Source organism: uncultured Sunxiuqinia sp. (assembly GCF_963974515.1).
Classification (GTDB): domain Bacteria; phylum Bacteroidota; class Bacteroidia; order Bacteroidales; family Prolixibacteraceae; genus Sunxiuqinia.
On sequence record NZ_CAXBDD010000008.1, the window covers coordinates 1 to 90,214 of the forward strand.

82 protein-coding genes and 1 tRNA gene are annotated in these 90,214 nt (G+C 44.5%); 37 read left to right on the top strand and 46 right to left on the bottom strand.

Annotated elements, in window-relative coordinates:
- The first annotated feature begins 182 nt into the window (after positions 1-182).
- Entirely contained in the window at positions 183-1,298 is a 1,116-nt protein-coding gene (gene ricT, locus AAC033_RS03710) for a regulatory iron-sulfur-containing complex subunit RicT (RefSeq protein ID WP_339735525.1), read from the top strand.
- Positions 1,299-1,315: 17 nt separating this feature from the next.
- Here the strand turns inward: ricT and AAC033_RS03715 are convergent, their stop codons facing one another.
- From AAC033_RS03715 to AAC033_RS03770, 12 genes are all read right to left on the bottom strand, one after another.
- Positions 1,316-2,227, bottom strand: coding sequence for a hypothetical protein (locus AAC033_RS03715; protein ID WP_339735527.1), 912 nt, complete (start codon positions 2,225-2,227; stop codon positions 1,316-1,318).
- The gene (gene mvaD / locus AAC033_RS03720) at positions 2,224-3,267 is read right to left on the bottom strand and encodes a diphosphomevalonate decarboxylase (RefSeq protein ID WP_339735529.1); all 1,044 of its coding nucleotides are present in this window, start codon (positions 3,265-3,267) and stop codon (positions 2,224-2,226) included. The genes AAC033_RS03715 and mvaD overlap by 4 nt, the downstream gene beginning before the upstream one ends.
- Before the next feature lie 6 nt (positions 3,268-3,273).
- A complete protein-coding gene (locus AAC033_RS03725) occupies positions 3,274-4,197 on the bottom strand; it encodes a GYDIA family GHMP kinase (RefSeq protein WP_339735531.1) in 924 nt (307 codons plus the stop codon).
- Positions 4,190-5,503: a hydroxymethylglutaryl-CoA reductase gene (locus tag AAC033_RS03730; RefSeq protein WP_339735533.1), complete on the bottom strand. Its 1,314-nt coding sequence runs from the start codon at positions 5,501-5,503 to the stop codon at positions 4,190-4,192. Before AAC033_RS03730 ends, AAC033_RS03725 begins: the two co-directional genes overlap by 8 nt.
- Positions 5,490-6,503, bottom strand: a complete 1,014-nt coding sequence (locus AAC033_RS03735; RefSeq protein WP_339735535.1) for an isopentenyl-diphosphate delta-isomerase — start codon at positions 6,501-6,503, stop codon at positions 5,490-5,492. Before AAC033_RS03735 ends, AAC033_RS03730 begins: the two co-directional genes overlap by 14 nt.
- A gap of 1 nt (position 6,504) precedes the next feature.
- Positions 6,505-7,662: an acyl-CoA dehydrogenase family protein gene (locus tag AAC033_RS03740; RefSeq protein WP_339735537.1), complete on the bottom strand. Its 1,158-nt coding sequence runs from the start codon at positions 7,660-7,662 to the stop codon at positions 6,505-6,507.
- A gap of 17 nt (positions 7,663-7,679) precedes the next feature.
- A complete protein-coding gene (locus AAC033_RS03745; protein WP_339735539.1) occupies positions 7,680-9,653 on the bottom strand; it encodes a biotin carboxylase N-terminal domain-containing protein in 1,974 nt (657 codons plus the stop codon).
- Positions 9,653-10,459 carry an enoyl-CoA hydratase-related protein gene (locus AAC033_RS03750; protein ID WP_339735541.1) on the bottom strand — a complete coding sequence of 269 codons (807 nt, stop codon included), beginning with the start codon at positions 10,457-10,459 and terminating at the stop codon, positions 9,653-9,655. The genes AAC033_RS03745 and AAC033_RS03750 overlap by 1 nt, the downstream gene beginning before the upstream one ends.
- A 12-nt stretch (positions 10,460-10,471) precedes the next feature.
- Complete coding sequence (locus AAC033_RS03755; protein WP_339735543.1) at positions 10,472-12,037, bottom strand: carboxyl transferase domain-containing protein; 1,566 nt, start codon at positions 12,035-12,037, stop codon at positions 10,472-10,474.
- 239 nt (positions 12,038-12,276) lie between these two features.
- Positions 12,277-13,581: a tRNA (N(6)-L-threonylcarbamoyladenosine(37)-C(2))-methylthiotransferase MtaB gene (mtaB, locus tag AAC033_RS03760; RefSeq protein WP_339735545.1), complete on the bottom strand. Its 1,305-nt coding sequence runs from the start codon at positions 13,579-13,581 to the stop codon at positions 12,277-12,279.
- Entirely contained in the window at positions 13,578-14,930 is a 1,353-nt protein-coding gene (miaB, locus tag AAC033_RS03765) for a tRNA (N6-isopentenyl adenosine(37)-C2)-methylthiotransferase MiaB (protein ID WP_339735547.1), read from the bottom strand. The genes mtaB and miaB overlap by 4 nt, the downstream gene beginning before the upstream one ends.
- Positions 14,931-15,026: 96 nt before the next feature.
- Positions 15,027-15,707, bottom strand: a complete 681-nt coding sequence (locus AAC033_RS03770) for an FAD-binding oxidoreductase (protein WP_339735550.1) — start codon at positions 15,705-15,707, stop codon at positions 15,027-15,029.
- A gap of 157 nt (positions 15,708-15,864) precedes the next feature.
- Here AAC033_RS03770 and AAC033_RS03775 point away from each other — a divergent pair, with 157 nt between their 5' ends.
- Positions 15,865-16,368, top strand: a complete 504-nt coding sequence (locus tag AAC033_RS03775) for a flavodoxin domain-containing protein (RefSeq protein WP_339735552.1) — start codon at positions 15,865-15,867, stop codon at positions 16,366-16,368.
- 6 nt (positions 16,369-16,374) lie between these two features.
- Here the strand turns inward: AAC033_RS03775 and AAC033_RS03780 are convergent, their stop codons facing one another.
- Positions 16,375-17,085 (bottom strand): methyltransferase, encoded by a 711-nt coding sequence (locus tag AAC033_RS03780; protein WP_339735554.1) that lies wholly within the window; start codon positions 17,083-17,085, stop codon positions 16,375-16,377.
- A gap of 188 nt (positions 17,086-17,273) precedes the next feature.
- Between AAC033_RS03780 and AAC033_RS03785 the strand changes: the two genes are divergently transcribed.
- Positions 17,274-17,474, top strand: coding sequence for a hypothetical protein (locus AAC033_RS03785; RefSeq protein ID WP_339735556.1), 201 nt, complete (start codon positions 17,274-17,276; stop codon positions 17,472-17,474).
- A 61-nt stretch (positions 17,475-17,535) separates the two neighbouring features.
- On the opposite strand, the gene AAC033_RS03790 is transcribed toward AAC033_RS03785, so the two are convergent.
- Positions 17,536-21,591, bottom strand: coding sequence for a two-component regulator propeller domain-containing protein (locus AAC033_RS03790; protein ID WP_339735558.1), 4,056 nt, complete (start codon positions 21,589-21,591; stop codon positions 17,536-17,538).
- A gap of 400 nt (positions 21,592-21,991) precedes the next feature.
- Here AAC033_RS03790 and AAC033_RS03795 point away from each other — a divergent pair, with 400 nt between their 5' ends.
- From AAC033_RS03795 to AAC033_RS03810, 4 genes are all read left to right on the top strand, one after another.
- The gene (locus AAC033_RS03795; protein WP_339735560.1) at positions 21,992-24,328 is read left to right on the top strand and encodes a PAS domain S-box protein; all 2,337 of its coding nucleotides are present in this window, start codon (positions 21,992-21,994) and stop codon (positions 24,326-24,328) included.
- Between the two features lie 66 nt (positions 24,329-24,394).
- Positions 24,395-25,021 (top strand): recombination mediator RecR, encoded by a 627-nt coding sequence (gene recR / locus AAC033_RS03800; RefSeq protein ID WP_339735562.1) that lies wholly within the window; start codon positions 24,395-24,397, stop codon positions 25,019-25,021.
- An 83-nt stretch (positions 25,022-25,104) separates the two neighbouring features.
- Positions 25,105-27,075 (top strand): glycosyltransferase, encoded by a 1,971-nt coding sequence (locus AAC033_RS03805; protein WP_339735564.1) that lies wholly within the window; start codon positions 25,105-25,107, stop codon positions 27,073-27,075.
- A complete protein-coding gene (locus AAC033_RS03810) occupies positions 27,072-27,602 on the top strand; it encodes a GNAT family N-acetyltransferase (RefSeq protein WP_339735566.1) in 531 nt (176 codons plus the stop codon). Before AAC033_RS03805 ends, AAC033_RS03810 begins: the two co-directional genes overlap by 4 nt.
- On the opposite strand, the gene AAC033_RS03815 is transcribed toward AAC033_RS03810, so the two are convergent.
- On the bottom strand, positions 27,594-28,049 hold the full coding sequence (locus AAC033_RS03815) for a type I restriction enzyme HsdR N-terminal domain-containing protein (RefSeq protein ID WP_339735568.1): 456 nt from the start codon (positions 28,047-28,049) through the stop codon (positions 27,594-27,596). The genes AAC033_RS03810 and AAC033_RS03815 overlap by 9 nt on opposite strands.
- Before the next feature lie 101 nt (positions 28,050-28,150).
- Between AAC033_RS03815 and AAC033_RS03820 the strand changes: the two genes are divergently transcribed.
- The 4 genes from AAC033_RS03820 (at position 28,151) to AAC033_RS03835 (ending at position 31,454) form a co-directional block, all read left to right on the top strand.
- A complete protein-coding gene (locus AAC033_RS03820; RefSeq protein ID WP_339735570.1) occupies positions 28,151-28,921 on the top strand; it encodes an AMP nucleosidase in 771 nt (256 codons plus the stop codon).
- 15 nt (positions 28,922-28,936) lie between these two features.
- On the top strand, positions 28,937-29,935 hold the full coding sequence (gene holA / locus AAC033_RS03825; protein WP_339735572.1) for a DNA polymerase III subunit delta: 999 nt from the start codon (positions 28,937-28,939) through the stop codon (positions 29,933-29,935).
- 11 nt (positions 29,936-29,946) lie between these two features.
- Entirely contained in the window at positions 29,947-30,555 is a 609-nt protein-coding gene (locus tag AAC033_RS03830; RefSeq protein WP_339735575.1) for a rhomboid family intramembrane serine protease, read from the top strand.
- 74 nt (positions 30,556-30,629) lie between these two features.
- Positions 30,630-31,454, top strand: a complete 825-nt coding sequence (locus AAC033_RS03835) for an aminotransferase class IV (RefSeq protein ID WP_339735577.1) — start codon at positions 30,630-30,632, stop codon at positions 31,452-31,454.
- Here AAC033_RS03835 and AAC033_RS03840 read toward each other — a convergent pair.
- The 3 genes from AAC033_RS03840 to pruA form a co-directional block, all read right to left on the bottom strand.
- Positions 31,446-32,039: a YqgE/AlgH family protein gene (locus AAC033_RS03840; RefSeq protein WP_339735579.1), complete on the bottom strand. Its 594-nt coding sequence runs from the start codon at positions 32,037-32,039 to the stop codon at positions 31,446-31,448. The two genes, AAC033_RS03835 and AAC033_RS03840, sit on opposite strands and share 9 nt — an antisense overlap.
- Before the next feature lie 152 nt (positions 32,040-32,191).
- Positions 32,192-32,497 carry a septum formation initiator family protein gene (locus tag AAC033_RS03845; RefSeq protein ID WP_339735581.1) on the bottom strand — a complete coding sequence of 102 codons (306 nt, stop codon included), beginning with the start codon at positions 32,495-32,497 and terminating at the stop codon, positions 32,192-32,194.
- A gap of 97 nt (positions 32,498-32,594) precedes the next feature.
- Complete coding sequence (gene pruA / locus AAC033_RS03850) at positions 32,595-34,232, bottom strand: L-glutamate gamma-semialdehyde dehydrogenase (RefSeq protein ID WP_339735583.1); 1,638 nt, start codon at positions 34,230-34,232, stop codon at positions 32,595-32,597.
- 178 nt (positions 34,233-34,410) lie between these two features.
- Here pruA and AAC033_RS03855 point away from each other — a divergent pair, with 178 nt between their 5' ends.
- On the top strand, positions 34,411-36,501 hold the full coding sequence (locus AAC033_RS03855) for a PAS domain-containing sensor histidine kinase (RefSeq protein WP_339735585.1): 2,091 nt from the start codon (positions 34,411-34,413) through the stop codon (positions 36,499-36,501).
- Here the strand turns inward: AAC033_RS03855 and AAC033_RS03860 are convergent.
- Entirely contained in the window at positions 36,498-37,781 is a 1,284-nt protein-coding gene (locus AAC033_RS03860; protein WP_339735587.1) for a DUF5103 domain-containing protein, read from the bottom strand. The genes AAC033_RS03855 and AAC033_RS03860 overlap by 4 nt on opposite strands.
- Before the next feature lie 195 nt (positions 37,782-37,976).
- Here AAC033_RS03860 and AAC033_RS03865 point away from each other — a divergent pair, with 195 nt between their 5' ends.
- The 6 genes from AAC033_RS03865 to nqrF are packed head-to-tail and all read left to right on the top strand — an operon-like array spanning position 37,977 to position 43,812.
- Positions 37,977-39,329, top strand: a complete 1,353-nt coding sequence (locus AAC033_RS03865) for a Na(+)-translocating NADH-quinone reductase subunit A (protein ID WP_339735589.1) — start codon at positions 37,977-37,979, stop codon at positions 39,327-39,329.
- Between the two features lie 35 nt (positions 39,330-39,364).
- The gene (locus tag AAC033_RS03870; protein ID WP_339735591.1) at positions 39,365-40,522 is read left to right on the top strand and encodes an NADH:ubiquinone reductase (Na(+)-transporting) subunit B; all 1,158 of its coding nucleotides are present in this window, start codon (positions 39,365-39,367) and stop codon (positions 40,520-40,522) included.
- A 19-nt stretch (positions 40,523-40,541) separates the two neighbouring features.
- The gene (gene nqrC / locus AAC033_RS03875; protein ID WP_339735593.1) at positions 40,542-41,234 is read left to right on the top strand and encodes an NADH:ubiquinone reductase (Na(+)-transporting) subunit C; all 693 of its coding nucleotides are present in this window, start codon (positions 40,542-40,544) and stop codon (positions 41,232-41,234) included.
- A 6-nt stretch (positions 41,235-41,240) separates the two neighbouring features.
- On the top strand, positions 41,241-41,891 hold the full coding sequence (locus AAC033_RS03880; RefSeq protein ID WP_339735595.1) for an NADH:ubiquinone reductase (Na(+)-transporting) subunit D: 651 nt from the start codon (positions 41,241-41,243) through the stop codon (positions 41,889-41,891).
- Between the two features lie 20 nt (positions 41,892-41,911).
- Positions 41,912-42,529 carry an NADH:ubiquinone reductase (Na(+)-transporting) subunit E gene (gene nqrE, locus AAC033_RS03885; RefSeq protein ID WP_339735597.1) on the top strand — a complete coding sequence of 206 codons (618 nt, stop codon included), beginning with the start codon at positions 41,912-41,914 and terminating at the stop codon, positions 42,527-42,529.
- A 20-nt stretch (positions 42,530-42,549) separates the two neighbouring features.
- Positions 42,550-43,812 carry an NADH:ubiquinone reductase (Na(+)-transporting) subunit F gene (gene nqrF, locus AAC033_RS03890; RefSeq protein WP_339735599.1) on the top strand — a complete coding sequence of 421 codons (1,263 nt, stop codon included), beginning with the start codon at positions 42,550-42,552 and terminating at the stop codon, positions 43,810-43,812.
- Between the two features lie 418 nt (positions 43,813-44,230).
- Here nqrF and AAC033_RS03895 read toward each other — a convergent pair whose 3' ends face one another.
- Complete coding sequence (locus AAC033_RS03895) at positions 44,231-44,698, bottom strand: nucleoside deaminase (RefSeq protein ID WP_339735601.1); 468 nt, start codon at positions 44,696-44,698, stop codon at positions 44,231-44,233.
- A 63-nt stretch (positions 44,699-44,761) separates the two neighbouring features.
- Between AAC033_RS03895 and aspS the strand changes: the two genes are divergently transcribed.
- Positions 44,762-46,519: an aspartate--tRNA ligase gene (gene aspS / locus AAC033_RS03900; protein WP_339735603.1), complete on the top strand. Its 1,758-nt coding sequence runs from the start codon at positions 44,762-44,764 to the stop codon at positions 46,517-46,519.
- Positions 46,520-46,593: 74 nt separating this feature from the next.
- On the opposite strand, the gene AAC033_RS03905 is transcribed toward aspS, so the two are convergent.
- The 9 genes from AAC033_RS03905 to gdhA all read right to left on the bottom strand — a co-directional run bounded on the left by AAC033_RS03905 (position 46,594) and on the right by gdhA (position 52,979).
- The gene (locus AAC033_RS03905; RefSeq protein WP_339735605.1) at positions 46,594-46,932 is read right to left on the bottom strand and encodes a cupin domain-containing protein; all 339 of its coding nucleotides are present in this window, start codon (positions 46,930-46,932) and stop codon (positions 46,594-46,596) included.
- 76 nt (positions 46,933-47,008) lie between these two features.
- Positions 47,009-47,479: a biopolymer transporter ExbD gene (locus AAC033_RS03910; RefSeq protein WP_339735607.1), complete on the bottom strand. Its 471-nt coding sequence runs from the start codon at positions 47,477-47,479 to the stop codon at positions 47,009-47,011.
- A gap of 1 nt (position 47,480) precedes the next feature.
- Positions 47,481-48,059, bottom strand: a complete 579-nt coding sequence (locus AAC033_RS03915) for a biopolymer transporter ExbD (RefSeq protein ID WP_339735609.1) — start codon at positions 48,057-48,059, stop codon at positions 47,481-47,483.
- A 36-nt stretch (positions 48,060-48,095) separates the two neighbouring features.
- Positions 48,096-48,551, bottom strand: a complete 456-nt coding sequence (locus AAC033_RS03920; protein WP_339735611.1) for a hypothetical protein — start codon at positions 48,549-48,551, stop codon at positions 48,096-48,098.
- An 8-nt stretch (positions 48,552-48,559) separates the two neighbouring features.
- Entirely contained in the window at positions 48,560-49,372 is an 813-nt protein-coding gene (locus tag AAC033_RS03925) for a MotA/TolQ/ExbB proton channel family protein (RefSeq protein WP_339735613.1), read from the bottom strand.
- Positions 49,373-49,527: 155 nt separating this feature from the next.
- A tRNA-Ser gene (locus tag AAC033_RS03930) sits at positions 49,528-49,615 on the bottom strand.
- 65 nt (positions 49,616-49,680) lie between these two features.
- Positions 49,681-50,709 (bottom strand): asparaginase, encoded by a 1,029-nt coding sequence (locus AAC033_RS03935; RefSeq protein ID WP_339735615.1) that lies wholly within the window; start codon positions 50,707-50,709, stop codon positions 49,681-49,683.
- A 38-nt stretch (positions 50,710-50,747) separates the two neighbouring features.
- Positions 50,748-51,530 (bottom strand): TatD family hydrolase, encoded by a 783-nt coding sequence (locus AAC033_RS03940; protein WP_339735617.1) that lies wholly within the window; start codon positions 51,528-51,530, stop codon positions 50,748-50,750.
- A gap of 114 nt (positions 51,531-51,644) precedes the next feature.
- Entirely contained in the window at positions 51,645-52,979 is a 1,335-nt protein-coding gene (gdhA, locus tag AAC033_RS03945) for an NADP-specific glutamate dehydrogenase (protein ID WP_339735619.1), read from the bottom strand.
- A gap of 371 nt (positions 52,980-53,350) precedes the next feature.
- Here gdhA and AAC033_RS03950 point away from each other — a divergent pair, with 371 nt between their 5' ends.
- The gene (locus AAC033_RS03950) at positions 53,351-54,667 is read left to right on the top strand and encodes a DEAD/DEAH box helicase (RefSeq protein WP_339735621.1); all 1,317 of its coding nucleotides are present in this window, start codon (positions 53,351-53,353) and stop codon (positions 54,665-54,667) included.
- 102 nt (positions 54,668-54,769) lie between these two features.
- Here the strand turns inward: AAC033_RS03950 and AAC033_RS03955 are convergent, their stop codons facing one another.
- The 13 genes from AAC033_RS03955 to AAC033_RS04015 all read right to left on the bottom strand — a co-directional run bounded on the left by AAC033_RS03955 (position 54,770) and on the right by AAC033_RS04015 (position 67,605).
- Positions 54,770-56,560: a histidine kinase N-terminal 7TM domain-containing protein gene (locus AAC033_RS03955; protein ID WP_339735623.1), complete on the bottom strand. Its 1,791-nt coding sequence runs from the start codon at positions 56,558-56,560 to the stop codon at positions 54,770-54,772.
- Between the two features lie 136 nt (positions 56,561-56,696).
- A complete protein-coding gene (locus AAC033_RS03960; protein ID WP_339735625.1) occupies positions 56,697-57,260 on the bottom strand; it encodes a manganese efflux pump MntP family protein in 564 nt (187 codons plus the stop codon).
- A gap of 32 nt (positions 57,261-57,292) precedes the next feature.
- Positions 57,293-58,633, bottom strand: a complete 1,341-nt coding sequence (locus AAC033_RS03965; RefSeq protein WP_339735627.1) for a 1-acyl-sn-glycerol-3-phosphate acyltransferase — start codon at positions 58,631-58,633, stop codon at positions 57,293-57,295.
- 1 nt (position 58,634) lies between these two features.
- Entirely contained in the window at positions 58,635-59,582 is a 948-nt protein-coding gene (locus AAC033_RS03970) for a bile acid:sodium symporter family protein (RefSeq protein WP_339735629.1), read from the bottom strand.
- Positions 59,583-59,829: 247 nt separating this feature from the next.
- Complete coding sequence (locus tag AAC033_RS03975; protein WP_339735631.1) at positions 59,830-61,110, bottom strand: ATP-binding protein; 1,281 nt, start codon at positions 61,108-61,110, stop codon at positions 59,830-59,832.
- Positions 61,111-61,778: 668 nt separating this feature from the next.
- Positions 61,779-61,964, bottom strand: coding sequence for a hypothetical protein (locus tag AAC033_RS03980; RefSeq protein ID WP_339735633.1), 186 nt, complete (start codon positions 61,962-61,964; stop codon positions 61,779-61,781).
- Between the two features lie 230 nt (positions 61,965-62,194).
- The gene (locus tag AAC033_RS03985) at positions 62,195-62,725 is read right to left on the bottom strand and encodes a phage integrase SAM-like domain-containing protein (RefSeq protein ID WP_339735634.1); all 531 of its coding nucleotides are present in this window, start codon (positions 62,723-62,725) and stop codon (positions 62,195-62,197) included.
- A 21-nt stretch (positions 62,726-62,746) separates the two neighbouring features.
- Complete coding sequence (locus AAC033_RS03990; protein WP_339735636.1) at positions 62,747-62,923, bottom strand: Arm DNA-binding domain-containing protein; 177 nt, start codon at positions 62,921-62,923, stop codon at positions 62,747-62,749.
- 447 nt (positions 62,924-63,370) lie between these two features.
- Positions 63,371-64,519, bottom strand: a complete 1,149-nt coding sequence (locus AAC033_RS03995; RefSeq protein WP_339735638.1) for an alkaline phosphatase — start codon at positions 64,517-64,519, stop codon at positions 63,371-63,373.
- Positions 64,520-64,683: 164 nt separating this feature from the next.
- Complete coding sequence (locus tag AAC033_RS04000; protein WP_339735640.1) at positions 64,684-65,448, bottom strand: hypothetical protein; 765 nt, start codon at positions 65,446-65,448, stop codon at positions 64,684-64,686.
- A 107-nt stretch (positions 65,449-65,555) separates the two neighbouring features.
- Entirely contained in the window at positions 65,556-66,224 is a 669-nt protein-coding gene (locus AAC033_RS04005; protein ID WP_339735642.1) for an ATP-binding protein, read from the bottom strand.
- Positions 66,225-66,270: 46 nt separating this feature from the next.
- On the bottom strand, positions 66,271-67,152 hold the full coding sequence (locus AAC033_RS04010) for a VIT1/CCC1 transporter family protein (protein WP_339735644.1): 882 nt from the start codon (positions 67,150-67,152) through the stop codon (positions 66,271-66,273).
- A gap of 3 nt (positions 67,153-67,155) precedes the next feature.
- The gene (locus AAC033_RS04015; protein ID WP_339735646.1) at positions 67,156-67,605 is read right to left on the bottom strand and encodes a GNAT family N-acetyltransferase; all 450 of its coding nucleotides are present in this window, start codon (positions 67,603-67,605) and stop codon (positions 67,156-67,158) included.
- A 75-nt stretch (positions 67,606-67,680) separates the two neighbouring features.
- On the opposite strand from AAC033_RS04015, the gene yjjX reads away from it, so the two are divergent.
- Positions 67,681-68,226 (top strand): inosine/xanthosine triphosphatase, encoded by a 546-nt coding sequence (gene yjjX, locus AAC033_RS04020; RefSeq protein ID WP_339735648.1) that lies wholly within the window; start codon positions 67,681-67,683, stop codon positions 68,224-68,226.
- Here yjjX and AAC033_RS04025 read toward each other — a convergent pair.
- Positions 68,223-68,531 (bottom strand): NifB/NifX family molybdenum-iron cluster-binding protein, encoded by a 309-nt coding sequence (locus AAC033_RS04025; RefSeq protein ID WP_339735650.1) that lies wholly within the window; start codon positions 68,529-68,531, stop codon positions 68,223-68,225. The genes yjjX and AAC033_RS04025 overlap by 4 nt on opposite strands.
- Before the next feature lie 40 nt (positions 68,532-68,571).
- The gene (locus AAC033_RS04030) at positions 68,572-68,916 is read right to left on the bottom strand and encodes a carboxymuconolactone decarboxylase family protein (RefSeq protein WP_339735652.1); all 345 of its coding nucleotides are present in this window, start codon (positions 68,914-68,916) and stop codon (positions 68,572-68,574) included.
- A 241-nt stretch (positions 68,917-69,157) separates the two neighbouring features.
- Here AAC033_RS04030 and AAC033_RS04035 point away from each other — a divergent pair, with 241 nt between their 5' ends.
- Together AAC033_RS04035 and AAC033_RS04040 are read left to right on the top strand one after the other, a co-directional pair.
- A complete protein-coding gene (locus tag AAC033_RS04035; RefSeq protein ID WP_339735654.1) occupies positions 69,158-69,619 on the top strand; it encodes an SPOR domain-containing protein in 462 nt (153 codons plus the stop codon).
- Positions 69,612-71,510, top strand: a complete 1,899-nt coding sequence (locus tag AAC033_RS04040) for an amidophosphoribosyltransferase (RefSeq protein WP_339735656.1) — start codon at positions 69,612-69,614, stop codon at positions 71,508-71,510. Before AAC033_RS04035 ends, AAC033_RS04040 begins: the two co-directional genes overlap by 8 nt.
- An 84-nt stretch (positions 71,511-71,594) precedes the next feature.
- Here AAC033_RS04040 and AAC033_RS04045 read toward each other — a convergent pair whose 3' ends face one another.
- Positions 71,595-72,551 carry a GNAT family N-acetyltransferase gene (locus tag AAC033_RS04045; protein WP_339735658.1) on the bottom strand — a complete coding sequence of 319 codons (957 nt, stop codon included), beginning with the start codon at positions 72,549-72,551 and terminating at the stop codon, positions 71,595-71,597.
- A 76-nt stretch (positions 72,552-72,627) separates the two neighbouring features.
- The gene (locus AAC033_RS04050; RefSeq protein WP_339735660.1) at positions 72,628-73,470 is read right to left on the bottom strand and encodes a 1-acyl-sn-glycerol-3-phosphate acyltransferase; all 843 of its coding nucleotides are present in this window, start codon (positions 73,468-73,470) and stop codon (positions 72,628-72,630) included.
- Between the two features lie 308 nt (positions 73,471-73,778).
- Here AAC033_RS04050 and AAC033_RS04055 point away from each other — a divergent pair, with 308 nt between their 5' ends.
- Genes AAC033_RS04055 through ftsZ (AAC033_RS04120) form a run of 14 tightly spaced genes read left to right on the top strand, consistent with a single transcriptional unit; the run spans position 73,779 to position 90,183 of the window.
- Complete coding sequence (locus tag AAC033_RS04055) at positions 73,779-74,234, top strand: hypothetical protein (RefSeq protein WP_339735662.1); 456 nt, start codon at positions 73,779-73,781, stop codon at positions 74,232-74,234.
- A gap of 2 nt (positions 74,235-74,236) precedes the next feature.
- Positions 74,237-75,139 carry a 16S rRNA (cytosine(1402)-N(4))-methyltransferase RsmH gene (gene rsmH / locus AAC033_RS04060; RefSeq protein WP_339735664.1) on the top strand — a complete coding sequence of 301 codons (903 nt, stop codon included), beginning with the start codon at positions 74,237-74,239 and terminating at the stop codon, positions 75,137-75,139.
- Positions 75,136-75,504, top strand: a complete 369-nt coding sequence (locus AAC033_RS04065; protein WP_339735667.1) for an FtsL-like putative cell division protein — start codon at positions 75,136-75,138, stop codon at positions 75,502-75,504. The genes rsmH and AAC033_RS04065 overlap by 4 nt, the downstream gene beginning before the upstream one ends.
- Positions 75,504-77,621 (top strand): penicillin-binding transpeptidase domain-containing protein, encoded by a 2,118-nt coding sequence (locus AAC033_RS04070; RefSeq protein WP_339735669.1) that lies wholly within the window; start codon positions 75,504-75,506, stop codon positions 77,619-77,621. Before AAC033_RS04065 ends, AAC033_RS04070 begins: the two co-directional genes overlap by 1 nt.
- Complete coding sequence (locus AAC033_RS04075; RefSeq protein ID WP_339735671.1) at positions 77,621-79,078, top strand: UDP-N-acetylmuramoyl-L-alanyl-D-glutamate--2,6-diaminopimelate ligase; 1,458 nt, start codon at positions 77,621-77,623, stop codon at positions 79,076-79,078. Before AAC033_RS04070 ends, AAC033_RS04075 begins: the two co-directional genes overlap by 1 nt.
- A 10-nt stretch (positions 79,079-79,088) precedes the next feature.
- Positions 79,089-80,339 carry a phospho-N-acetylmuramoyl-pentapeptide-transferase gene (mraY, locus tag AAC033_RS04080; RefSeq protein ID WP_339735673.1) on the top strand — a complete coding sequence of 417 codons (1,251 nt, stop codon included), beginning with the start codon at positions 79,089-79,091 and terminating at the stop codon, positions 80,337-80,339.
- Positions 80,340-80,341: 2 nt separating this feature from the next.
- The gene (murD, locus tag AAC033_RS04085) at positions 80,342-81,679 is read left to right on the top strand and encodes a UDP-N-acetylmuramoyl-L-alanine--D-glutamate ligase (protein ID WP_339735675.1); all 1,338 of its coding nucleotides are present in this window, start codon (positions 80,342-80,344) and stop codon (positions 81,677-81,679) included.
- A 34-nt stretch (positions 81,680-81,713) separates the two neighbouring features.
- Positions 81,714-82,913 (top strand): FtsW/RodA/SpoVE family cell cycle protein, encoded by a 1,200-nt coding sequence (locus tag AAC033_RS04090; RefSeq protein ID WP_339735677.1) that lies wholly within the window; start codon positions 81,714-81,716, stop codon positions 82,911-82,913.
- A 1-nt stretch (position 82,914) separates the two neighbouring features.
- Positions 82,915-84,015 carry an undecaprenyldiphospho-muramoylpentapeptide beta-N-acetylglucosaminyltransferase gene (gene murG / locus AAC033_RS04095; protein WP_339735679.1) on the top strand — a complete coding sequence of 367 codons (1,101 nt, stop codon included), beginning with the start codon at positions 82,915-82,917 and terminating at the stop codon, positions 84,013-84,015.
- Positions 84,016-85,401 carry a UDP-N-acetylmuramate--L-alanine ligase gene (gene murC, locus AAC033_RS04100; protein WP_339735681.1) on the top strand — a complete coding sequence of 462 codons (1,386 nt, stop codon included), beginning with the start codon at positions 84,016-84,018 and terminating at the stop codon, positions 85,399-85,401.
- Complete coding sequence (locus tag AAC033_RS04105; RefSeq protein WP_339735683.1) at positions 85,394-86,143, top strand: hypothetical protein; 750 nt, start codon at positions 85,394-85,396, stop codon at positions 86,141-86,143. Before murC ends, AAC033_RS04105 begins: the two co-directional genes overlap by 8 nt.
- A 5-nt stretch (positions 86,144-86,148) precedes the next feature.
- Positions 86,149-87,450, top strand: coding sequence for a cell division protein FtsA (ftsA, locus tag AAC033_RS04110; protein ID WP_339735685.1), 1,302 nt, complete (start codon positions 86,149-86,151; stop codon positions 87,448-87,450).
- Between the two features lie 21 nt (positions 87,451-87,471).
- Positions 87,472-88,743, top strand: coding sequence for a cell division protein FtsZ (ftsZ, locus tag AAC033_RS04115; RefSeq protein WP_339735687.1), 1,272 nt, complete (start codon positions 87,472-87,474; stop codon positions 88,741-88,743).
- A 21-nt stretch (positions 88,744-88,764) separates the two neighbouring features.
- Positions 88,765-90,183 (top strand): cell division protein FtsZ, encoded by a 1,419-nt coding sequence (gene ftsZ / locus AAC033_RS04120; RefSeq protein ID WP_339735689.1) that lies wholly within the window; start codon positions 88,765-88,767, stop codon positions 90,181-90,183.
- Positions 90,184-90,214 lie beyond the last annotated feature (31 nt).

Consider the following 90,214-nt stretch of genomic DNA (forward strand, 5'->3'; position numbering starts at 1 on the left):
GAAGGACGATTTTTTTCACAACTTTTTTTATTCAAAAAAAACAAAAAAGCAGGTCTAAACCTGCTTTATCCGAAAAATCTTTTCAGAAATCAATTTTTCAATTCCTTATTTAGAATCAATTAAAATAGTATTTGCATTTAATTTTAGATATTTTTGTCTGAAATTAATAAAATACAAAGCATATGGGATGTAGTGGATGTAGTATGAATACTGATGGTGACCGCCCCGAAATGCTAGGCACCTATGATTGGCTGAAGGACTTACCAGATACAACACATTTATCAGATATTGTTGAAGTTCGGTTTAAGGGAACCCGAAAGGAATTCTTCAAAAACGAAGAGGGGCTGCCACTCAAAATCGGCGATTTGGTGGTGGTAGCCACAACCCCCGGGCACGATGTGGGAACTGTCTCGCTGGTGGGAACACTGGCCGAGAAACAATTTGCGCGCAAAATCAGAAAGCCGGACCGGTACCAGTGGAGCAAGATCTATCGGAAAGCAACAACAGCTGACAAAGAAAAATCGGAAGCAGCCCGCAAACGGGAATATCCGGTGATGGTCCGGGCACGCCAACTGGCAAACGAGCTGAATTTGGACATGAAAATTGGTGATGTTGAATTTCGTGGCGACAATTCCAAAGCCATTTTTTATTATCTAGCAGAAGGACGCGTCGATTTCAGGGAGTTGATCCGGTTGTATGCCCGCGAATTCCGAATTAAAGTTGAAATGAAGCAAATCGGGGCGCGACAGGAAGCCGGCCGTATTGGCGGAATTGGATCGTGTGGACGCGAGCTGTGCTGCTCAACCTGGCGTACTGATTTTGACAGTGTAACATCGGATGCGGCTCACCAGCAAGGCTTGTCGCCCAACGCTGAAAAAATGGCCGGGAAATGTGGCAAACTAAAATGCTGCCTGATGTACGAGTTGGACACCTACCTGGAAGCGCAGGAAGATTTCCCCAACGAATTGCTGGCGCTTGAAACAGAGAAAGGTTTGGCTCGTCATTTCAAGACGGAGATTCTGAATAAGAAAATCTGGTATACGCTGAGTGAAGTCTACGGAACCAAGCCACTGGTGTTGGATCTGGAGGATGTAAAAAAAATCATTCAACTGAACAAACGCGGAAAAAGGCCGCCCATTGAGCAATACCTGGCACCGGAAGTGAAAGCAGAAAATGAAATGAGTGTGGGCTCGGTGAACGACTCCATTCTGGAAGCACAAAAGACTCAGAAAAAACGGAAGAAGAAGTTCTCTAAACGGCCAAATCACCGAAGAAGGAACATTGATACGAAGTCGTAAGTTAAAAGGCCTTGAGGTTAAGTCACCTGGAGGCTTTTTACTTTTTCCGGAAACGTAACACCTTCGGGTACAAAGGCAAGTAAAAATCCGCCCCCACCCGATCCCAGCAATTTCACTGGAATACCTGCCCCCAGCAAATCCCCTACAATTTGGCGAAAATGAGCTGGAATCATTTCCTGGAGATATTCAATCTGGAAGGCGGAAAGTAAACTCAGCTGCTTGAAAAGTTCCCGGGTTTGTCCAGTCAACAAGGACTGGATCGCCAGATCATTGGATGGCAAAAATTCACTTCGAAAACGCTCTTCAAAGAATTTATCCTTCATCTTATCCAAAAACAAACGCACAAGCGGCGCAGTTGGACTTTTTACTTCTGTATCAAGCAGGTATACCGAGTAGCCAGGCGTTTTCAATTGAGCTGGAGGCAAATCAATTTGCTTGTCTGCCAACAACACCGGCCGGTTAACGAAGGATACCAAAGGATCGAACCCAGAACTCTGACCATGGAAATACGCTTCCATCACCGAGAAATCATGTTTCAACACGGATAGCAGGTTCTTCTTGTCTTTCACCTCTTTCAGGTCAAGATGATAGTTGCCATAGTGCTCATAAATAGCCGCACACAATGCAGCGGAACTTCCCACGCCATATTGCAGCGGAATATCCGACTCGAAATACAGTCCCCTTTCCAGGTCCTTTTTGATTTCCTCCAGATGAAGGGGAAAATTCATGTTTTTATTTAATTGGTGGTGATGAAAGTAAGATACGAAGCGGTCGAGCTCAAGCTGACTGTTTTTAAAGTTGTCTGGTGCGTTTTCACTGACAAACTCCAGGCTTCCCTTAAAATGAGAAAATGGCACGGCTAATGCCTTTGCACCAACCATCAGTCCATACTCTCCAAAGAGCAACAATTTTGCATTAAATCTTTTCATCCATTTAGCTTCCTTGGCCCGTTACCGATGCAGTCGTCCAGCCAATCACCATTTTCGGTTAAAGACAGCAATTCACCCTCAATAAACTGATGAACCATTTGTTTGTCTTGCTCAAAATAAATCAGGTGAATGTTAGGACCAGCATCAATTGTAAAACCAACAGCTAATCCCGTTTGTTGCCTAAACGCACGGATTTTTGCTATTACCGCCAGGCTGTTTGGCTGCAATAAGATAAAGGAAGGATCGGAGGTCATCATCAGAGCATGCAGGCTGAGTGCTTCTTTTTCAATTAATTGAAAGAACCGCTGATGATCTCCGGTTTTCATTACCTCTAGCAACTGACGGAGATGGCTATTGGCTTGGGCAATCCGCACGTCTTTAAAATCATGTTCATTCATCATCTCATGGCCTGCGGAGCTGGAAACCTGCTTCTTGGATGAATCGACCAGCAACACAGCATCGCGCAACGACTGGTAGGCTGGATGAAACTTTTCGGTAACTGGAATGGCGTTACAATCAGTCGAGTTGGGGAAACCTTCGAGCCGGCCCCAAAGTGCAAAAGACGAAAAAACGGAACGGCATGCGCTTCCACTGCCCAAACGCGCCCAGCGCGAAGCTTTCTGAAAGAATTGCTGGGTTGTAAACTTCTTTTCCGTAACCTGCTGCTTCAAATCAACCAGGCAAAGGGCCAGCGCTCCATAAGCTGAGGCCGACGACGCAATTCCAGTTGAATGAGGAAATGTATTTTCACTTTCGATGTAAAAAGCGTAATTGTTCAGCCAATCATGCTCCAGTGACATGGCGGCCAGGTATTTTTCCACCCGCTCTGTAAAGAACGAAGTTTTTCCCTCAAACAAAAACTCCACTTTCCGACGGCTGGCAGGCTCAATGCGAACGCTCGTTTTGGTTTGGGCTTTTTTCAAACTAAAACTCAACGAGGGGTTCATTGGCAATTGTCCCGGCTTCTTTCCCCAGTACTTCACCAATGCAATATTAGACGGGCATTCCCACGAAGCTTCATATGATTTTTTCATCATCATCCAACATCAACGATTATTTAAGACCAGCGCTTTCCAAGGAAAAATCACTTGTAATCCTTTTTCCCCGAAGTACTGCAAAACATTTTTTTTATCCATAGCAGTCGCCGCCAGATAAAAATCGCCACCCCACGCACCCAGCGACTTAATTTCTCCATTAAAATCAACAAAATAAGTCGACTTGACTGTTGGAACTTTCAATAGCTTTGAAACCAACTGCTCGTGAGCAACCAACGACTGCTGAAAGTCAATCAGCGTTTTTGACTGGCTCATCCGCTCTGAGATGGCGTTGATCTCATCCACCTGAGCAGCACTTACGGCTCCATGCTTTAAAAAACGCCGGACTTCGCTGCGAGTATTTTTTTTGGCTCCTGAATAGACAAAATAAAGCTGATCAAGAAATGGGTAATCCAGATCCACCGGTTCGGGCTTTTTATTTTTCTGATAAAAAATTGGCCCGTCAGCTGATGCACAGGCAATATCAAAGCCGGAACCATGAAAAATTTTTTCATTCAGTTCAAAAGGATCAACGCCGGCCCAGGAAGCCAGGTTGGCAATCATGGTGCTGCTGCTTCCGAATCCCCATTGGCTGTGAAAATCAATCTTCGTATAAATATCGAGCCCTCCATTCAGCTCAAACTGTGGGTTCATCTCCACAACCGCCTTCAAGGCATCTTGCAGAATCAGCGCTTTCTCCGTATCTGAACTGTGCACAATTCGCAAATCGGGCAGCTTGAAATCACAGGAAAACCACAAGCCTTCGTTCATAAAGGCCTTCCAGCTAACCACCTGCTGACGGCTGCCAGCTGCAACTTCCATTTGCTGTCCATATTGTAAAGGCAAAGCAATGGCTTTAGCACCATGCAGAACAAAATATTCGGCGGTCAGCAATAACTTCCCGTTAGCATGATAGGTGTGTTTATCGTCAGGCATGTTCACTTAAATATTTTTGTACTTCGGAAAAAGAAACTTCCCGGTCCTGAAAGTAAAGTCTGGCGGCCTGTTTTTGTTCACCCGATAGTTGAAAACTGCTTAAAATATTGCTCAGGTGCATTTTCATGTGCCCCTGCTGGATTCCGGTGGTCACGAGTGCTTTTACCGCTGACCAGTTGGAAGCCAAGCCTGCCACTGCCAGGTAAGTCATCAATTCTTTCGCGGACGGTTCTCCTAAAATTTTCATGGCTACCTTTGCCAGCGGATGAATGCTTGTTACGCCGCCAACCACACCAACAGCCAATGGTATTTCCAAGCTGAAGCAAAACTGCCCGCCCGATAGTTCGGCATAACTAAGTCCGCTGTAAACACCTTTTCGGGAAGCATAGGCATGAGCACCCGCCTCAATCGCCCGGAAGTCATTTCCGGTGGCAATCGCCAGCGCGTCAATGCCATTAAAAATTCCTTTATTGTGAGTGACGGCCCGCGAAACGTCGCGCCGTGCGATATGAACTGCCTGCACAAATTTATCTGCAAATATGCGTGCCTGATGTCGATCGGTTTCGAGCTCCGAAACCGGACATTCAACCCAAACCTTTACCCGGCTGTTGGGTGCATAGTTGGATAAAATGGCCATGATGATTTCCACGTGTCTTTCCTCATCATGAAAAGCTTCGTTTTGTCGGGCCCAACTTTTCAGGGTCCGTCCAAACTGCTCCAGGCACGAATTGATAAAATTAGCCCCCATGGCGTCACAGGTCTCAAAAGCCACATCAAGTTGGTAGTAATTCGGTAAGACTTCGGGCAAATGCTTCAGCTCAATGAGGGTGATGCCGCCGCCCCGCTTGGCCATATTTTCGGTCAGCGACGCTACCTCACCGAGCAGTTGCTCTTTGAGTTGCGGGAAAAGCCTGGTCAGGTTTTCAGGAGTTCCGTTCCAGTTAAAATGAAGCTGTCCTTTCTTTTCCGTTCCAATCACTTTAGCATGAAACCCGCCTCGCCCTGCCCAGAATCCAGCGGCCTTTGCCAGTGCGGCAACCACCGAGCTTTCTTCGGTAACCAAAGGGAAAGCCAGGAATTGCCCGTTAACCAAAAAGTTGGGAGCCACTGAAAAAGGCAAGTGAAAATTTGACAGCTGATTTTCGCTTAAATCGTCAATAACAGATTGAAGTTCGTGATCTGATAATTCAAAGCACTTAAGAAAATCGGCCGTTGACTGATCCAAATTCAAGGCTTCAATAAGCCACTGAACTTTCTGAAACCGACTCAATTTTGAAAATCCACGTATGAATTTAGGCTCCGTCATATTCCGGGTTTATTGTCAAAAAATGTTGCGCCAAACGGTAGGCCATCAGTTGATTCCGAATAAAGGTCTTCAATTCATTGTAATCGCCTGTTGCATGTTTTAAAACCGACGACGCCATGCCATAAACAGCAGGTAATTGACTCAAGGAAACCAAATGGTAACCATCCAAATAGTTTTTTATTCCTCCTGAAATAATCAGTTGCCGGCACTGTGGCTCCCCCATTTCCTTCAAAAGCAGGTTGACACTTTTCACCATCTGATGTGCTGTTTGTCCTACGAACGCAAAAGGCTGATACATCTCCTTAACGGCCAGATCATCACGCATCAGTTCGAGCTTAGAGAAATTGGTTCCGCCATACGCCGCAAACTCTATCGCAGCCAACGGAAGTTTCAACAATCGTTTCAAACTTTCATCGCCCATGCCCTGCCCCACCTCTTTTACAATCAATGGAATGTGAATGCGCGACATCAGCTGTTCAATTGTTTCTATCGGTGGCTGCTCAATGCGATCGCCTTCGGGCTGAAACCACTCCTGCAATGGATTTACATGCACGATCAATCCGTCGGCTCTCAGCCCGCCAACCAAATCAATAATCGCTTTTTCATTGTGTTCTTTCAGCAACTTTTCGACCTGGGCAATACCGAGGTTCGCCCAAAATGGCTGATCCGGGCCAATGGTGTCACGCATGTCAAAATCGGCCCAATGTGTTTGATCGAATAAGATTTTCCGGCAGGATCCCAATCCCATTCCAAATCCAAAATCACGGCACGCCCGGGCAACGTTTTTATTTATTTTTTCAGCAACGCCGGTTCCTCCAGTCATACTCGAAACCCAAAACGGTGCCCGAACCAGCTTTCCTAAAAACAAAAATGGTTTGTCCTCCTGCGTGGGGTGAGCAGCCAGCATGGGTTCATAAAGAAACCGCTGATCCTGCTCAGGCAGTCCCGTGTGCGAGTCGAACGCCAGTTGAATATGATCCAGTTTGCGATCTTGTGTCATTTCAATCTTTTAAAATCGAACGCGAAATCACCATGCGCAAAACCTCTGAAGTGCCTTCACCAATAGAAAGCAAGCGCTGATCACGGAAAAAACGCTCGATTGGATATTCATCATTCCGAAACAAGCCGGCACCACCAAAAATCTGCAGGGCCTCGCTGGCTACATCGCTTGCTACCTGCGAACAATACAATTTAGCCATGGCTGCCTGGGTTCCAAACGGCTGTCCGTTATCTTTCAACCAACAGGCATTGTATAACGTGTTCCGGGCATTTTCAATCTTCATGGCCATATCGGCCAATTTAAACGAAATTACCTGGAAATTAGCCAGCGCTTTGCCAAATTGTCTGCGTTTTTTTGCGAAACTCACAGCCATTTCAAAAGCGCCCTGTGCTAATCCCAGCCCCATTGCCGCAATTGACAAACGTCCGGAATCAATGGTTTTCAACATGATTTTTATTCCCTGGCCTCGTTCGCCCAACATATCGCTGGATGGAACATGGCAATTATTCAGGTAAACCATACCATTATCGGCAGCCCGCCACAACAGCTTATTTTTCATGAATTCGCGGGTATATCCCGGGGTTCCTTTCGAAATCAAAAAAGCGGTAAACTCCTTCCGTCCGTCATCGCGCAAGCCTGTTTTAGCTACAAAACTAATTCCTGCTGACATCTCTGAAGCGCCGTTGGTAATGTATTTTTTGTGGCCGTTAACCAACCAGCCATCTTCCTTCTCTTCGGCAACTGTTTCTACTCCCTGTGCATCCGAGCCCGCATTTTCTTCCGTTAATCCAAAGGCCCACAAGCTTTCGGCAGTACATAGCGGCGGCAGATATTTGGCCTTTTGGTCTTCGGTTCCAAATTCAAGGATTGGCCCGACCCCCAGCGAATTGTGCGCTGCTAAAGTCGCCGCCACCGAACTATCCACGCGTGCCAGCTCTTCAACGGCAATGATGTACGACAAATAATCACTGTCCTGCCCCCCATATTTCTTTGGGACATGCATTCCAAAGAGGCTCAAGCTCTTCAGTGAACGAATCAGCTCTGTCGGAAACTGCTCGTTGGCTTCAAACTCGCCAATCACAGGCTTAACGTACTTCTCTGCAAAATCCCTGACCTTTGCCCGGAGTGCGTGATGAGTTTCGTTTAAAAATGCGTTCATATCGATTCTTTTGTTTTTTACGATTCTAAATCCACCAATAATTCTTTGTCTTGCACCAAATGCCCTTTGGCAACATGTATGTTTTTCACCACGGCATTTACCGGGCTTTGTATTGTAAATTCCGATTTCATTGATTCAATCACCAATAAATTCTGCCCTTTCTGAAGCACATCACCAGGCTTCACCAAAACAGCAACCACTTTCCCAAAAAGGTCGGCTACAACCTGATCGGTTTTCAACTCGTTCCGATCAACTTCAAGCTTATTTAAGCGAACCTCGTTCGCAACATGATTACTCCTTAATTGGCACCTCTTGCTGTTTAACTGAACGATGGTCGCCTTATCTTCTTCGGAAATAAAGATAGTAATATCTTTTTCATTTATCTGAAATTCAATGAATGAACCATTAAATTGACAATTTCTTAAATCATACTCCCGGCCACTCCAGCTCAATTGTAGGGCGCTTTCCTTCTTTTCAACCTGCATTTCATGCCAGTCGTCTCCGATTTTTATTTTAAAGCGGGCCATCATTCGCCAATAGCCCATGGCTTTCCAAACATTGGTTGATTCCGTTGGACGATAAAAATGATGCAACAAATACCCCGAAAGCATCTGTACAGTAACCCAATCTTCAGCCTTACTCTCCATCGAACGGATAATTTCGGGCAATTGCACTTCAGCCAAACGCGTGTCGATTTCATTTTTCTTAAACGCTTCAAGATTCAAAAGCTGACTCAGAAACTCCTGATTTGTTTTAAGCCCGGCCAGATGTAATCTGTGAAGTGATTCCTGCAATTTAGAAAGGGCAGCCGCCCGGGTCTCGCCCCAAATAATCAGCTTTCCTGCAAGCGAATCGTAGTTTGATGACAGCTGCATTCCTTTTTGAAGAAAACTATCCCAGCGGACGTTTTGAGGAATACTCATTTCCCCCACGACTCCAGATGTTGGCCGGAAATTCTGCAGCGGATCTTCGGCACATATCCGGAGTTCAAAAGCATGTCCTTTCACGCTCAGGTCATTCTGCTGTAAACTGAAACTGTCGCCAGCCGCGATCTTAAATTGCCATTCTACCAAATCCTTTCCGGTAATCAACTCGGTAACCGGATGTTCCACCTGCAGTCGGGTATTCATTTCCAGAAAATAAAAATTGGCTGCTTCATCCACCAAAAACTCGATTGTTCCGGCACCACGATAGTGTATACTTCTGGCAATCTCCAATGCCGCCTCATAAAGTTTTTCTTTTAAACTGGGTGGAACCGACTGAGCAGGAGCCTCTTCAATCAGTTTTTGATAACGTCGTTGAATACTGCATTCACGCTCAAAAAAATGACAGGCATTCCCTTTTCCATCACCCATCAACTGCACTTCAATATGACGCGCTTTTGGCAGAAATTTCTCGACAAATAATTCGCCATTTCCAAAATATTGCTGGGCCTGCCGTTGCGCCTGCTGTAAAGCCAGTGGCAGATGCTCCAAATCGTGAACCACTTCCATTCCTTTTCCGCCTCCGCCACCAGATGCTTTGACCAAGAGCGGGAATTCCAGCTCATCGCAATGAATTAGGATATCGCTGACAGAACCTGCCAGACTTGGTATAACAGGAATCCCGATCGCTTTCACGAACGCAATGGCTTGCGTTTTTTCGCCCATCAAACGGATTTGTTCCGGTGTGGCGCCAATAAAAACAAGGCCAGCCCGCTCCACCTTTTCGGCAAATTCGGCATTTTCTGACAAAAAACCGTACCCTGGATGAACGGCCTGAGCCCCCTTTTCCAAGGCAAACCGGATCAGTTTCTCCTGATTGAGATACGTTTCGCTTAACTGACTGCCTTCAAGCAGAACAACTTCATCAGCAAGGGTGACGTGCAAAGAATCCACATCATCGGAAGCATAAACAGCTACCGTTTTGATGCCCATCTTTCGAGCAGTCCGCAAAATACGAACAGCGATCTCGCCCCGGTTGGCAATTAATATTTTATGAAAGGGGCCCATTAATTTTCAACGACATTTAATTTTTGCCAGTCCGGTTTTCGTTTTTCCAGAAAAGCACGTAAGCCTTCCTGACCTTCATCGGAATGAACCAAATCAGCCAGCACTGCCGCGGTGTATTCACTATTTTCAGTCGTTAACTCTCCTGCCTGAGACTTTAGCAGCAATTGCTTACATGCCCGGAGCGCTTTGGGCGACGAGGTCTCCAGCCCTTTTATTATTTCGCCAATTACTTTCTCCATCTTGCCTTCATCAGCTAAAAAATCGATCAAGCCAATCAAGTGTGCTTGTGAAGCTCCAAATTGATCTCCCGAAAACATCAATTTTTTCAAATTCTGGACCGACACCCGTTTGGTCAAAAAGGGCGTGATGGTGGCGGGGACAATTCCCAATTTAATTTCACCAAAAGCAAAAGTGGTTGAACGCTCTGAAACTGCAAAATCACAAGCAGCCATCAAGCCATTGGCTCCACCCAATACATTGCGGTGGACAGCTGCTATCGTAATTTTGGAAAACTGATGAATTTCTTTCAGTAATTCGGCCATACGAAGGTATTCTTGCCAGTTATCCGACTTGGCTTTGTTCACTGCTTCAGCAAACCAATTAATATCCGCTCCGGCGCAAAACGACTTCCCCTCACCCGACAGCACCAAAAACTGAACCTGCTCCATTGCGGCAACATCAGCCAGTGCTTCATGCATTTCTTCGATCATCTCAGGATTCAGTGCATTGTGCACTTCCGGCCTGCTTAACACCAGGTTAGCCCGGCGTCCGCTGATTGTCAGTTGTATATTCTTCCAGTTTTTCATTTTCCTCCTTTTTTACATTCTAAAAACTCCGTAATTGGGTTTCTGAATGGGTTGATTAAGCGTCACCATAAATGCCAAAGCTAAGATATCTCTTGTTAGCGCAGGATCCAAAATGCCGTCATCCCATAAACGGGACGAACTAAAATAAGCTGTACTTTCTTGCTCAAACTGTTTGACCAAATTATTGTGGTTCCCAGTTTCTGTAATGGTTTGCAACACACCTGCTGCCTGCTCTCCGCCCATCACTCCAATACGTGCGTGGGGCCACATAAACAAGAAATCGGGGTCGTATGCACGGCCAGCCATGGCATAATTCCCGGCACCAAACGAGCCACCAACCACCACCGTTATTTTGGGAACAACAGAATTGGCAACCGCATGAATCAGTTTCGCCCCATCGCGCGCAATGCCCTCATGCTCATATTTTTTCCCAACTACAAAACCCGTAATGTTCTGTAAGAACAACAAAGGAATCTGCCGTTGGTTACACAGCTGAATAAAATGAGCGCCTTTTCGGGCACTTTCTGCCGTTAAAAAACTCTGATTGCCGATAATTCCGACGGGAATACCTTTCAGTCTTGCAAAACCGGTCAGCAAAGTTTTTCCATAGTTTTCCTTGAACTCCTGGAAATCGCTGGCATCAATCAAGCACTCTAAGATTGCCCGCATATTGATTGGCTTTTTCAGATCGGTTGACAAGTAATCGTACAACGCCTCAGCAGGATATTTCGGGGATTCAACCGGTATAAGTTCAGTCTTTCGTTTTGAAGCCACCGGCAAAGTATCGACAATCCGGCGGCAAATTTCAATGGCCTGCATATCATCTTTGGCCAGGTGGTCCGCCACTCCGGAAACTGAGGTATGTACTTCGCCCCCACCCAACTCTTCTGCAGTAACTTCCTCTCCGGTAGCTGCTTTGACAAGCGGAGGGCCACCAATAAAAATAGTCCCCTGCCCTTTTACAATGATGGTTTCGTCGCACATGGCTGGCACGTAAGCACCACCTGCTGTACACGAGCCCATTACTATGGCTAGCTGCGGAATACCCTCTGCCGAGAGTCGTGCCTGATTGAAAAAGACGCGGCCAAAGTCAAACCGATCCGGAAAAACATGGGCCTGCTCCGGAAGATAAATGCCTCCCGAATCAACCAGATAGACACAAGGTAAATGGTTCTTCAGGGCGATTTCCTGGGCACGGACGTGTTTCTTAATCGTTTCTTTGATATAAGTCCCACCTTTTACAGTGGCATCGTTGGCAACGATCATACACTCACGTCCATTGATCAGTCCAATGCCAGTAACGATTCCGGCTGAGGGAAAAGCATTGTCATACTGATCGAAAGCTGCAAATGTTGAAAGCTCTAAAAATGGTGTTTGTGGGTCGATCAAGAGGTCGATCCGTTCACGGGCCAGTAATTTTCCACGTTCCTGATGCTTCTCAACTGCTTTTTGCAAGCCATGAGAGCTGACCTGCAACATCCGCGCTCTAAATTCAGCAATTACCTCCTGATAATCAAAGACTTTAATCTCACCTTCTGAAAACCTGTTTCGCGTTTTATTTTGTTGAGCTTTACCCATATTGTCGTTAAACAAATTAAAAATGGAAAATCTCTTACTATGACAAAATACTAGGCTATTAGTTCACTGGCCACGCTTAAAAAAATGTCTCGTTCACTAAAATAATCTTAAGGAAGAAGGCAATGTCGAATGGCCCTTTCATTATTTTAATTACAAAACGAGCAATTTCACCGGCAAATAATAAGTCCTGGTTCGGCTCAAGCAACGCCAGCAGGGAATCCTACACCAGGCAATTCGGTTTAATTTTCCTGATTTTCTCCGAGTAATCCAACGTTATCACCCTGGCCTTCAAGTTTTATGATACGGACCTTGTGAAAAGTATTTTTCTGAATGTCATTACCTTTGAATCGAACCGGAATGTAATGTTCGCCATACCCCGAAGCAAATCCACGAGAATCAACTTTTTCAACCAAAACTGTCTGCTCACGACCAATAAAACGATTTAGATAGTTGACACGCAGTTGTTCTGAAGCTTCACGCAGAATAGCGGAACGTTCTGTTTTTATGTTTTCGGCAATCTGATCTTCCATTCGTTCGGCCCGGGTTCCTTTGCGAACCGAATATTTAAAGGTGTGTACGTGGCTGAAATTGAACCGCGTGATGGCGTCCAGACTTTCCTCGAAATCGGTCTCGCTTTCGCCCGGGAACCCAACAATCAGGTCACTGGTAAAATTAAAATCGGGCCGCTTTGTCCGAAAGCGATCCACAATATCTGCAAACCGGTTTAAATCGTACATGCGGCGCATGCGGAGCAAAACCTTGTCGGAGCCGCTCTGAAGGCACAAGTGCAGGTGTGGGGCCAGCTTTGGATGTTCAAACAGGTCGTAAAACCGATCGCCAAAGCCGTCGGGTTCGAGCGATGAAATGCGAACCCGAAAATCGCCGGGAACGTTCAAAATCGCTTCCAGCACATCTTCAAAGCGCTTGTCTTCCCACTCATAGCGACCGATATTGACACCGGTAATCACCAGTTCCTTAAATCCATTCGCCAAGGTGTCTTTCACATTCTCAATAATTTGTGGCAACGGACGACTGACTGCCCGCCCCCGTACTTTTGGAATGATACAGAATGTGCAAAAGTTATCGCAGCCATCCTGGATTTTAATTGAGCTTCGGGTATGTAAGCTTCTGTCGACTGTATTAAACTGAAAAACATCGCCTTCCAGATTTGAGGGGTGTAAAATTTCACCTTGAAAATGGGCATCAACCAGCTGTCGGATGCTGGCTTTCCGCTCGTTATCAACTACGTAAGTGATTTTAGACTGTCCCTCCAGCTTTTCTTTGTAATTATTGGCCATACAGCCGGTAACGACCACCATTGACCCCAGGTTGTTCCTGGCAGCTTGGCTGATGGTATTTCGGGACTTCTGATCGCTTTGATTGGTAACCGTGCAGGTATTGACAATCACCACGTCAGCCGCATCTTTAAAATCAACGATTTCATATCCGGCCTGATCAAAATCGGAAACCAAGGCATCGGTTTCGTATTGATTCAAACGGCAGCCCAATGTTTTAAAGGCAACTTTCTTCTTTATCGCATTCATAACTCCATCTTTTCTTCCTGTAAAACTAACTCACCGCTTAATGAGAAATCAGCAGCTGAGGTAATTTTCACTTCCACGATTTGGCCCATCAGTTCACTCGCTTTTCGGTCGAGCCGAACATTCAGTTTACCTTCGGTTAAACCCGTGCTAAAACCTGTTTTTCGGTCTATCCCATTGACCAGCAGACGCAACGTTTTGCCCACCAACTGCTCGTTGTAGTTGCGGGTATGAATTTTCATTACTTCGGACAGACGATGGAACCGATCTTTTTTCACATCCTGTGATATTTCATCTTCCCAGCGATAGCTCGCTGCCCCCGGACGCGGCGAATACATGGCAATGTAGGCCATATTGAAGTGGAATTCGTTCATCGCATCAACTGTATGCTGAAACTCCGTTTCGCCCTCGGCTGTAAAACCCACAATAATATCGGTAAACAAAGTAGCTTGGGGTATCAGTTCGCGAATGTCGTGTACAATTTTGCGATATTTATCCATCGAGTGACGGCGGTTCATTTTAATGAGCACTTTTTCATCACCACTCTGCATGGGCAAATGAATTTGTTTGGCCAAACACGCATATTCAGCAATGACTTCAATCACATCGCGCCCCATGTCCTGCGGATGAGGTGACGTGAAGTACACCCAAAATTCTTTGCCGGAGGATTTTCCGTCTTCACCAATTTTCCGGAGCAATTCGGCAAAGTTGATCTCTTCACCATCTTTATCCAGTCCGTATGAATTAACGTTTTGTCCCAACAAGGTAATGGACTTGTAGCCCTGATTCACCAAATGCCGAACCTCTTTGATAATATCATCCGAAGGACGCGACACTTCGCGACCGCGTGTGTATGGAACAGCGCAAAACGTACAGAATTTATCGCACCCATTTTGGATGGGTACAAAGGCCTCGTAGGAAGACTGGTATTTGGGTTTAATGTGCCACAAATCAACAATATGCTCATTCTTAGGCATGACCGGCTGTGGTGCTTGCAGCGACGCCGCATTGACCACACCGTAATTCCGGATCATATCAGGCAACTGGCTCAGCTCGCTCATCGGAAAAATAAGATCAAAAAGCTTCAGGAATTTTTCTTTGTCAGCCGGCAAAATACAGCCCGAAATAAACGTAATGAGGTTTCGGTTATTCTTAGCCCGGTTCCACTGGGCAATTTTATTGTACACTTTATCAATTGGCTTTTGCCTGACTGAACAAGCCAGCATGCCCAACAGGGTTGCCTCTTCCTCATTTTCGGTCCGCTCGTAACCCATCTGTTCCAACACAGCGCTTACGCGCTCACTGTCCGACAGGTTCATTTGACAACCCAGTGTAATTAAGTGGTACTTCATCAATTAAATTTCAAGTTTCAAATTCCAAACTCCAAGGCAGCTTAAGACCGAGTGTAAAAGGCTCAAGTTTGCTTTTCTTCGTTCCTGGTTTTCAGCCTAGAAATAGACTTCGCAATGAATCTGATCGCGATCGAAGCCCTTGTCTTTCAATAATTCGAGTGCGTCAAAAATCATGTTGCTATTTCCGCACAAATAAAATTGCGTGGTTTTATCAAACGTTGTCTTCTTTAAATACTTGGTCAAACGCCCGTGCACTTGCCCACTTCTATCGCCGGTAGTACACAAAATGTGACGTTCGGGTTCATACTCATCTTTATCGTAAGCCTCGTGTCCGTAACGCACGCCATGAACAATCTGATAATCCAGTTGTGGATAGGTGCGCACCATGCTGCGAAACGGAGCGATCCCTGTTCCACTGGCAATAAACACAAATTTATGGTCGTTAATTTTTTTCTCATCAATGCGGAATTTCCCAAACGGGCCGTTAACCTCTACCAAATCACTTGGCTTTAAATGGCTCAGCTTTGGTGAAAAATAACCTTCCTTGACTTCTTTTACCAACACTTCCAAATGCTCATCATTTTCGCCGCTGTAAATGGAATATTCCCGGCTCTGGTAGTCGCCCTGAATTCCGAGTGAAATGTGTTGCCCGGCCTTAAATGTAAAACGGCTTTTTGGCAGACGTAGGGAGAAAGTTTCATCTGTTAGTCTCCTGACCTCTTTCACTTTGTAAAAACTTTCATCAATCTTAATTGCTTGCATAACTTCTATCGACATAGCATCTCTATTTTGGGCTGCAAAGGTAATTATTTCATCTAAAAAAGACATCCAAATCTGTATTTATCTTTGCTAACCGATTATAATCTTAACTTAACCGATAAAAAAGCCGTTTGTTTCTGGCAATTGTCCTATTTTTGATAGAAAATCTGCATTCATGAAAACACTCATCATTTATATGTCAACCCACGGCTGTACAAAACAGGTTGTAACTGAATTAGCCGAACAGCTCAATGGAGAGGTGACAATCAAAAACCTCAAAGAAGATAAAAATCCTGATTTCCAGAATTATGATCGTGTTATCATCGGCGGATCCATTCATGCAGGACAAATTCAGCGAAAAATTCGTGAGTATTGCGAGGCACATCTGGAGAACCTTGGGCGGAAGCAGCTCGGACTCTTTATATGCTGCATGTATGAAGGCGATCAAGCCTTTCAGCAACTCGAAAATGCTTTTCCCGAGAAGCTGCACCAATATGCTAAATCAGAGGCTATTCTAGGAGGTGAATTCAACTTTGAAAAGATGCGCTTCTTCGAAAAACTGATTGTTCGTAAAATCGCCAAAGTTGAACAATCCGTGAGCAAAATCGACCACGAAGCCATCAAAAACTTCGCAAAAAAAATGGATAAGACTTTTTCTCCATTTGTTACCCTGATTTAGCAAAAATTAAAAAGCCAGGTAAAACTCCTTGGTAAGTTCGCGGTATACGCCAGAATATTCTCCCGTTGATCTATCGCGAATGAAAAACGTAGTTTCGTGCAATTCGGCCTGCACCCTGGAAAGCTCTGCCAATATGCGGTGAGCGCTTTTTGTTTCATCAGACGCCACTCTGACCATGCGAACCACGTGTAGATTTAAGGCAGAAGCCAGCTTCAACAATCGTTCCTCTTTATCTGCTGGCAAAATCAAACTAATCTTGCCACTTTCCGAAAGTAGCTGCTCTGCTTTTTCCAGCAATTCTTTTAAACTTAAGCTATCTGAATGGCGGGCCTGGGTTCGCTTCCTGTCATTCGATTTTGGTGAATTTTCGAAAAATGGCGGATTGGAAAGAATGTGATCGTATTTGGTTTTGGCCTGAAAATCCTGAAAAGCTCCAAGCGACAGCGAAATCCGGGAAGCCCATTTTGAATTCTGAAAATTTAATGCCGCTTCACTTGCCGCTTCCGGTTCCAGCTCCACTGCGTCAATGATTGCACTGGAACACTGAGCTGCCATGAGTGCTACCAATCCGGTTCCGGTGCCAACATCCAATACCCTGCCGGCTCCATTCAATCCGGCCCAGGCGCCAAGCAACACGCCGTCTATCCCTACCTTCATGGCCGATTTCTCCTGAATTACTCGGAATTGCTTAAACTGAAAAAAGTTGTTGCGTCCCATATTGGAATTCTGAACTGGTTTCTACTAAATGCTAAAAGTACAAAACGGGCCAATGCAAATATTACCTCATTGTTAATTCGCATGCTTTCGGCAATCATTTTTCAGACTTGCGAAACGCGACTAAAGCTATTTTCTACTTTTGCACGCACTAAAATAAGAGCGGGTAGTACAACAAGAGAAAAACAAGCATGAAAAAGAGAGATTATTACTTTTTAGCCCTTCTATTTTGCCTGATTATTTATGCCACGCTGTATCGGACATGGAACAATAAAGCAGATAAAATCAGCTTGGAAGAAACTCAAAAACCCCAAATCACCAACGAAATTCAGGCTCTGGAGACGGACTCAATTCAGAGCAATACAGATAAAGTATTAAAAGCCGGAGCCTGATCAACAACAAATTCACCATTCTGTTGCTCGCCCGGAAACAAAACGCTATTAACCCTTATCTTCAAATCTCCAGGTTTTCCTTACGATTTTTCTGCTTGTATTCCGTGGCGGTCATGCCATACATTTGGCGAAAGCATTTCCGGAAGTGCGACAAATCCTTGAACCCAACAGCATAAGCAATTTCACTGACCGTCATTTTGTCTTGCTCGATTAGTTGGGTAGCCCGCTTTAGACGTATACTCCGGATAAATTCTTTTACTGTCATATCCGTCAATGCATTGAGCTTGCGGTAAAGCTGCATCCGGCTAACTCCCACTTCTTGTGCAAAACGCTCGATATCCAATTCAGTATCAGCAATATTATTTTCAACAACCTCAACTGCCTTGTGAAGAAATTTCTCTTCAGGCGACGAAATGATGATATTCCGGGGTTGAAGTGTAATTTCTCCGGAGTATTTCTGCTTTAGCGAATCGCGAATCGACAGCATGTTTTCGATTTTAGTCTGCAGGATCGACAAATCAAATGGTTTGGTGATGTAATCGTCGGCCCCACTCGACAGGCCTTTAATTTCGTGTTCCTTGGAATGAAGAGCAGTGAGCAACAAAACCGGAATGTGTGAGGTGCGCTCGTCCTTCTTTACTTTCTTACAAAACTCATAACCATCCACATCAGGCATCAAAACATCACTAACAATCACATCAGGCACAGCTCCCAAGGCTAAATTCCAGCCTTCACGTCCATCGCCGGCTTCGAGGACCTCGTATTTCGACGCAAAATGGCTTCGGATCAAAGTCCTGACATCCGGATTGTCCTCCACCACCAGCATAATGCGCGAATTCAACGCGCCGGCAGATTGGTTGTTGTCAATGATGGCAGTCTTTTCGGTTTCAGACAAGTCTGGCTCAACACCATGAACAGCAGTCGCGTCACTACTTTCCTTTTCGTACGGAATCCGGAAGGTAAATTTGCTTCCTTTGCCGGGTTTGCTTACAACAAAAATCTCCCCTCGGTGCAGCTTAACCAATTCTTTAACAAATGACAAGCCGATACCCGCCCCGGTTTGCTCTTTCTTTTCGTTGGCCTGAAAAAAGCGATTGAAGATTTTCGAGGCATTGGTTTGAGAAATACCCTGACCGGTGTCGCGAACAGTAATTTCGATGTATTCGCGATCTGGATTTTCACGGGACAAATCTTCTTCACTCGGGTCAAAAACCAACGACAGGTTAACCGAAATCCGTCCGCCTTTTTCAGTGAACTTGAACGCGTTGTTCAATAAATTATTCAGTATCTTTTCAATTTTATCGGCATCAAATTGCGCGGTCAAGTGTTTTTTAAGGGTGTTGAATTTGAGTTGGATCCCTTTATCTTCGGCATATCCCTGAAACGACGCAACAATATCTGAAACAAAAACGACAATATCACCCTGTCTGAGCTCCAGTTTCAGGTTGCCAGATTCGAGCTTTCGAAAATCCAGCAACTGGCTAATCAGGCGATCCAGATGTCTGGTATTTCGGTACATGATATCCAAATGGGCCTGAACATCTTCATGAGGCAGTTTTTGAGCGATCAACTTTTCAAGCGGTGCCAGAATCAAGGTCAGAGGTGTTCGAATTTCGTGCGAAATATTCGTAAAGAATTTCAGCTTTAGCATATCCAGCTCGTGCAATTTGCGCGCTTTCATCCGTTCTAAAATCAATTCGTTTTTTATTTTCTCCCGATAAAGAAAAAACTGAACCAGAAAGTAAATTAAAACCCCAATAACCATCAGAATAAGCGCACGAAACCAAACGGTTTTCCAAAATGGCGGAAGAACGGTTATCAGCAGTTGCAGCTCACTTCCGGCTTGTTCGTCACCGGGAACGACGCGTTTAATATGCAACATGTAATCATCCGGATTCAGGTTGGTGTAGGTAGCCGTCCTGCTTGTGCTGGGCTCGTTCCACTCTTTATCAAATCCTTCAAGATAATAGCTATACAGGTTATTATCGCTGTTTATAAAATTCAAAGCCGCGAATTCGAGGGTAAATACATTCTGGTCGTAGAGTAAAACCAAGTGGTTGGTTTCAGAAATGCTCTTCTTCAAAATTGGATTTTTGCCTGCTCCAATATCAACCTTTTTATTGAAAATCCGAAAATCAGTCAGCACAAGTGGAACATCATTGTTCTCACTTTTAACTTCAGAAGGGTTGAAGATATTAAAGCCTGAAACACCTCCAAACAAAAGGCTTCCATCAGTTTTTCTGTAGGCAGCTCCATACGAGAACTGATTATTACGCAAACCATCTTTACTGGTATAATTCTGAAAAGTCTCACTAATGGGGTCAAACTTTGATAAGCCGTTTGAGGTACTGACCCATAGCTTTTGTTGATTATCTTCAAGCATGCACAAGGCTTGGTTATTCGACAAGCCATCGTCGGTATTGTAATAACGGATCGCCCCGCTAATACTTGAGTATTGTGCAATTCCACGATCGAGCGTTGTTATCCAGAAACGACCGCCTGAGTCTTCCAGAAACGAGCGGGAATGCTCGTTAAAACGGGCCATCTTTTTACTTTCATGATGATAAACAATAACCTCGTCGGTTGTACCCAGCCAAATGTTGTTGTACGAGTCTTGTTCAATCCAGTTCACCTGTTCGTCTCCTGCCAATTCATCATAATGGACGAACTGCTCTGTCTGCCAATCAAAACGGTCAACACCAGCCGACGTTGCCACCCATATATCCCCTTCATTATCAAGCAAGAAATCCCAAACACGGTTATCAGCCAGTGTTCCCACTGTGGACGGATCAGCCTTGTAGTGCTTCATTTGCTTCGTGTTCAGATTCAAGACATCAATTCCTCCAAGGAACGTTCCAATCCATAAATTCCCCCGGCGATCATCCTGAAAAGCCTTGACGCAATTGCGTGAAATCGAATTAGGATCGCTGGGATTGGCCATCAGGTAGCTGTATGATTCGGTTTTCGGATCATAAATATTCACACCGCCATCTTCTGTTCCAATCCAGATTCTATTTTCGTCATCAATCCAAAAAGCATAAACGATCGCACTATTCAGGTATTTATCGCTTTCGTCTGACGGATGAGAGCTGAAGTTATGAAAGGCCTGCTTGCTTTTTGCCAGCAAGTTCAGTCCTCCGCGCGTGCCAATCCAGGTTTCGCCACGCCGATCATGCAAAATATCCAATACCGAGTTGTTTATCAACGAGCTTTGCTCTCGTCCGTCGTGCTTGTAAAAGGCCGTCATCCCTTCATCTTTGTGGAAAACGTACAGCCCTCCTCGGGTTCCAATCCAATAGTTACCAAAGGCACCCACTGAAATAGACCGAACGGTTTCAGTCCGTTCATATTCCGGCTCCAGCCTTACGGATTCCACCTCTTTCGAAATAGGATCGACAATAAAGGCTCCGTTGGAATAAGTCCCGATCCAAATGCTGCCATCGGGATCCAGAAAAATCTCCCATATCTCATCGCGTTGTTCTTTTAAGGGCAACTGAACCTGCTCAACAGACTGGTCTTTAGGGTTGATGACAAAAACACCCGCATTTGTTCCAACCCACAATTTTCCAGACTCATCAAATTCTAACACGCGTACAAATTCACCTGCCAAATTCACAGGGGCACCAGGCTGCGACACGGCTGAAACATTTCCCAGGGTATCAACAAGCAAAACATTATTATTCGTTCCCAGCCAAAGATTTCCTTCAGCATCTTCCTCGATATCATTGACCGATACTTCTTTACCCTTGAACAACGGATGATTTTCGTACGGATGATAAAAAACTTCCAAGGCACGATCAAACACATTCAAACCACCATTTTCGGTTCCTATGAGCAAATTTCCATGCCTGTCTTCACAAATCACCCGCACGAGCGTGCCGTTCAGACTCAGGCTGTCATCTTCCGAATGCAGAAAATTTACAAACTGGTAGCCATCAAAACGACTCAACCCCTGGCTTGTTCCAAACCACATCCATCCTTTCTGATCCTGATAAATATTTTGGATTTGATTATTTGGCAGACCATCTTCTTGTGAAAAAGAATCGAAACTCATTTCATTTTGGGCCGCAAAACCAATGAATCCAATACCGGTAAGAATCAGCAATAAAAATAACATCCCGATAGCTAAATCCGGTCTGTACTTCCTATTCCTATAATTATTAGAAGTGTCCATTTTCCCCCTCCCTTATCGCACACGCGACCGGAGCAAAATAATGCTTATTTTGAAACATTTGCAAATTAAACCGACTGAATCGGGCAACCCCCAATTTTCCGGAAACAATCACACAAAAAACTTTTGAGTATTTTTGCAATCCGGTAGTTCAAATTTAATCAAGAGTGAGCCTGAATGAAAACCGGGTCGGCACAAAACATAACACCCAGAAACACCAATGATTATTGCATATAACGTGAAAAATCAAAACTGATTCCACTAGTAGCACCAAACAATTAACAGTTCGAATAGTTATTGATATTAATTCACTAAATTTAAACTGTTTGAAAAAAGAAACAGCCCCATGAAATATTCAGATAAAAAACATTCGGAATCTCACCCCGGGAAGACCACTGAAAGGAAATTATTCCAAGGCAATGTCCTCCCTGATGGTTTTGAACTGGAAAATAATCCGGAGGCCTTTATCCGCTTTGACAGCGACCGTCGACACACTTACTATTCTGAAAATTTACTATCCCTACTTCAGGCTGAGCCAACAAAAATAATTGGAGAAAGACTCGCTGAAGCCGGCTATTTAAGAGAACTTTCGGAAGAAATTGATCACTTAATTGACTTGGTTTTATTAAGCAGAAAGCCGTTTTTCAACGAATTTTCATTTTTACTTCACAGCAAACCCTTTTGGATCAGCATTGGATTAGCCCCTGAGCGAAATGAGAAAAATGAGGTAATTGCAGTCAACGGAGTCATTCGCGACATCAATACACAAAAGAGAATTGAAAAAGACTACATCTATAAAAAACAACGCTATAAGTTAACGGCCGAAGCTTCGGATTACGGAGTATGGGATTGGATCGTTGCAGATGAAGCCATGCACCTTTCACGCAAATGGAAAGCATTGCTAGGTTATTATCCGGATGAGCTTGAAGATAAGTTTTCTACATGGACAGATCTGATCCACCCGGATGACTATAATCGGGTGAAACGAACGTTCGAAAATTTTCTGAAAAGCAGCGCTTTGATTTTCGAGTCCGAATTTCGGTTAAAGCACAAAGACGGGCTCTACCGCTGGTTTAAATCCCGGGCCGCTGCCCTGCGCGATTCCGCGGGAAATGCTATCCGTGTTTTAGGAACCAACCTCGATATCACCACCGAAAAAAAACACCAGGAGGAATTACGCATGCTTCACCAGGCAATCATGCAAAGTCCGGTGCCGATCGTCATTACGGATCTGGAAGGATACATCGAATTTTTCAACCCGGCCTATTGCAAAATAACCGGCTACCGAAAAGAAGAATTGGTCGGCAAAAAAACCAACATTCAGAAGTCGGGCTATCATCCAACGAGTTTTTATCAAGAACTTTGGGGCACCATCACCTCGGGCAACGAATGGGTGGGCGAATTTAAAAACCGGAATAAAAACGGAAAAGTTTACTGGGAGCTCGCATCCATTTCAAGCCTGAAAGATGAACATGGAATCATCACCAATTACCTGAAGATTTCTGAAGAAATCACTTCATTTAAACGGCTGGAAGAAGACCTGCGCAGATCGCAAAAGCGAACCCGAATTGAAAACCAGTCGCGAACCAATTTCATGGCCAACATGAGCCACGAAATCCGAACCCCAATCAACGGAATCATTGGTTTTTCTGAGTTATTGCAATCAGGCGATTTAACGCCGGATCAACAGTTGCGATATGCTGATATTATTGAAGAAAGCAGTCGGTACTTGCTTTTGCTAATTGACGACATTATCGACATTTCAAAGATCGAAGCCAATGAGCTAAAGGTAAAAAAAGATGCTTGCTCGCTGAAAAACACCTTCACAGAACTTTCTGATCAATTTCAGCAAATGATGGTTCGAAAACAAAAAGAGCAAATTGAAATTCGCTTTCGCAAACCCAAGCTCAAGCATCACGATTTCATTTTTACCGACACCAAACGTTTAAAGCAGATTCTGGTCAATCTGTTTGATAACGCGCTGAAATTTACCGAGAGTGGATACATCGAAATTGGTTACCAACTGCTCAACAAAAACAAGCTGCAATTTTATGTCGAAGATACCGGTCAGGGAATTCCCAAAGACCATTTGAAAACAATTTTCAACCGGACACTTCAGCATGCGCACAGCTTAAAAGACCGCGAAGGTGGTGCCGGACTTGGCTTGGCCATCTCCGACGGCTTGGTCAAACTGCTTGGCGGCTCAATGAATGTCAAGTCCGTTCCAAACAAAGGTTCAATATTCTACTTTACCATCCCCTACGACAAAATAAGTGCACCCAAAAAAGCTGAGCCCAAGAAGACAACGCATGATTACAATTTTGAGAACTGTACCATCCTTATTGCCGAAGATGTTGACTACAACTACGAGTATTTGTTTGAAATTCTGAGGGACACGAAAGCGACTGTGCTTTGGGCTAAAGATGGCATTGACGCCTTAAATCTGTACTCAAAAAACAAGGTCGATCTGATATTGATGGATATTCAAATGCCTGAGATTGATGGCTATCAGGCCACAAGAACCATCCGTCAAACTGATGCCGATATTCCGATTATTGCCCAAACAGCTTACGCCATGAGCGACGAGCACCAAAAATGTCTGGATGCCGGCTGCAACGAAGTACTCAGTAAACCCATAAAAATGAAAGAACTGCTGGATACGCTGTCCAACTATTTAAAATAAAGCAACGCTTTTTGCCGGATTTGATCCTGCTCTTATTAAATTTGAGGCCTATCAAACAAATGCAACATGATCACGGAAAAATTTCCTTCACGCTTGTTGGAAAATGCAGTCAACGAATTTGCCAAACTTCCGGGTATTGGCCGGAAAACAGCACTCAGGCTGGTCCTTCACTTGTTAAAACAGGAAAAATCAGAAGTTGAACTGTTTGGCAACAGTTTGATCCAACTCCGAAACGAAATCAAGCACTGCCAGATTTGCCACAACATCTCGGATGTTGACACCTGCAATATTTGCAGCAATCCGAATCGCCACGCGGAAGAGGTATGTGTGGTTGAAAACATCAAGGATGTGATGGCTATCGAAAACACCCAACAGTTTTCGGGCCTTTACCATGTGCTTGGCGGAATCATCTCGCCAATGGATGGAGTTGGACCGTCGGATCTGGAAGTCAACTCGCTGATTGAACGGGTAAAGAGCGGCACAGTGAAAGAAGTGGTATTGGCTCTGAGTACAACCATGGAAGGCGACACCACCAATTTTTTCATTTACAAGAAGCTGAAAGAATTAAACGTTAAAATATCAACCTTGGCCCGAGGAGTTTCCATTGGCGACGAACTGGAATATGCCGATGAAATTACTTTAGGGCGATCAATCAAAAACCGGCTCGACTTTGAAAGCACCTTATCGCAGTGAGGCAATTCATACTTGATTTGTTGGCTACCTGATCACGCAATAAAACTGGAATATTTCAACCATGACCAATCCCTAATCAACGAATGATCAATCACCGTCCGCCAATAAAACTCTCCGTTGTCATTGTCAACTATAATGTCAGATATTTTCTGGAGCAATGCCTGCATGCCGCCCAGAAAGCCTGCACCTCGCTCGATGCGGAGATTTTTGTGGTTGACAACAATTCGGTTGATGGCTCATGTCAGTTGGTGCGTGAAAAATTTCCCGAGGTAACACTGATTACAAACCATGAAAATAAGGGCTTTTCAAAAGCCAATAACCAAGCCATCCGGCAAGCCAAAGGCGAATACGTGTTATTGCTCAATCCAGATACCATTGTTGAAGAAGACAGCTTTGAGAAGTGCCTCCGATTTATGGACGAACATCCGGAAGCGAGTGGGCTGGGCGTGAAAATGATCGATGGAAAGGGACATTTCCTGCCTGAATCGAAACGCGGCCTGCCAACTCCAAGGGTCGCCTTTTACAAAATTTTTGGTTTGTCCAGCCTGTTTAGCCGCTCTAAACATTTTGCCCGCTACTACCTCGGACACCTGGACAAAGACCAAACCCACGAAGTGGATGTCTTAGCAGGGGCATTCATGATGCTGCGGCGCTCGGTGTTAAACGAAGTTGGCTTGTTGGATGAAGCTTTTTTCATGTATGGCGAAGACATTGACCTTTCGTATCGAATGACCCAGGCGGGCTTCAAAAACTATTATTTTGCCGGTACCACCATCATCCATTACAAAGGCGAGAGCACCAAAAAAGGCAGCATCAACTATGTGAAAATCTTTTATCAGGCGATGATCATTTTTGCCCGAAAACACTTTTCAGAGGGTCGCGCTGATCTGTTCGCCATGCTGATCAACCTGGCCATCTATTTTCGGGCTTTACTGGCCGTACTCAGCCGAATAGCCAAAGCAGCTTTGTTTCCAATCGTCGACATCCTGCTAATTTTTATTGGCTTTCTGTGGTTGTTGCCCTACTGGGAAAAGCTGAACTACACGCCGCATTATTATCCTTCAGCCTTTCTGCATCTGGTTGTGCCTTTTTATATTTTGATCTGGATTTCGAGCATTTGGATCGCGGGCGGATACGACAAACCAATCAAAGTCCTCCAGCTTTTTAAGGGGATCGTTTGGGGAACCATTGGCATTTTGATCTTCCATTCGCTGGCTCCCGAGAGCCTGCGATTTTCAAGGGCACTCATCGTTTTGGGTTCCGTCTGGGTAATGATCAGTCTGCTAAGCTATCGCTATCTGCTCAGTCACAGCCATCCGCAACAAGCCCACTTTGACCGAACCCGGGAGAAACGGGTCATTATCATTTCCAATCCAGATGAAGCGTTGCGCATCAGCCAGCTAATACAGCACTCGCATCTGAAAATCGATATCGTGGGAATTGTTCAGCCCAATAACAACAGCACCCGCGACAATTTCCTGGGAAACCTGGGTCAGCTTGATGATATCATTCGAATCCACAAGATTGAGGAACTTATTTTTAGCGCAAATGATTTGCCCTCGCAGCAAATTATAAAAACCATGCTCGATTTAAGCAAATTGAACGTCGAATATAAAATTGCACCCCCGGAAAGTTTATCCATCATTGGAAGCAACTCGATCGATACAACCGGCGACCTTTACCTGGTTGAGATGAATGCCATCACAAATGGAAACAACCTGCGCCGTAAACGCCTGTTCGACTTGGTTGGTAGCCTGATTTTCCTATTGACCTATCCACTCATCTGCTGGAAGGTTCGGGACAAGGCGATATTTTTCACCAATATTTTCAAAGTGCTTTTCGGCTCAAAAAGTTGGGTTGGCCTCGCCCTAAACAACAAAAGAAACGTTGAACTTCCGAAACTAAAAGTCGGAGTACTGACGCCCGCCGATAAATTTAAAGGTGAACTTTCTGAATCAGAAATAAATAAGATTAACATGGTCTATGCAAAAAATTATAGCATCGCGCAGGATGCGCTCATTATTTTGCATGGCTGGAAAAACCTGGGACGATGACTTTAAAGAAACTGGCACACGGACAAATCAAGTTTCGGCCATTGGAGCCGGAAGATCTCGAAATTATTTACCATTGGGAAAATGATCCTGAAATTTGGCAGGTAAGCAACACGCTGACTCCATTTTCACGCTATATTTTGAAACAATATATCGAAGCGTCTCATCGCGATATTTTCGACACCAAACAACTCCGATTGATGATTGAAGACTCGACTGGTCGCGCAGTTGGCGCAATTGACTTGTTTGACTTTGATCCGTTTCACCAGCGGGCCGGCATCGGCATCCTAATTCACAATCAAGACGATCAGGGGAAAGGACTGGCAACCGACGCTTTACGCCTGATGTCTTTATATGCTACTGAAGTATTGGGACTGCACCAGTTGTATGCCAACATCACGGTCGACAATCAAACTAGTATTCACTTGTTCAAGAAAATTGGTTTTGAATGCGTGGGAAGGAAAAAAGACTGGATTAAAACTTCTGGTGGCTGGCTCGACGAGGAACTTTTCCAACTCATGCTAAAATAGCTGATTAAATAACGGGATTTCCTTCAAAAAAACGTACGATTGTTTCTCCAGATCAATAAAACAACAGTAGTGGTTTAATCCGTTCGAAACAATCAGGTACGGAACCTGAAAAGTCATATTGTAGCGGGTAATCTGATCAAACGTCCGCTGCGTGACTTTTACCGATGGCGCTTTGAATTCTACTAAAATTAATGGTTTCCCGGTCCGGTCATAAACCAGCAAATCGGCCCGAAACTGATTTTGATTAATCTTCAGGCCCGTTTCAATGGCCATCAGCGAGGCGGGAAATTGTTTTTCACCAATTAAATATTGAATAAAATTCTGTCTCACCCACTCTTCCGGAGTAAGGACAACCAGCTTCCTTCGGATTTCATCAAATATCAAATTTTTGCCATCTTGCTGGTCGATACGAAACGGATATGTTGGTAAATTTAATTGGGTAAACATATTTAGCTGACGCAAAATTGTATTTTTGTAAAACCTTGCTACGGAACGAAGTTCACGCAGACTGATTTTCGTTCAAAAGTGCAAAAAAAAATCTTCTCCCGATGAAAACGAAAAAGGAAATTGTTGATAATTGGCTGCCCCGCTATACCGGACGCAAACTGGAAGACTTTGCTGATTACATTCTGCTAACCAACTTTCAACTCTATGTCGAAATGTTTGCCAAGCAGTTTACTGTGCCCATCTTGGGGATTAACCAAAATATGCCCAACGCCTCGAATGGTGACATTACCATCATCAACTTTGGCATGGGAAGCCCAAATGCTGCAACAATCATGGATCTGCTAAGTGCCATCAAACCCGAAGCCGTTTTGTTTTTGGGGAAATGCGGAGGCCTCAAGCGGAAAAATAAATTGGGTGATTTGATCCTTCCCATTGCCGCAATCCGCAGCGATGGTACCTCGGACGATTATTTGCCGCCTGAAATTCCTGCGCTCCCGGCCTTCAGCTTGCAGCGTGCCGTTTCAAGCGCCATTCGGGAAAGCAGGATGGATTACTGGACAGGTGTCGTGTATACCACCAATAAGCGTGTTTGGGAGTATGATGCCCGATTTAAAAAGTATCTTTATAAAACCCGGGCTATGGCCATCGACATGGAAACGGCAACTATTTTCACGGTTGGTTTTGCCAACCAAATACCAACGGGGGCGTTACTTTTGGTTTCGGATCAACCCATGATTTCGACGGGGATAAAAACAGAAGCCAGCGACAAAACCGTGACTACGAACTTTGTTGAAAACCACGTAAAAGTTGGCATCGATGCCCTGATGGAAATTAAAAATAATGGACGGTCAGTTAAACATTTACGATTTTAAACGTTCAAGAAGACTATGGATTATCAAGATATATTAGTTAACCTGAAGAAGAAAATCTACCATCCCGTTTACTTTTTGATGGGAGAAGAAAGTTATTTCATCAATCAGATTACAGATTATATTAGCAAAAATGTGCTGACGGATGCCGAGAAAAGCTTCAACCAGCATGTTTTGTATGGAAAGGATACGGACGTAAATACGATTATTACCCACGCCCGGCGATTTCCTATGATGGCTAACCACCAGGTTGTGGTGGTGAAAGAGGCCCAAAACATCAAAAAAATTGAAGATCTCGAAGCTTACATCAAGGCGCCGCTGACGTCAACCATACTAGTGATCAATTACAAATACAAAACCATCGATAAGCGCAAGAGCTTTGCCAAACAACTGGCGAAGAGTTGTGTGCTTTTTGAGTCGAAGAAGATCTACGAGAACAAGCTCCCTGCCTGGATCAACAGTTATCTTTCGGCTCATAATTATAGTATTGCACCGCAGGCGGCAGCCATGTTGGCCGAATACTTGGGAACCGATCTCAGCAAAGTATCCAATGAGCTCAACAAGCTTATTATCTCTTTGCCCGAAGGAACAAAAATCGCTCCCGAACATATTGAGAAGAACATTGGAATCAGCAAAGATTACAACATTTTTGAGCTTCAGAACGCATTGTCGGAACGAAACGTTTTGAAAAGCAACCAGATTATCAATTATTTTGCAGCCAACCCCTCTTCCAACCCGATTACACGCACCATTGCGAGCTTGTACTACTATTTCATGAAAATCCTGACTTTGCACTTTCTAACGGACAAGTCACCCAATGCTGTTGCTTCAGCACTGCAGGTCGCTCCATTTTTTGTCCGATCATATATGGATGCAGCCAAAGTGTACAATCCGAAAAAGCTGGTTGCCATCATGGAAATTTTACGCGAATACGACATGAAATCAAAGGGTTTTGGCAATGTGTCTACTTCAGCCGGCGACCTTCAGAAGGAAATGATTTATAAAATTTTACACTAGAATAAATAAGCATGACAATAATTATCATTGCCATTACGGCACTTGTTTCCATCATTACTTTTAGCCGGCCCGACCTGATGGATAAACTCCAGTTTAACGCCAGCAAAGTAGTTCATAAGCAAGAGTATTACCGCCTTTTCTCACACGGGTTTGTGCATGCTAACTGGGAACACCTCATTGTAAACATGATTGTTTTGTTCTCTTTTGGACGTGCCATTGAAATGTATTTTGAATATGGGTTTGGTCGAATGGCAAATGCCTATTTTCTCATTTTGTATTTTGGAGGAATGCTCGTTTCCAACATTTATGCCTTGTATAAACACCGGAATAACTTCTATTACAATGCTGTGGGCGCTTCAGGTGCCGTTTCAGCCGTTTTATTTGCAGCCATCTTTTTTGAGCCTTGGAATAAAATCTATTTTTTCGGCGTTCTGCCTGTTCCGGGAATTGTTTTCGCCGGGCTATACTTGGCCTACTCATACTACATGGGCCGGAAACAAAACGACAATGTGGCTCACGATGCCCATTTTCTGGGAGCGGTTTTTGGCTTTATATTCCCCATTCTACTCAACAGCAGCCTGTTTCAACGCTTTATGGACAAGCTATTTATGGTGATTTAGGATTCAGGAAAAATTTGCCTGTCAGGAAGATTTCCTTCGCCACCATGCGTCTTAATCGAAAATAATTGAATAAAATGTCCGACAGCTTTCTTTTAATTGACGGCCAATTCTGTCACAATTCGGAGCAGCAATTTGCAGTCAGCCTGTTTGAAGGGCTGATTTTCGAGGAACACATTCGTGCTGTTCGCAACCTGATGCCATTTTGGGACCAACACCTGGATTTGATGGCGCTGAAGTTGAAGTTATTTAACCAGCCAGTCCCCCAATTTCTGGCGTCCAGGGGAAAGGAACTGAAACGGCAAATTGAACGTACCCTGGTAAAAAACAAATTGTTTCGAAGCGCCTTGGTGTGTATCTATTTTATTCAAAACGAGAACGGGATTTCTTGCCTCATCAAAACCAATGCGATAGACGCAGTGAACTACCTGCTCAACCAAACGGGGCTAAAAGTTGGTCTGTTCGATAAGATTTCAAAAGGGATATCGCCATTGTCTTCGCTGGATCTGGGATCGGCACCATTATGGAAGATTGTGAATGCTGAATTGAAAACCTCACCCTTTGACGAACTGCTTCTCATGAATAACCAGGCATCTATTGTGGAAGCGCCATCAAAAAATATTTATGCCCTCAAAAAAAATACATTGCTAACTCCAGCCCCAGAAACCGGTGCCTACATGGATATCAGCCAGCAAAAAATTCAACAGATTAGTGAACGATTGAAGATTGAGCTGCAATTTGCCATTCATATGGATGAAAAAATACTTTTAGAGGCTGATGAGCTTTTTTTGGTAAATTCAATTGATGGGATTCGCTGGATCAAGGCGTTCAGAACTAAGCGATACTTCAACAAGGGAGTCAAGAAAATCTATCACGAATGGAATAGATTACTGCTAATTTAGCGAGGGGTTTTCCGGAAAATTTTCCCATAGAATATATTTGCCTCCTATATCGCGCACAGCCTGCACCCACATACTTTTAGGTTTGCGGTCGACCATGACCAGATTTTCTTTAATTTCAGAAACCAACCAGGAATTCTCTTTTATTTCCTCCTCCAGTTGGCCATTGTCCCAACCCGAATACCCCAGGAAAAAACGAATTTGGTCAGGCAAAATCAATCCGTCACGAATGAGTCTTTTCACTTCATCAAAGTCGCCTCCCCAGTACATGTTGTCTTTTACATGAATGCTTCCAGGGATTAATTGCCCAAGGGAATGGATAAAATAAATGGTATCGGTGCTCACCGGACCTCCGATATAAACTTCAGCATCAAAATCAGGAAAATCACCCAAAATTTCATTTACCGGATAGTCAATCTTCTTGTTCAAAATAAAACCAATCGCCCCCTTGTCGCTATGAGCGACCAACAACACAATCGAGCGGTTAAAATAGCTCCCTGGAAGGAATGGCTCAGCAATCAGGATTCTTCCTTTTTCGGGTGCTACGTGATTGCTTTCAATTTTAAACAGATTGGTATCCAAGTTCATAATTGTCGAAATTCTGATTCAATTTATGAAAAAACAACCAGTAATCAAACACGTTTTTTGTATTTGCAAAAATTAAGCCGAGTTTTCACAGCCATTTCGCACCTCGTTGGTGAAAAGACAGACAGAATTTAATCCGGGAAAACGATTGATGTTTAATCCTGCTCTACAATCAGGAAAACGTCTTCGTTCTCCTTTCTCATCAAAAACTCCTCTCGGGCAAATTTCTCCAGGTTAGTCAGGTTGGTTTGAAGTTCTTGGATTTTGCGCTTATCTGAAACAATTTTATTTCTCAAATACGACTCCTGTTCCGTGAGCTGAATCAGTTTCCGCTTATTATTAAAATGCTGCAACATGCTGTTCTCTTCATCAAAGAAGCCAACCCACAACACGAACAAGGCCAATACGATTCCGTATTTTGTTCGTAGCCGGGCCCAGATAAATGACAACACTGTTTTCATTGCTTCAAATTTCTCTTCTCACAAAAGTAGCGGATATTCATCCAAAAAAAAAGGAGATGAACGAAATCATCTCCTTAAATTATTACATCTGGGCTTTTTATTCGTTATCCGGCTGGAAACTTGGATACATATAATCGAGTGGTGGCACAAAGTTCTCTTTGATTGTCCGAATGGAAGTCCATCGCAGAAAATTAAATACTGAACCCGCTTTATCATTCGTACCTGACCCACGAGCACCACCAAAGGGCTGCTGCCCAACAACTGCGCCTGTTGGTTTGTCATTGATATAAAAATTACCGGCAGCATTTTCCAATCGCTTAGTGATTTTTTCGATATTGTAGCGGTTTTGCGACATAACAGCCCCGGTTAAGGCATAAATTGACGATTGATCCAAAATGGTTAATGTTTCATCCATTTTCTCATCGTCATACACATAAACAGTCAGCACCGGCCCAAACAATTCTTCAACCATCGTTTCGTAATCCGGTCTTTTGGCAACAATCACCGTTGGCTCAATAAAATAGCCAACCGACTTATCACAGTTTCCGCCGAAAATCACCTCAGCATCTTCATCTGACTTCGCACGGTCGATGAAACCAGCCAACTTATCAAACGACGACTCATCAATTACCGCGTTAACAAAGTTGGTGAAATCTTCAGGTGGTCCCATTTTAACCGTGGCAAGCGCTTTTCCAACCCGCTCTTTCACGTCATCCCAAATACTTTCGGGCACATAGCAACGCGAAGCCGCTGAACATTTTTGACCTTGATATTCGAAAGCACCGCGAACCATGGCAATGGCGAGCGCCTGCCGGTTAACGGTATTGTCTGCAAAAATAAAGTCTTTACCTCCGGTTTCACCGACAATGCGTGGGTACGATTTATATTTATAAATATTTTCGCCAATTGTTTTCCAGATTCCCTGGAATACACCGGTTGATCCTGTAAAGTGAATTCCGGCAAACTCCGGATGCTCAAAAACGACTTTGGCAGCAACCGGCCCTGAAACATAAACCAGATTGATAACACCTTCAGGCAATCCGGCTTCCTGTAAAATCTCCATAATAACAGCGGCTGAGTAAATAGCCGTTTTCGAAGGTTTCCAGACGGCCACGTTCCCCATCATTGCAGGAGCCACAGGTAAATTGCCCGCTATTGAAGTGAAATTAAACGGAGTCAGCGCAAAGACAAAGCCCTCCAATGGTCGAAATTCGTTGTAATTCCAGATTCCGGGGGCCGACTCAGGTTGCATCTTGTAAATGTCCGTCATACATTTTACACCAAACCGGTAAAAATCAGCCAGTTCGCAGGCCGCATCAATTTCAGCCTGAAAAGCATTCTTTGACTGGCCCAACATGGTGGCTGCATTCAATTTATCACGGTAGGGTCCGGCCAGCAAATCGGCGGCTTTCAAAAAAATGGAAGCCCGGTGTTGCCAGCTCATGGCCGCCCACTTTTCGCGTGCATCCAATGCCGAATCGATAGCCATTTGCACGTGCGATTCATCACCCTGATAATAATACCCTAAGGTATGTTTGATTTCGTGCGGAGGAGCAATCCGGATCCGCCGGTCCGTGGTTACTTCCCGGCCTCCGATGATCATCGGAATTTCAACTTCAGAATTGCGAAGTTCAGCTATTTTTGCTTTTAGCGAAGCTCGCTCCGGAGATCCGGGAGCATAACTTTTAACCGGTTCATTTTTAGCAACCGGCACGTTAAAAAAACCTTTTGGCATAACAACTTATTTTAAATTTTTTCTGGTATTCCCTTTAGAAACAAAACTATAGAATCAGAAAGAGCTTTTTACTAATAAATATCAGTTTTAAAAAAAGAGCCAACTATATCCCCTCCAAAACCTATTCTCACCTAAAAATTACTATATTTAGTGCGTTTTTAAACGGCACCAATTTTTCATGCTAAAAGCAATTTACCACTTCATTACAAAGCCCTATCTGCTTGAAACAGGTGAAGATAAACGAAAAGTAACCGGCCTTCACATCCTTCTATTTTTAGGGCTACTCTATGCATTAATTGACTTAATGCTTTCCCTTTTGGGCTTTCAGATTAACGAATGTATTCCGGGAAATGTCTCTTTACTAACAATAAGTCTTATTGGATTATATTGCCTTCGCAATGCCCGACCAAACTGTGCTGTCAGCACGATTTTCATGCTTCCACTGGTCATCTACTTCTTTTATATATCGGCCCACTATGCTACTCATCCCGTAAAGAGCAGTATTCCATATACGATGTGGTCATTGGTTCCGGGCTTTTTATTTCTACTCCTTTTCAGTCGAAAAAACGAGAAAAACCTCCTCTTGTATTTTGGAATCAGCTTATTAACTATTGCGTTTCATTTATATCAGGCAGAACGGCTTAAAGATGCTTTATCGCTGTATTGGCCCACACCGGAGCTCATCCTAAATCCGTTCATAACGATTTCACTGACGTTTATCGCTACTTTTCTGGTTGCTGTAAATTTTGAATTGAATCTGAAGGAATTGCGAACAAGAGTGCTGAAAACCGACCAACAAATCAATAGGACTGTCAAGTCTTTTCAGCAAGGCGTACTGCTCGTGCAACTGGAACAAGATGAAATGAATAACCCTACCGGATTAAAAATTTTGAAAACCAATCCGGCCTTTCAAAAAATGTTTAAAGTGAATTCACGCGAATTACATCAAGTGAACGCTGATGTAGTTTTTCCAAAAGTTTTTCGTAACTCATTCGACTGGAATAATTATTACCTGCACACAAAAAACAGGCAGCGCACCGAGCTTTACGTTGAACATCTGGAGAAGTGGTTTGAAGTTTTCTCTCTGCAACCAGCTCCAGATCAAATCGCCAGTATTTTTTACGACATCACCTCACAACGCCACATCATTGATTCGTTGCAGGAAAGCCGCAAACGATACAAAGTACTGCTTGAAGCCATTCCCGATATCTTTTTCATTATCGACAAGGATGGAGTTTACATGGATTTTGTGATTAAGGAATCCGAAATCCTACAGATTAATGCCGACGATATTATTGGAAACTCAATCTTTGAAGTAGGTTTTTCCGAAAAAATGTCACGCAAAATTTTTCAATGTATTCAGGATGCGATTAACCGCGACTCTATTGAAACCATTGAATATGCGCTGGAAGTTAAGAAAGGGACGGCCATGTTTGAAATGCGGATTGCACGCCTGGATGACAATTCGGTGATCTCAATTGCACGTGATATTACCAAACGGAAAATTGCGGAAATACGGTTGGAAGAAGCCAAACTGAAAGCCGAAGAGGCCGATCAGCTAAAATCAGCTTTTCTGGCCAACATCTCACACGAGATTCGTACACCGATGAATGCCATCATTGGTTTTTCAAAAATGGTTGGATCACCCGATTTCGATATGGAAGAGAAAGACCGCTTCATCGACATTATTATCAGTAATGGAAAGTTGCTCATGGAGATGATTAACGACATGATCAGCCTGTCAAAAATTGAGAGCAACCAGGTGAAAGTGAAGGAAGGTTTCTGCAAAGTGAACGACCTGATGGTTGAACTCTACCGGCAATACAGCTTTGATCTGACTTCAAAGCCAATCCGGTTGAAACTAAACAACCAAAATGCCAACCCAAAGTTTGGCGTTACAACGGACAAATACCTGCTGGAAGAAATTCTGAGAAAATTACTTGATAACGCTGTGAAATTTACCAACCAAGGCGAAATTGAATTTGGCTATAAAATGAAAGGAAAAGACCGACTCTTGTTTTTTGTCAAAGACACCGGCATAGGCATCGATATTGAGCAGATAAAACGAATCTTTGAACGGTTCCACCAAATCGACAATAAAACGACGCGCAAGTACGAAGGGACGGGATTAGGCTTGGCGATTGCCCAACACTACAGCCTGCTGCTTGGAGGTAAGATTGAGGTGAGTTCAGCCATTGACAAGGGCTCCGAGTTCTACTTCAGTATTCCATTTAAAAACGGCGATGGCACCCTCCAGGTACTCCGCTAAAAATCAGCATTCAAAATCTGGTAACCAACCAACTGATCATATCTCCCCGACATTCCCCGGTAATACACAAACACCTGGTACTCATTTTCAGTCTCGTAGTGACTTCCTTCGATCACGGTTTCGTCGGCCTTTAATGCGCCTTCAGGAACATACACATATTGATAATTGTAATATCCCTGCTTCAGCAACAGGGTGAGCTCGTAGGTTGCCTGCTCGTAGTTCCAACTCATTTCGTTGCTTTTGTTCGCGTTCCAATCAGTTAAAGCACCCATGACATTGACTGTTCCACCAACCAGTTGCGCTTCGAGCGGCAACGTGAAATGGACAAAAAAGTAGTCACTCTCGGTGTCATAATCCTCTACCCGATCCTGGCTTTCAACAACAAAATTGCCGTTCATTTCGCGGTAGCCAAAGTATTTTTTGTTCGACCTCACTTGATCTGGCTGAAGAGTTACATGATAATAGGGCCGGTGAAAGCTGGTCTCCAGAACATTTTCGCCATTATAGCGGCGGGTACGAATGTCGAAATAGCGGTATTCGTTTCCACCCGGAAAAACATTCTCCTTATCGTAATCATACACCAGCTCATTGTCGCGGATAAAAAGTGGCTTCAGATCGCGGATCGCCGTATCCCATCGCCGGTTTTTCATCACCACCACCTTTACCTCGTCACGCGGATTGACCAACCGCAAGACAGGATGGTTAATCGTAAAATCGACTTCCTGGTTGTCGCCCTTAAACGGATCGAAAGTGGCGCGTTTCACAGTGCCGGTAACATTCACTTTTTGATCGAGCACATGAAACCGGCGGGTTAGCACCAGGTTCTCTTTGTCTCCTTCTTCATAAACCACCAACACGTAATTCCCCGAACGCGTTGGCTGAACCTTCTCATTCGGAATTTCAATCCGGTAATTGATATATGTCATCGTCGTATTAAAACTAGGTGCGTAATCGTCCACCGGATTGTCGTAAAAACCTTCCAAATATTCATTCTGCAATATGAAGGATTCGTTCCAGTCAGCATCACAATGAATGAGTGTGTAATAATAATTTTTAGGTTCGCCTGACAAGTCATCAAACTTAAAAATAAGTCCGCCCGGTGCTCCCAATTCATAAACAGGGTGGCTCAATTCAAAGCCTTCACGGTGGGATTGCACCGATTTTATGTCTTCTCTGAAAACCGCATTCTGGTAATAATATTCACTCCCCTCTTGCGCCAATGGGCTTAACGTAAAAATAACACCAGCGATTATGATTGTCAGACGAAAAAAAACCTTCATTTGTTTTATCTTTTTTACGTGCGTTTAAACATTTCAGAGCCCAACACTCCTCCTCGGCGCGTTTATCCAAACTTGTTAACGATTAAACGTATATAAATATTTCTATTCGTGTAAGTTTGTGAAACAAAGATTGGGAAAAGTTTTTAAAATATGTACTTTTGCCAGCCTAAATAATAACCACAACAAGGGATTACAATGTCAAAGCATTTTAAATTGAAACGCGGATTCAATATCCGGTTGAAAGGAGCTGCTGAAGCGGTTCTGGAGGATGCTCCCGCACCAAAATCAGTCGCCCTTAAGCCAACTGATTTTCCAGGCTTGACTCCGAAGTTAAGCGTAAAAGCTGATACCCCGGTAAAAGCTGGTGATGCCCTCTTCTTCGACAAATACAACCCTGAAATTTTATTTACCTCTCCCGTTAGTGGAACGGTACATGCCGTGAATCGTGGAGAACGACGCAAAATTTTAGAGATTGTTGTTGAACCTGACGGGAAAAACCAGCACTGTGAGTTTACCAAAGCTGATCCGTCCAAGCTGTCTCGTGAGGAGATTCGTGACCAACTGCTTAAGAGCGGTTTATGGCCGTTCCTCAAACAACGTCCGTACGGAATTTTGGCAAAACCATCGGTTGTGCCGAACAACATTGTTATTTCAGCATTTGATTCGGCGCCACTTGCTGCTGATTTTGACTTTCTGTTTTCAAAGGAAAAATCAGCACTTCAAACCGGAATTGATGCCGTCAAGAAGCTGACCGACGGGAAAGTTTACCTGGGACTTTCTCCCAAGCAATCATCCGGCGTTTTCGCTTCGTTAAAAAATGTTGAGACCAATACTTTTGAAGGTCCTCATCCAGCAGGAAATGCAGGCATCCAGATCAGCAGAATCTGTCCGATCGGGAAATCCGACATCATCTGGACCTTGAGCCCGCAAGCACTGGTATTTATCGGCCGCTTATTCGAAACTGGCAAGCTGGACCTCAGTAAAACCATTGCGTTGACTGGTTCGGAAGTGAAAGCACCAAAATACTACAAAACGATCCACGGCACCCTTCTGACAGGTCTGTTGAAAGGCGAAACAAAAAATGAGGTAAACCAACGGATTATCAGCGGAAACGTATTGACGGGAACCAAAGTTGATACCGATGGCTACCTGGGGTATTTTGATCAGCAAATTACTGTTATCCCCGAAGGAGATGAGTACGAGTTTATGGGATGGGCCGCCCCGGGAGTTGATAAATTTTCGGCGAGCAAAGCATTCTTCTCTAAATTATTTCCAAAGAAAGAATATGTATTGAATGCCAATCTGCACGGCGGAGAACGAGCTTTTGTCCTTTCCGGTCAATACGAAAAATTCCTTCCAATGGATATTCTGCCGGTTCACTTGCTCAAATCAATCTTAGTCAACGACATTGACAAGATGGAACAACTGGGTATTTACGAATTGGTTGAAGAAGATCTGGCACTTTGCGAATATGCCTGTACATCAAAAATCAAAGTACAGGAAATCCTGCGCGAAGGGATCAACTCGATGATTAAAGAACTGGGATAACCGAAAGTGTTGCTTGAAACAAAATAGATAATTCAATGAAAGCGTTAAGAAACTTTTTTGAAAAGACGAAGCCACATGTACAGAAAGGCGCCAAATACCACTGGCTGCATTCTACGCATGATGCGTTCTTTACTTTGGCCTTCGTTCAGAAAGATACCTCCAAATCAGGAACTCATGTTCATGATTATATTGATTTGAAACGGACCATGGGAATCGTGGTCATGGCTCTTGTCCCAGCATTGTTGATGGGAATGTACAACATTGGCTACCAGCATTTCGGCGCACTTGGCCAACTGGAAACCGCTGCCTTCTTCGACATGTTCCTTTTTGGACTGTGGAAAGTATTGCCGGTAATCATTGTTTCGTATGGCGTTGGTCTGGGTATTGAATTCATTTTCGCCCAGTTTCGTGGTCACGAGGTAAACGAAGGATTTCTGGTCTCCGGAATGTTAATTCCGTTGATCATGCCTATCAACACGCCCCTTTGGATGATCGGAGTAGCCACCGCATTTGCTGTAATCTTCGGCAAGGAAGTATTTGGAGGAACCGGAATGAACATTTGGAACCCGGCACTGGTTGCCCGGGCCTTCGTGTTCTTTGCCTATCCGGCCCAAATGTCGGGCGACTCGGTATGGATTTCAGCTAGCGGCGTGGATAAAATGGCCGATGGATTTACAGGCGCGACTCCGATGGCCGAAGCGGTTTTGGGGAATACCGACCTGAATGTTTGGAATGCCTTTATTGGCCTGATTCCCGGTTCAATCGGAGAAACATCGACTTTGGCCATTCTCATCGGAGCTGCTATTCTGCTTATCACTGGCATTGGCAACTGGAAAATCATGCTTTCCAGCGTATTGGGTGGTCTGTTTATGGGTATTCTACTGAATATTTTTGCGGTCAACGCGTATATGGCGATGCCTTTCTGGGAGCACCTGATTATAGGGGGTTTTGCCTTTGGAGCTGTTTTTATGGCTACTGATCCGGTATCGGCCGCACAAACGGACCGCGGCAAATGGATTTACGGATTCCTGATTGGCTTACTGGCCATCCTGATTCGAGTGGTAAATCCAGCCTACCCGGAAGGAATGATGTTGGCCATCCTGCTGATGAATACCTTTGCTCCGCTGATTGACCACTATGTCATCCAGGGAAATATCAAACGTCGTTTAAAACGAGTTCAACAGAGCGCTTAATCCCTTAAAGAAGAAGAAAATGGATAGGAACAGTAATGTTTACACATTTATATACGCATCAGGAATGGTTATCTTGGTTGCTGCCATTCTTTCGGTGGCTGCCATCAGCTTAAAACCATTTCAAGATAAAAATATTGAAGTCGAAAAGAAGCAGAATATTCTGGCTTCGGTCAATATTACAACTGATGTAAAAAACGCGGAAGAAGTTTACGCCGAAAAAATTGTGAATAGCTACGTCGTCAACTCCAAAGGAGAAAAAGTTGAAGGTAACGCGTTTACGATTGATTTGAAAAAAGAACGTGCCAAACCGGTAGAAGAACAACTGCTACCAGTTTTTGAATGTCAGGTTGACGGTGGTGTAAAGTATATTTTGCCTCTCCGTGGAGCAGGTCTTTGGGGACCAATCTGGGGCTATCTTTCGTTGGAAAATAACATGTCAACCATATACGGTGCTTCATTCGACCACCAGGGTGAAACTCCTGGTCTGGGTGCTGAAATAGCCACCGCCAATTTTCAAGACCAATTTAAAGGCAAGGAAATTTACGATAACGGCAAATTGGTTTCCGTGATTGTAGCCAAGTCAAACGAAACAGCTCCGCCGAAGCACCGGGTTGATGGAATTTCAGGAGGAACGATTACTTCAAAAGGATTGGAGAAAATGCTTTTGGATGACTTGAACGCCTACAGTGCTTTTTTGAACCAGAAAAAATAGAAGAAAATGAGTGATAGAGAACCTTTATTTTCAAAGAAGAATCTGAAGCTGCTGAGCGATCCAATAAACAGCAGTAACCCCATTACGGTTCAGATACTTGGGATTTGTTCGGCTTTAGCCGTTACAGCACAACTCAAACCATCCTTAGTGATGTCGCTGTCGGTAGTCGCCGTACTTGCTTTTGCCAATGTGATTATTTCACTGCTCAGAAATACCATTCCCAACCGCATCCGGATTATTGTGCAGCTGGTTGTCATTGCCGCCTTGGTAATCTTGGTTGACCAGGTGCTAAAGGCTTTTGTATACGATGTCAGTAAGCAATTGTCGGTATTTGTGGGCCTGATTATTACTAACTGTATTATCATGGGACGCCTGGAGGCCTTTGCCTTGGGAAACAAGCCCTGGCCTGCATTTTTGGATGGTATTGGCAATGGCGCCGGTTATGGTGTCATCCTGGTTATCGTTGGATTTGTCCGCGAACTTTTTGGCTCAGGAAGCATTTGGGGATATAACATTATCCCTTCCAGCTGGTACATTGCGAATGGTGGTTTTTATGCCAACAACGGAATGATGATTCTGCCTCCGATGGCGCTGATTACCATTGGTGTAATTATTTGGGTTCAGCGTAGCCGAAACCGTAAACTGATTGAAGATTAATCCGCTAAAAAAAAGAAATTATGGAAAACCTGATAAATATATTCATTAAATCCATTTTTATTGAGAACATGATTTTTGCCTACTTCCTGGGCATGTGTTCTTACCTGGCGGTATCCAAATCGGTTAAAACGGCTACCGGCCTTGGATTGGCTGTCATCTTCGTATTAGGAATTACAGTCCCTGTGGATTATTTGCTCGAAAACTACGTGCTGAAGGAAGGGGCCTTAAATTGGTTGAGCCCGACTTTCGCAGAAGTTGACCTGAGCTTCCTGAGCTTCATCATGTTCATTGCCGTCATTGCATCCATGGTTCAGCTTGTAGAAATGATCGTTGAAAAATTCGCCCCGGTACTGTACACGCAGCTTGGTATCTTTTTACCCTTGATTGCAGTAAACTGCGCCATCCTTGGGGGATCGTTATTCATGCAGCAGAAAGCATTTCTCAATATCGGTGAAGCCTCTGTTTACGGGCTCGGGTCCGGCGTTGGCTGGTTTCTGGCTATTGTAGGTATTGCTGCAATTCGCGAAAAAATTGAGTATTCGCATGTTCCAGCTCCCCTGAAAGGTCTTGGAATTACATTTATTGTGACCGGTTTGATGGGATTGGCCTTCATGGGATTCATGGGAATAAAACTATAATCAGATAAAAACTCTTAACAATGATATTTTTAGCAACTCAAACGACAGTCGTTATTACCAGTATCGCTGTTTTCCTGTTGATGGTGATTCTGCTGGTATCGATCTTGCTGTACGCGAAAAAGAAACTGATGCCCTCGGGAATCGTCAAGGTTGATATCAACAAGGGAGATAAGGTTATTGAAACCAACCCCGGCGACACTTTGCTGACCACCCTTGGTAACAACAAGATTTTCCTTCCTTCCGCTTGTGGCGGTGGTGGTACTTGTGCCATGTGCCGCTGCCAGGTTGTCGATGGCGGAGGTTCCATTCTTCCCACTGAAACAGGCTATTTCACCCGAAAAGAGCAAAACGACAACTGGCGTCTGGCTTGTCAGGTGAAAGTAAAGGAAGACATGGAACTGAAGATTCCCCAGGAAATCATGGGAATTAAGAAGTGGGAATGCGAAGTGGTTTCGAACAAAAACGTGGCTACCTACATCAAGGAGTTTGTGGTTCGTTTGCCCGAAGGTGAAAACCTTGATTTCAAATCAGGTGGCTACATACAGATTGACGTCCCGAAAATTGAAGTCGACTTCAAGGACATTGAAGTTGAAGACAAATTCCGCCCCGAATGGGAACAATTCAACTTGTTCGACCTGAAAATGAACAACCCGGAGCCCACATTCCGTGCCTATTCCATGGCTAATCACCCTGCCGAAGGAAACATCGTGATGCTGAACATTCGGATTGCTACGCCGCCGTTTGACCGTGTAAATGGTGGTTTCCAAAAAGTAAATCCCGGTATTTGCTCCTCCTACATTTTCTCGCGTAAACCAGGCGATAAAGTGACCATTTCAGGCCCTTACGGAGAGTTCTTCCTGAAAGATAATGACAACGAAATGATGTTTATTGGTGGTGGTGCCGGAATGGCTCCCATGCGTTCGCACTTGTTCCACTTGTTTCATACCCTGAAAGAATCGGATAAGAAAATTACCTTCTGGTACGGTGCCCGCTCCTGGAGAGAAGTTTTCTACTACGACCAGTTCAGGGCCATTGAAGAGAAATTCCCAAATTTCGCCTTCCACCTGGCCCTGTCTGATCCACAGCCCGAAGACAACTGGGATGGACCAAAGGGATTCATCCACCAGGTGATTCACGACATGTACCTCGGAAAGCATGAAGAACCCGAAGAAATTGACTACTACTTGTGCGGCCCACCAATGATGAATGACGCCGTTCAAAAAATGTTGTATGACTTGGGTGTTCCGGACGAAAACGTCATGTTTGACGATTTTGGAAGTTAAAACGATCAGCGAGTCATAAAAATACAAGAGCTTTCAGCCTCACCGGTTGGAAGCTCTTTTTTTTTGTTGCGCTTTGCAGAGAACGGGTCCGTTCAACAGCCTTGTCGGCAAGCAACCTTATTCAATTCACGAAACCATTTTTTGCTTGTTTTAAAACCCGCAACCTAACGCATCAATTGTCGTTTGATCAGCTGAAAACGGTTCGGTCGCTAATCGCGAAGTTGAAACAAACTGATCAAGGAACGCCAGGCGAAGGTGTTGGCTAAGGGATGGTTTAAAGCCCATATTCATCGTCTATAAACAACTGAATAGGCGACATGCGCAGATGCTACTCAAGCCGGGAAGTGGGTTGAGCAGTTGATTGGTGCTTGGTTGGTTGCTGGCCTTCAGGGGCAGCATAAGGATCTGTTCAAAAAAACTATCGTCGTTCCTGAAAGAAAGCCGTCATCAGATCGGAACAATCATCAGCCATGACACCACCCACAATTTCCGTTTTCGGGTGAAGGGCTCTGGGAGCAAACTTTGTGAAACCCCGTCTATCATCGCCCGCGCCATAAACCAGCTTGCCCAACTGCGCCCATCCCAAAGCACCGGCGCACATGACACAAGGCTCCAGCGTGACATAAAGCGTGCACTCATTCAGGTATTTACTACCCAGCAGATTAGCGGCCGCCGTAACCGCCTGCATTTCGGCATGGGCCGTTACATCGGTCAAGGTTTCCGTTAAATTGTGCGCTCGGGCAATAATGCGGTTTTGGGCCACCACCACCGCACCAACAGGCACCTCCCCCTTTTCATAGGCCTGCTGGGCTTCCTGAAAAGCTTTCTTCATGAAATAGGTATCATCAAAAGGTTCCATCATCCAGATCCGTTCAGAATTAATCACAAACCTACAATTTATATTGCTAAAATCTGCTTATTTTTGCAGTCAAACAAAAACGAACCTTTTATGTACAGAACACATACTTGTGGCGAATTACGCCTGGAAAATCAGGGTACTGAAGTAACACTTGCCGGTTGGGTACAACGCAAACGCGAGTTGGGAGGAATGACTTTTGTCGACCTTCGCGACCGCTACGGAATTACACAACTGGTGTTAGACGAAAAAGCTTCAGCCGAATTGAACGACAAACTGAAAAAACTTGGCCGGGAATTCGTGATTCAAGCTACAGGACTTGTTCGTGAACGCAGCAGCAAAAACGACCACCTGGCAACAGGCGATATTGAAATTGATGTAGCCGACCTGAAGGTACTGAGTCCTTCAGCCGTTCCCCCTTTCACGATTGAAGATGAAAGCGATGGCGGTGATGACATTCGGATGAAATACCGCTACCTGGACCTACGCCGGAATCCGGTGCGCGAGAACCTGGTTTTACGCTCGAAAATGGCCCACGCCATTCGTTCGTACCTGAATGATCAGGAATTTATTGAAACGGAAACGCCGGTACTCATTAAATCAACGCCTGAAGGTGCCCGTGATTTTGTGGTTCCATCGCGCATGAACGAAGGGCAGTTTTACGCGCTGCCACAATCGCCCCAGGTTTTTAAGCAATTACTCATGGTGGCCGGGTTCGACCGCTACTACCAGATTGTAAAATGCTTCCGGGATGAAGACCTCCGTGCCGACCGTCAGCCCGAATTTACACAAATCGACTGCGAAATGGCTTTTGTTGAGCAGGAAGATGTACTCAATACCTTTGAAGGACTAACCAAGCACCTGTTTAAAGCAATCAAAAACGTAGACGTGGAAGACTTCCCGCGCATGTCGTATGCTGATGCCATGACAAACTACGGATCAGACAAGCCTGATATTCGCTTTGGCATGTTAATCGACGACCTCACAAGTGTTGTTAAAGGAAACAACTTTAGTGTTTTTGATAACGCTGAATTTATCGGAGCCATTTGTGCCGAAGGGTGTGCTGAATATACCCGCAAACAACTGGATGCATTGACCAATTGGGTAAAACGCCCTCAAATTGGAGCTAAAGGGATGGTCTACCTAAAATGCAATACCGATGGCTCATTTAAATCTTCAGTCGATAAGTTTTACAGCGAAGATGAGCTGCAAAAGTGGGCATCGGCTTGTGGAGCCAAAGCTGGTGATTTGATCCTGCTTCTTTCGGGTGATAAGGCCCCCATACTCGACGCGCTGGGCGCCCTTCGACTTGAAATGGGCAGACAGTTGGGGTTGATGGATAAGAACACTTTTAAGCCGTTATGGGTGGTTGATTTCCCCTTGCTGGAATGGGATGAAGAAACCCAACGACATTATGCCATGCATCACCCATTTACCGCTCCAAAACCGGAAGATATTTCCCTGCTGGATACCGAACCTGGAAAGGTCCGTGCCAATGCCTACGACCTGGTCATTAACGGTGTGGAGATTGGAGGTGGTTCCGTTCGTATTTACGACTCTGAATTACAATCCCGCATGTTTGATTTGCTTGGATTTACCAAAGAAGAAGCCCAGGCGCAGTTTGGTTTCTTAATGAGTGCCTTTAAATTCGGAGCTCCGCCACATGCCGGAATTGCCTTTGGTTTTGATCGCCTGGTATCTCTTTTTGCCGGGCTGGACAGCATTCGCGATGTGATTGCATTTCCTAAAAATAACGCTGGTCGCGACGTCATGATCGATTCTCCGGCCCCCATTGCCCAAGATCAGCTGGAAGAATTGAACTTGAAAGTGGTGTTAAAAGAGAAGAAGTAGATTGAATATCAAGACGTTTGGATCTTCAATTGAAAAAAGCATATGCAGCAAAGAGGCTTAATCAGCCTCTTTTTTTATTTCATAAAATCCTCCCGCAAAGGAGTAAAACTGTCTACCAGCCGTGCTGCTTCTGAAACTAATTGAATTGTGTGGGGCACATTTGGCGGAACTGCAAACATGTCTCCGGATTTCAACTTTTGAGGCTCTTCCCCATCACAAAAGAAGATTATTTCACCCGCTGCGATATAAGAAGTTTGTTCGTGTGGGTGATAATGTTTTGGTTCGGGCTGATCCCAAGGCCCATCGGTAAAATCAATCAAAACTGTCATTAACTGATCGGTATGAATAATTTTCCGCTGTAAACCGTTCCTCACAACTTCGTAGGGAACTTCATCAAATTTCAGTGTAGCCATAATTCTGTCTTTCCTTAAAACTACAAAAAAAAGGAGAACCTAAGCCCTCCTCTTTTCTATATTGATGATTAAAAAACTATAAGTCTTCTCGTTTACGCGAAGAATAGTTGATGTGCAAGGCCGAAGCTTTACGCAATTCTTGCTTGATATCGGTTACAATACCCATTTTCGTATATTCATCCACTTTCAGCGATGTAATCATAAACGGCACCTCCGCTTCATCACGGGCTTCACGCTCACTTGTAATGTAATCCTGAATATCGGTTACTCTTGCAAACTGATCGTTCAGCTGGATGCGGGGCTCCGATCCAAATACCCGCTGGTATTGGTTGTGGGGCGTTCCTACGTAAATATAGCTAACCAAAGATTTCTTTTCCAATTTCGATAATTCTGTTGCCGCCGGAACGGTTACTTTAACCATTAAGGTAACTTCGCGCATGGTTGTACTAACCATGAAGAAGAACAGCAACATAAATACGATATCGGGCAACGAAGCAGTAGAAATGGGTGGCATCTCTTTACTGCCGCTTTTTCTAAACTTTGACATACTAATTTCCTCCCACTTTTTTAGGTTCTGCTTCCGAGATTCTCGAGGGGTAGATATCTCTAATAGCCCCTTGCTGATCTCTGTCTAACTTTTCATACGACTTACCAAACTTCTGTTTCGCAAGTTCTTCTCTTAATTCGTTGATGGCACCAACCAACTCGTTTTGTACAGCGATGTACGTTCCATACTGCGTTCCTACGTCATTTCGCAAAGAGATAACACCCTTGGTAACTTCCACCTCTCCAAAAAAGTCAATATCCTTGACTTCCTTTTCAGGTAGGTTTTCCTCATTATAAGGGTTTGCCATAAATTCCTTTGCTTTTTCACGAAGGTCTTCAACACGGCTCACTTCACCTTCAACCAGTAACTGGTTATTGGCATTTACCAACACCACAAACACGTTACGTTCTTTAATTGGAGGTGTATCATCATCCTCTTGATCCGGCGGTGGCATCGGAGGGAGACGACGTTCTAATCCGCTGTCAACATCCATCGTGGTGGTTACCAGGAAAAAGATGAGCAACATAAAAGCAATATCTGCCAATGATGCTGCTGGTATTTCGGGAATTTTTCTTGCCATAATTTAATTTTTTCCTGTTTTACTTGACCACAATGCTTATTTAAAAACACGAGTCACCGCCGAAGCTGCAATAGCAACCACCGATAACCCAAGTAATACATAAGATGCAATCAATGTTGTTCCAATCCATTTAGATACGGAGTTCGTTAGTGTTCCGTCTTCTACAAATTTTTCAACACCGAAAAATTGAGGAATAGCATCAGAGGCCAACGCATAAGAAATGACTACAACAACCGCCCCAAAAACGAGGGTGATTAAGCCTTTCTTTGCTGCTTCCTTATCTGTAAATGTATTCTTCAATGCGAATACAATCGCGATCACTGCCCCAATACCCAGCAGGATATAAGACCAGGTTAATGTGGTATTGATCCAGGCACCCATAGTGGGATCAGCTTCGTTCTCACTGATGTTCGTCATCATAGACACAATCAGAACCGCTGAAACTGCTAAAAGTACCCACAATACGATGGATAATACTTTTTCTAGTTTCATAAGCTAATTTATTTTTTAAGATTGTGTTTTACCAAAATGTCGATCAATGAAATAGAAGCATCCTCCATATTATTGATGATACTGTCAATTTTTGCTACACAATAGTTATAAAAAATCTGAAGAATAATGGCAACTACAAGACCTGATACAGTTGTAATCAATGCCACTTTAATACCACCAGCTACCAAAGACGGGCTGATATCACCTGCAACCTCAATGGCGTCGAATGCTGCAATCATACCAATTACTGTTCCCATAAACCCAAGCATCGGAGCCAAAGCGATAAACAATGAAATCCAGCTTAATCCTTTTTCCAGCAATCCGGCTTGAACACCACCATAAGAAACAACCGTTTTTTCTACTACATCCAGCCCTTCTTCTGAGCGGTCAAGACCTTGGTAGAAAATACTGGCAACGGGGCCACGTGTATTACGACAAACTTCTTTTGCTGCTTCAATACCGCCATTGTCAAGTGCTTCTTCAACATTCACCAACAATTTCTTGGTATTTGTCGTTGACAGATTCAGGTAGATTACTCTTTCCAAAGCAAGGGCAAGACCTAAAATCAAGGTAATTAATACAAAAGACATGAAAGTTGGACCACCTTCAATGAACTTTTGCTTCAACTGGCTGTGAAGCGATTTGCCTTCTTCGGCTGCAGCTGCAGCTTCTTCTTCCGCATCAGCGGCTAAATCAACGGCAGGAGCTGCTGCTTCGGTTGTTGCTTGTTCGGCTGTATCGTCCTGAGCAACGGCATTGTTCGATGCTCCAATATAAAGCATCCCAAGAACTGCTATAAACGCAAATAGTTTTTTCATCATTGGTTTTAATTTTAATTAGTAAATCTTCTGAATTTTAATTTTTATAATACTATTTGTTTTTTAATTAACTGAACAAAAAGGCATTAAGCCTATTTATTGACTATTAACTGAACATGACAATCGCCATTCTTTTAGAAAGAACTTAAGCCTGTCAGCGGAGAGAGAGGGATTCGAACCCTCGGTACCCTTTAGGGGTACACACGCTTTCCAGGCGTGCCAGTTCAGCCACTCCTGCACCTCTCCAATATTTCCTGGCACCAATTTTTTCAGGGCTGCAAAATACAAAAAAATTGTGAAAAAGAAATAAGCTACTCACTTATTTCCCCACTCAAATTTTTACGTAAATGCAACTTGATATCTTCATGACTCAAAGCTTGCCCAAGCAAGAACATGAGCTTGGTAACAGCTGCTTCGGTGGTCATGTCTTTACCACTTACAACACCGATTCTTTTCAATTCACGACTGGTTTGATACTGCCCCATCTTCACGGTTCCGCCCTGACATTGTGTTACGTTCACGCAAATCACTCCGCGTCGGATTGCTTTTCTCACCACTCGAATCAACCAACTTAGGGTAGGAACATTCCCCGAACCAAAAGTCTCAAGCACCACTCCTTTTATACTGGATATATTGATAATTTGTTCAAATATCTCCCGGTTCATTCCGGGAAATATTTTCAGAATGACAACCCGGTCATCAAAATTAGAACTTACTTTTAATATTCCCTTATTCTGCGGGTGATAAATGTTCTCGTGAAAGAATTTAATATCGACTCCTGCTTTGGCCAAAATGGGATAATTAACAGAATCGAAGGCACTAAAATGATCGGCATGCCGCTTGACTACCCGATTTCCCCGGTATAATTTATTGTCAAAATAAATACAGACCTCCGGGACCACGGCTATTCCATTCTCGTGGGCTGCGGCAATTTCGATAGCTGTGATCAGGTTTTCCTTACCATCAGTGCGCAAAACCCCGATAGGGAGTTGTGAACCCGTCATCACTACGGGTTTATCCAAATTCTCCAGCATGTAGCTTAGGGCTGATGCGGTATACGCCATGGTGTCGGTTCCGTGCAAAATGACAAAACCGGTAAATTTCCGGTAGTTTTGCTGAATCATTTTAGCCAACCGCCCCCAGGTTTTGGGTGACATATCCGACGAATCCAGGGGTGGATTAAATGTGATGGACTCCAAATGGCAGCCTAACCGCCTTAATTCAGGGACCTCATCTGCGATTTGATCAAACCGGACCGGGGCCAAAGCTCCCCGTCCGTTTTTTTGGACCATACCAATGGTTCCGCCAGTATAGATTATAAGTATTGATTGACTATTCACCTGCTAGCATTTAAGCTCAAAGTTAAGCAAACATCTCTCTAAATCCCGAATAAATTTACAGCGTTTACAGAAGTAATTCTGGCAACCTCGTGTACGGACAGATCATGCAGCTCAGCAATTTTTCGGGCGATATGGATCAGGTAGGAACTTTCATTTCGTTTTCCGCGAAACGGAGTCGGCGTCAAATAGGGTGCGTCCGTCTCCAAAATCAGATGTTTGGGATCAATCTGACGAACCACTTCATCCAATCCGCTATTTTTAAAAGTAACAATACCACCAATTCCTATTTTAAACCCCAGGTCAGTGATTCGAGCAGCCTGTTCGACCGAACCGGTAAAACTATGAAAAACTCCTGTCAACCCAGGCTCTATTTCTTCTTGAACAACTTCAAAGACCTCTTCAAACGAATCGCGAACATGAAGAACGACGGGCAATTGATATTTCTTTGCCAATTGAAGTTGATGCCGAAAGGCAATGATCTGCTGCTCCAAAAAAGCCCGTTCCCAATATAAATCAATTCCGATCTCACCAATTCCGTAAAACTTCCTCTTCTTAAGCCAAAACTCAACCAACTCCAGCTCCTCCTGATAGTCCTCGCCCACCGATGTAGGATGCAGCCCCATAAGGGGATAACAAATCTGTGGATATTGGTCGGCCAAATCCAGCATCTTCTTGACAGATGAGCTATCAATATTAGGTAAAATTACCTTCCGGACATCACTGTCGTAGGCCCGGGTAATCACCTCGTCAATGTCATCATTAAACTCTTCCGAATAAATATGCGCGTGTGTATCAATCAACATTTCAAAAATTTGGCTCAAAGAAAGCCAATTTCGTTTAGCTAACCTTAACCCGAATATTATCTAATTGATAATTCAACCTATGGTCAGCTAAACGTTGCTTTGAAAAGAGGACCAGGAAAAGTCAAAAAACTGCTAAACAACCCCTTGAGCCAGCATGGCATCGGCAACTTTCACAAAACCGCCAACATTGGCGCCTTTTACATAGTTGATCCGATCGCCCTCACGCCCAAAACGTACACAGGTATCGTGAATTTCGCGCATAATCAGATGTAAGCGCGCATCAACCTCCTCACGGGTCCAATTCAAACGCTGACTGTTCTGTGTCATTTCCAGACCTGAAACAGCCACTCCTCCTGCATTAACAGCCTTGCCGGGAGCATAGCTGATTTTCTCCATCAGAAATTCGGCTGCTTCGGCCGTGCAGCCCATGTTGGAAACTTCCGCCAATAAAAAGCAGCCATTTAAAACCAGCAGGCTTGCATCTCCCACATCAAGCTCATTCTCGGTGGCGCAAGGCAAAGCAATATCAACTTTCTGCTCCCAAGGTTTTCTTCCCGGATAGAATTCGGCATCAAACTCGTCAGCATAGGGCTCCACAATATCGTTGTTACTTGCTCTCAACTCCAGCAAGTAATCGACCTTCTCCGCACTTATTCCGGCCGGATCGTAGATATAGCCATCGGGCCCGGAGATCGTGACAACTTTACCGCCCAGCTCATTAATTTTCATGATTGCTCCCCAAGCCACATTTCCAAAACCCGAAACGGCAAACGAATGTCCGGCAATTTTCTTTCCAAGCAACTCAAGCATGTGCTGTACGAAGTACACTGCACCGTAACCTGTAGCTTCCGGACGAATCAAGCTTCCACCCCATGCCAGTCCCTTGCCGGTTAAAACGCCGGTAAACTCATTCCGAATGCGTTTGTACTGTCCAAATAAATAACCAATTTCCCGACCGCCAACACCAATATCCCCGGCAGGAACATCGGTATTTGGGCCAATATGTCGTTGTAATTCAGTCATGAAACTTTGACAAAAACGCATGATCTCATTATCGGACTTTCCTTTTGGACTAAAATCAGATCCTCCTTTTCCACCGCCCATCGGCAGCGTTGTGAGGCTGTTTTTAAATGTTTGCTCAAATCCCAGGAACTTCAGAATGGAAAGCGTTACGGTAGGGTGAAACCGTAAACCACCCTTATAGGGCCCAAGTGCTGAATTGAATTCCACCCGGTAACCCCGGTTAATCTGAACTTCGCCCAGGTCATCGATCCAAGGCACACGGAACATGATCACGCGTTCGGGCTCAACCATACGTTCCAAAATTTTTGCTTTTTTATACCTTGGATTTTTAATGTATACATCCCATATGGATTCAACCACCTCCTGAACAGCCTGATGAAACTCGTTTTCACCCGGCGTTTTGGCTTTTAAAGCCATCATAAATTCATTGAAATCTGCTCTCATCTTGTTTATTTTATTTCAAAACGAATAACCTATTGCTATATACAAAGGAAAAGATGAAAAATACCTTAAAAACTGACTTTAATCCATCTATCGCTTACGATAACAATGTTTAAAAACAGTAAAAATGCTCAGCGCTCTGATAGGACAGAGACACAGGAAAAAACCAGTATGACTAAAAATATAATCTACCCAAGCCACAAGTTATAAAAAACAAGCCGAGCATCAAACATCCATTGACAATCATCACCAATCAGCGTCATGTCCGTACAGATTCTTTCATCCAAAACCGAGCATCCCACTTCCGGCGTCTCAGTATCCGTCTAGAACTCCATCTGTAATTCGGAAACTATAAAAGTGTATCTTTGCAAACTATGACAAGTTTCAGCGAATTAAAAGTTAATAAATCGATCTTGAAAGTGTTGGATGAGTTAGGGTTCGAACGTCCTACTCCCATACAAGAGAAAGCCATTCCGGTTATTCGATCGGGCGCCGACGTGGTTGGCGTTGCACAAACCGGGACCGGCAAAACGGCTGCCTACCTGCTGCCGATATTTATGAAGTTGGTGAAAGCGGAGGGACTTGATCCCCGGGTCTTGATTTTAGTGCCCACACGCGAGTTGTCCATCCAGGTGGGAGACGATATTGAGGAGCTGACCCGCTACAGCGATATTCGCCATGCGGCTGTTTATGGTGGTGTTGGCTGGACCAAACATGCCGCGCTTATAGAACCCGGCATTGATATTTTGGTGGCTACGCCCGGGCGTTTGCGCGACTTGTACCATGCAGGAGCCGTTTCGCTAAAAAAAATCAAGACACTGGTGATCGACGAAGCCGATCGCATGCTCGATATGGGTTTTATGCCACAGATCCGGCAGTTGCTGGAAATCATTCCGGTAAAACGCCAGAACCTTCTATTTTCGGCCACATTCGATGAAAAAGTGGAGTTGATGACCCAGGAGTTTCTCGACTTCCCGGAGCGGGTGGAAGTATCTCCATCGGCTACTCCTGCACAGTTGGTCAAGCAATCCTACTATAAAGTCCCGAATTTTAAAACCAAGCTAAACCTGGTTCGCCACTGGCTGCAGGACGAAGAAGTCTTTAATCGTGTACTGATCTTTGTACGCACCAAAGAGAACGCTGAAATGGTGTATAAAGTGATTAAGCGAAAGACGGAGGGCGAAAAGCGTATCCTTCACTCCAATAAGGGACAGAATACCCGGATGAATGCCATTCAGGCTTTTAAAGACGGTGAGCTTCGGATCCTGATTTCGACGGATGTTTCGGCCCGTGGGCTGGACGTTTCGCTGATTACGCACGTCATCAATTTTGACCTGCCCCAGCGCTACGAGGATTACGTTCACCGCATCGGACGAACGGCACGAGCCAATAATCATGGCGAAGCCATCACACTTATCAATCCTTCGGAAGAATATCACCTGAAAAAGATTGAAGAAGTGATCCGTATGCCCATCGAGGAAAAACCACTGCCCGAAGATTTGGTGATTGAACCGACCGGGAAGTCAGAACACCAGGAGCAGATGCGTGAAATTGACCGCCAGAAAAAGATGGACGACCCCGATTACCAGGGAGCTTTTCACGAAAAGAAGCGCCGGCCGCATGAAAAAGCAAGCGGCAACAAAAATTTGGGTAAAGAACGCAAGCAACGGAAAAAGAAGAAGCGCGGGTAGCAGGAGTTTAGGCTTTCACGTTCCGAGTTTCTCGCTGTATCTTCTCAGGCTCCTCTCATGGTCTCTTCCGGAGTTGGTTCCTTCGTGAAGACATAAAACGAACTATTCCTGTGGAAGTGTGAAATAAAACACACATCCTTCGCCCGGGATACCGTTGCTGATCACGCCAACTTCACCTCCCAGCTTTTCCACAATGCGCTTCACAATGGAGAGCCCCAGTCCCGTCCCCTCAATATGGGTTTGGTTGAATCGCTCATACTTCTTAAACAACTTCTTTTGCTTGCTTTTCGTCAAGCCGTTACCGTTATCCTTGATCCAGTAACGAATTTTTTTCTGGCTGTAAAACTGGTTGGCTCCCAGCTCGATCACCGGCGGATCACCGCCATACTTGATGGCGTTGCTCAAAAAGTTTACCCAAACCTCCTCAATCCAGGGGCCATAGCCACACGCGGATGGCCAATCGCCTGGCTTTATGATTTGAGCGCCTGACGACTTGATCATGTCGACCAGGCGTTTTTCACTCTCTTCAAAGATCTGAAGCATGTCAACCCGATCGGTCTTAACATCCTGTTGTCTGACACTGGCCAGAGTCAGCAATTCTTTGATGACATGGAACGACTTGTTGGCCGAAAGCTGAATCAGGTCAGTCACTTCTTCCAGGTTCGCGTAGTTTTTCTGCTCCAATTCGTAGTGAAGGAGATCCGTTGACGTGACAATGGCTCCGATAATGTTGTTAAGATCGTGTGCTACAGTGTGGTCAAAAGCATCCAGATCGGCAATCAGTTTCTCTTTTTCTTCAATTTCGAGCTTGAGTTGTTGGTTGGCCTCTTTGATTTTTTGCTCGTAAACGGTTTTTTCGGTAATGTCGCGCAAGGTGAACAGTCGGCCCGAAAGTTTCTCCTTTTGATCGTATAATGGTGTCACCCGCAGGTCGAAAAAAATGGTTTTGCCGTTGATTTGCGCCTCCAGCTCCACAGGTTCGATGGTCTTTCTATTGGACAGCTGCTCAATAAGCGATTGTTGCTTCGGGAAAGCCTCCACCAATAATTTACCCAGAATGGCGTTTTTATCTTGCTGGGTCAAGCTCAGAAAAGACGGGTTTACATCGACAATCCGGTGGTTTCGGTCAACAATGGCAATCCCGTCAGGGAGTATGTCCAAAAATTTATTCCGTGCAAATGGAATTAGGTCAAACGTACCGTAGCGAACATTGATGTATGTTAAAATCATTCCTGAAAAGACAAAAAAGATAGGCGTCCAATCAAATCCGGCAATGGGACCGATATTGAAAACATACAGCAGGTTGCCTGTGACGGGAAACAGACAGGCTCCGACCAGCAAAAGAATCTGCCCCTGAAAATTTTCAGGAAAATTGAATAGCAAGGGGACGATGTTGGCAATGCTTAAAATCAGGAGCGTATAGGAAAATGCAAAAACCAGCCAGAAGGAAATACCGTAGTGGTAGATTGTTGTATTATTCTCCGGATTAATGTGATAACCGGCCCAATGTAAGCCATGAAGATCGTTGGTGAAAACTGAAATTAGGAATAGCACCGCCAACCCGATTAATCCAGCTTTGACCGTATTACTCAGCCTGGTCTGCTTGGAAGCAAAATAGATACTAAAAAAATAAAAAAAGACAGGCGCGAAAACAATGCCGATGTAAGAGAATTTAGACCAAAAGATTTTCAGGTTCAGATCAGTAGCAGCAAATTCCAATCCATAAAAAAACGCCCATGTGGCCGTCGCAAACTGCATAAGCGACAGGTAGAGTATCCCGGGTGATCGTTTGTATTTAAGCAGGTAAACACTAATGATCAGTCCGGCTACCCCTGAAAAAATAAGAACGAGGAGCAGCGGGGTAATCAAATATGGCCCAATTTCGTGTCTCACTGGCAAATAAATACGGTGAATGGTGTCCTGTTGTGCTTCATTCTTTCAATTTGTTGGCATCAAAGCAAGTAAGAGAACATGGTCCTGCCCGGCAACCTTAATGAGAGGTGAATATACAAAACTTTATAGAAATACATCAAGCCAGAAAAATGTGTTCCAATAAAATTTTTGACCCGATCGACAACAGGATCAAGCCTCCTGCCAATTCAGCGTAGCGACTGATGTGCGGGCCGGTTTTTTTCCCAATCAAAATGCCGGTCATCGATGCGAAGAAAGTCACTGAGCCAATAATCAGGATGGCTATCATGATTTTTGCGAGGAGGTTGCCCACGCTGAATCCAACAACCAGGGCATCCATGCTGGTAGCTAGCCCAAGGAAAAACGCCACCCGAAAATTCAGCGGGTTCTTTATGCTTGGGGTTTCTTCTTTGGAAAAACTCTCATGCACCATTTTCAATCCAATTCCTGCAAGAAGAACAAAGGAAATCCAGTGGTCAATCGGATCAATCAGCGTTCGGACACTGCTTTGAAGTCCCCACCCCAACAAAGGCATAATGGCTTGAAAGGATGCCAGAACGAAGGCCAGCCGGGATGCCTGAAAAAATTGAATCCGGGGTAGGTTGAGCCCACTAATGACCGATACGGCAAACGAATCGAACGATAAGCCGATTGCAAGAATGATGAGTGTGAGGTAGTCCATCGCAAAAAGATTGGGCGCAAAAGTAGAAAAAATCAGCTATTAAGCAAGGTTGAGAGTTTCTTGCTGAGTTCCGACTTTTGGTTAAACAGCCTGATGGCCTCATCTTTATTCCTCTGTGTAAAGCGATACACGCGGCAATTGGTCATCAGTTCCTGAAGGTACTTCAAGCCAGCAAAGGCCGGCTTGCCCAATAACAAGTAGGCGGCCGGAACCAGGACTCCCCAAGCAGCGTAGCCAGTATACCAATAGGCGACCAGCCCCAGTGCGATGGCCACCAATGGATAAATGAGCAGACCGGCCACAAATTGGAAGGTGCTAAAAAACTCAGGATTTTTAATCTTTTTCTGAATGAAATAGCGAGGCAGAAAAAATGGGATCAGATGGAGTAAATAGCCCATTAAAACCAACGGTGTAAGAGCCAGGCCAATCAAGCTTTGAGTGACAAGATACCACATCGCAATTCGCTCCCGATCCAATTGCTCGCTGCTGATGTTGAGTTTCTTCAGTGATTCGCGGAAGTGATCCAACTGCTTATGAAGCGTTTGAAATTCCCCGGCTTGTTCAAGCTCTTTTTCTTCCAGCATTTTGATGATTTGCTGATCGCGGTAAAAGCGAGCTTCAACTCCGCTGCCATAGTGTGAATTAGTATCACCTAACTTCGTGGCAAGCAACTCGCGCATCAACTCATAATTGTCGTAATGGGTCTTGCTCCGAATATTGATGGTAAGCGCCTCGATGCGACTGGTAATTTCGTTGCGCAATTTCAGGGTTGTTTTCTGAGGATCGAGCCTAAACTCCTCTTCATATTCGCTCACCTTAATCGGTTCACCATAATTGACCAGCAATTCACGGTTAAAGTGCCAGTAGTGACTGTAGTAAATCCCTACCGGAATTATGAGCAGGTTCAGTCGAAAGTTATTTTTTTCTTCCGCTAAGAAGGCGATTCGGGGAATGGCTTTTTTGGGAGCAAGCATTTGTCTTTTCCCTGAGTGGCCGGCTTCCTGGAAAAGTGCCAGCTCTTTGTTGTGTTCCAGAATATCGATGGCCCGTTCAAAAATCCGCTCATTCTCGCCCAGGTTTTCCTTTCCATCGCGAATACGATAAACCGGCAGAATTTTCAGGAACCGCAGAATCGGACGCGTGATCGGGAGTTTAAAAATATCGGCGCGGGCCAGCCACACCGGTTGCGTATGATTGGTGCACAATACAGCCAGTGGATCCATCAGGGCGTTCTGGTGATTGGGGGCAAAGATCAAAGGTTTGTTTTTCGGAATTTTTGACAAGCCAATGACAGTGATGCTCCTGTGGCTCAACCACAAGGCCAGACGTACAATTTGTTTAAGGAAGGCGTATCCCAATGACCATTTCTTCATACTAAGCGATTATCGGTTTTCTAGCCCACAAACCAGCCATAGTCAATCCACTGATAATATGCCAGATTCCCCACCAGGCAGCAATAACTGCCATGCCTCCCAACTCCAGTTCAGGAGGGAAAATTTTCGGGTTGAACATCAGCGCTAAAGCTAAGCCGGAGTTCTGGATGCCGGTTTCAATAGTAATGGCCCGGCGGTCGGCTGATGGTCGGCGCATGAGCGTGCTGAAAGCAAATCCAGTGCCTAACGCCAGTGCATTATGAATAAGCACGATGAAAAACACCAGATGAACAAACCTCATGAAATGACTGAAATTAGCCGAAAGCATGGCAATGACCATCACGATAAAAAACAGCAGCGAAGCCGTTCGAAGTGGCTTGATGATTTTTTTTGTGGTTTCCGGAAATCTGGAAGCAAACAAAACCCCCAGAATAACCGGGATTCCCAATAAAATGAATACCGTTTCGAACATCTGGTACTGATCAATTTCGAGCGGGCGAAGTAAGGCCTGAGCCGACTGGTTGTTGTAAAATTTCACATAGAGATTTCCCCAGATGGCAAAATTGAGCGGGGTCATAAACACGGCACTGAGAGTTGCAAACGCCGTCAGGCTCACCGACAAAGCAGCATTGGCTTTGGCCATAGAGCTCATAAAGTTGGAAATATTTCCTCCGGGGCACGATGCGACAAGAATCATCCCAAGCGCAATTGTGGGCGCTGGTTTCAAAATGATGACCAATAAGAAAGTCAATAGCGGAAGCAGTAAAAACTGTGAGATAATTCCGGTAATGGCTGATTTTGGTTTCTGAATAATGTCTGTAAAATCACTTAGTTTGATTCCCAACGCCACCCCAAACATGATGAATGCCAGCGCGATGTTCAAAAAGAGCAACCCTGAAGGTGAAAAGTTCAACCGCACATGATCCAAAACTTCCATGGAGGAGTTCATAAGCTTCAATTTATTTCATTGAGGCCCTAAAAGTAAAAAACTATTGAAAGAAAGCGTGTTTCCCACAATAGTTTTTTAAGCTTTTAGTTTTCGAAAGACCCGTCTCGAGGCGGGAATCGAATCTCCCCGATCATGCGCTTATAATCCACGTGTTACTTCAATGTAAATCGCAAGGTCTCGTTTTTGTCTCTCAATGGTTCATTTTCAATGTATTGTAGCTTAAAAATACAAAAATATTACTACTTATTCAAATGTTGACTAATTCCCACGGATGTAGATGAAGAATACCTTCATAGTTCGAATATTTCATATCATCAAGAGAAACAACATACTTTTCATAGTTATCTTTTATCTGTAAAAGGTTGCCAAATTCTCTGTTTATAACATTTTCGTTGTTTAATAAATAGCATACCTGAACATAAATTATCCTATCAACCTTTTGGGCAATAAAATCAATCTCGAGATTATTTAATACTCCAACCTGCACTTCATATCCCATACGTTTTAGTTGCAGGTAAACGTAATTTTCAAGATTATATTCTACATCTGTCGGAAGAAATCCAAACAAGAAATTTTTAAAAGCCAAATCATTCAGATAATATTTACAGGCACCTCCGAGTACTTGTTTCCCTCGTAAATTAAAACGATCTGCCTGATGAAAAATAAAGGCATCAGTTAAATACTGCACATAACTTGAAACAGTTTCATAATTTGTTTTTTTCTGTTTGCTTTTAAAATAACTGATAATATTACTTATCGATGTCAGGTTTCCTATATTAACCGCAAGAAACTTAAATAGTTCTTCCAGTAATGGTAAATCCTTAATTTTATGTCTGTCCAGTATATCGCGTAAAATGACAGTATCTTTTAAACTGGCTATGTAATTGCGTTTAAGTTCTTCTGAATTAAGATGAAACAATTCAGGTAAACCTCCGGTTTTAAGATATTCAAGAAAACCTTCCTTTCCCAGAGTTAATTCCCTTACATCCAAAAATTCGGAATAATCAAAAGGCAAGATCTCAAATTCAACATATCTGCCTGATAGTAATGTTGCTAATTCTCCTGATAATAAAGTAGAGTTTGAGCCGGAAACAAATAGCTCGTAATCCTGTGTAAAATCCTGAGAATATGAATTAACAAAGGTTTCCCATCCTTCAATATTTTGCACTTCATCAAGAAAAATATAGATCTTTCCTTTTACCTGCAATTGAGTTCGATAAATGGAAAACAACTCCTCTAAGTCTGAAGCTGTTTGTATTTCATCAAATGCAATAAATTCCTTATTCAAAAAGAACAAATTCTTTGGATCAACATTCTTATTCGTAATGAGATAATTCATTATTTGTCGTAACAGATAACTCTTTCCGGATCGACGTTGACCTACCAGTACTTTTACCAAACGAGTATCCAGAAATCCAGCTATTTTTTCAAGATATTGCTTACGCTCATAACCGATCTGTATTGTTTGTCCTTCCCAGGCATTATATCTTTTTGTTTTCTCAAATATACTTGCAATTTTTTCAGCCATAGTTGAGTTTATTTTTATTTAGTGTATTTTTTCAAATGTACTTGAATTTTTTATAATTATTTGGATATTTTCAGACTTATTTGAATTATTGTTGTGAAGTTATGTTTGTGACCTTACATCTATTTGACCTTTTCTGTCTATTCAATTCGACACATTAGCAATGTTTTTGTCGAACTTAATCGACACTTTTATATCTAAATTGGCGCACAAGCTATAAAGATCACTTTTGTAGCCCCAATATGGTCAGTTCAGACGATACAAACCTATACATTGATATAAGCGCCCTGTTTGCATTTTCCAAGTACACTTTTTCTACCGACTTTTGGTGCCAATGAAAAGAAAAATATTCCCATTTTAATTATTTTCCAAATCCATTCTTAATCTCAAATCGTAAACACCCGCTCTTTCCAATTCAGGCATGAGGCAAAAGGAAACGGATATAAATGGACTGAAAGTAGGCGTTGGAGGACAGTAAATTGGCACGTGTTTTTACTCATACTTTGCTGCTAAGCTTCCTTTCGAAGCATGAGAAAGGAAGCTTAGCAGCAAAGAGAATCAACAATTTCAAAACTCTTGTCAATTTGCTGGCTGCGTTTATGCCGTAAGCTTTTGACGTCTGCCTGAATTGAAATCAAATTGTTGAAGATTTGGGAAACCCATGCAAATTTTCACATTCGGTACCCTCTGTTCTTTTTCTTTTGTGGTTCAATTCTTTGATTTGATTCTTTTTTACGCTGCCTTTCCTGATCTTTCTCAGCCGGAATAGGCCCGTCTCTAATTAACTTTTGAAATTCATAGTCAAGCGATGGATTTTGAATGACCTTAAAATATTCCTGTAGTTTATTTTGATCCAACCGGTAGTCTATTTTTGAGTAACTAAACTGCCGGTCAACTTATGAACCATTAAAAATCAGCTTGTTTTTGGTAAGTATAATTCCCTGGACAACATTCGTATTTCTCCTGCTTTAGTTCTGTCAATAATAATCCATTGGTTGCCATCATTTCCCGTCCGTATATGGTACTTTGCCAGTTTTGAGATGTCTGCATAGGAAAGGCCTGTGTAACAAGCAAAAAGAAAAAGACTTCAAACAGTGTTAAGACGTTCAATTTCAATATTTTTCTTGCGTATTTCATTTAGCTCGTTCGATGTGAGATATTCACGTTTTGGTTTTTCGGTTTTCACTTGGAATTTCACATAGGGATTTATCAAAATGTAATCCATCGCAACGGCTAAATTGAGTACTTTCTTCATGTGTTTGTGGTAACACCAGGCGGTATTAACACTATTATTGAACTTGGTTTTCATGTACGCGTCAAAAGCATTAATAAATTTGTAGTCTATCGATTTCAATGCCCATTCATTCTTATTGTGGATATCAGAAAGAAAATTCACCAGCCGGGTCCTTGAGGTTTTATAGTGTTTCAGAGTTGTTGCAGAAAAGCCTTTGCCAATATTGGCTTTAATGGTATGCATGTAGGTGTCGAACATTTCTACTATCCCGTGTTCAGAGTCAATTTCACACAGTTTATCCTTTATGTCAGTTACATTGAAGCTTTTATTCTGGGCCTCAAACTGATTATAAATATCCAGGATATTGGTGGCAATCTTATCCAAACGATTATTGATCGTTTTAGCCTAGTTCGAAGATCCCGCCATTCTTTCTTTCACGGTATCCCATGCTCCTTTTTCGGTAAATACTTTTGTGGATATTTCTGCCCGTTTGCCTTTATAGGTAAATCTGGCATAAATTGGGCAAATATCATCCTGTTTTTTCTTCGAAGCCTTGAGTAAAAATACTATTGTAACCCTCATAATCCATAAATTTTAAAATTTAGGTCTCGCTTCACTGCTTAAAATTATATTATAGAAGGCACTTTTCAAACAGCAAAACGAACCAACTGGCGTCAATTAATATTAAATGAATCAGTTAATTACGGAGATTAGCGATACCTGTCGGGTCTATTTAACCATAGGTCTCTATTTTGTCGCATTTTTCTTGAATAATAAGCGTTTTTCTTTGATATTTCGGGAAAACAAAAAAGCGCTTAAATCATTGATTTTAAGCGCTTCTTTGTTTATTTGATTTTCACCTAGTATCCGAGTTTCGGGTCCCAAGCTGTCGACGCGTCAATTATCAGTCTGCAAGTCCAAACACCTGCGATGAATGACTATCTAATGACCTCCAATGACAAATAACTATTTATCCAAGGAACTGATCACTAATACCCAATCTTCCAATAATCAAGACCAATCGTCAAGTTACAAGCCCAACAGCTCCATCATTTTCTTCGGAATGTCGGTGTTGTCCATTATTCCGGTAAAGTGCTCCGCTCCCGGGCCAAAAGCAAAAACCGGAACCATCACGCCAGTATGTCCTCCGGTGGTAAACTCGCCGTTAACGGTTTTCCTGGCGTAGTCACCATTGTTGATTCCCAAGCCTCCTGTTTCATGATCGGCCGTAACAACAATCAGCGTCTCGTTGTCTTTCGAAGCAAACTCCAGCGCTTTGGCGATGCAATGATCAAAATCGAGCATCTCTTCAACCAGGTAAATGGTGTTGTTTTGGTGTCCCGCCCAATCAATCTGGGAGCCTTCAACCATCAGAAAGAATCCGTTTTCGCTATGGCTGAGCAATTCAATAGCTTTGCCAGTGGCCCGTGGTAGCATATCTTTGCGCTCATCTACTCCTGGATTGTGCTCAAGAGCTGTTAATCCGGCCAATTTACCTGATTTGAACCGGTCAATTTCCTTCATATCCTGAAGCACGGTGTAACCTTTGCTTTCCAGTTCGCGAGCCAGGTTTCGGCCATCTTCCCGCTCCGTGAAATGCTTGTAGCCACCACCGATAAACACATCAATGTCGGTCTTCAGGAAATCGCCGGCAATGGCTTCGTAATGGTTACGCGACGGCTGGTGAGCGATAAACGAGGCCGGCGTGGCATGAGTAATAGCAGAGCTGGACACCAGCCCGGTGGCGAAACCTTTACCATCGGCTTTTTCCAAAATCGTTGGTTGGGCAACCGTATCGGTATCAACACCAATGGCGCCATTGTATGTTTTGTAACCGCTGGACAGGGCTGTTCCTCCGGCTGCCGAGTCGGTGACGTAGTTCCTGGCCGAATGGGTTGTGATAAAACCAACATGCTTGAAGTTATGTAGAAATAACCGACCACCGTTAGCCGTCATTCCTGCATGAACGGCCGAAACACCCATGCCGTCTCCAATCATGAAAATGATGTTTCTGGGCTTTTGTGTTTTATGGTTTTCCGTGTAGGTCTTGACCTCGTAAGTGGATTTACCAATGTAGATTTTTAGGGAATCTTCCTTCGAACGTGTTTTGTAGTTTTCTTGTGCCAATGCTGGAAAGGCGATCAGAAAACACACGATAGCAAACAATAAACTTCTCATCGTAAACGTATTTAATTTGATTTAGGTTAATAATTGGAGAACCTGCCAATCTGCCAGTTGGCGAAGCCGGTTTCGTTTGTATTCTTTTCTTCTCGTTTCAAAACTAGCGATAAAAATGCAAGTAATCATGTGTAAATGATTAAGATTTGGTGAAACTTGCCGGGTTACTTTCCACCATTGTTTTTTAAATCATTCAGGCATTGCGCTTTAAGCGAGGGCACGCTTTCAGCAAAAAAGTTTGTGATAAAGTCGCTGGTTTCCGCGGCATAATACATCAGGCAGTCTTGGTTACTGCAATGTTTTCCATGTTGCGTATCCAAATGATTTTCAACCATAGGTGTCCCGTTGTCCACCAATCCAAGTACATGGCAAAATTCATGCTTCAAAACGGTGGTTTCAAGCACATGATGTGAAGGCTGCCCAAGTCCGCCACTAAAATCGCGTACCGTTTTTCCGAAGAGAGCCATGGAGCTTGGGCCATAAGCGACCCCCAGGGTTTTGGCATCGCCTTCATTTTCCGAGTAGTCGCCATCCACAATCATGATCCAGGCCGTCAAAGTTTTGTCGGTGGCTGCATGTGTCCGGAGTGTCTCTTCCAAGTCTCGAAGGTCAGCAATGGAGTAGCTGCTTTTGCCGGGCGATTCAATCGCTTTTGAACTCATGGTAATTCCACCGCTTTTGTTCAGCCGCTGCTGTAAGAACGAAGCCAAATGGTAGGTGGAGTTGCTTTCGGGCTTGTAGCCTTCCACATACACCAGTTGAACCACCAGTTGATCGTATTGATCTTCGGAAAGAAAATCACGGGGTTTGATGGCGTTATCTTTCAGGATTTCTTCTTCCTCCGGAAAATCGGAAGATTCTTGTGAGCATTGGGCGAAAAGCCCCATGGTCAGCAGAATAAGAAAAGAGTAACGGATCAGGTGATTCATACTTTTAGTTCATGTACAACAAGGTAAACTGATTTGAAGACGAAAAGTTTAATCGGCAAATTAAAAGAGGATTAATTTTTCCCGGTTGCTAGGCGGGACGGATCTACTTACTGATATTTTTCAGCATTCCATTCATCCCGGTCGAACTTTTCTGACAGGGCATAGCGAATTATTTTTTCATCGGTTTTTATTTCAATAATTCCCAGAACGATTAAATCTGAGAGGATTTGTGCGGCCTGCCTATAGGTAATTTGAGCTTTCCGGCTGAATGCGGCATGGCTGATGGTTTCATTCTTCTCCAAAAAATCAAGCAGAAACTGTTCTGTGTCCGAATAGGCCAGTAGAATGCCATCGCTCCGCTTTTGCTTTTTCCAAACCTCGATCATGATGGCATTGGCCAGTTTATTTTCGTCTCTTTGACGAAAGTAAGCCAGCCATTTTCCCCGTTCGTTCTGGGCACAATGTGGCTTATTATGGCTTGGTTCAACGGTGACTTCCAGCACGGTTTTTCCATCAACCAGGTGTTGTCGTGTTTTAAAATCAATCTCCGGTTGGCTGAATATTTTTGCAGCGGCCTCCACCATGTAATATTCTTCTTCCGACCGCACTCCTGCAATGTTGCCATTATCTTTCACCCCAATAAGCAGCCGTCCGCCGTCGGTATTGGCAAAAGCCACCAACGATCTGGCAATCTTTCTGGAGTCGCTGATGCAGTATTTGAAATCTTGCTTCTGGTGTTCTCCTTCGGCGATCAGTTTTGTCAGGTAATAACTCACAGTCGTCCTCCTTTCTCAAATCAACAAGTCCTGATTCCGGATTGTTTTAGACCTCAATTCCAAATGCAATGCGAACCAAATAGCCCAGACCAAACGAAATTAATCCCACCACGGTGCTTAGTATCACCATTTCCAGAAATCGCTTCCGGAACGGTTGATCGTTGGCAATGGAAATATAGTAACTGTAGATAAAGACGACAAAAATGGAGTCAGCCACAGCCACCAGCAGGGCCACAAACGGCGAGCTAAAAACAAGGTAGGGCGCCACCAGAAACACCACCGCAAAAAGGTACGCCAGCCCTGTGAAGATGGCTGACTTCACCGCGCCTTCTTCATTTCCTTCAGAACGGTTTGACAGGTATTCGGACGAAGACATGGACAAGGCTCCGGCAATTCCGGCAATAATTCCGGTCAGGGCAACGATTTTGGTGTTTTGCAGCGCGAAGGTCAGGCCAGCCAGCGTCCCCAGAATTTCCACCAACGCATCGTTTAAACCCAAGACAATGGAGCCAATGTATTTCAGCTTGTCCTCCTCCAGCATGTGAATCAATTCCTGCTCGTGGTCATTTTCTTCCTTGCTGATTCCGGCGGCTTCCGGAACCTCACTGGCAATCTGGCTGTAATTAATCTGAGCGCTTTCTTCGCCTTTTTCCATCAATTTGATGCCGAACGTAATGCCAAACAAGCGGGCAATCCAGTAGAACTTAAAGATCTCCCAGCGGCTGGGGCTGACCTCACGGCCGGTATATTTTGCCCAAATGTGGTAGTGCCGGAGTTCGTCGTCCGCGATTTTTGCCAACACCTCGCTGTTATGCCTATCGGTTACTTCAGCAGCTAATCGACTGTAAAGATGATGTTCAGTGATCTCATTTCGTTGGGCAATAATCAGTTGCCGCCTCACTTCGGGTGAAATTGGTCTTCGTGTCATGGCTTAGTCTTTTAACCATTCAAATAATTGGTAGTGTTCCGCGGTCATTCCCAGTTTTTGATATACTTGCTGAGCCCGGCTGTTGGTCTTGTCAACATACAAGCGAATGCCTTTTAGCTGTTCGTCCTGTTCAACCAGCTGCTGAATGTGCCGGTACATGTTCCTATAAACACCATTCCCCCGGAACGGCGGCCGGACATAAACCGATTGAATCCAAAGCACGGTGCCATTACGCCAGTCGCTCCACTCGTAGGTGGTTAGCAGCGAGGCGATCACCTGCCCGTTTTTCTCGACCACATAGTAGGTTCCTTTTGAGCTATCGCTAAATACCTGGCATACACCGCGATTCACAATATCTTTATCGAGCTGAAGATTTTCGGTTTCCAAAGCCATTTCAAGTTGAAAAGCCGCGATTTGCCCGGCATCGTCTTTTTTTGCCTTCCGGATGATCATTTTAGGGTTGAACGTTTGACGTTTATAAAATGTAAAAGTAGCTTTATTGCCTGAATTTTTAAATGATTTAATGGAATGAAGATTCTGGTTGCCTCTCAAAACCCGGTTAAAGTGAATGCCGTTGCCGAGGCCTTCAAAATATGCTTTTCCGAACCCTTTGATATAGAGGGAATTGCCATTGCCTCCAATGTTTCACACCAGCCCCGAAGCGATGGTGAAACCCGGGCCGGAGCTCGAAACCGGGTGGACAACCTGATGAAACGGACACAAAAAGCCGACCTTTATGTGGGAATTGAAGGTGGAATTGATGTAGTGGATGGCAAGTTGCATGCTTTTGCCTGGATGGCCGTGTCAGATGGCCAGCAGCATTCGCTGGGGCGGACTGGAAGCTTTGAGCTGCCACCCCAAGTGGCCCGCCTCATTTTCGAAGGCATGGAGCTGGGCGACGCCGATGACAGGGTTTTCGAAAAGGAAAACTCCAAGCAACAAAACGGTGCTGTAGGCCTTTTGACGCATGACCGTTTGAGCCGCGAACAACTATACCAACACGCACTGGTCTTGGCATTCATTCCCTTTATGAACCGAAAACTTTATTTTGGCACCGCGAATGCAGACGTTTAAAATTTAATCTTTCGGAGAACCTGACTGATTTTAACACGTTCTTCGTCAAGCATGATGATCTGGATCTTGTTCTTTTGCAAGCTGGCATGTGCTTTAGGGCCCACCTCGCCGGTAATTATTTTATCAACCTTGGCCTCAGTCAAAAGCTTGACCACCCGCGGAGCAACGTCATGCTCCTCGTGGCAATAAGGATTTACGATAAAACGGGACTCTTCCCCATCAGAAACAAAGAAGTATGGAGCACGTCCGAAGCGAAGATCCATCGGAGCCGTGAGTTTTTTGTCTGTTGCGCTAATTGCAATCATGTTTGTACTAATTAATGGTTCATGTTTAAAATTCTAATCTTCACTTCAACTGAAGTGCTTCCCAATATTCCACAGCTCGCCTGGTATGAGGAATAACAATCGTACCTCCCACAAGGTTTGCGATACTGAAAACTTCGAATATTTCTTCGGTGCTTGTGCCTTGTTCGTGGCATTTCTCAAGGTGGTATTTAACGCAATCATCGCAGCGTAATACCATGCTCGACACCAACCCCAGCATTTCTTTGGTTTTCACGTTTAATGCACCTTCCTGGTAAGCCAGCGTGTCAACACTGTATATTCGCTTCATCACCTTGTTGTCGGCCGACAGAATTTTTTCGTTCATTTTTGAACGGTATGCCTGAAAATCTTCAATTAAGTTGCTCATGGTTTCAAATCACAGGGTTCAATAAATTGTTCTTTCACTTTCATCGCACTCGAAATCAGCCAGCAAATTTATCCTTTTAAAATAGAATTGGAAATGTAAAATTTCTGAAGGAGGCCAGCGTTATGTTGACACACGGATTGATGCGAATGTAAAGTTTTTTGTTTTTTCAGGCAGTTGAAAACTTCAATTCTTGTATTCCATCAATTAAGTTTATATTTGCATTTTTAAAGGACCATAGTATATGAAAGTTGAAATTACAGGGATCATACTTATCCTTTTTTGTTTGAGTCTAAGTGCTCAAGAGTCTTCATACAGCCCCAACAATTCGCCGGATTCAGGTATTCTGCAACTTCCCGTAAGGCAGGATGCCCGGATTGACACTTTGTTGCAGCGGCACATTGCCATGAATAAGCGCTTGAACGGCACCGAAGGTTATCGGCTCGAGATTTTCTTTAGCTCGGGATTGCGTGCCCGCGAACAAGCCATGGAAGTGAAAACCGAATTTTTGCGAAAATACCCGAATGAACAGGCCTACATGCTTTTTCGAACTCCTGATTTTAAAGTCAGGGTGGGTGATTTCAGAACCCGAAATGAAGCCCTGGCATTGAAAGAACAAATCAAAAAGAGTTATCCCAATGCTTTCCTAGTGAAAGATATTATTCAGTTTCCAAAACTTTATACCGACAAACAGAGCAATGAGTGAATCGATTAAACACGAGTGTGGAATTGCGCTAATCCGGCTGAAAAAACCTTTAAGTTACTACCAGGAAAAATACGGCACCTGGCAATACGGAATCAACAAGCTTTACCTTTTAATGGAGAAACAACACAACCGCGGACAGGATGGCGCCGGGGTGGTGAGTGTGAAAATAAACCTTAAACCGGGACAAGAGTATATTAACCGGTACCGTTCCATTGAGCCAAATCCCATCAAGGATGTTTTCGACAAGGTGTTTAAAAGTGTCAAAAAAGCGATCAAGAGCGGCAACGATATTAATGACACCGAATGGGTTTACAACAACCTGCCATATTCGGGCGAGCTTTACCTCGGCCACTTGCGGTATGGTACTTTTGGCCGCAACAGTATTGATTTTGTGCATCCGGTGATGCGGCAGAACAACTGGAAATCACGCACCCTGGTCTTGGCCGGCAACTTCAACCTGACGAATACGGATGAGCTTTTTCAGAAATTGATTGACCTGGGACAGCATCCAAAAAATTACACCGACACGGTGACTGTACTTGAAAAAGTCGGGCATTTTCTGGATGAAGAAAACCAATTCCGCTTTCGGAACTACAAAAATGAAGGGTATGGAAACCGGGAAATATCGCCATTGATTGAAGAAAACCTGGATATTCAAAGTGTGTTGGAGAACGCCAGCAAAGACTGGGATGGCGGTTACGCCATTGCGGGATTGGTCGGACATGGCGATGCTTTTGTCACCCGCGATCCTTGGGGAATCCGTCCGGCGCATTATTATGAGGATGATGAAATTGTGGTCGTCGCTTCAGAGCGCCCGGTAATCCAGACTGTAATGAATGTCAAAGCGGATCAGGTGAAAGAAATTAAGCCGGGAGAAGCTCTGATTATCAAGCGAAACGGCGTGGTTTCGAACGAAATGATACGCGTTCCCCACAAGCGTGTTTCTTGTTCATTCGAGCGAATCTATTTTTCTCGTGGAAGTGACAAGGATATTTACCAGGAACGGAAACAGCTGGGCCGCTTATTGGCTCCGGCCATTCTGAAATCGATCAAATTCGATATTGAAAACACCGTGTTTTCATATATTCCAAATACGTCCGAAACAGCATTCTACGGCATGATGCAGGGGGTAAGACAGCATTTGCTCGAACGCAAGAAAAAGCTGATCCGCGCCGGAAATGGAACGATGAGCGAAGAAGAGCTGGAAGCGATTATTTCGCTGGAACCACGGGTAGAGAAAATTGCCATTAAGGACGTGAAACTCCGTACCTTTATTGCCGATGATGCCAGCCGCGACGACTTGGTGGCCCACGTGTACGATGTGACCTATGGCGTGATTCGCGAGAATACGGATACGCTCGTCATTATCGATGACTCCATTGTACGCGGGACGACCTTGAAAAAGAGTATTCTGAAAATCCTGGATCGCTTGAACCCGAAAAAAATCATTGTGGTGTCGTCGGCACCCCAAATTCGCTATCCCGACTGCTATGGCATTGACATGGCGGTATTGGATAAATTCATTGCTTTTACCGCAGCTATCGAGCTGCTGAAAGACAAAGGAAAGCAGCACGTGATTGATGAGGTATATCAGAAGTGCAAAGAGCAGGAAAATCTGCCGAAAGAGGAGATTATGAATTACGTGAAGGGTATCTATCGCCAGTCGACAGCCGAAGAAATTTCGGCGAAAATCGCCGAGTTGTTGAAGCCCGAAGGCTGCAAAGCTGAGGTGGAGATCGTATATCAAAGTATTGAAAACCTCCACGAAGCCTGCCCCAACGATAAAGGCGACTGGTATTTTACCGGGAATTACCCTACGCCGGGCGGAAACAAAGTCGTCAACACCTCGTTCATCAATTTTGTCGAAGGCAAAGAAGGGCGGGCGTATTAAACTTGAAACATCGCTCATAAGGACATTAAAAAAGCAGGCTTGAAGCCTGCTTTTTTAATGTCCTTAAATTCAATCGCACGAATGTTATCGCGGAGTGGGGAAATCATCTTCTTTCCCTTTAATATACGTTTCAATGTGGCGGTCTTTTTTGGCTTCGTAAATATCCTTAATGGTCAGGATAATTCCAGTTTCCTCCACATCGCCAAAGCGGTCGTTCAGCACTGTTCCGAAGGTTTTCATGGATGGGCTCAGGTTCATATAAGCATTAATCAGCGGCGGAATATTCTCGCCATGCTCGCGTACCTGCTGGGTCAGAATTTTATAATCTTCCTTGTACGAGCCACCATTAAAAACTTTTTCGAGGGCTTCCATGTCCATATGCAATTCCATGGGTTTCTTCGGTGTGACCAGACCTTCGTGATCGCGGAAATACTTCAGAAAAAAATACTGAATCAGGTTCCGCGCCTGTGAGTGAAAGTGCGAATACATGGTCACCTTGCCGAAAAAATATTTCATTTCCGGGTGATCAACAATCAGTGCACCAAGTCCATCCCACAAGTTATCCAAAGCGAATAGCGCTTTGGCTCCCGCTTTGCTCGACTGGTAAGTTGGTTGTACAAATGAACGACCTAGCTCCAGTGTGTAGGGCAGGTAATTCTTTTTGAACTCTTCAGAAAAATGAAATAAGCGCGAAGTAGCCAGCGAAATGTCTCCATTTTCATCAACCGGGAGGTTGGGGCACATAATGTAGCGGTATCCACCCAGGATTTCCTTTGCATCCGGATCCCATACGATGAGTTGTTTGTATGGATTATCGTTGGTGTCGTATTGGTCAATGTCAATTTCTTTTCCTGTCCCGCCTCCGGCATCGCGAAAAGTGATTTCACGTAACCGGCCAATCTCGTGCATAACATTGGGAGAATCGTGATGCGTAATCACGTAGATCTCATTGGCACCTTTATTCGTCTTCCTCAAAAGCCTTTCCGGGGTTAACTCGGCAATAATTGCTTCTTTGGGCTTCGGTGCAACAATATCTTTCATACTTAATCCGCTAATTTTGTTGAGGTACAAAACTATAAAAATTTATTTAAGAAACTGATTCGATAGTCCTTTAAATTCAGCGCTTATTTAATTCTGACATCGAATAGACTTGGTCGCGAACAAAATTGGCCCACTCGGTTTGTTTCTTGCTTTTGTCGAAGGTGGTCCAGGGGATTGGGCGTCCAAATGTGATGGTAAATTCCTGCCCCCGATGTTTAAAAGTCTCATCGGCCAGGAAGAACTGTTCGAGATTCCATTTCAGGCGCAGAGCCTTGCGAAGGTTAGCCAGCCGGTAAAAGAAACTGGAGTTTCGCCCGCTCACATGCACCGGAATAATATCGCGCTGGTATTGAACCGATTTCTGAATAAAATGCTTTTTCCATTCCAGGTCTGTAATTCTTCCTTTGATTTTCCGGGAGGCATAACCCGATGGAAAGATCAAGATCTGCGCATCAGACTGGTATTGCTCGTGAACAACTTTAGCAATCTCCCGACTGTGTCCCCCTTGCTTGTTGATGGGCACAAAGACACTTTCGAGCTGCGGAATATTCATCAATACATCATTCACCAAAAAACGCACATCGCCCAATAGTTTGTTGACATTCGACATCAGCAGCAGTCCGTCGAACCCGCCAAGTGGATGGTTAGACGCAAAAATAAAGCGGCCTTCTTTCGGAATATTCTCAACGCCATAAACTTGTTCCTTCACTTCGAAATGTTCGACGACCTGGTGAACAAACTCAATCCCTTTTTGATCTCCGTATTTGGCCAGAATCTCATTCACATCACGGATGTGCATGATCCGGCTGATGTAGTTGTAGACAAAGCTGGGAATCAGCTTAGCCAGTTTAGGACTCTTTTCTTTAAAGACCGCTCGAATGTCTATCGGTTTTATTCCTTTTGGATACTGCTCATCCATTTGCTTCAGTTTTGAATGTCGAAAAATAGAAAATAAAATTGAGCTCCGTATTCCTTGACATTCATTTGTGATTTTCAATCTTTGCAAATCAGTTTTATCAACGGGTGTTGAAAACATTTTAATCCAAGCCAACAAGCAATAAAACAGCGGATTGAATGTTGTTATTAACAAGACAATGTGGATTATCAACAATAAATGAACATTCTTCAGTCAATCGGAAGGTGGAAAAAAGTGACTAATAGTGACTGAAAGTGGTATTTGGAGAAAGAAATTACTAATTTTACGATTGAAAAATAGACAATTAACGCATGGATTTCTCAGCAGAAAAAAAAGCAACATTTGATGAAAAGGGACGTGTTGTGCTGCCTGTCGACTACAAAAACGAGATGGGTGGCCGGATTCCCAATGGTCAGTTGGCTGTTGAGATTGATCCGTTTGAGAAGTGCCTGAACGTCTATCCGCTGGAAGCCTGGGAAAAAAGGCTGGCTTCGTTTAAGGCAAAACTAAACCGAAACAACCCCCGGCAAAGTCGTTTGCTGGACATGATCTACCGCAACTTTAAAATCATTAGCGTACCCGAAAGTTGCCGCATGAATTTTCCAAATAACTTTTTGGAAAAGGTCAACATCTCCAAAGATGTTGTTTTTGTTGGCGTTGGCGATCGGATTCGTTTGTGGGACGCCGGAGAATACGACGCCTACCTGGAAACAGGAGGCGACTACGGAGAATTATTTTCAGAATTTTTTGGATCAGAGGAGGATTAAGCGTGGAGCAACCGTACCACATACCGGTTTTATTGAATGAAAGTATCGAAGGGCTAAACATTCAAAAGGATGGCGACTACGTTGATGTCACCTTTGGAGGAGGCGGCCATTCGCGCGAATTGTTGAAGTCGATCGACAAAGGTCGCCTGTTTGGCTTCGACCAGGATGAAGATGCCGCGGCGAATGCGTTTGACGATCCGCGTTTCATTTTTGTCCGGCATAACTTCAAATACATCCGCAATTTTTTGCGCTATCATGGCGTTGAAAAAGTCGATGGCATTCTAGCTGATCTGGGAGTTTCCTCACACGATTTTGATGTGGCCGAACGTGGATTTTCCTTCCGGTTTTCCGGAGCCTTGGATATGCGTATGAACCGCGATTCCAAAACGACAGCAGCCGATCTGGTCAATGAATACAGCGAGGAGCAACTCATTAAAGTTTTTCGTGAATATGGCGAAGTGGATAATGCTTATCGTTTGACCAAGCAAATCCTTACAGCCCGGCAGTACCAACCCATTAAAACCATTGACCAGTTTAAATCGGTCATTTCCGACTGTGTGTCGAAAAAGAACGAAGCTAAATATTTAGCCAAAGTTTTTCAGGCACTGCGAATCGAAACCAACGGCGAACTGGAGGTACTGAAAGATTTCCTGATGCAAAGCGCCGAACTGCTGAAGCCGGGAGGCCGGTTGGTGGTGATTACTTATCATTCGCTCGAAGATCGTTTGGTAAAGAACTTTATTAAAGCAGGAAATTTTGAGGGACAACAAGACAAAGATTTTTATGGGAATGTAAGTTCGGTTTTGAAAGCGGTTAACCGGAAGATCATTATTCCCGATGACGAAGAAATTGCCCGAAACCCAAGGGCGCGGAGTGCGAAGTTACGAATTGCAGAGAAAGTATGAGTACAGAAGCCAAACCATCAGAAAAAAGCAAAAACCGCAGGAATGGACTCAAGTCGTTTCTGGGAGGAAGCTTGTTGGCAAGCGAAAAGGTGATGAAGCAAATGCCCTTTGTGTTTTTCGTGGCATTTCTGGGAATTCTTATGATCTCGAACCGCTACTGGTCAGAAAAAACCATTCGAAGGATGGAGGCCGTGCAGGATTCAATCAAGGAATTAAGAGCCGAGTCGGTGACCTGGGAAACGCAGCTGATGAAAATGAACCGCCCCTCGGAAATTGTTGAAAGAGTGAAAGCCAGTGGGCTGGAGTTGCAGGAAGCCAGTGAGCCGGCCAGAAAGCTGAAAGTAGAAAAAACAGACAACGAATAATGGAGATCAGAAAAGACATAACGGCCCGTTTTGGGATTATTTATTTTCTCGTCGTTTTGATCGGGATGATCATCGTGGCTAAAATCTTCATGGTTCAAAACATGGATACTGAAAAGTGGAAAGGTATCGCCAAAAATTTAAAGAACAATACGGCTGAGACTCCCGCGAAGCGCGGAAATATTTGCGCCGACGATGGCAGTATTTTAGCAACTTCAGTTCCGCAGTATGAATTACGCCTCGACCTGGCTGCTCCAATGATCAAGCGGGTTTATGGTGATAAAGCCGATGCTTTTGCCCTGGAAGTAGCCGAATTTTTCGGAATTTCAAAATCTCAATTCAAACAGAAGTTGGACCAGCAATTCAAAAAAGGAAACCGGTGGTTTTTGATTTATCCCAACGATGTGAACTATAACCAGCTTCAGCAATTTAAGCGTCTGCAGATGATGCAGAATAACAGTTTCGGATCGGGCCTTATCGTAGTTACCGAAAATGAACGCATCATGCCACATGCCGATCTGGGTAGCCGGATCATAGGCACCCTAAACAAAGGGGCATTTGGCGGTGTACATGGAAATGTCGGCTACTCAGGAATTGAGGGTTTGATGGAAGGCTATTTAAGCGGCAAGAACGGAACCGCTTTGAAACGGAATTTTTCCGGGCGCTGGATCAACGTACCGGTCATTGAGCCCAAAGACGGCAGCGATGTGATTACTACACTGAATGTGAACCTGCAGGATTTCGCAAACAATGCCTTATTCCGGCAAATGCAAACATCGCAGGCCGAGTGGGGTACAGCCATTGTGATGGAGGTAAAAACCGGCGAAGTAAAAGCATTGGCCAACCTTGGACGCAAAGCCGATGGCAGTTACGCCGAAACCTACAACTTCGCGCTGGGTCACCAGGGTAGCAGCGAGCCGGGGTCAACCTTTAAATTGATGTCGTTGATGGTAGCGATGGAGCACGGCTATGTGGATACTTCGGATGTGTTTGACACAGGCAATGGCGTATGGAAATACCGGGGACAAACCATTTATGACAGCGATTATCATCGTGGCGGACATGGCAAACTGACCATGAAGGAGATTTTTGAGCTTTCATCTAACGTCGGTGTAGCTAAGATTATCACCAAATATTACGAAGGGCGCGAGCAAGAATACATTGACCGAATCTACAACTTTGGACTGAATAAACCGATGGGGCTGGGCTTTTTCGGCGAAGGCATACCCCGGATTAAGTATCCCGGCGATGCCGATTGGTGGGGACCCTCGCTGGCCTGGATTTCATACGGATATGAAATCAAGTTGACTCCGCTTCAAACAGCCGCCTTCTACAATGCCGTAGCCAACGATGGAAAAATGGTGAAGCCCAAGTTTGTGAAGGAAGTTCGGCGAAATGGCATCCTCGAAAAAGAATTTAAAACCGAAGTGATCAACCCGGCAATCTGCTCGAAAGAAACCCTGGCCAAAGCGCAGGATTTGCTGAAGGGCGTTTGCATTGACGGAACCGGAAGGTCGGTCAATAATCCGTATTTTCCCATTGCCGGAAAAACCGGAACAGCGCAGGTTGCTTATAATAACCAAGGCTACGAAAAAGAAGGACGCAAAAACTACCAGGCATCTTTTGCCGGGTATTTTCCTGCCGATGATCCGCAGTACACCTGCGTGGTGGTGATTGTAGGCCCCAAAGGATTATATTATGGCGGTTCTGTTGCCGGCCCCGTATTTAAAGAAATCGTGGGAAAAGTGTATGCCAGCTTTATGGAGCCGCGCGAAAATGAGCTGGAACAAATAGCCATGTTACCCCAGGTGAAGTCCGGATTTAAAGATAAAATCGAATTAACAGCCGAAGAGCTGAAACTGGAAATTCAGGCGGAGAAAACCGACTCGAAGTTCATTCGCGTAATTTCAGATCAAGACAAATTGAGTGCATCGGAATTGGCGGTAGGCGAAGGCCTGGTGCCCGATGTCCGTGGGATGGGTGGCAGCGATGCCCTTTATTTATTGGAAAGCTCAGGCTTGAAAGTAAAGATGAAAGGCATTGGCAAAGTTCACAAACAATCACTTCGTGCCGGAGATAAAATAAAAGAAGGACAAACAATCTATATTGATTTAGGCTAATGATCGAATTGAAAAACATATTGAACGGACTGGATTACGAATTGCTGGCGAGAACATTGGCTGTTGAAGTCGAAAATCTGCATTTCGATTCGAGAAAGGTAAAGTCTGGCGATGCTTTTGTGGCGGTGGCCGGGACGCATGTCGATGGACACCAGTTTATTCAGAAAGCCATGGAGCAGGGAGCTTCAGTAATCATTGCGCAGCAGTTTGAGGGTGTAAATTCGACGGATGTCACCTTCATCAGAATGAACAATACAGCCGAAGCGCTTGGTAAGCTGGCTGCAAATTTTTACGGCAACCCTTCAACCAAACTAAAAGTGGTTGGTGTTACCGGAACCAACGGGAAAACGACTATCGCCACTTTGTTGTACTTGCTATTTAAAAAACTAGGGTACCAGGCAGGACTAATTTCGACCATTAAATATTACGTGGGCGATAACGAATTACCCGCAACGCACACCACTCCCGATGCTTTACAAATTCAGAAGTTGATGGCCTTGATGGTGGAACAAGGTTGCGGCTATTGCTTTATGGAGGTGAGTTCGCACGCCATTCATCAGGACCGGATTTCCGGGATCGACTTTGACGGTGGCATCTTCACCAACCTCACGCACGACCACCTGGATTACCATCAAACTTTTTCGGAGTACCTGAAAGCAAAGAAGAAGTTTTTCGACCAATTGCCCAGGCACGCGTTTGCCTTAACGAACGCCGATGAAAAAAATGGGCTGGTCATGCTTCAGAATACGGTGGCGAACAAGAAAACTTACGGGTTGAAAGCGTTGGCCGACTACAAGTGCAAAGTGCTGGAAAAGCATTTTGATGGTATGTTGTTGAGTGTTGAAGGACAGGAAGTGTGGACACATTTTGCAGGCTTGTTTAACGCCTACAACCTGATGGCCGTATACGCCGCTGCCGTATTGCTGGGCGAATCGTCCGAATCGGTTTTGCCTGTCATCAGCGAGCTGAGATCGGTGGCCGGGCGTTTCGAAATTCTACGTTCGCTTGATGGAAAATATGCCGTGGTGGATTACGCACACACCCCCGACGCCTTAAAAAATGTGTTGAACGGGATTACCGAAATACGCACCGGGAATGAGCAAGTGATTACGGTTATTGGTGCTGGTGGCGACCGCGACAAAACTAAACGCCCGATCATGGCACACGAAGCGGCTTTGCAAAGCGATAAGGTGATCTTGACTTCGGACAACCCGCGCAGCGAAGTGCCGGAACAAATTATCGCCGACATGCAGACGGGCATTGAGCCGCACCAGAGAAACAAGGTGCTGGCTATTGTTAGCCGTCGGGAAGCAATACGCACCGCCTGTATGCTCGCGCAACCAGGCGATATTGTTTTGGTGGCCGGAAAAGGACACGAAGATTATCAGGAGATTCAGGGGGTAAAACATCATTTTGATGATAAAGAAGTAATTCAAGAGATATTCAAGCTAAACTAAAAGAAACGGGATGCTTTATTTACTGTACGAATGGTTAAAAGACTTTGATATTCCGGGATGGGGCATGGTCCCTTACATCTCCTTTCGTTCGGGAGCTGCGGTATTGACTTCCTTGCTTATTACTCTGGGGTTTGGGGGCAAGCTGATCAAGTATTTGCAGCTGAAGCAAATTGGAGAAGACGTACGCGATTTAGGCCTCGAGGGGCAGATTCAAAAAAAGGGCACACCCACGATGGGAGGCTTGATTATTTTAGCTTCCATTATCATCCCAACCTTGCTGTTTGCCCGCTTGGATAATATCTACATTCTGTTGATGCTGATCACCACAGCATGGCTTGGTTTGATTGGTTTTGCCGACGACTATATCAAAGTGTTCCGAAAAGACAAGGAAGGCTTGGCGGGAAAATTTAAAATTCTGGGACAGGTGAGCTTGGGGATTCTGGTGGCATCCACCTTGTATTTCTCTGATGAGGTGATTGTCCGCGAAAAAGTGTTGGGCGTAAGCGGTGATTTCAAAAAGGAGATTGTGGTAGACATTGAAACCGGCATGCAGGAAGTACGGTTTATTACCAACGATGTTAAATCGACGCGTACAACCATTCCATTCATTAAAAATCATGAGTTTGATTACGCCTGGCTAGTGCCGTTTGCTGGTGAGCACGGTGAATTCTGGCGATGGTTGATCTATGCTCTGGCCATTATCCTGATCATTACCGCTGTGTCGAACGCAGCCAACCTGACCGATGGGATCGACGGTCTGGCGACCGGAACTTCGGCCATCAGCGGGGCTACGCTTGGAATATTAGCCTACGTGAGTGGGAACATTATTTATGCCGACTACCTGAACATCATGTACATACCTAACATTGGTGAATTGACCGTATTTATTGCTGCCTTTATTGGTGCTACTGTGGGCTTTTTGTGGTATAACTCATACCCGGCTCAGGTATTTATGGGCGATACCGGAAGCCTTGCGCTGGGTGGAATTCTGGCTGTTTTTGCAGTCGCTATTCGTAAGGAAATTCTGATCCCTTTGTTGTGTGGAATTTTTGTGCTCGAAAACTTTTCGGTGGTCATCCAGGTGGCTTACTTTAAATATACCAAGCGGAAATACGGGGAAGGAAGAAGGGTTTTTCTGATGAGCCCCATTCATCATCATTATCAGAAAAAAGGCATTCCCGAAGCCAAAATCGTCACCCGCTTTTGGATTGTCGGAATCATTTTGGCTGTGCTTACCATTGTCACCCTTAAAATGCGTTAACAATGGGGAGCCGGGTGGTTGTCATAGGAGCAGGAGAAAGCGGTGTCGGGTCAGCCATACTGGCACAGAAGCATGGCTTTGAGGTTTGGGTGACCGATGCTGGGAAAGTGCAAGAGAAATACAGAGACGTTCTAACCAAATATGGGATTCTTTTTGAAGAAGGAAAGCATTCTAAGGATCGTTTGCTTAATGCCGATTTGGTCATTAAAAGCCCGGGCGTTCCGGATACTGCACCTTTGGTTGTCAAGCTGAGAGAAGTCGGCATTCCGGTAGTTTCCGAAATTGAGTTTGCCGGCCGTTACTGCAAAGCCAAAACAATTTGCATTACAGGAAGCAATGGCAAAACCACCACGACCATGCTGACTTATCACTTGCTGAAAACAGCAGGTTTGAATGTTGGCCTGGCAGGAAATGTGGGGCAAAGCTTTGCCTGGCAGGTCGCCGAAGCCGACTTTGATTATTACGTGATTGAACTGAGCAGTTTTCAGCTGGATGGTATGTATACATTTAAGGCAGATATAGCCGTCTTGCTGAATATCACGCCGGATCATTTGGATCGGTACGACTATCAGCTGCAGAACTACGTGGATTCTAAATTCCGGATTTTACAGAATCAGACCCCGGCCGATTTTTTCATTTATGGTGCCGATGATCCGATCATTCAAAAGGAATTGAAAAAACGAACAATACCAGCCATTGGTTTGCCTTTTGGCTCGACACAAGCTCCGGAAAACGGGGCGGGAATTGAAGATGAGAAATTAGTGATCAACTGGAAACAAAAAACATTCAATATGTCAATTTTTGATATTGCTTTACAAGGAAGACACAACACCTACAACTCCATGGCCGCCGGTCTGGCCGGGATGGTGTTGAACATCCGGAACGAAAAAATCAGGGAAAGCCTTTCTGATTTCAAAGGCGTGGAACATCGCCTCGAACGTTTCCTGAGGGTTCATGGCATTGAGTTTATCAACGACTCAAAAGCCACCAACGTAAATTCAACCTGGTACGCTTTGGAAAGCATTAATAAGCCTATCGTATGGATTGCCGGAGGTGTTGACAAAGGAAATGATTACCTGGCGCTTAAGAACTTGGTAAAACTCAAGGTGAAAGCAATCATTTGTCTGGGTGTGGACAACAAAAAGATCATGGAGGCGTTTGCAGACATTGTTCCGGATATTATCGAAACACAGGACATGACTGATGCTGTGCGTTCGGCATACTATCTGGCTAAAAACGGTGAAACCGTGCTGTTGTCTCCGGCCTGTGCCAGCTTCGACTTGTTCGAAAATTATGAAGACCGCGGGCGACAGTTCAAGAACGCGGTAAGGGAATTATAAACTCGTCATTGGTATTTTAAATTGGAAACTGAAGATGAACTTTTCACTGGGTAAAATATTAAAGGGTGACCGGATCTTGTGGGTGGTGCTGGCATTTTTGTCCATCGTATCACTGATGATTGTATACAGTGCAACCGGACGACTGGCTTATCGCGAGGCTGGTGGAAATACCTTTTATTACCTGAGCAGGCAGTTAATTTTCCTTTTCCTGGGATTTGGCTTAATGGCGCTTTTGGTCAACGTGATTCCGGTAAAATTTTATACTTACATCGCCCCGCTTTTGTTATTTGTTACCATTGGAGCTTTGCTGGCAGCAATTGTTCAGTATCGGTTAACACCTGGAAAACCCACCCCGCGTTCGCTCGACTTGGGATTTCTGAGCTTCCAGCCAGCGGAGCTGGCCAAAATTTCGTTAATGATGTTTGTAGCTAAAATCCTGGCCAAACGTCAAACATCAAAAGAGGATCTAAAAAAGGCATTTTACTGGGTAATGGGAGTAAGCTCCATCGTATGCGGCATTATCTTCTACGGCGACATTTCTACGTCAGCCCTGATTTTTGGCAGTGTCATGGTGTTGATGCTCATTGCCCGAATTCCTGCCAAATTTTTGTTGATGACCGTTGGAACCGGATTACTTCTGTTGATGTTACTATATTTTACAGCTGACTATCTACCTGACTCGGTCGGACGTGTTCACACGTTCAAAGAGCGTATTGATGATTTTGTGTACGGCGACGATCAAGCCTCTCTTGGGACAACCCAGGCCGATTATGCCAAACTTGCGATTTATGAAGGCGGAATGTTCGGAAAGGGCCCGGGAAAAAGTGAAGTGAGTAATTACATGGAAGCAGCCTACAACGATTTCATCTATGCCATTATCATTGAAGAATATGGCTTGCTTGGAGGTTTCATTGTTGCTATGCTGTACCTCATTCTCTTATACCGAGGCGTGGTCATTGTCCGGCGTTCAAACCGGACTTATCCCGCGTTTTTAACCGCGGGCTTGGTGTTGCTGATTGTTTTTCAAGCCACTATCAACATGGCTGTTTCTGTGGGGGTAGCCCCGGTTACCGGACAGCCAATGCCTTGGGTGAGTATGGGAGGAACGTCCATGTTATTCACAGCAATTTCTTTTGGCGCGATCTTATCAGTCAGTTATCACAACCAGCGAAACAAAGTAGTTGTTGAACCACCGGTAATGGTTGACATGCCGGATGAAGATGAGGAACTGTAAAATGAAAAAGTTAAAAGTAATTATCAGCGGCGGCGGCACCGGAGGGCATATCTTTCCGGCGCTTGCTATTGCCAATGAACTAAAGGCCCAGGTACCTGAGGTCGATATCCTTTTTGTTGGAGCAAAAGGAAAAATGGAAATGGAACGGGTTCCTATGGCTGGATACCCGATTGTGGGCTTGCCGGTGATCGGTCTTCCCCGAAAATTATCGTTTAAACTAATCCATTTCCTTTGGTCGCTCAATAAAAGTATGATTGAGGCGCGGAAGATCATCCGCGGTTTCCGACCCGATGTAGTTGTTGGTGTCGGCGGATTCGCCAGCGGCCCCGTATTGAAAGCGGCCGCCCAGAAAGGTATACCCACTATTTTGCAAGAGCAGAACTCCTATGCTGGCAAAACCAACAAGTGGCTTTCAAAACGGGTGAAGAAGATTTGTGTAGCCTATCCCAATATGGAACGTTATTTTCCGAAATGGCGGATTGTGCTTACCGGAAATCCTTTTCGCCAGAACCTGTTGAATCAGGTTGACAAAAAAGAGGCCTGTCAGTTTTTCGAACTGCAGGAAGGCAAGCCGGTTATTTTGGTGATGGGGGGCAGTTTAGGTGCCCGAACATTGAATGAAAGCATCCTGTCGAACCTTGACTTACTGGATCAATCCGGCGTTCAGATTATTTGGCAATCTGGCTCATTTTATCATAAGGCAATACTGGAGCGATTTAATGGGAAGTTGCGAAAAAATATCCACCTGATTGAGTTTTTATCGCGGATGGATTTTGCCTATGCGGTCGCTGATTTGGTCATTTCGCGGGCAGGAGCAAGTACCATTTCTGAAATCTGTTTGTTAGGGAAAGCATCGATTTTAGTGCCTTCGCCCAATGTGGCTGAAGACCATCAAACCAAAAATGCCATGGCTTTGGTTGAGAATGAGGCTGCAATCATGGTAAAAGATGGCATGGCAGTAAAAAATTTGTTCCCCATTGCGCTCGAATTGATTCAGGATGAAGAACGACTGAAAAAATTGTCGGAAAACAGCTTAAAAATGGCTAAGCCGAACGCAACGAGCGACATTGTTAAAGTGATTCTAAATGAAGTGAATAAGTAAATGAAAGGTCTGGCACATATCAAACAGGTTTATTTCCTCGGAATTGGTGGAATCGGGATGAGTGCTTTGGCGCGCTATTTTAAACATGCCGGCTTCCTGGTGTCGGGTTATGACCGCACAGAAACCAAACTCACACGTGAGCTACAGGCCGAAGGGGTTGATGTGCACTACGATGACCGGCCGGCATGGCTTGCCGGCCATTTGCTGCCGGGCGCCTGTTTAGTGGTTTATACGCCGGCGGTTCCGGCCGAACTTGGGGAGCGTATTTTTGTCGAAACGAATGATATTCCGATGAAAAAGCGCTCCGAAGTGCTCGGCATGATTTGTTATGAATTAAATTGCTGCGCGGTAGCCGGAACGCACGGGAAAACGTCTGTTTCGACCATGTTGGCGCATATTCTGCACACCTCGGTTTTGGGATGCACCGCCTTTTTGGGAGGTATTTCAAAAAACTACCAAACCAACTTGTTGCTTGATTCAGCAAGCGAATGGGTGGTTGCCGAGGCCGATGAGTTTGACCGTTCTTTTTTACGGCTATTTCCAAACCTGGCCGTCATCACTTCAATGGATGCCGACCATTTGGATATTTACGGGAACCAGCAAGCGATCATGGATTCATTCAATGCCTTTGCCCGGCAGGTGAAAGCAGGTGGTTCCCTCGTTGTAAAAAAAGGACTGCAAGTCACTGAAGATCCGAATAAAAACATCAGCTATTACAGTTACTCGTTGAATGAGCAGGCTGATTTTTATGCTGAAAATATTGAATTGGACCATGAAGCATACCAGTTTGATTTGGTTCATCCAAATGGACGAATTGAAGGTATGCGACTGAATTATCCAGGCCTAATGAATGTGGAAAACGCCATTGCAGCCTCGTCGCTGGCTTTGCTTGCCGGTGTTCATTCCGAAGAATTATTGTTGGCACTGGCAGCCTACCAGGGAGTAAAACGCCGTTTCGACATTCAATATCGAAGCGAACAGTTCATCCTGATTGATGACTATGCCCACCATCCGGAAGAGCTAAAAGCGACCATCGCATCAGTGCGTGCCATGTTTAGTGGACGAAAAGTCACAGGGATTTTCCAGCCGCACCTTTTTAGCCGTACGCGCGACTTTGCTGATGGCTTTGCCCGGGAGCTTGATCAGCTGGACGAAATTATGTTGCTGGATATTTATCCTGCTCGCGAAAAACCAATGGAGGGAGTGAATTCTGAATTGATCTTCCACCAAATAAAAAACAAGAACAAACAACTCATTACCAAAAACGAATTGCCTGAACTGGTCGAAAAGCTGGACGCAGGCGTGATATTGATGATGGGAGCCGGCGATATTGACACCTTGGTAGAGCCGGTGAAAATGAAGTTAATGGAAATTGAACATGTTTAAGTCGGTCGTTAATATTGGACTCTTTGGTTTGCTGATCACGCTGGTGATGATCGGTATGGCTTTTTCGTCCGGCAGGCTGGCCAAGGTCAATTGCGATGAACTGGTGGTGCTGATCGATGACGATTCGCCCCGGTTTATTGACGAAGATGAAATAGCCCGTTTGGTGAAGAAAGCGGACAGCAAGCTGTTTGAAAAGAAACTGAATGAAATCAATACGGAGCAGTTGGAACATGAACTAAAGAAGGAAACAACAATTCGGGAGATAGAGATTTACCGGCGGATCACCGGAGAGGATATGGACTTCAAAGGGAAGTTGATCGTTGAAGTATCACAGCGTGATCCGATTGTCCGGATCAGGAATGAAAAGGAAGATTTCTACCTTGATCGCGAAGGGGTTCGGATTCCTGCAAGCCAGTCATTTACGAGCAACGTGCTGCTGGCCAACGGACATCCTGACGAGAAATACGCCAGGGAACAACTGTTGCCACTGGTGATTTTTATTCATGAAAATGAATTTTGGAATGCCCAGATCGAGCAATTGCAAGTGAGTAAAGAAGGGGAAGTGATCCTGTCAACGCTGGTTGGTGACCAGTTGATTGAATTTGGAAAACCTTCGGACTACCAGCTTAAATTAAGGAATCTGAAAGCGCTTTATGAGCAGGCATTTCCAAAAATGGGGTGGAATCACTATTCGAAAATAAACTTGAAATATACCAATCAGGTGGTCTGTACAAAAAAATAGCGAATATGGGCAAGAGCGGAAAAATCATAGCAGCAGTGGATGTCGGCACAACCAAAGTCGTGGTAGTTGCCGGCAGAAAGAGTGAGGATGGTAAGATTGAAATTTTAGGTTACGGGAAAGCGCGATCCATGGGGGTAAAGCGTGGCGTAGTGCTGAACATTGACGAGGCCTTTTCTGCGATTCACGAGGCAATTCGGCAGGCCGAAGATGCTTTTCAAGGTGATATTGAGGAGGTATACGTCAACATTGTTGGTCAGCAACTAAAGACGCTGAGCAATCAGGCTGAACGTTACATTGGGGAACGCCGGATCGTATCTGATGAAGATGTGGATAGCTTGTTTCAACAAGCGAAAAAGATTGAATTGCCCGCGGGCTACAAAATCTACCACGCAGCACCGCAGTTGTTTACCATCGATCATGAATCAGGCATCCCAAATCCAGTAGGTATGACTGGCGAAAAGATGCAGGCGGAGTTTAAATTAATGGTTGCCCCTGAAGTGTACGAAACCAACCTGAAACTTTGTTTTGACCGCGCCGGAATAACCATCCGCAAAACAATGATTGATCCGCTGGCATCGTCTGAAATTTTACTTTCAGACGATGAAAAAGAGGCTGGTGTCGTCTTGCTCGACATCGGTGGCGGAACCACCAAAATGGCCATTTACCACGATGGCGTTTTGTGCTACTCTTCGCTTATCCCTTTTGGTGGCAATGTTATTACGCACGACATCAAGGAAGGATGCACCATTCTGGCGCGCCAGGCCGAATCACTGAAAGTACAGTTTGGACAGGCAATGGGCGATTTTGCCCCCGAAGATCGAGTGGTAACCATACCTGGCATTTCAGGTTGGGAGCCGAAAGAAATTTCATTTAAAAGTCTGGCCTTTATTATTCAGGCTCGGATGGAAGAAATTATCGAAGCCTTTTTCTTTCAGATTGAAAAATCGGGCTACATGGACAAGGTAGGAGCCGGAATTGTGCTCACCGGAGGAAGCGCGTTGTTGCCCAACCTGGGGCAGTTGATCAAATTCCAAACGGGATTGGACGTCCGCAAAGGCATTCCGCGCCTGAAGCTGGGTGAACAATGGAAAGAGTTGGAAGACCCCAGGAATGCAACGGTTTTAGGCTTGCTGTTGACTGCTCTGAATGAAGTTGAAAACGATGAACCGGCGAAAGAGTTTTTCTTCAAACCGAAGAAAAAGAAGACACACTCAACACAGCCCGGTTTTTTCTCTCAAATGAAAAAAGAGGTAACCCGCCAGGTTACGCTGTTTTTCGAAGATGAACAGGATACGGAAATGTTTTAACCAATAAAAAAATCCCCGGATATGACGGAGGACATCTTAAATTTTGGATTTCAGGAATCAAAATCATCGATTATCAAAGTGATCGGGATTGGTGGTGGCGGCTGCAATGCCGTGAATCACATGTTTGGAGAAGGGATTGAAGGCGTTGACTTTTTGATTTGTAACACAGATGCCCAAGCCTTACGCAACAGTCCGGTCCCGATTAAAATTCAACTGGGTGTTACGCTGACAGAAGGTCGCGGTGCCGGAAACCTCCCCTTGCAGGGCGAACAGGCAGCCATTGAAAATCTGGATGATATTCGCAGTGTGCTGGAGGGAACCACCAAGATGCTTTTCATCACCGCTGGCCTAGGCGGTGGAACAGGAACCGGTGCTGCTCCGGTGATTGCTGAGCTCGCCCGTGAACTTGACATTTTGACCATTGCCGTAGTGACCATTCCGTCGCCGGCTGAGGGGAAACGCCGCTTTCAGCAAGCACTTGAAGGGGTTGAAAAACTGAAAAAGCAGGTGGACAGTTTGCTGGTTATCAGCAACGAGAAACTGCATAAGATTTATGGTGATCTGCCGGCGTCTCATGCCTTTAAAAAAGCCGATAATATTCTTGGAACGGCAGTCAAAGGCGTGGCGGAAATTATCACCTTGCACGGAAACATTAACATTGACTATGCCGATGTGCACACCGTGATGGCGGGCAGCGAAGTATTCATTATGGGAACCGGTATTTCAGAGGGTGATGGCCGTGCGATGGACGCTGTCATGAAAGCGCTTGAATCTCCCTTGCTGGATAGCAACGACATCAAAGGAACCAAAGATATTTTGTTGAATATCACATCAGGTGATGAAGAAATCCGGATGGGTGAAATTGGAGACATCATCGAATTCTTACAGGAAAAAGCTGGACAGGACGCCAATATTATCTGGGGTAACAGCTTGGATAAACGCCTCGAAAACAAGGTGAGTGTTACCCTGATTGCCACGCGCTTCGACAAAAATCCAAACAGCTTGCTTCAGGAAAAGAAACCCAAAGAAGAAGTACTTTTTGAAGAGCAAGCCATTGATATAAATCTGGAGGACGAGGAAGAAGATTTTGCAAAGATCTTCGAAAATGAAATGCAAAAACAACCGCAGAAGGCGGAAACGATAAAACGAACAACCAATTCCCGAAAACAAAAAGCAAAGAGCAGAAGGGAGCTGGTCTCTGAACAAACCCAGGAAAGTGGGACGACCGATAGCTGGTTTCAACGCCAGTTTAACCGCTTTTTTGAGGATCAGGATGAAGAAATTGAAAATTAATGATTAAGAACAGAAAAGTCTATGTCAAGCGATATAATGAATTTCGATCTAAATAAATCTTCCGAAGAAATCATCAAGGTAATTGGTGTTGGAGGCGGCGGCGGAAACGCCGTAAACCACATGTTTCAACAGGGAATAAAAGATGTTGGTTTTATGCTGTGCAATACCGATGAGCAGGCTTTGCGAAACAGTCCGGTCCCCCTGAAGTTACAGCTGGGCGAGTCGCTCACCGAAGGGCGTGGTGCGGGAAACAAACCTGAAATCGGGCGTGAAGCAGCCATTGAAAGTATCGATGAAATTAAAAAGACGCTGAAGTCAACCACCAAGATGGTTTTTATTACAGCCGGAATGGGCGGTGGAACAGGAACCGGAGCGGCTCCGGTGATTGCCGAAGCCTGCAAGGAACTCAACATCCTGACGGTAGGAATCGTCACGCTGCCTTTCCGGAATGAAGGGCGCCGACGCATTAAACAGGCCATTGATGGCATTGCCGAAATGGAGAATCATGTCGACTCGTTGCTTGTAATCAACAATGAGCGGATTCGGGAGATGTACGGCGATTTTAAGATTTCGGAGGCTTTTGCCAAAGCCGACAACGTGCTGACCACGGCCGCAAAAGGAATTGCTGAGATTATCACTGTTCCCGGTTACATTAATGTGGACTTTGCCGATGTGGAAACGGTGATGCGCAACAGTGGCGTCGCGGTCATGGGATCGGCAAAAGCTGAAGGCGAAAACCGTGCGCTGCGGGCAGTGGAAGAAGCTCTGAATTCTCCCCTTCTGAATAACAACGACATTAACGGAGCGCGCAATATTTTGCTGAATATTACTTCGGGAAGCGAAGAAGTGACGATGGACGAAATTGGAGCAATCACTGATTACATTCAAGCCAAAGCCGGACACGATGCCGACCTGATTTGGGGAAATGGTGTGGATGAAGCTCTGGGGCACGAGATCTCAGTTACGATTATTGCCACTGGATTTAGTGTGAGCAGTATTCCTGAAATGATGGCCGCCCGCAAGGTGGAAAAAACCTATCACACGCTGGTTGATGAGCCGCAACCAACACCACCGGTTCGACCGAGACCCGAAGTTCGTGTACCCTCTGCAGGAGGTGAAACAAAACGGGCAAGCATTAACCAGCAGTCCATTGAGTTTGAAATTAACAAGCCAATGGACGAGTTTGATGAATTGTACGGCAAAGCCAATTCAGCCGATCCTAAAAAGGAATACTCCGTCAAGCTGGACTATTCCTCCTCATCGGACGAAGAGGTGGACGAGCTGGAAAACATTCCGGCCTACCGCCGCAAGAAGGTGAACATTCAAAATATGAAAAAGAAGTTTGAAGAAAAACTGTCGCGCTTCTCACTTTCGCCCGATGACGAAGATAACACCAAGTTGCGGGACAATAACTCATACCTGCACGACAAGGTGGATTAAGAGGGTGAGAAGATCGGGTGGTGAGAATGAG

Bases quoted from the DNA above. Each gene is read 5' to 3' on its own strand.
- AAC033_RS03715 (WP_339735527.1), bottom strand. From the start codon at position 2,227: ATGAAAAGATTTAATGCAAAATTGTTGCTCTTTGGAGAGTATGGACTG.
- AAC033_RS04035 (WP_339735654.1), top strand. From the start codon at position 69,158: ATGAAAGTTGAAATTACAGGGATCATACTTATCCTTTTTTGTTTGAGT.
- AAC033_RS04050 (WP_339735660.1), bottom strand. From the start codon at position 73,470: ATGGATGAGCAGTATCCAAAAGGAATAAAACCGATAGACATTCGAGCG.
- nqrF (WP_339735599.1), top strand. From the start codon at position 42,550: ATGATATTTTTAGCAACTCAAACGACAGTCGTTATTACCAGTATCGCT.
- AAC033_RS03805 (WP_339735564.1), top strand. From the start codon at position 25,105: ATGATCAATCACCGTCCGCCAATAAAACTCTCCGTTGTCATTGTCAAC.
- AAC033_RS03990 (WP_339735636.1), bottom strand. From the start codon at position 62,923: ATGAGGGTTACAATAGTATTTTTACTCAAGGCTTCGAAGAAAAAACAG.
- miaB (WP_339735547.1), bottom strand. From the start codon at position 14,930: ATGAAGTACCACTTAATTACACTGGGTTGTCAAATGAACCTGTCGGAC.
- AAC033_RS04070 (WP_339735669.1), top strand. From the start codon at position 75,504: ATGGAGATCAGAAAAGACATAACGGCCCGTTTTGGGATTATTTATTTT.
- AAC033_RS04090 (WP_339735677.1), top strand. From the start codon at position 81,714: ATGAACTTTTCACTGGGTAAAATATTAAAGGGTGACCGGATCTTGTGG.
- AAC033_RS03855 (WP_339735585.1), top strand. From the start codon at position 34,411: ATGCTAAAAGCAATTTACCACTTCATTACAAAGCCCTATCTGCTTGAA.
- pruA (WP_339735583.1), bottom strand. From the start codon at position 34,232: ATGCCAAAAGGTTTTTTTAACGTGCCGGTTGCTAAAAATGAACCGGTT.
- AAC033_RS04000 (WP_339735640.1), bottom strand. From the start codon at position 65,448: ATGAATCACCTGATCCGTTACTCTTTTCTTATTCTGCTGACCATGGGG.
- AAC033_RS04055 (WP_339735662.1), top strand. From the start codon at position 73,779: ATGGATTTCTCAGCAGAAAAAAAAGCAACATTTGATGAAAAGGGACGT.
- mraY (WP_339735673.1), top strand. From the start codon at position 79,089: ATGCTTTATTTACTGTACGAATGGTTAAAAGACTTTGATATTCCGGGA.
- AAC033_RS03870 (WP_339735591.1), top strand. From the start codon at position 39,365: ATGAAAGCGTTAAGAAACTTTTTTGAAAAGACGAAGCCACATGTACAG.
- AAC033_RS03815 (WP_339735568.1), bottom strand. From the start codon at position 28,049: ATGTTTACCCAATTAAATTTACCAACATATCCGTTTCGTATCGACCAG.
- yjjX (WP_339735648.1), top strand. From the start codon at position 67,681: ATGAAGATTCTGGTTGCCTCTCAAAACCCGGTTAAAGTGAATGCCGTT.
- AAC033_RS03865 (WP_339735589.1), top strand. From the start codon at position 37,977: ATGTCAAAGCATTTTAAATTGAAACGCGGATTCAATATCCGGTTGAAA.
- AAC033_RS03905 (WP_339735605.1), bottom strand. From the start codon at position 46,932: ATGGCTACACTGAAATTTGATGAAGTTCCCTACGAAGTTGTGAGGAAC.
- AAC033_RS03790 (WP_339735558.1), bottom strand. From the start codon at position 21,591: ATGTTATTTTTATTGCTGATTCTTACCGGTATTGGATTCATTGGTTTT.
- ftsZ (WP_339735687.1), top strand. From the start codon at position 87,472: ATGACGGAGGACATCTTAAATTTTGGATTTCAGGAATCAAAATCATCG.
- AAC033_RS03950 (WP_339735621.1), top strand. From the start codon at position 53,351: ATGACAAGTTTCAGCGAATTAAAAGTTAATAAATCGATCTTGAAAGTG.
- AAC033_RS03730 (WP_339735533.1), bottom strand. From the start codon at position 5,503: ATGACGGAGCCTAAATTCATACGTGGATTTTCAAAATTGAGTCGGTTT.
- ricT (WP_339735525.1), top strand. From the start codon at position 183: ATGGGATGTAGTGGATGTAGTATGAATACTGATGGTGACCGCCCCGAA.
- AAC033_RS03975 (WP_339735631.1), bottom strand. From the start codon at position 61,110: ATGGCTGAAAAAATTGCAAGTATATTTGAGAAAACAAAAAGATATAAT.
- AAC033_RS03810 (WP_339735566.1), top strand. From the start codon at position 27,072: ATGACTTTAAAGAAACTGGCACACGGACAAATCAAGTTTCGGCCATTG.
- AAC033_RS03775 (WP_339735552.1), top strand. From the start codon at position 15,865: ATGAAAACACTCATCATTTATATGTCAACCCACGGCTGTACAAAACAG.
- mvaD (WP_339735529.1), bottom strand. From the start codon at position 3,267: ATGATGATGAAAAAATCATATGAAGCTTCGTGGGAATGCCCGTCTAAT.
- aspS (WP_339735603.1), top strand. From the start codon at position 44,762: ATGTACAGAACACATACTTGTGGCGAATTACGCCTGGAAAATCAGGGT.
- AAC033_RS03995 (WP_339735638.1), bottom strand. From the start codon at position 64,519: ATGAGAAGTTTATTGTTTGCTATCGTGTGTTTTCTGATCGCCTTTCCA.
- AAC033_RS03780 (WP_339735554.1), bottom strand. From the start codon at position 17,085: ATGGGACGCAACAACTTTTTTCAGTTTAAGCAATTCCGAGTAATTCAG.
- AAC033_RS03785 (WP_339735556.1), top strand. From the start codon at position 17,274: ATGAAAAAGAGAGATTATTACTTTTTAGCCCTTCTATTTTGCCTGATT.
- AAC033_RS04065 (WP_339735667.1), top strand. From the start codon at position 75,136: ATGAGTACAGAAGCCAAACCATCAGAAAAAAGCAAAAACCGCAGGAAT.
- AAC033_RS04030 (WP_339735652.1), bottom strand. From the start codon at position 68,916: ATGAGCAACTTAATTGAAGATTTTCAGGCATACCGTTCAAAAATGAAC.
- recR (WP_339735562.1), top strand. From the start codon at position 24,395: ATGATCACGGAAAAATTTCCTTCACGCTTGTTGGAAAATGCAGTCAAC.
- ftsA (WP_339735685.1), top strand. From the start codon at position 86,149: ATGGGCAAGAGCGGAAAAATCATAGCAGCAGTGGATGTCGGCACAACC.
- AAC033_RS04025 (WP_339735650.1), bottom strand. From the start codon at position 68,531: ATGATTGCAATTAGCGCAACAGACAAAAAACTCACGGCTCCGATGGAT.
- AAC033_RS03840 (WP_339735579.1), bottom strand. From the start codon at position 32,039: ATGAACTTGGATACCAATCTGTTTAAAATTGAAAGCAATCACGTAGCA.
- AAC033_RS03910 (WP_339735607.1), bottom strand. From the start codon at position 47,479: ATGTCAAAGTTTAGAAAAAGCGGCAGTAAAGAGATGCCACCCATTTCT.
- nqrC (WP_339735593.1), top strand. From the start codon at position 40,542: ATGGATAGGAACAGTAATGTTTACACATTTATATACGCATCAGGAATG.
- AAC033_RS03970 (WP_339735629.1), bottom strand. From the start codon at position 59,582: ATGAACTCCTCCATGGAAGTTTTGGATCATGTGCGGTTGAACTTTTCA.
- AAC033_RS03925 (WP_339735613.1), bottom strand. From the start codon at position 49,372: ATGATGAAAAAACTATTTGCGTTTATAGCAGTTCTTGGGATGCTTTAT.
- AAC033_RS04015 (WP_339735646.1), bottom strand. From the start codon at position 67,605: ATGATCATCCGGAAGGCAAAAAAAGACGATGCCGGGCAAATCGCGGCT.
- AAC033_RS03745 (WP_339735539.1), bottom strand. From the start codon at position 9,653: ATGGGCCCCTTTCATAAAATATTAATTGCCAACCGGGGCGAGATCGCT.
- AAC033_RS03770 (WP_339735550.1), bottom strand. From the start codon at position 15,707: ATGTCGATAGAAGTTATGCAAGCAATTAAGATTGATGAAAGTTTTTAC.
- AAC033_RS04040 (WP_339735656.1), top strand. From the start codon at position 69,612: ATGAGTGAATCGATTAAACACGAGTGTGGAATTGCGCTAATCCGGCTG.
- gdhA (WP_339735619.1), bottom strand. From the start codon at position 52,979: ATGAGAGCAGATTTCAATGAATTTATGATGGCTTTAAAAGCCAAAACG.
- murD (WP_339735675.1), top strand. From the start codon at position 80,342: ATGGGGAGCCGGGTGGTTGTCATAGGAGCAGGAGAAAGCGGTGTCGGG.
- AAC033_RS04045 (WP_339735658.1), bottom strand. From the start codon at position 72,551: ATGAAAGATATTGTTGCACCGAAGCCCAAAGAAGCAATTATTGCCGAG.
- AAC033_RS03735 (WP_339735535.1), bottom strand. From the start codon at position 6,503: ATGACACAAGATCGCAAACTGGATCATATTCAACTGGCGTTCGACTCG.
- AAC033_RS04075 (WP_339735671.1), top strand. From the start codon at position 77,621: ATGATCGAATTGAAAAACATATTGAACGGACTGGATTACGAATTGCTG.
- AAC033_RS03860 (WP_339735587.1), bottom strand. From the start codon at position 37,781: ATGAAGGTTTTTTTTCGTCTGACAATCATAATCGCTGGTGTTATTTTT.
- mtaB (WP_339735545.1), bottom strand. From the start codon at position 13,581: ATGAATGCGATAAAGAAGAAAGTTGCCTTTAAAACATTGGGCTGCCGT.
- AAC033_RS03795 (WP_339735560.1), top strand. From the start codon at position 21,992: ATGAAATATTCAGATAAAAAACATTCGGAATCTCACCCCGGGAAGACC.
- AAC033_RS03965 (WP_339735627.1), bottom strand. From the start codon at position 58,633: ATGAAGAAATGGTCATTGGGATACGCCTTCCTTAAACAAATTGTACGT.
- AAC033_RS03830 (WP_339735575.1), top strand. From the start codon at position 29,947: ATGACAATAATTATCATTGCCATTACGGCACTTGTTTCCATCATTACT.
- murC (WP_339735681.1), top strand. From the start codon at position 84,016: ATGAAAGGTCTGGCACATATCAAACAGGTTTATTTCCTCGGAATTGGT.
- ftsZ (WP_339735689.1), top strand. From the start codon at position 88,765: ATGTCAAGCGATATAATGAATTTCGATCTAAATAAATCTTCCGAAGAA.
- AAC033_RS03915 (WP_339735609.1), bottom strand. From the start codon at position 48,059: ATGGCAAGAAAAATTCCCGAAATACCAGCAGCATCATTGGCAGATATT.
- murG (WP_339735679.1), top strand. From the start codon at position 82,915: ATGAAAAAGTTAAAAGTAATTATCAGCGGCGGCGGCACCGGAGGGCAT.
- AAC033_RS03920 (WP_339735611.1), bottom strand. From the start codon at position 48,551: ATGAAACTAGAAAAAGTATTATCCATCGTATTGTGGGTACTTTTAGCA.
- AAC033_RS04105 (WP_339735683.1), top strand. From the start codon at position 85,394: ATGTTTAAGTCGGTCGTTAATATTGGACTCTTTGGTTTGCTGATCACG.
- AAC033_RS03740 (WP_339735537.1), bottom strand. From the start codon at position 7,662: ATGAACGCATTTTTAAACGAAACTCATCACGCACTCCGGGCAAAGGTC.
- AAC033_RS03750 (WP_339735541.1), bottom strand. From the start codon at position 10,459: ATGAAAAACTGGAAGAATATACAACTGACAATCAGCGGACGCCGGGCT.
- AAC033_RS03725 (WP_339735531.1), bottom strand. From the start codon at position 4,197: ATGCCTGACGATAAACACACCTATCATGCTAACGGGAAGTTATTGCTG.
- AAC033_RS03845 (WP_339735581.1), bottom strand. From the start codon at position 32,497: ATGAAAACAGTGTTGTCATTTATCTGGGCCCGGCTACGAACAAAATAC.
- holA (WP_339735572.1), top strand. From the start codon at position 28,937: ATGGATTATCAAGATATATTAGTTAACCTGAAGAAGAAAATCTACCAT.
- AAC033_RS03880 (WP_339735595.1), top strand. From the start codon at position 41,241: ATGAGTGATAGAGAACCTTTATTTTCAAAGAAGAATCTGAAGCTGCTG.
- AAC033_RS04010 (WP_339735644.1), bottom strand. From the start codon at position 67,152: ATGACACGAAGACCAATTTCACCCGAAGTGAGGCGGCAACTGATTATT.
- AAC033_RS03820 (WP_339735570.1), top strand. From the start codon at position 28,151: ATGAAAACGAAAAAGGAAATTGTTGATAATTGGCTGCCCCGCTATACC.
- AAC033_RS03960 (WP_339735625.1), bottom strand. From the start codon at position 57,260: ATGGACTACCTCACACTCATCATTCTTGCAATCGGCTTATCGTTCGAT.
- AAC033_RS03835 (WP_339735577.1), top strand. From the start codon at position 30,630: ATGTCCGACAGCTTTCTTTTAATTGACGGCCAATTCTGTCACAATTCG.
- AAC033_RS03755 (WP_339735543.1), bottom strand. From the start codon at position 12,037: ATGGGTAAAGCTCAACAAAATAAAACGCGAAACAGGTTTTCAGAAGGT.
- nqrE (WP_339735597.1), top strand. From the start codon at position 41,912: ATGGAAAACCTGATAAATATATTCATTAAATCCATTTTTATTGAGAAC.